The sequence below is a fragment of the Ideonella alba genome (assembly GCF_018069875.1).
GTDB lineage: Bacteria > Pseudomonadota > Gammaproteobacteria > Burkholderiales > Burkholderiaceae_C > Ideonella > Ideonella alba.
Map to the genome: position 1 here is coordinate 1 of NZ_JAGQDF010000012.1, position 111,178 is coordinate 111,178.

The window sequence follows — 111,178 nt, forward strand, 5'->3', positions numbered from 1 at the left end:
TCGCTTGGCCGAAGTCAAGGAGGAGGCCGCAGGCCGGGGGACATGAGGACAAGCGAACTCCCCCTCGGCCGCCGCGCTAGACAGCCGCAGTCAGCCCAACGACCGGTCAGGGCAGCGAGCCGATTCAGCCCTGTCCCATGATCGCCGCGCCAGCGACCAGTTCGTCGAACAAGGCCACGGTGGCGGCGCCAGACACCGCGAACGGATCCAGCCGCGCGCATTCGTTGTACTTGATCAGCACGGCGGGGTTCAGGCGGCTCATGTTGACCTGGCCCATCGCCCAGCCGGCGAAGCGGCGCTCGTTGATCTCTTCGTAGGCCAGCAGCGTGACCTCTTCGTGGCGCGCATCGCCGCAGATGCGGCGGTACAGCGCATTGACCTGCGAGCGGCCGCCTTCAAGCACCTGGATGAACAGGCCGCCGGAGCAGCACAGCACGCCGGTGATCCCGTTCTCGGGGTTGCGGCGGGCAGAGGTGCGCAGGATCGCCGCCAGCTCCTCCTGGTCCACCGCGGTGGCGGCGCGGCTGGCGTACATCAGGCGGACGAGCATGGTCAGTCTTTCTTGCTGAGCAGCGACAGGAACTCGCGGCGCAGATCGGGGTTCTTCAGGAAGGCGCCGCGCATCACGCTGTTGGTCATCGCGGAGTCGTTGTCCTTCACACCGCGCCACTGCATGCAGAAGTGGTCAGCTTCCATGACGATGGCCAGGCCGTCGGGCTTCACGCGTTCCTGCAGCGCGTCGGCCAGCATGATCACGGCTTCTTCCTGGATCTGCGGGCGGGTCATGATCCAGTCGGCGATGCGCGCGTACTTGGACAGGCCGATCAGGTTGGAGTGCTCGTTGGGCAGCACGCCGATCCAGATCTTGCCCAGGATCGGGCACATGTGGTGCGAACAGGCGCTGCGCACGGTGATCGGGCCGACGATCATCAGCTCGTTCAGGCGCGAGATGTTCGGGAACTCGGTGACCTCGGGCATCGGCTGGTAGCGGCCGCGGAACACCTCTTCGATGAACATCTTGGCCACGCGCTTGGCCGTCTCCTGGGTGTTGTGGTCGCTCTCGGTGTCGATCACCAGGGCCTTGAGCACATCGGCCATCTTGGCCTGCACCTCGGCGCGCAGTTCCTTCAGTTCGCCCTCGCGGATGAATTCGGCGATGTTGTCGTTGGCGTGGTAGCGACGGTCGGCGCCCACCAGGCGGTAGCGGATGCGCTCGGAGGCGGGCAGCCGGGACAGGTCGTCCTCGCCCAGGATCAGTCGGGGAGGGCGGTTGCGGAGGTCGGGGTCGGTCTGGGCCATCGGGCAGTCTCCTGTCTGGAGGCCCATTGTGGGGCTTCGCGCGCAACCCTGCTGGCAGCGGGCCTGGGTAGACTGCACGGGTGAACGCGCCCCACCCGTCGCCCCCGCTGTCGCGGCTGCTTGAACTGACCGCCGATGCCGTGGCCGCCGTGCTGGCCGGCCGCTCGCTGACCGATGCCCTGGCCGCCTGCGCGGCGCCGGCCCGCCCGGGCGTGCAGGCCTTGTCGTTCACCGTGATGCGCCGGCTGGGCGCGGCCCAGGCCGTGCGTGCCCGTCTGGCCCCGAAGGCGCCGCCGCCGGTGGTGGATGCGCTGCTGTGCAGCGCCATCGCGCTGCTGTGGCCCGACGATGCGCCGCCCTACCCGGACCACACGCTGGTCGACCAGGCGGTGACCGCGGCGCGCCGCAAGGTGCCGGCGGCCAGCGGCTTCCTGAACGCGGTGCTGCGTCGCTTCATCCGCGAGCGTGCGGCGCTGGTGCAGGAGGTCAGCCACGAACCGGTGGCGGCCTGGAACCACCCGCTGTGGTGGATCGAGCGCCTGCGTCACGACTGGCCCGGCCACTGGACCGCGCTGCTGCAACAGGCCCAGCAGCGCCCGCCGATGACCCTGCGGGTCAACCGCCGCCACGGCACCCGTGACACCTACCTGGCCCGGCTGCAGGCCGCCGGTCTGGCGGCCCGCGCGATGCCCGACAGCCCCGACGCGGTGCTGCTGGCCCAGCCGGTGGGCGTGGAGCAACTGCCCGGCTTCGCGCAGGGCGATGTCTCGGTGCAGGACCTGGCGGCCCAGCGTGCCGCGCCGCTGCTGCTGGGCGCCGGCCTGGCGCCGGGGGCCCGGGTGCTGGACGCCTGTGCCGCGCCAGGGGGCAAGACCGCCCACCTGCTGGAGTGTGCCGACCTGGACCTGCTGGCGCTGGACACCGATGCCGCCCGCCTGTCCCGGGTGGACGACACGCTGCGCCGCCTGGGCCTGGCGGCCCGGACCCAGGCCGCCGATGCCCGCCGCCCCGCCAGCTGGTGGGACGGCCAGCCCTTCGACGCGATCATGCTGGACGCGCCCTGCAGCGGCTCGGGCGTGGTGCGCCGCCACCCCGACATCCGCTGGCTGCGCCGGCCCGAGGACATCGCCGCGCTGGCGGCGGTGCAGGCGGAACTGCTGGAGGCCCTGTGGCCGCTGCTGGCGCCGGGCGGGCGCCTGCTGTACGCCACCTGCTCGATCTTCCGGGCCGAAGGGGATGCCCAGATTGACGCATTCTTGCAACGCCACGGGCCCGGCGGCGCCCGTCTGGAGGCCCTATCGCCGGGCCATCTGCTGCCGCTGCCCGACAATCGGGCCACCGTGACCGAGGCCTCGCCGGCCGACGGTTTCTACTACGCCCTGTTGTCGAAGCCGCGCGCGCCCTGACCGGTGGCGGCGGCGCCTGCCCCGAATTTCGCGCCCGTGCCCACCACTGCGGTCCGATCCCTGCCCACCCTCTGGCTGAGGCGCGCCGTGCGTCTGGCCGGGCGCATGGCACTGCTGCTGCTGGTGGGGCTGGCGGGGCTGCTGCTGAGCAGCCGCGGGGCCCTGGCGCAGACGGTGGAGCTGCCGGTCTTCGACATCGCCCGCCAGGATGGCGCGCTGGTGCTGGACTTCCAGGCCCGACCGGTGTTGAGCCGGGCCGTGGAAGACGCCATGCTCAAAGGCGTGCCGCTGTACTTCGTGGCCCAGGCCACGGTGCTGCGGCCGCGCTGGTACTGGCGCGACGAGCGCGTGGCCCGCGCCACCCGCACCTGGCGCCTGTCCTACCAACCGCTGACCGGCCAGTGGCGGGTCAGCCTGGGCGCGCTGGGCCAGACCGTGGGCAGCGCGGCCGAGGCCCTGGCCATCGTCTCGCGTGCCAGCGGCTGGCGCATTGCCGAGCCCGGCGAGATCGAACCCGGCGAGCGCTACCAGGTCGAGTTCAGCTTCCGTCTGGACAACACCCAGCTGCCGCGGCCGATGCAGCTGGACCTGGCGGCGCAGGCCGACTGGCGTCTCTCGGTGGAGCGCAGCGTCCGCCTGGAGTGAACGGCCCGGCCCCATGAAGCTCACCACCCGCTGGGGCATCGCGCTGCTGCTGACGGCCAGCCTGGGTCTGGTGCTGGCCTTCGTGCTGTCGCTGCTGGCCCAGGGCCCCACGCGCTACGAGCGCCACTTCGTCTGGCTGTTCTGGATCAACGTGGCCGCCGCGGCGCTGCTGGTGGTGGTGCTGGCCGTCACCGCCACGCGGCTGGCGCTGCGCATGCGCTCGGGCAAGTTCGGCAGCCGGCTGCTGCTGAAGCTGGCGGCCATCTTTGCGCTGGTGGGGGTGGTGCCCGGCGGCGTGATCTACACCGTGAGCTACCAGTTCGTCTCGCGCAGCATCGAGGCCTGGTTCGACACCCGCGTGGACGACGCGCTGCGCGCCGGCCTGGCGCTGGGCAAGGGCACGCTGGAAGCGCTGTCCGAGGACCTGAGCACCAAGACGCGGCTGGCGGCCGAGCGCCTGTCCGAAGCGCGCCGCGTGCCCGACGGCCTGGGCCTGGAGCGCCTGCGCGAACAGCTGGGCGTGCAAGAAGCGGCGCTGATCGGCGGCGCCGGCCAGGTGCTGGTGGCGGCCGGGCCCGGCGTGGCCATCTCGCCGGAGCGGCCGGCGTCCACGCTGCTGCGCCAGGCGCGCCAGCAGCCCTCGATCAGCGTCATCGAAGGCCTGGAGGAGGACGATCCTGCCACCGCCGGCCGCGCCCGCATCCGCGCGATCGCCCAGGTGCCCAGCGCCAGCCTGGCGCTGGTGGGCGACGAGGAGCGCTTCCTGATGGTGGTGCAGCCGCTGCCCGAGGTGCTCACCCGCAATGCGCTGGCGGTGCAGGCCGCCTACCGCGAGTACCAGGCGCGCAGCCTGGCCCGCGAGGGCCTGCGCCGCATGTACATCGGCACGCTGACGCTGGCCATGGTGCTGGCGGTGTTCGGGGCGGTGCTGCTGGCGGTGCTGCTGGGCAACCAGATCGCCCGGCCGCTGCTGCTGCTGGCCGAGGGCATGCGCCAGGTGGCGGCCGGCGACCTGGGGGCCAAGCCGGTGTTCGCCTCGCGCGACGAACTGGGCGGCCTGACGCGCAACTTCGCCGCCATGACCGAACAGCTGGGCAGCGCGCGCGAACAGGCGCAGCGCAGCCTGCGCCAGCTCGAGAACGCCCGCACCCGGCTGCAGACCATCCTGGACAACCTCACCGCCGGCGTCATCGTGTTCGACCGCGAGGGCCGCATCGACACCGTCAACCCCGGCGCCACACGCATCCTGCGCGCGCCGGTGTCGGCCGGCGTGGGCCGCCCGTTGGCCGAGGTGCCCGGGCTGGCGGCGCTGGCCGCATCGGTGGACCAGCGCTTCAGCCAGCACCACCACAACCCCGAAGAGGGCGAGCGCGACCAGTGGCAGGACGCCTTCGAGCTGTCGGTGGGCGACGCCGGCGCCACGCTGACGCTGCTGGTGCGCGGCGCCATCCTGCCGCCGGGGCCGGCGCGGCTGATCGTCTTCGACGACATCACCGAGGTGGTCTCGGCCCAGCGCGCGGCGGCCTGGAGCGAGGTGGCGCGCCGCCTGGCGCACGAGATCAAGAACCCGCTCACGCCCATCCAGCTCAGCGCCGAGCGCCTGCAGCACAAGCTCGAGGCCAAGCTCGACGAGCCCGACCAGGCCATGCTGGCGCGCTCGGTGGCCACCATCGTCGCCCAGGTGCAGGCGATGAAGCAGCTGGTCAACGAGTTCCGCGACTACGCCCGCCTGCCCTCGGCCAACATGCAGCCGCTGGACCTGAACGCGCTGGTGGCCGAGGTGCTGGCGCTCTACGGCGATGAGCAGGACCAGGGCCGGCTGCAGGCCCAGTGCGACCGCGCGCTGCCGGCCATCCAGGGCGACGCCACCCAGCTGCGCCAGGTGGTGCACAACCTCGTGCAGAACGCGCTGGATGCGGTGGCCGGCCGCGAGGACGGCCGCGTGGTGGTCAGCACCGACCAGCCGCCGCAGGAAACCGGCCGCCCGGCCATCGTGCGGCTGCGCGTCACCGACAATGGCCCGGGCTTCGCCGACAAGGTGCTCAAGCGCGCCTTCGAGCCCTACATGACCACCAAGACCAAGGGCACCGGACTGGGTCTGGCGGTGGTCAAGAAGATCGCCGACGAACACGGTGCGCGCGTGCGAATCGTCAACCTCGGGGCATCCGGCGACGACGCCGCGCCGGCAGGTGCGCAGGTTTCGTTATCATTTTCAGGTTTGACGGACGTCGGCGCCACGGCGACGGCGCCGGATCGGCCCGCGACAAGGCCTTGACCCCGGCCGAAAGACCGCGCAGCGCAACCCACCCATGGCAACCATTCTTGTAGTCGACGACGAAATGGGCATTCGTGCCCTGTTGTCGGAAATCCTCACGGACGAAGGTCACTCGATCGAGCTGGCCGAGAACGCCGTGCAGGCCCGCTCTGCGCGCGAGCGCATGCGCCCCGACCTGGTCCTGCTCGACATCTGGATGCCCGATGTGGACGGCATCACGCTGCTCAAGGAGTGGGGCGCCACCGGCCTGCTCAACATGCCGGTGATCATGATGAGCGGCCACGGCACGATCGACACCGCGGTCGAGGCCACCAAGTACGGCGCCATCGCCTTCCTGGAAAAGCCGATCACGCTGGCCAAGCTGCTGCGCGCCGTGGAGCAGGGCCTGGCCCGCGCCCCGGCCCGCGCGCCCGGCGCCGCGCCCGCCACCCCCGCGCCACCGGTGGGCGGCCCGATCCGCGGCGTGCTGGCCGAGCCCGCGCTGACCGTGGAAGCCGCGATGACCGGCGGCCTGGGCCTGCCGGTGATGCAGGTCGACCTGGGCCCGCAGGCCGAGCAGAGCTTCGACCTGGACCGCCCGCTGCGCGAGGCCCGCGACGCCTTCGAGAAGAGCTACTTCGAGTTCCACCTGGCGCGCGAGAACGGCAGCATGACCCGCGTGGCCGAGAAGACCGGCCTGGAGCGCACCCACCTCTACCGCAAGCTCAAGCAGCTGGGCGTGGACCTCTCACGCAACAAGCGCGGTAGCGGCGCCTGAAGCCCGTGCTATACTGCTGGACTTCGCTGACCCGGCCCAGCCGGTGACGCGGCAGAGACACAGAAAAAGGCCTGGTAGCTCAGTTGGTAGAGCAGCGGATTGAAAATCCGCGTGTCGGTGGTTCGATTCCGCCCCAGGCCACCAAGATAAAAGCGAAGTGCGACAAGCACTTGGTGCAGCAGATCAGCCCGGCCAGTCCGGGCTTTTTTGCGCCTGATTGAAAAGCCGTCCGCGTGCTGCCTTTCCTCATGCGCATCCCGCAGGCGCGTTGTACGCTGCGATGACCGCAGAACCAGACCCATGGCCAACACCGCGCTCTACACCTTCGGCTACGAAGGCCTGACCATCGAGGCGTTCATCGAACGCCTGCTGCAGGCCCGCGTCCAGCTGATCGTGGATGTGCGCGAGCTGCCCTTGTCGCGCAAGAAGGGCTTTTCGAAGACGGCTTTCCGCGAAGCCCTGGCGGCCGCAGGCATCGAGTACGAACACCGCCCGGCTCTCGGGTGCCCCAAGCCTGTCCGCGATCGCTACAAGGCGGATGGCGACTGGCAGGCCTACACGCGCAGCTTCCTGGCCTACCTGTCCAGCCAGAAGGCCGAAATCGATGACCTGAGCCGCTCAGCGCTCGCCCAGCAGGCCTGCCTGGTCTGCTTCGAGGCCGATTTCGGCCTATGCCACCGCACCTACGTGGCCCGGGCAGCGCACGCGGCCGGCGCGCCTGCTGTGCGCCATCTGTCCGCTAGAACAGTGGTTGCTGACGCGCCAGCGCGTCTGGCAGCCTAGGCGGGTACAGCACGCTGACGATCAGCCACTGCTTGGGAAAGCGGTGGATGGTGCCCATCAGGAACAGCACATCCTTCTCGCTGAACTCGGTCACGAACTTCTGGCGGAACGCGGCCTGCCAGTCGGGCCGGCGATGCACGTTCCAGTACAGCGCGCCAGCCTCCCAGTCCACCAGCTTGTGCCTGTGCTCGCTCATGCCCGACGCTGTCTCGCAGACGTAGCGGTAATGGAAATCGAAAGGCAGCTTCTTCAGCGTCTTCAACGAGCGCTGATCCTCCACCGCATCGAACAGGCTGCCTTGCTGTTGCTCCTGCATCAGCTTGGCTTTCTCGTCATCCGTCCAGTTCGGGTTCTCCACGGTTCTGATGTCCAGCCCCAACAACCGCGCCGGCCGCACCAGGCCCAGCGTCACGCCGCGTGACTCGCGGGCCGCCTCCAGATCGGTGAATGAGGCGAAGACCGGCGCGGCCTTGATCGCATCGCGTCGCGCGATCCAGTGATCCCGCGTCGGCAGCGGCTCACCATCAAGCTCGATCGTGTCTACCGACATCCGATGACTTTCCGGCCGGGCGTCGTCCTGTGCCCGGCGCACGCGCGCGCTGATCCATTGCCACTTGCGGAACTGCTGCTCGTCCTCGACGAGTCTGAACGGCACCGGGAACAAGCGCACGAGGTGGCCGTTTTCCGACATGCCGGCCACGCAGGACGTCTCGACGTAGCGAGCGCTGGGTGAGGGGTAAGTCTTGCAGAGGATCAGGATGCGCTGGTGGTCTGTGGCCACTTGAGTCTCCCTGGCTTGTCCTGGCGGCGGACCGGTTCTCAGGCCTTGTCTGCCAGAGACTGCCCCGCGATGAAAAAAAAGGGCCAGGCATGCGCCTGGCCCTGCACACAGCCCGCCTACCCGCGAGCTGTTACGCCTTGCTCTGCCCTGATCAGGGCACCGGCGGCGGCGGCGGCGGGAGCATCGTCGCGCAGCTGCCGCCACCCGGTGCGTAGGCGTTGGTCTGGATCGAGTTGTCCTTCTGCAGGATCGGGCTCAGGTCGGCCGCCTTGTTGCTGGGGCTCCCAGCCTTGCCGTGCGGGTCGTACATGTTGACGCACAGCTGCGGCGGCAGCTGGGCGCCGGCGGGGTAGGTGGCCTCGGCGGACCAGGCGCCGGTGGCGCCGCTGACGCCGCCGCGCACCTCGACCCGGCAGGTGGTCTTGGAGAACGGGACTTCACCCGAGAACTTCGGGCCGGTGTGGAAGTAGGTGCCGCCCGGGATGGCGATGGCGCCGGCCGGGTTGACATCCGCGCGGGTGGTCGAGCCATGGGCCAGCACCACGGTGGCGTTGCTCATGGTGAAGCTGGGCACGGGGGTGGTGCGGGTGCTCACGCCCCACCAGTCCACCGACCAGGCCACGCCGTAGCGGCCGGTGCAGTTCTGGCCGGCCCACCACCAGGTGCCCGACATGGTCACCGTGGTGCTGCTGTCGCCGTTCTGGACCACGTTGACCGTGGTGTCGTTGACCGGGTTGGCCGCATCGGCCAGGGCACCACCGGCCAGGCCGGCGAGTGCCAGCGCCACCAGACCGGCGCGCAGGGTGGGTGAAGCGGAGGGGGTCTTCATGGGTACTCCTGATGAGTGAGCGGTGCCCGACCCGGACGGCCTGGCACAAGGTGGCCGGCGGGCGCCGGAAGAACACAGCGGGGGGCGCTGTAACAGAATGTATGCAGGCTGCGGGTGCAGCGCATCAGGGCAGAACCGCAGACGCGTGCCGGGTTGTGCACAAATGCTCATGCCGCCCCCGCAGGAAAACGGGGCCACACCCGGGGCGGCGCTTCGTTGGGGGGCCGCTTGTCGGCGCTGGTGGCGTAGGCGGCCCGGGCGCGGCGCGCGGCGGCGTCGGCCCCAGCCAGGCGGCCGGCCTGCAGCGCGCGGGCGCCCAGGTCCAGCCAGTGGCAGGGCAGGATGTCCTCGGGCTGGGCCGTGTCGTCCAGCAGCTGCTGGGCCAGGGCACCGGCCTGGGCGCCGTTGCCGCGCGCCAGCCAGGCCCCCACGCGGTGCCAGGCCAGCCGGGCCGCCAGTGCGCCCTGCTCCAGGCGGCGGGCCTGCTGTTCGACCGCCTCGATCGCAGCCGGGTCGGCGTTGCCGGGCCGCGCGCACAGCTGCTCGGCCTGCACACGCAGCAGCAGCAGCGGGTCGTTGGCGTCGGTGGCGGCGCTGTGGGCGCGCTGCAGTGAACGCTCGCACCCCAGGCCCTCGGCGCTGTCGATGGCGGCCAGCAGCAGCCAGGCGCGCGCCCGCACCGCCGAGGTGGTGGCGTCGGCGAGCCGGGCATGGGCCTGCCGCGCCGCGCCGGGCTGGCCAGCGCACAGGTGGGTGCGCACCAGGGTCTCGGCCGCACGGGCGCCGATGCGGCCCAGCTCGGGCGCGTGCTGGCATTCGTGCAGTGCGCGCCAGGCGTGCTGCAGCGCGCTGGCCACGCGGCCCAGGCCCAGGTCGGTGACGGCGCGGGTCACGTCCAGACCAGCCTGCATGTGGCCCTCCAGCGGGCCGAGCAGTTCGCGCCAGGTGCGGGTGTTCCGCAGCAGTTCGTCGGCCTCGGCGAAACGGCCCTGCTGGGTGCGGATGGCGGCCAGGTTGCTGACCTCGACGGTGGCGTCGCTCCACTGCTGCTGCTCGACCAGCAGATCCAGCAGCGCCTGGGTGTGCAGCGCGCACTGGCCCAGCTGGCCCGCCTGCCAGCAGACCGCGGCCTGCGCGCCGAGGAAGTGCCGCCGTGCGCTGACCGAGGCCTGGGGCAGCAGGGCCTGCCACCCGCTCAGGGTCTGGAAGGCCTCGTCGGGCCGGTTCTGGCCGCCCAGCGCATAGGCCAGCGTGGCGCCGGCCTGCAGCGTGGCGTCGATGTCCTTCAGGGTCTGGGCCACCGGCAGGTGCTCGCGGGCCAGTTGCTCGGCGTCGGTGTAGTGGCCGCGGTGCAGCGCCAGATCGGCCAGCTCCAGCCGGGCCAGCAGGTGCTGGCGCGGCCAGCGCGCCAGCGTGCACAGACGCTCGGCCACCGGCAGCGCGCTTTCGGCGCCCTGGCTCATGGTCAGTGGGCCGATGCTGGCGCGCAGCGCCTCGAAGGCCTTGTCCAGGTGGCCGCCAGCCTCCCAGCAGCGCGCGGCGTGCTGGTGGAAGCGGGCCTGCTCGGCCACGCGCGCGGCGCGCGCGGCCTCTTGGGCAGCGCGCTCGTACAGCGGGGCGGCCAGCACGGGCCGGCCGGCCGCCTCGTGGTGCTGCGCGGCCTCGACGCAGGGGCCCGCGCTGTGCTCCAGCCAGTGGGCGATCTGCTCGTGCAGCAGGATGCGGTCGAGGGCCGGCATGGCCTCGCGCAGGCAGTTGCCGATCAGGTCATGCATGCGTGCGTCGGCATCCACCCAGTGGATGGCGTCCAGGTGGCGCAGCGCCTGGCGCCAGCGGTCGGCCGAGTCGCCCAGGATGGCGGCCGCGGTCTGCGGCGGGATCGGGGCGCGCAGCACCGCGGCGGCGCGGGCCAGCTGGCGCGCATCCGGGGGCAGGCCGGCCTCGCGCGCCAGCAGGTGGTTGGCGATGTCCTGCGGCGGCGGCAGGCCGTCGCCGAAGCAGCCATCGGACATCGACTTGATCAGCTCCACCGCCAGCAGCGGCAGCCCGCCCGAGGCGCGGTGGATGGATTCGGCGGCGTCCGCGGGCATCGGACCGAGCGTGTCGGCGTCGGCGACCAAGGCGCCGATCGCGGTGCGGTCCAGCGGCAGCACCTCCAGCATCAGCGGGGCGCTGGCGGCGCGGATCCAGGTGTCCAGCGCGGCCGGACGCTCGCCCGCGCGGCTGGCCAGCCACCAGGGGGGCAGCGTGGGCTGGGCCAGTGCCGGCAGCAGCTCCAGCGTGGCCAGATCGGCCTGCTGCAGGTCGTCCAGCACGATCAGGTCGATCCCGGCCTGGGTCAGCGCCAGCTCGACCGCGCGCAGCAACCGCGTGGCCTGCACGTCGCTGCTGCGGCCATGCAGCTCCGGCAGCACCGCCGACAGCTCGCGCAGCGCCCACTCGGGCAGCCCGCGCTGGCCCTGGGGGCACAGCCCGTGCGGTGTGGACCACAGCGCCGACAACAGGCGCGCCAGCAGCGCATAAGGCCGCTCGGAGGCGCCGGCATAGGCCGGCACATGCAAGGCCCGGTGGATGCCCAGGCGGCGGATGGCCTCACCGATCAGGCGCGTCTTGCCGATGCCCGGCGCCCCCTCGATCAGCACCGGCTGGCGCTGCGCCCAGGCCTGCTGCAGTGCGGCCAGCTGGCCCTCGCGGCCGACACAGCTGGGCACCCATGGCCGGGCGGTGGCGCGCGAGCGGCTGGGCACGGCGGCGAATTCGCCCTGGCGGATCCGCGCCACCAGGCTCTGGGTGGCGTCGTCGGGCAGCTCGCCCAGGTCGCCGGCCAGGCGGCCGCAGAAGGCCTGGTAGACCGACATCGCGCTGCCCAGATCGCCGCTCAGGAAGAGCTGCCAGATCAGGCGCCGGTGGGCCAGGTCGGAGTAGGGGTTGGCGGCGACGATCTGCTGGCTCATGGCCAGCGCGTCACTCAGGCGGCCGATGGATTCCAGGTGGTCGGACTCGCGCGCCATGCGTTCGAGCTGGCGCTGCCGCCAGGCCGGGCGGGCCTGCTGCAGCCAGCCGGCGAAGTCCGGGCAGTCGTCGAACTCCAGGCCGTCCAGCAGCTCGGCGCCGAGCGGCGGCACCGCCGCGCCGGGCCCGTCGGCCACGCCCGCCAGCGGGTCTTCGACGCGGCTGCTCAGGCGCAGCAGGTCGTCGCCCTCCACCAGCGGTGCGCCAGCGGTGCGGGTGAGGCGGAAGCGCCGCTGGCGCAGGTTCAGGCGCGAGCCCTGCGGGTTGTCGCGCGGCCACAGCATGGTGGCCACCAGGTCCTTGGCGGCGCTGCCGTCCACCGCCAGGATGGCCAGCAGCGCGGCGTCCTTGCGCGACAGCGGCACGGATGCGCCCTGGGGCAGCACCAGGCAGGGGCTGCGCGTCAGGTGGATCTTGACCAGGCCGGGGCTGGGCGGGGTTGTCATGGCGGACGGGGCGGGCGGCGGATCCTCGTCGGGACCCTCACGTGTTACCAAGTGCAGCCAGTCTCCCGCCAGGTCGTTACCGACCTGTTATCCACCGCAGGGCCCGCCTCGCGCGGGACAATCGGGGTCCGATGCGCTCCCCGATCCACATCGTCGACGTCGAACGCCTGTCCACCTGGACCCGCTACCGGCCCGGGCTGTGCGAGAGCTGCCAGGCCAACTGCTGCACCATGCCGGTCGAGGTGCGGCTGGCCGATCTGGTGCGCCTGGGCCTGGTCGACCCCTTCGAGGCCGAACACGAAGAGGTCCGGCTGATCGCCCGGCGCCTGCAGAAGGCGGGGCAGATCGCGCGCTACACCGCCAAGTCCGGCGTCTTCACGCTGCCCCGGCGCGCCAGCGGCGACTGCCGCTACCTGGACGCGGCGTCACGCCGCTGCACGGTCTACGCGCAGCGGCCCGACACCTGCCGCCGGCACCCGCAGGTGGGGCCGCGGCCGGGGCACTGCCCCTATGGGGCCCGCACGGCGCGGGCCTGAGCCTCACTGCACCAGCATCACGGTGTGGGCCTGCGGCGGGTTCTGCGCCGAGCCCTGCAGCGTCACCACGACGTAGTAGGTGTTCAGGGCGAAGTCCATGCCCGGCACCGGCACGGCCACGTTGTTGACGCCCGCGGCAGCCGGGCCCACCACGTTGGCGATCATTGCGGGGACGCCGGTGACTTTGTCCTTCTGGTACAGCGTGGCGTTCACCCGGCCGCCCACGGTGTCACGGTACTGCAGCACCAGGCGGGTCCAGGTGGGCACCGCGGTGGCGAAGGAGTCCAGCACGTTGCAGGTGAAGACCAGCGGCGGCACGTCCGGGTTGTTGGCCCGCACGAAGCCGAAGGGGGCGTTGATCTGCGCATTGCGCAGCGAGTTCAGGCTGTCGGGCGCACAGGCGGGCACGGTGTGCTGCCAGTCGTCGATGGTCACGGCCTGGGCGGCCGGGGCGGCCAGCAGGGCGGCCAGCGGCAGCAGGGCGGCGGCGAGGGAGCGTTGAAAGCGTTGCATGGCGAATCTCCTGGGTTTCTGGAAGGGGGGCGGGCCCGTCATCAGCGGGTCCGTACTGAAGAAGACGCACCCGGCGCGACAATCCGGACATCTCTGGGTGAACAACCGAAAGGCCGCGCTGTTCCGCGCCTAACGAGGCGCGCGTTGGCGGCAACATCGGCGACAGGACCCTGCTGGAGAATCGCCATGACCTTGCCCCGTGCCCTGACCCGTCTGACCTGTCTGACCCGCCTGAGCCTGCTGGCCGCCACGCTCGCCACGCTGTGCGCTGCCCCGGTGCACGCCGGCCCGGTGGCCGATCGCATCAAGGCCTCGGGCACGCTGCGGGTGTGCATCTGGCCCGAGTACTACGGCGTCACCTGGCGCAACCCGCGCACGCAGCAGCTCGGCGGCATCGACATCGAGCTCTCGGCGGCCTTTGCCAAGGACCTGGGCGTGTCGCTGCAGTACGTCGAAAGCTCGTTTCCCAAGCTGATCGACGACCTGCTGGGCGACCGCTGCGACATCTCCATGCACGCGGTGGCGGTGCTGCCAGCCCGCGCCGAGAAGCTGAAGTTCACCCAGCCCTACCTGCAGAGCGACATCTACGGCATCACCACCCGCAGCAACCGCGCGATCCGCAGCTGGGACGACATCGATCAGCCCGGCGTGCAGGTGGCGGTGCAGGCCGGCACGTTCATGGAGCCGGTGATGAAGGCTGCGCTGAAGCAGGCCACGATGGTGGTGGTCAAGCCGCCGCAGACGCGCGAGGGCGAGCTCGAAGCCGGCCGTGTCGATGTCTTCATGACCGACTACCCCTACAGCCGGCGCCTGCTGGACAACGCCGACTGGGCCCGCCTGGTGCCGCCCAGCAAGCCCTTCCACGTGCTGCCCTACGCCTACGCGGTCAAGCCCGGCGATGCCGAATGGCTGGCGCGCGCCGACGCCTTCGTGGCGCAGATCAAGAAGGACGGCCGCCTGGCTGCGGCGGCCCAGCGTGCCGGCCTGGGCGAGGTGGTGGTGCGTTGACGATGCACCCTGATCGGAGCACCCCCCGGTGAGTGCCGCGCCCGGCTCGCTGCCGCGCTGGCTGCGCAGCGATGCGCTGCCCTGGGCCGGGCTGCTGCTGGCGCTGACGGTGGTGCTGGGCCTGGCGGCCTTCGTGCGCTACGAGCGGTTCGAGATCGAAACCGACGTGCAGGGCCGCGCCGAGCTGTATGCCCGGGTGCTGGAGGACCAGACCGCGCGCCTGATCGGCAGCACCGAGCTGGCCCTGCAGACGCTGGCGCCGGCCATCGAGGCCGAGCCCGACGCGCCCGCCCAGGTCGACAACCTGCTGGGCGCCACCGTTCGGGGCCTGCCCTTCGTGCGCAGCATCAGCTGGCTCGACAGCGAGGGCCGCGTACGTGCCAGCTCGCAGCCCGGTGCGCGCGGCCTGCAGCTGCCACGCGCAGCGGTCACCGCCGGACCCGGCGGCCTGGCGCCGCTGCAGACGGTGCGTGACCTGGCCCAGCTGGCGCGCGGCGAGCGCGCCCCGGCCGGCGTGGCCGTGCTGCCGCTGACCTGGCCGCTGCCGGGCGAGGCGGGCCAGCTGGTGGCCCTGATCAGCACCGACTTCATCGCCAACCAGCAGCAGCTCACCCTCAGCGGCACGCATGTCGATGGCGCACTGCTCGCCTACGACGGCACGCTGGTGGCGGCCACCGAGAACCTGCGCGCGCTGCCGGGCAGCCGGCAGGCGCAGCTGGACCTGTTCACCCGCCACCTGCCGGACCGCGAGTCCGGCGTCGAGGCCGCCCGCGGCCTGGACGATGTCGACGGCCTGCTGGCCTGGCGCTCGGTGCGCCGGGCGCCGCTGGTGGTGCTGGTGCAGACGCCGCTCGCCACGGTCGAGGACCGCCTGGGCGAGGTGCGCCACGGCGCGCTGATCGGCGGCACCCTCGCCCTGGCGCTGATCGCCGCGCTGACTGCCCTGGCCTGGCGCAGCCTGCGCGGCCACGAGCTGGTCAGCGCCGACCTGCGCCAGGCCCAGGGCACGCTGGCCGCCCAGGACGCCTTCACCGACCGCCTGTTCGAGGTCAGCCCGGTGCCGATGGCGGTGCAGGACGCCCTGGGCCGATTCGTGCGGGTCAACCGGGCCTGGTGCGAGTTCACCGGCCGCGACGCCCCGGCGCTGCTGGGCCAGCAGGCCCTGCCCGCACTGGGCGAGGAAACCGCCACCGCGCTGGCGCCGGCGCTGGGCGCCGGCCTGCTGCAGCGGGGCAGCGCCGCCCAGCACGAAACCCAGCTGCGCGACGGCCGCGGCCTGCTGCGCGACGTGGTGGTGCGCCACATGGCCTTTGCCGACCCCGGCGGCCGCGCCGGCGGCACCATCACCTGCCTGGTCGACGTCAGCGAATTCCGCGAGGCCGAGCGCCGCACCCGCGAGGCCAAGGAGGCCGCCGAGCAGGCCAATGCCGCCAAGGGCGAGTTCATTGCCAATGTCAGCCACGAGTTGCGCACGCCGCTGCAGAGCATCCTCGGCTTCTCCGAGCTGGGCCGTGACCGGGCCGCGGCCAACAGCCGCGAGCAGCAGATGTTCTCGATGGTCCATGCCGGCGGTGAGCGCATGCTGACGCTGGTCGAGGCCCTGCTCGACCTGTCGCAGCTGGAGGCCACCTTCGGCCGCAGCGAGCTGGCCGTGATCGACCTGGTCCCCACGGTGCGCGAGGTGGTGGCCGAGCTGGCGCCGCTGGCCTCCAGCCGGGGCATCCACCTGGCGCTGCCCGACGAGGGGCTGCCGATGCTGGCGCATGGCGACGCCTTCCGGCTGCAGCAGGTGATCCGCAATGTGCTGGCCAACGCGCTGCGCTTCGCCCCGGCCGACTCGGTCATCGAGACCCGCTGGTCGCGCCAGGGCGAGGAGCTGATCGTGCACGTGCGCGACCACGGCCCGGGCATCCCGCCCGACGAGCTGGAAAGCATCTTCGCCCCCTTCACCCAGTCCACCCGCACCAAGGACGGCTCGGGCGGCACCGGCCTGGGCCTGGCGATCTGCCGCAAGATCATGGCCGCCCACCGCGGCCGCATCATCGCAATGAACGCCGAGGGCGGCGGCGCGCAGTTCGAGATCCGTCTGCCGGCGCTCTGAGCCGGCCACCGGTCCGCGCTGCGATACTCGCGCGCATGCCCCCATCACGCAGACTGGCGCCCCGGCGGCCGCTGCCCCCAATGAGCAGCGCCTGGCCCTGCCTGCGACGCGCCCGCGACCACGACCCGGCCCGGCGCTGCCCGGTCCTGCTGGGCGACGGCGACGGCGCGCCTGGCCTGGGCAGCGTCGCCTGGGCCGAGCGTGACGCCCTGGCCGCCTGGCCCGACCTGTTCCACCGCGCGCCCGACGCGCTGCGGCTGCGCGCCGACCCCGGCGCGGCGCTGGACGCGGCGCTGGACCAGGTGCACCGCGCCCTGCGGGCCCAGGGCCTGATCCGCGCCTGGCGCGACGAACCCTATCCGTGGCTGGACGAGACCGGCCGGCGCCACGCGGTGATCGAGCGCGCAGCCGCGCGCTTCTGGGGCGCGCTGACCTTCGGTGCCCACTGCAATGGCTACCTGGCGGGCCCCGATGGCCGACCCAGCCACCTCTGGATCGCCCAGCGCTCGCCGCACAAGCCCACCGATCCAGGCATGCTGGACAACCTGATCGGCGGCGGTGTGCCACTGGGCCAGACCCCGCGCGAGGCGCTGCTGCGCGAGGCCTGGGAGGAGGCCGGCCTGCAGGCTGACGAGCTGACCGCCCTGCGGCCGGGCCGGGTGTTCGAACTGCACTGCGACATCCCCGAGGGCCTGCAGCGCGAGTGGCTGTTCGTCTTCGACCTGGCCCTGCCGCCGGGCCGCGTGCCGCAGAACCAGGACGGCGAGGTGGCGGGCTTTCGCTGCCTGCCGCTCGACGAGGCCCTGGCCCAGGTGCGCGCCGGCGCGCTGACCACCGATGCCGGCCTGGCCACGTTGGACTTCGCCAGCCGCCACGGCCTGCTGACGGCGGCCGACGCCCAGGCCCTGCAGGCGCTGCAGGTGGCGCCGGCGGCGGCGCGCCGGGTCGAGCCGACGCTTCAAATCCGCTGAAGTGCGTCGTGCATCGGGGTGAACCACCGGGCCGCCGGTGGATCGGACACTCTCGCCCATCCCGTCGAGACCTTCAACGATGAACTCCACTGAACGCTACACCGGCGTCGCGATCGCGCTGCACTGGCTGCTGGCCCTGATGATCGTCGGCGCCTTCGGCGTCGGCCTGTACATGGCCGACCTGCCCAATTCGCTGGCCAAGCTCAAGCTCTACAACTGGCACAAGTGGGCGGGTGTGACCATCCTGGCCCTGTCGGCGCTGCGCCTGGTGTGGCGCCTGACCCACCGCCCGCCGGCCGACCTGCCCGCGCCGCGCTGGCAGCAGCTGGCCGCGCACGCCACGCACCACGCGCTGTACGCGCTGTTCTTCCTGGTGCCGCTGGTGGGCTGGGCCTACAGCTCGGCCAAAGGCTTCCCGATCGTCTGGTTCGGCGTGCTGCCGCTGCCCGACTTCGTGCCCAAGGACGAGGCCCTGGCCGAGCTGATCAAGCCCTGGCACGAATCCCTGGCCTGGCTGATGGCGCTGCTGGTCGTGCTGCATGTGGCGGCGGCGATCAAGCACCATGTCATCGACCGCGATGGCCTGCTCAACCGCATGCGTCCGGGCCGCTGAGCCCCCACAGGAGTGTTCCGATGAACCGTGTTCTGATCCCCGCCGTGCTCGCGCTCTTCAGCGCCACGGCCCTGGCCGCCGACCCGGTGGTCAACCCCGCCGCCAGCGAGATCGGCTTCAGCGCCAAGCAGATGGGCGTGGCCATGCAGGGCCGCTTCAAGCAGTGGACCGCCCAGATGCGCTTCGACCCCAAGAAGCCCGAGGCCGGCCAGGTCAGCTTCGCCATCCAGACCGGCAGCGCCAGCTTCGGTGCCAAGGAGACCGATGCCGAGCTGCCCAAGCCCGAGTGGTTCGGCGTGGCCAAGTTCCCCACCGCCAGCTTCCAGTCCAGCGCCATCAAGGGCCTGGGCGGCGGCAAGTTCGAGGTGGCCGGCAAGCTCAGCGTCAAGGGCAACGTCAAGGACATCGTCGTGCCGGTGGCCCTGACCCAGGCCGGCGGCGCCACCACCGCCACTGGCTCGTTCACGATCAAGCGCCTCGATTTCAAGATCGGCGAGGGCGAGTGGGCCGACACCTCGATGGTGGCCAACGACGTCGTCGTCAACTTCAAGCTGGCGATCAGCGGCATGGCGCCGCTGTGATGCCCGTCTCCTTCTTCTCACCCACCCTGTCAGGGAGTTTCTCGATGAACCTGCGTTCGCTCTTCGCCGCCACCGTGCTGGCCGCCGCCATCCCCGCCATCGCCGCCCCGGTGACCTACAACGTCGACCCGACGCACACCTTCCCGCGCTTCTCGTACAACCACCTGGGCATGTCCACCCAGCTGAGCAAGTTCAACAAGGTCAGTGGCTCGGTGGTGTTCGACAAGGCCGCCAAGACCGGCTCGGTCGACGTGACGATCGACACCACCTCGGTGGACACCGGCTCCAGCCTGTTCAACGGCCACATCCAGGGCGAGGAGTTCCTGGACACCGCCAAGTTCCCCACCGCCACCTTCAAGTCGACCAAGGTGGTCTTCGACGGCGACAAGCCCGCCTCGATCGAGGGCAACCTGACGATCAAGGGTGTCACCAAGCCGGTCACGCTGACGGTGACCCACTTCGTCAACCAGGCCCATCCGATGATGAAGGTCGACGCCATCGGCGCCAACGCCAGCACCGTGATCAAGCGCAGCGAGTTCAACGCCAGCAAGTACGTGCCCTACGTCGGCGACGAGGTGACGATCACGCTGTCGATCGAGGCCGTGGCCGCCCAGTAAGGCCAGGCCACCACCCATGAACGACACAGGGGACCCGCGGGTCCCCTGTTGTCATGAGCACGGTGTGTTCAGGACCGCGCCAGCAGCGTGAAGTGCTCGACCACCGGCGGCTGAGCGAAGAACGGGCCGACGATGGCGCGCCACTGGGTGAACAGATCGGAGCCACGGAAGCCCACCGTGTGGTCCTCCAGCGTCTCCCAGAAGATCTGCAGCACATAGCGCTCGGGGCTCTCCATCCCCTTGTTCACCTTGAAGCCGCGAAAGCCGGGGGCCTGGGCGATGACGGTGGTCAGGCCGCGCTGGATGGCCTCGTCGAATTCGGCCTGGCGGCCAGGCTGGATGCGGATGTCGGCGATTTCAAGAATCATGGTGGGCAGGAGCGTCGTCAGGAAAGCCAGTGTGCCACGCGGCTATGATCCGCGCCGCATTCCGGAGACCGCGCTTGAGCACCCCCCGCCCCGACGACTGGCAGCACGACCACGAGGTCGGCTCGGCTGCCGCCACCCAGGACACCACCCGTGTCGACGACCTGCGCATCGGCGCGGTGCGACCGCTGATTTCCCCGGCGCTGCTGCTGGACGAACTGCCGCTGCCCGCGGCCGCGCAGGATGTGGTCGAGGGCGCGCGCGCCGGCATCGCCCGCGTGCTGGCCGGCCAGGACGACCGCCTGGTGGTGGTGGTCGGCCCCTGCTCGATCCATGACCACGCGCAGGCCATCGACTATGCGCAGCGGCTGAAGGCGCTGAACGACGAACTCTCGGGTGAGCTGCTGCTGGTGATGCGCGTCTACTTCGAGAAGCCGCGCACCACGGTGGGCTGGAAGGGCTACATCAACGATCCGCGCATCGACGGCAGCTTTCGCATCAACGAGGGCCTGCGCCGCGCCCGCGCGCTGCTGCTGGAGGTGGCCGGCATGGGCCTGCCGGCCGGCACCGAGTTCCTCGACCTGCTGTCGCCGCAGTACATCGCTGACCTCGTGGCCTGGGGCGCGATCGGTGCCCGCACCACCGAAAGCCAGAGCCACCGCCAGCTGGCGTCCGGCCTGTCCTGCCCGGTGGGCTTCAAGAACGGCACCGACGGCGGCGTCAAGGTGGCGGCCGACGCCATCGTCGCGGCCAGCGCCGCGCATGCCTTCATGGGCATGACCAAGATGGGCCAGGCGGCGATCTTCGAGACCCGTGGCAACGCCGACTGCCATGTGATCCTGCGCGGCGGCAAGCAGCCCAACTACGCCGCCGCCGATGTCGACGCCGCCTGCGCGGTGCTGCGCGCCAACGGCCTGCGCGAGCAGGTGATGATCGACTTCAGCCACGCCAACTCGTCCAAGCAGCACCGCCGCCAGATCGAGGTGGGCGCCGACGTGGCGGCACGCATCGCCGCCGGCGAGCGCCGCATCACCGGCGTGATGATCGAAAGCCACCTGGAAGAAGGCCGCCAGGACGCGGTGCCCGGCCAGGCGCTGAAGCCCGGCGTGTCGATCACCGATGCCTGCATCGGCTGGGCTGATACCGAGCCGCTGTTGCGCACGCTGGCCGCGGCTGTTGCGTCGCGGCGCGGCTAGCCTGGGGTATCAGTTGATGAGAACTCGGGGGTCGTAGAGGGAGGCCCGGAAGTCCACCGGGTGGGTCTCGCCCTCGCCCAGCGCCCACAGCGACAGCATCGCCGCCGGCATCGGGCGGCCGTAGAGGTAGCCCTGGAACTCGTCGCAGTGCAGGGCCAGCAGCAGGTCGCGCTGGCGTTCGGTTTCCACCCCTTCGGCCACCACCTTCAGGCCCAGCGCGTGGGCCATCTTGATCATCGCGTCGACCACGGCCAGCGCGTCGCCGCTCTCGTCGATGTCGGTGAACAGGCTGCGGTCGATCTTCAGCTGCTTGGCCGGCAGCTTGCGCAGTGCGGCGAAGTTGGAATAGGCGGTGCCGAAGTCGTCGATCGACAGCGACACGCCCACGCCCGCCAGCGCACCGAAGGCGCGCATGGTGGTGTCCTCCATGGCCACCGACTCGGTGATCTCGAAGGTCAGCAGCGAGGGCTCGATGCGGTAGCGTTCCAGCGCGGCGCGGATGCGCGGCACCAGGTCGTCCTGGCGCAGCTGCTGCATGCTCAGGTTCACGGCCACGCGCATGCGCAGGCCCTGGTCCAGCCACTCGCGCACCTGGCGGCAGGCGTCCTCGATCACCCAGTAACCCAGCGCGCTGATCAGCGCGAAGCGCTCGGCCACCGGGATGAAGACCGCCGGTGAAATCATGCCGCGGGTGGGGTGGTTCCAGCGCACCAGCGCCTCGGCGCCGGTGATCTGGCCCGAGAGCGCGTGCACCTTGGGCTGGTAGTACAGCTCCAGCTCGTGGCGCTCGATCGCGGTGCGCAGGTCGTGCTGCAGCTCCAGTTGCAGCCGCGCGTCCTGGTCCATGCTGGGCGCGAAGACCGCGAAGGACGAGCCGCCGGCGCGCTTGGCCGCGTACATCGCCGCATCAGCATTGGCGATCAGCTTGTTGCCCGGCCCGTGCGCCGGGTAGGTGACGATGCCGATCGAGCACGACAGGTTGACCTCGACCAGGTTGGGCAGGCGGTAGGGCCGCGAGATGGCCTTGAGCACCGCCTGGGCGGTGCGGGGGCCGCGGCTGGCGTCGCCATCGAGCTGCAGCAGCAGCAGGAACTCGTCGCCGCCCACGCGCGCGGCCAGGTCCTGCGGTTCGACCAGGCCACGCAGGCGCTCGCCCACCTCGGCCAGCACCGAATCGCCGGCGGCATGGCCGAAGGAGTCGTTGACCGGCTTGAAGCCGTCCAGGTCGATGAACAGCACGGCCAGCGATTCACGCTCGCCGGCGGGCACCTTGTCGAGCTGCTCGGCCAGGCGCTCCTCGAACAGCGCGCGGTTGGGCAGACGGGTCAGGGGGTCGGACAGCGCCTGTTCGCGCAGGCGCTCCTGGGCCACGTTCAGCGAGGCGCGCAGGCTGGCCTGGCGGCGGCGCGAGCCGGCGTCGGCCAGGGCTCCGAACACGCCCAGCACCAGCAGGCCGGTGGCCGCGCCGCACAGCAGCCAGACCACGCCCGGGTCGGCGCCGTCGCCGCGCGGGCCCGGTGGCAGCGGCGCGAAAGCCAGGGCGCTGACGCTCAGCTCGGCCGCCAGCCCGCACAGCAGGCCGAAGGCCAGCGCCCCCACCCACACCCGCACCTCCACGCGCGCCACCTGGCTGAAGCGTGGATGGCCCAGCCAGCCCAGGCCCACCAGGGCGCCCAGGCTGATCGCACCCACGGCAATCGCCTGGGTCTCGAGCAGCACATGCTGGGCCGGCCACTGCAGCGAGCCCGCCGCGACCGCCGCCACCAGCTGCCACAGCCCCCCCAGCACCAGGGCCTGCACCGGCACCCGCAGCCAGGGCCGGTGCGACCACAGCAGCGACAGCGACAGCATGCCGGCCATGCCGACAATCGCCACGCCCCAGCTGACCGCCAGCAGGGCCGGGCGGAAAAACAGGTCCCAGGGCAGGCCCATGCCGGCCAATGCCACGCACAGCATGGCCCACAGGCCGCTGCCGCCGGCCAGCGACAGCGCGGCCAGCCAGCCCAGCGCACCGGGTTGGCGGCCGGCGCGCAGGCGCTCGTCGGCGTGGCCGATCAGGGCGAAGAGCAGGATGCCCATCAGCGCGGCACTGAGGCTGGCCACGCCGTTGGCAAAGGGGACGATAGTCTGGGAATCCATCACTGGGCAGGTTTATCCCTTGCTATCGGAATTCCCGCAAGCAACTGAACCCCTGATTCGTGACGAGCGCACGCTCCATTCCCGCCGAACCCACCTGCAAGCCACGCCGTGACGGGTTCAGAAACCCATGCGCCGCTGTTGCCGGACCTGGGGCTTGAGCCGGTGTTCTCCCTCCAATTGGCTCAGGAATTCATCGGGCGTCAGCGCCTGTCCCAGCAGCTCGGCCTGCCGCTGCACGGCCGCAAAGTCGCCCGGGGTGAGCTGGTCCAGTGCGGCCAGGCGGCTGCGGCGCTCGGCATCCAGCCCCGCCGCCTGCCCCTGTAGCGCCTCGGCGACGAACATCCGCTGGCGCTGGGCGGTGTCCAGCGGCTTGAACTGGATCTTGAAGGTGAAGCGGCGCAGCGCCGCCTCGTCCAGCTCCTCGAACAGGTTGGTGGTGCAGATGAACAGCCCGGCATGGCGCTCCATGCCCTGCAGCATCTCGTTGACCTCGGTGATCTCGTAGTGGCGCTCGGCCAGGCGGCGGCTGCGCAGGAAGCTGTCGGCCTCGTCGAGCAGCAGCACCGCCTGCTCGGCGGCGGCTTCCTGGAACATGCGGGCCAGGGCCTGTTCGGTCTCGCCGACGAACTTGCTGACCAGGTCCGAGGCCTGGCGCACCATCAGTGGCCGCCCCAGCGCGTTGGCAATGTGCTCGGCCAGTGCGGTCTTGCCGGTGCCCGGCGGGCCATGGAAGCACAGCGTGCCGTGGCCGCGGCGGCGCAGCGCCTCGATGATGGCCGGCAGGTCGAAGCGGCTGTCGATGTTCAGCAGCGACAGATCCCAGTGCGTGACCGCCGGCCGCGCGGCGGCGCCGGCTGCGCGCCGGCCCAGCGCCTTGTCGGCATGGGCCAGCTGGCGCTCGATCAGGGCCTGCGCATCGGCCTCGCTGCCGGCCAGACGGGCGAAGCGGGCGGCGGTGCGGATCTGCGCCGGCGTCAGGCCAGGGCGGCCGGCCAGGCGCGCCACCAGCGCGTCGTCCACCGGCAGCTCGGCCAGTGCGCGCCGCACCAGGGCCTCGCGCGCGCCGGGCGGCGGCGAGGTCAGCTCCAGGTGGTACTGGAAGCGGCGCCGGAAGGCCGGGTCGATCTGCTCGATGCGGTTGGTCACCCAGATCACCGGCACCGGGTTGTTCTCGAGGATCTGGTTGACCCAGGCCTTGCCGCTGACGGTGCCGGTGCCGCCATCCCCGGCATCCAGCCGCGCCACCAGCTGTGCGGTGTCGCCCGACAGCGTGGGAAAGACATCCTCCACCTCGTCGAACAGCAGCGCCACGCGGGCGCTGCCGTCCAGGAAGACCTGGCTGATCTGCAGCGAGCGGTAGCGGTCGCGGCCGCCCAGCGGATGGCCCTCGCGGTCGGCGTACTCCACCTCGTAGAGCTGCAGGCCGGCGCGCTCGGCGCACACCCGCGCCAGCTCGGTCTTGCCGGTGCCCGGCGGGCCATAGAGCAGCACGTTGACGCCTCTGGCCTTGCGCGCCACGGCCTGCTCCAGCAGCCGGCTGATCACCGCCACATCGTCGGCCACGAAGGCGAAGTCCTCGCTGCTGAGCGTGCTGCGCTCGGCGGGCCGGGTGAACACCGCCATCAGCTCGTCGGGGCCGTGGTACTCGCGCATCAGCACCGGCGGCAGCTGCTCCGACACCTTCATCAGGTCGGCCAGGTCGGTGATGTTGTGCTCGGAGATCAGGTTCTCGACCATGCCGATGCGCTCCAGCCGCGAGCCGGTGCGCAGCGCGTCGGCCACCTCGCGCTCATCGACGCCAGCCACGCCGGCCAGCAGCGCATAGGCCTCCTGCGCGCTGCCCACCTTGAACTCCACCAGCAGGCCGCGCAGCTCGCGCTGGTAGCGCGCCAGCGTGCCGTACAGCAGCAGCGCGCGCTCGGCCGGGTTGAGCTGCAGCAGGCCGGCCAGCGCGTCCAGGTTGCGCTCGACCAGGGTCTGCTGGCGGCGCAGGTCGGCCCCCAGCCAGTCGGCAGTGGCGCGCAGCAGCGCCATCAGGTCCTTGGGCTCGTCCTTCAGGTGTTCATCCAGGTGGAAGAACAGGCTGCCCTCTTCATAGGGGCCGCGCCAGACGCCGTGGCGGGCGATGAAGGCGGCGTCGCCCAGCTTCTCGTGTCCGTCCCACAGCCGGTTGCCGGCGCAGCGGCGCGACAGGTACTCGCGCAGACGCCGCAGCACCGGCTGCGGCCACACCAGGTGGCGACCCACCAGCGACAGCAGGCTGCCCCAGTCGCGGCGCAGCTGCAGGCGCGGTCCCTGGCCCAGCACCAGCAGCAGCACGAAGTGGGTGCAACGCCGGTCAAGCACCGGCGCCTCGGCCAGTCCGGGTGAGGGCAGCAGCGTCGTCGCATCCAGCCGGCGCCTGACCATCCGAGATACCTCCGGGAGTGGGGCGGCCCCCGGGCCGCCATCTGCCCGGCCGATCTTGGCAAAGCCGGCGCCCGGGGGCAAGCCCTGCGCCGCCGCAGCGCTCAGCCGCTCAGTGCAGGACGGTGGGCTGCCAGCCGGCGCCGGTGTAGCGCGCCAGGTGGGCGTCGATGTCGGCCGGGTCGATCTCGTCGTCGTCGGCCAGCGCCTCGACCTGGGCGCGGAACAGCTCGGCCAGTTCACCGTCCAGGAAGATGCCCTTGCGGGTCTGCTTGTCGACGATCTCGATGCCGCTGACCGCATCACCCGAGGTGGCCGGCAGGTCGATCTGCATCACCGCGAAGCTGTCGGAGTTGTAGAGCACGATCATCGAAAGCCCTCCATCAGTCATGGTTGTGGTCGGAGGGAGAGTCACCCTCAGGCCTCGCAGGTGGCGACCGGGGGGTGCTTTTCAAGGCGCCTCGTCCAGCCGGCTCCAGCGTACCGCACTTCCGCCCGGCGTGCGCAACCATTGCCAGGCCAGGGGCCAGTGCGGGGCCTGGGCCTCCAGCCAGAGGTCGATCCGGTGGTCGTACGGGCGGCGCGCCGGACGCTGCCAGTGCAGCGCAGGCTGGCCGTCCAGCGGCTCGGTGTCGACCAGGGTCCAGTCCCAGGCGCCCAGGTCGCCGTCGGCACCCGCCACCGGCAGCCGCAGCGTGGCGCCCACCGCCCACTGCGGCTGCGCCGCCAGCACCGCCAGCAGCTGCGGCAGCCAGCTCAGCCGGTCCTGCGCGCCCTCGGGCAGGGCCCAGGCCTGCGCCCGGCCCGAGAAGCTGAGCCAGCCCTGCTCGCGCTGGAAGTTCACCGCGCGCGCGGCACCGCGGGCCTCGCGCTCCAGCGCGCGCTCGGGCGCCAGACCATGTCCGTCGAAGCCGCCCTGGCTGTGCTGCTCGATCAGGCGGCGGCCGTCGAGCTCGGCGCTCAGGTGCGAGCTGAAGCGCTGGCCGTCGTGCTGCCACTCCCAGCGGCCCTCGCCGCGCGCCTCGCCGCGGCTGACCGCAAAGCGCAGCGTGCGCGGCGGCGGCAGCCGGGTGGCGTAGCGGGGCCAGGCGTGGTCGGTCGGCTCGGACGGCACGATCGGCAGGGTGGCTGCAGGGGCCGGCGGCGCCGTCGGCATCGGGGCGGGGGGCTCGGGCGGCGGCCCAGCTGACCGTCGCGGTGGCGTCGGGGCCGTGGCCGGCACGGTCATCGCCGGGTGGTCCGCGGGGGTGTCGTCCACCGGCGCCGCCTGCAGCCGCACCCGCAGGCCGCTCGGTGCCACCAGGGCCGCGGCCGCGTGGCCGGGCGGCGCGGCGCGCATGGCGGCGTCGATCAGCGCCAGGTGGACGGCGCCCACACCCAGCAGCAGCCCCAGGCCGGCCATGGGACGCGCCCACCGGTCCGGACGGGGTGGGGCGGGGTACTGCAGCCAACGTCGGGTGGCGTGGGCGGCCATTGGACAATACTGCCACCAATTCCAGCCCGGCAGGAACTGCCCCGATGAAACTCGCCACCTACCAGGACGGCTCGCGTGACGGCCAGCTGGTCGTTGTCTCGCGCGACCTCACCCAGGCGCATTACGCCACCGACATCGCCACCCGCCTGCAGCAGCTGCTCGATGACTGGAACTTCCTGTCGCCGCAGCTGGAGGACCTGTCCACCACGCTCAACCAGGGCAAGGCGCGGCATGCCTTTCCCTTCGATCCGGCGATGTGCATGGCGCCGCTGCCGCGCGCCGCGGCGCGGCTGCTGGCGCCGCCGGAGGGCTCGCTGCGCCGCGTGGCCAGCGACGCGCTGATGGGCGCGCGCGAGGCCTGGTTCGGCGCCGCCGGGCCACTGCAGGCCGTGCCCGGCCTGGTGGCGATCACCGGCGACATCGACACCGGCGCCGACGCCGGCCAGGCGCTCGACGGCCTGCGCCTGCTGGCGCTGGGCCTGGACTGGCAGCAGGACGGCGAGTCGCTGAGCGCCGGCTTCAGCCCGGTGGCGGTGACGCCTGACGAGCTGGGCGAGGCCTGGCGCGGCGGCCGCCTGTCGGTGCCGCTGCTCTGGCGGCGCAATGGTCAGGCGCTGGGCGCGCTGGACCTGGGTGAGGCGCTGCCGCAGGGCCTGGGCGAACGCCTGGCCGAGGCCGTGCGCCGCCGCCCGCTGCGCGCCGGCAGCCTGCTGATGCTGGCCGCCCAGCCGGCGGACCTGGGCGGTCTGGCCGAGGCCGAGGGCCTGGCGCCGGGCGACGGCCTGTCGCTGGTGGCGGCCGAGCCGCTGGGCGAGGAGGCCTTCGGCCGCCTGGACAACGCGGTCGGGCAACTGGCATGACCGGTGGATGGCGCGGCTGGGTGGCCCGGCTGTGGTCGGCGCTGCTGTGTTCGGCGTTGGTGGGGCTGGCGCCCCCCGCGCTGGCCAAACCGCCCGCATGCCCGCCGGCCGCCCAGGCCCCGGACGCCGCCACGCTCGCGCAGTGGCAGGCGCAGGCGCGCGACCGCGGCCTGCTGTGGCGCTATGAGAAGGACGGCCGCAGCGGCTGGCTGTTCGGCACCCTGCATGTGGGGCGCGGGCCCTGGAGCGTGCCCGGGCCGGCACTGTCGCTGGCGCTGGAACAGGCCGACCGGCTGGTGCTCGAGATCGACCCGCTGGCCGATGACACCCAGTCCGCCCTGCGCGCGCCAACGCCCGCCTCCGGCCCCGCGCCGGCGGCGTTGCCCAAGGCCCTGGCCGCGCGGCTGCGCCGCCAGCTGGAGCGGGCCTGCGTGGGCACGCTGCTCGACGGCCTGACCCCATCGATGCAGGCCGTCACCCTGCTGGCGCTGTCGGCCCGCGGCGCCGGTCTGGACCCGGCCTGGGGCCAGGAGCCGATGCTGTCGCAGCGCTTCCACCAGGCGCGCCGGCCGGTGGAGTCGATCGAGACGGTGGACCAGCAGGTCCAGGCCCTGGTGGGTGGCGACGAACTGGACACCTTGCGCCAGGCGCTCGACGAGCTGGAGAACCCCGCCTCGATGGCCGTGGTGAACCGCCTGGCCGAGGCCTGGGCAGCCGGTGACCTGGCCACGCTGAGCGCCTACCCGCGCTGGTGCCGCTGCCTGGATACCGCGCAGCAGCGCGCCGAGTTCGACCGCATGGTGGTGCAGCGCAACGCCCGCATGGCCGCCCACATCGAGCGCCTGCACGCGGCCGGCGCCCGCCCGCTGGTGGCGGTGGGCGCGCTGCACCTGGTGGGCGAGGACGGCCTGCCGCAGCGCCTGCAGCGTGCCGGCTTTCGCCTGACCCGGCTCGGACCGGGCGCGCCGTAGGCCCGGTGCAAGCCAGCTGAGCGCACAATCGACCATCACAGGCCGCACGAGGAGACAAGGCATGAGCAGTGCCACCGATTTCGCCAAGATGGTTCCGGGCTTCGAGTTCCTGCAGGGGCTGGTCAAGAACGCCGGTTCGGCGCTGCCGGGCATCGGCCAGTGGGTCGCGCCCACGCTGAACCCCGAGGAGCTGGAAAAGCGCATCGAGGAGCTGCGCACCGTGCAGTTCTGGCTGGAGCAGAACGCCCGCATGCTGGGCGCCACGATCCAGGCGCTGGAGGTGCAGCGCATGACGCTGTCCACGCTGAAGACCATGAACGTCTCGATGGGCGACCTGCGCGAGGCGATGACGCTGAAGATGCCCGAGGTCGCCGAGCCGCCCGCCGCCACCCCGGCCGCTGCGCCGAAGGCCAAGGCGGCGCCGCGCAAGAAGGCCGCGGCGGCCCCGGCGGCGGCCGCGCCGGGCGCGGTCGATCCGATGCAGTGGTGGGGCGCGCTGACCAAGCAGTTCACCGAGCTGGCCACCAACGCGATGAAGGACAGCGCCACCGACGCCGCCAAGAACCTGGCCAGCGCAATGGTCAAGCAGAGCTTCGATGCCGCCGGCGAGACGCTGAAAAAGGCGGTCGCTGTGCCCGCCACCGTGGCCAAGACCGCGGCTGGCGCGGTGGCCGCCGGCGCCCGCGCCAGTGCCGCCGCGCCCAAGGCGCCGGCCCGCAAGGGAGCTGCCAGCCGGCGATGAGCGCCTCCGCCTGCCTCGCGGCGCACGCCACCCACCCCGACGCCGGCATGGCGCTGGCGCTGGCCGCCGCGCAGATCGATGCCCAGGCCGCGCAGCGGCCCGGCTGGCGCCCCACGCTGGGCCTGCTGTACCTGAGCGAGGGCTTTGCCGAGCGTGCCGCCGAGTGCCTGGACGAGGCGCGCCGCCGCTGGCCGGGCGTGGCCTGGGCCGGTGCCGCCGCCTGGGGCCTGGCGGCCGATGGCGTCGAATACCTGGACGAGCCGGCGCTGGTGCTGTGGCTGATCGACCTGCCGGTGGCGCAGTTCCGCTGCTTCGATGGCCGCCATCCGCTGGCCGAGGACTGGGCCGGCAGCGCCCTGGTCCATGCCGACCCGGAGCTGCCCGAGCTGGGTGCGCTGCTCAACGAGCTGGCCGAGCGCACCCGCAGCGGCTACCTGTTCGGCGGCCTGCCCAGTGCCCGCCTGCACCGGCGCCACTGGGCCGGCGGCGAACCCATGCAGGGCGGGCTCTCGGGCGTGGCCTTCGCGCCCGCGGTGGGCCTGGTCTCGCGCGTCACCCAGGGCTGCCAGCCGGTGGGTCCGACGCGCCGCGTCACCGGCGCCGAGCGCAACCTGGTGGCCACGCTCGACGGCCAGCCGGCGCTGCCGCAGCTGCTGCAGGACCTGCAGGTGTCGCTGGACGAGCCGCGCCAGGCCATGGCCGCGCTGCGCCACACCCTGGTCGGCCTGACCGACGAGGGCGACGCGGCGCGCGGACCGGGCGGCCAGTTCGGCGGCGACACCCGGGTGCGCCACCTGATCGGCATCGACCCGCTGCGCGAGGCGGTGGCGGTGGCCGACCAGGTCGAGCCCGGCATGTCGCTGGCCTTCTGCACCCGCGACCCGGTGGCCGCGCGGCGCGACCTGGTGCGCATCTGCGCCGAGATCCGCGACGAGGTCGATGGCGACGGCAGCGCGCCGCCGCGGCGCATCCTCGGCGCCCACTACGTCAGCTGCACCGGCCGCGGCGGGCCGCATTTCGGCGGCGACAGCGAGGAGCTGCGCATCCTGCGCCACGCGCTGGGCGAGGTGCCGCTGGTGGGCTTCTTCGCCGCCGGCGAGATTGCCCATCGGCACCTCTACGGCTACACCGGCGTGCTGACGGTGTTCACCAGCGCCTGAGATGGCGGCTGATCGCATCCCACCCATCCAGTGCCTGCAGGCCTTCGAGGCGCTGGCCCGGCTGCGCAGCGTGACCCAGGCCGCGGATGAGCTGAGCGTCACGCCCAGCGCCGTCAGCCACCGCATCCGCCAGCTCGAGACCCAGCTGGGCTGCAAGCTCTTCCTGCGCGACTTCGGCCTCACGCCCGAGGGCCAGGCCTACCTGGCGCCGGTGCGCCAGGGGCTGCAGTCGCTGGCCCAGGTGCCAGGCCGCGCGGCATCCAGCGGCGCCAGCGCGCGCTTGCGGCTGGCGGTGACGCCCACCTTCTCGCGCCAGCTGCTTCTGCCGCGGCTGTCGCACTTCCGCCATGCCTACCCCGAGATCGAGCTGGTGCTGCAGGTGGCCATTCCACTGGCCGACACCAAGGCCGAGGAGGCCGACCTGGAAGTGCGCTACGGCGCCGGCCCCTACCCGGGCCTGGAGCAGGTGCGCCTGCTCAGCGACGAAGTCACGCCCGTCTGCAGCCCCGAGTACCTGCACGAGGCCGGCCCCTTCGGCGCGTTCGCCAGCGCCGACGATGTGCGCCGCGCCCGCCTGATCCGCACCCCCTTGGAGCCCTGGAGCACCTGGTTCCAGGCCCACGGCATCGCGCTGCCCGAGCCCACCGGCGGCGCCCAGTTCAACGACGTCGGCCTGGTGCTGGACGCCGCCGCCGCCGGCTTCGGCGTGGCGCTGATGCGCCTGCGACTGGGCCTGAGCTGGCTGGACAGCGGCCGCCTGGTGCGCCTGTCGCCGCGCAGCGTGCCCTCGCCGCTGCACCACCACCTGTGCTGGAAACCCGGCACGATGGACCGCTGGGAGTGTGCGGCCTTTGCCGACTGGCTGCGCACCGCGCTGGCCACCCCCTGATTCGAGGGCCCCGTCCCCCCAGGGCGGGTCTTGCCCGCACGCCGGATGCGGGCGCATGCTGCGCGCTGGAGGGATGCCATGACACACCACATTCAAGCGCGCGCGGTCCGCACCGCATGCTGGGCCCTGCTGGGCCTGTCGGCCGCGGCCGCGGCCCAGACCCGCCTGCAGCCCGGCCTGTGGGAACAGACCCAGCAGATGAAGTCCGGCAGCGGCCAGATGGAGGCGCAGATGGCCCAGGCCCAGGCGCGGCTGGCGGCGCTGCCGCCCGAGCAGCGCAAGATGGTCGAGCAGATGATGGCCCAGCAGGGCGTGGGCATGGGCAGCGCGCCGGCCAGCGTGCGCCTGTGCCTCAGCAAGGAGCAGACCGAGGGTGGCGACGTGCCGCGGGCCGACGGCCGCTGCACCCACCAGGTCAGCCAGCGCAGCGGCAACACCCTGCACTACAGCTTCCAGTGCAACGGCAACCCGCCCAGCTCGGGCGAGGGCGACTACACCGTCAACAGCCCGACCTCCTACAGCACGCAGATGACGATGAAGACCGTGGTCAAGGGCCAGCCCGAGACCATCCAGATGACCCAGCAGGGCCGCTTCGTCAGCAGCGACTGCGGGGCGCTCAAGCCGATCCAGCTGCCGCGCTGACGGGCTGGGCGCCCGAACGCCGCAGGCTCAGGCGGCGTCCGGCGCGGGCTCGTGCTTCATGTGCCGGAAGCGCGCCTCGTCGGGCGTGCCTTCCAGCGGCGAGCCGGGCTCATCCTGCGGCCGCCACATCAGCACCTGGTCGATCTTCGCCGCCAGTGCCAGGTCCTTGGCGGTGATGCCGTCGGCCGAATGGGTGCGCAGCTTCACCCGCACGAAGGCATAGGACACCACCAGATCGGGGTGGTGCCAGGCGGCCTCGGCCAGGTGGCCGATCGTGCTGACCGCCAGCATCGTCGACTTCCAGCCGCTGGTCTTGTACTGGCGGCGGATCCAGCCGTTCTCCAGCTGCCAGTGCGGCAACTCGGCCGCCAGGCGGCGTTGCACCTCGTCGTCGGGAATCAGGGGGTCGGCCATCGCTGTCTCCGGGGGGAAGTCGCGCTGATTCTGGTCAGGCGCCGCCGACCCGCGCGCCAGGGTGGCCTTTGATGCGGGTTAACCCGCGCATTGAAAAAGGCTCATGCGCCGGCGCGGGAAGTTTCATCTGCGCACCCGGGGCGCTGCCTACATTGCCGCTCGGTTCACGGTCGCCCCCAACGGCCGTCAGGCTTTTCAACACTTCGAGCGGAGACACCCACCATGGTCTGGCAACAGGTCTACGATCCCTTCGGCAACATGTTCATCTCCACCTTGCTGGCCGCCGTGCCGGTGGTGGTGATGCTGGTGGCGCTGGGCTTCCTGCACATCAAGGCGCACATCGCCGCGGGCCTGGGCCTGCTGGCGGCCTTCGCGGTGGCCGTGTTCGGCTACGGCATGCCGGCCGGCCTGGCCGGCAACGCGGCCTTCTTCGGCGGTCTGACGGGCCTGCTGCCGATCGGCTGGATCGTGCTGAACATCATCTTCCTGCAGCAGCTGGCCGAGGGCAACGGCAGCTTCAAGGTCCTGCAGGACTCGCTGTCGGGCATCACCGAGGACCGCCGGCTGCAGCTGCTGCTGATCGCCTTCTGCTTCGGCGCCTTCTTCGAGGGCGCGGCCGGCTTCGGCACGCCGGTGGCGGTGACCGCGGGCATCCTGATCGGCCTGGGCTTCTCGCCGCTGGCAGCCTCGGGCCTGTCGCTGATCGCGAACACCGCGCCGGTGGCCTTCGGTGCGCTGGGCACGCCGGTGATCACGCTGGCCAAGGTGCATGGCTACGACCTGATGGAGGTGACGGCCATGATCGGCCGCCAGCTGCCCTTCTTCTCGCTGCTGGTGCCCTTCTGGCTGATCTGGGCCTTCGCCGGCCGCAAGGCGATGATGGAGATCTGGCCCGCGATCCTGGTGACCGGCCTGTCCTTTGCCATTCCGCAGTTCCTGGTGAGCAACTTCATTGGCCCCGAACTGGTGGACATCATCGCGGCGATCGTCTCGATGATCGCGCTGGTCACCTTCCTGAAGTTCTGGCAACCGAAAAAGATCTGGACCTCGCCCACGCTCAAGGGCCACGAGAGCGATGGCGGCACCCCGCCGCGCCCGGTGACCATGGTCACCCACAGCCGCGCCGACCTGTTCCGCGCCTGGCTGCCCTGGCTGATCCTCACCGTCTTCGTCTTCATCTGGGGTCTGCCGGCGGTGAAGACGTACTTCAACGGCCTGTGGGCGCCCAAGTTCCCGATCGAGGGCCTGAACAACCTGATCGAGAAGGTGCCGCCGGTCGTGCCCTCGCCGCACAAGGAAGCGGCAGTCTATGTGCTCAACGGCCTGTCGGCCACCGGCACCGGCATCCTGCTGTCGGCCGTCATCGGCGCGCTGGTGATGGGCTACAAGCCGCTGGCCATCGTCAGCACCTACTTCCGCACGCTGTGGATGGTGCGCACCTCGCTGCTGACCATCGTGCTGATGCTGGCGCTGGGCACGCTCACCCGCTTCTCCGGCACCGACACCACGCTGGGTCTGGCCTTCGCCGGCACCGGTGCGCTCTACCCGTTCTTCGGCACGCTGATGGGCTGGATCGGGGTGGCGATGACCGGCTCGGACACGGCCTCCAACGTGCTGTTCGGCGGCATGCAGAAGGTGGCGGCCGAGCAGCTGGGGCTGTCGGCCAACCTGATGGGCGCGGCCAACTCCTCGGGCGGCGTGATGGGCAAGATGATCGATGCGCAGTCCATCGTCGTGGCCTCCACCGCCACGCGCTGGTTCCACCATGAAGGCGACATCCTGCGCTACGTCTTCTTCCACTCGATCGCCTTGGCCTGCCTGGTGGGCCTGTACGTCACGCTGCAGGCTTATGTCTGGCCGTTCACGCTGATGGTGATCCACTGAAGTCAGTCCGCTTGTGACCCCGATGCCGGCAATGCCGGCGTCGCCGCGGCGTACAGTTGCACGAGCCAGAGCAGAAAGGCCCTCGCCGGGCCAGGGTGACCGATGAACGCGATCCAGGACCTGACAGCCGCCGACCCCGCCGACCGCTCTGCGCGGCAGTCCGAGGTGGTGGCCGCGCTGCGGCCGCTGCTGCCGGCCCACGCGCTGCTCTACCAGCCCGAGGACACCACGCCGTACGAGTGCGACGGCCTGACTGCCTACCGCCAGCGCCCGCTGCTGGTGGCGCTGCCCGAGACCGAGGAGCAGGTGGCCGCCGTGCTGCGCGCCTGCCACCGGCTGGGCGTGCCGGTGGTGGCGCGCGGCGCCGGCACCGGCCTGTCCGGCGGCGCCATGCCCCACGCCATGGGCGTGACGCTGGGCCTGGCCAAGTTCAACCGCATCCTCAAGCTGGACCCGTACAGCCGCACTGCGGTGGTCCAGTGCGGCGTGCGCAACCTGGCGATCAGCGAGGCCGCCGCGCCGCACGGCCTGTACTACGCGCCCGACCCGTCCAGCCAGATCGCCTGCACGATCGGCGGCAACATCGCCGAGAACTCCGGCGGCGTGCACTGCCTGAAGTACGGCCTGACGGTGCACAACGTGCTGAAGCTGCGCGGCTTCACCGCCGAGGGCGATCCGATCGAGTTCGGCGGCGACGCGCTCGATGTGCCGGGCCTGGACCTGATGGCCGCGGTGGTCGGCAGCGAGGGCATGCTGGCGGTGATCACCGAGGTCACCGTCAAGCTCACCCCCAAGCCGCAGCTGGCGCGCTGTGTGATGGCCAGCTTCGATGACGTGCGCAAGGCCGGCGACGCGGTGGCCGCGGTGATCGCCGCCGGCATCATCCCGGCCGGTCTGGAGATGATGGACAAGCCGATGACCGCGGCGGTCGAGGACTTCGTCCACGCCGGCTACGACCTGAGCGCCGAAGCCATCCTGCTGTGCGAGTCCGACGGCACACCCGAGGAGGTGGAAGAGGAGATCGGCCGCATGACCGCGGTGCTGCAGTCGGCCGGGGCCACCCGCATCGAGGTCAGCCAGGACGAGGCCCAGCGTCTGCGCTTCTGGAGCGGCCGCAAGAACGCCTTCCCGGCCTCGGGGCGCATCAGCCCCGACTACATGTGCATGGACAGCACCATCCCGCGCAAGCGCCTGGCCGACATCCTGATCGCGATTGCCGAGATGGAGAAGAAGTACCAGCTGCGCTGCTGCAACGTCTTCCACGCGGGCGATGGCAACCTGCACCCGCTGATCCTCTTCGATGCCAACGACCCCGACCAGATGCACCGCTGCGAGCTGTTCGGCGCCGACATCCTGGAGACCAGCGTGGCCATGGGCGGCACGGTCACCGGCGAGCACGGCGTGGGCGTGGAGAAGCTCAGCTCGATGTGCGTGCAGTTCAGCCCCGAGGAGCGCGAGCAGATGATGGCGCTCAAGCACGCCTTCGACCCGCACGGCCTGCTCAACCCCGGCAAGGTCATCCCCACGCTGCACCGCTGTGCCGAGTACGGCCGCATGCACGTGAAGAAGGGCCTGCTGCCCTTCCCGGAACTGGAGCGGTTCTGAGCGTTGACCGTGATCAAGCCGCTGCTTAAGACCCGGTTCAGCCGGTCGCACGAAGATCAGCCCCATCGACCCGATGGAGGATCTGATCATGCGCGCTCCGTTGACCGCCCTGCTGGGCACCGCGATGGCCCTGGCCTGCGGCCTGGCCTCGGCCACCGTGTTCCAACTGGCCCCGGTCAAGCTGCCCGGCGGCATCACGGTGTCGGGCACCGTCACCACCGACGGCACGATCGGCCCGCTGACCGCGGCCAACCTGACCGACTGGTCGGTCTCGGTGCGCCAGGTGCAGCGCTTCGTCTTCGACCCCAGCCACCCGGGCGTGCAGGTCAGCGGCGTGAGCGTCTCGGCCGACGGCCGCAAGATGAGCGTGCGCACCTCGCCCGATGGCGTGAACGACGGCGGCCTGCTGGCCTTCGGCAGCTTCGGCCCCGGGCCCGAGTACGGCGTGCAGGTGGCCAACTTCACCGGCGCCTACGCCGATGGCGGCGTGGCCTTCTACCTGGCCGGACCGGCCTTCGAATGGCAGTGGCTGTCGGCGCCGAACGCCAGCAAGCGCCTGGTCGCCAAGGCGGCGCCGGGCAGCTCGGTGTTCAAACTCGTGCCGGTGGGCTTTCCCAGCGGCGCGGTGATGAGCGGCACCATCACCACCGACGGCCGCACCGGCGCGATCGACGCGTCGGCCATCACCGACTGGAAGATCACCGCGGCGCTGGTCGACGAGGTCCGCTACACGCCGGCCAACAGCAGCGTGCTGCCGGCCACCGCGGGGCTGTCCAGCGATGGCACGACGCTGAGCGTGGCGCGGCCCGGCGGCTACTTCGGCGTGGGCATCGCGCCGCGGCCGCCGGCGCGCGGCCAGGGCGCGGTCCCGGCCGACTTCGCCAGTGCCACCGCACCTTCGGGCGGCCAGGCCGGCTACTGGAACGCCTTCACCTTCCAGTACGTCGGGCTGCACTTCAAGGGCAGCGCCTGGCCGATCGCCACCGTCCAACCCTGAGCGGCGCCCCGGCGGTGCCGCAGCACCGCCGATGAGCGAACTCCACGATCCCCTCCTGCAGACGCTGATCGAGCGCGTGCGCGACGCCGCCGCGCGCGAGCAGCCGCTGTGCATCCGCGGCAGCGGCAGCAAGGACTTCTACGGCGGACCGCTGGTCGGCGAGCCGCTGGACGTGCAGGCGCTGCGCGGCATCTCGTCCTACGAGCCCACCGAGCTGGTGGTCACCGCCCGCGCCGGCACGCCACTGGTCGAGCTGGAAGCCGCGCTGGCCGAGCAGGGCCAGTGCCTGCCCTTCGAGCCGCCGCGCTTCGGCGAGTCCGGCGGCACGGTGGGCGGCATGGTGGCCGCCGGCCTGGCCGGACCGGCGCGCGCGGCGGTGGGCGGCGTGCGCGACTACGTGCTGGGCGCGACGATGCTCAATGGCCAGGCCGAGCTGCTGAGCTTCGGCGGCCAGGTGATGAAGAACGTCGCCGGCTACGACGTCTCGCGGATGCTGGCCGGCTCGATGGGTGTGCTGGGCGTGATCTGCGAAGTCTCGCTGAAGGTGCTGCCGGTGGCGCCGGCCACGCGCACGCTGCGCTTCGACCTGGACCAGGTCAGCGCATTGCGCCGCCTCAACGACTGGGCTGGCCAGCCGCTGCCGCTGAACGCCAGCGCCTGGTGGGACGGTGCGCTGGTCGTGCGTCTGCGCGGCGCGCAGGCCGCGGTGGCGGCGGCACACCAGCGCCTGGGGGGCGAGGAGATTCCCACCGGACTGGCGCAGGCCTTCTGGGACGGCCTGCGCGACCAGCGCGACGAGTTCTTCCAGCTGGCCCAGCAGGCGGTGGCCGACGGCGCCACGCTGTGGCGCCTGTCGGTGGCGCCCACCGCGCCCAAGCTCGACCTGCCCCAGGGCCAGCACCAGCTGATCGAATGGGGCGGCGCGCTGCGCTGGGTGGTCTCGCACGAGGCGCCCGCACGCCTGATGGCCCTGGCCGCCGATGCCCGCGGCCACGCCAGCGTCTACCGCAGCGCCCACGACCACCCCGGCGTGCCGCAGCCGCTGACCGAGGCCAGCCTGCGCATCCACCGTGCCATCAAGCGCGCCTTCGATCCGGCCGGGCTGTTCAACCGCCAGCGCCTGCTGCCGGAGCTGTGATGAGTGATGCCGGCTTCGCCACGCCCGAGACGATGCGCGACTACTACGCGCAGCGGGCGCAGGAGTACGAGCTGGTGTATCACAAGCCGCACCGCCAGCCGGCGCTGCGCCGCATCGAAGCCTGGCTGCGCGAGGTCTTCGCCGACCGGTGCGTGCTCGAGATCGCCAGCGGCACCGGCTGGTGGGTGCCGCACGCGGCCGCGCAGGCCCGGGCCTGGTGGGCCACCGACCTGAACCCCGAGACGCTGGCCGTGGCCCAGGCCAAGGCCTTGCCGGCCTGCGTGCGTTTCGCCCAGGTCGACGCCTACACGCTGCAGGGCCTGCCCCAGGCGCGCTTCGACGCCTGCTTCGCCGGCTGCTGGTGGAGCCATGTGCCGCTGCAGCGCCTCGACGCCTGGCTGGCCACCGTGCATGCCGCACTGCCGGCGGGCAGCCGCGTGGTGATGCTGGACAACGCCTATGTGGAGGGCGACTCCACCCCGGTGACCCGACACGACGACCACGGCAACGGCTACCAGCGCCGGCAACTGCGCGACGGCAGTGAGCACGAGGTGCTGAAGAACTTCCCGTCCCAGGCCGAGGTGATCGCCCGCCTGGGCCCGCGCGCCGAGGCGGTGGTCTGGCACGACCTCGGCCACTACTGGGCCGTGGACTACCGGCTGCGCTGATGGAACTGCTGCAAGGCTTCGCGTTGCTGCTGCTGTGCCAGTCCGCCGGCGAGGTGCTGGTGCGCCTGACGGCGGCGCCGCTGCCGGCACCGGTGCTGGGCGCCGGGCTGCTGCTGGTGCTGTTGCGCTGGACGGCCCTGCGCGCGCCGGTGGCCGCGGCGGCCGATGGCCTGCTGGGCCACCTGTCGCTGCTGTTCGTGCCGGTGGGCGTGGGCGTGATCACCCACCTGGCCTTGCTCAGCGAGTTCGGCGGCCGGATGCTGGTGGCGATCGTGCTGTCGACCTGGGCTGGGCTGGTCGTCACCGCGCTGGTGTTGCGCGCGCTGCTCAAGGAGGGCTGAGGTGAGCGCCTTCGTCGAGCTCTGGGTCTACCTGTCCGCCACCCCGCTGTTCGGCCTGACCGCCACCGTCAGCGCCTATGTGCTGGCGCAGATGGCCAGTGCGCGCCTGGGCCACCCGCCGTTGGCCAACCCGGTGCTGTGGACGGTGCTGGCGCTGTCGCTGCTGCTGATGGCCACCGGCACCGCCTATCCCACCTACTTCTCGGGCGCGCAGTTCATCCACTTCCTGCTCGGCCCGGCGGTGGTGGCGCTGGCCTGGCCGATGTGGCAGCGGCGGGCGCAACTGTGCTCGCGCTGGCGGCCGGTGCTGCTGGCCGCGCTGGCGGGTGGCGCGGCGGCCGCGGTCAGTGCGGTGGCCATCGGCTGGGGACTGGGGCTGCCGGCCGAGGTGCTGGCCTCGCTGGCGCCCAAGTCGGTCACCGCGCCGGTGGCCATGGGCATTGCCGAGCGCCTGGGCGGCATCCCCGCGCTGGCCGCGGTGGGCGCGCTGCTGGCGGGCCTGACCGGCGCGCTCAGCGCCAAGCCGATCTTCGATGCGCTGCGCGTGGCCGACCCGTCGGTGCGCGGCTTCGCGCTGGGCACGGCCTCGCACGGCATCGGCGCCGCACGCGCGCTGCAGGTGCATCCCGATGCCGGGGCCTACGCCGGCCTGGCGCTGGGCGTGCAGGTGCTGCTCGCCTCCTTGCTGATGCCGCTGGCCTGGCGGCTGTTCTGACCCCCCTCTTCGAGCCATGCAAACCCACCTCGCTCCCGAATACGCCGGCACCCCCGACGGCGAGGCCGCCGAGGCCATCCTGCGCAAATGCGTGCACTGCGGCTTCTGCACCGCCACCTGCCCGACCTACCAGCTTCTGGGCGATGAGCTCGACGGTCCGCGCGGCCGCATCTACCTGATGAAGCAGTTGCTCGAGGGCGGCACGGTCACGCGCGCCACGCAGCAGCACCTGGACCGTTGCCTGACCTGCCGCAACTGCGAGAGCACCTGCCCCAGCGGTGTGCAGTACGGCCGCCTGGTCGACATCGGCCGCCGCCTGGTCGAGGACAAGGTCGAGCGCCCGCGCGGCGAGCGCACGGTGCGCTGGCTGCTCAAGGAGGGCCTGACCTCGCCGCTGTTCGGCCCGGCGCTGAAGCTGGGCATGGCGGTGCGGCCGATGCTGCCGGCCTCGCTGCAGCGCAAGCTGCCCGAGCCGGCGCCGCCGCAGGCCCACCACTGGCCCACGCGCACGCATGCGCGCAAGGTGCTGATGCTGCTGGGCTGCGTGCAGCCGGCGATGATGCCCAACATCAACTCGGCCACCGCCCGGGTGCTGGACGTGGCCGGCATCCAGACCCTGGTGGCCGACGACGCCGGCTGCTGCGGCGCGATCCGCGAGCACCTGAACGACCACGCCGGCGCGCTGGCCGACATGCGCCGCAACATCGACGCCTGGTGGCCGCTGGTCGAGGGCCTGACCGAGGCCGGCCAGGTCGAGGCCATCGTCGTCAACGCCAGCGGCTGCGGCGTGGCGGTCAAGGACTACGGCCATGCGCTGGCGGGTGATGCCGCCTATGCCGACAAGGCCGCGCGCATCAGCGCGCTGGCACGCGACATCAGCGAACTGCTGCCCGACATCGTGCCGGCGCTGCAGCAGGCACTGACGATGCGCCGCACCCGGCTGGAGGCCGACACCGCCGAGCCGGTGGCGCTGGCCTGGCACCCGCCCTGCACGCTGCAGCATGGCCTGAAGCTGCGCGGCGGCGTGGAGCAGCACTTGAAGGCGCTGGGCTTCGTGCTGACGCCGCCCTGCGACAGCCACCTGTGCTGCGGCTCGGCCGGCACCTACTCGGTGCTGCAGCCCGAGCTGTCGCTGCAGCTGCGCGACCGCAAGCTCAAGGCGCTGGATGCGGTGGAGGGCGAGGCCATCGTCTCGGCCAACATCGGCTGCATCCAGCATCTGCAGTCGGGCAGCGCGCGGCCGGTGCGCCACTGGATCGAGGTGCTGGACGACGCGCTGCGCGCCGCCGGCTGAGCGCACCCGGGGCGGGCTGGTCGCTTTCGTTCAAGACAGCGTCCGGCGCCGGCGGCAGCATGCGCTGCATGGACGAGCAGACCCCCCCGACCCTGGAGCGCGACGGCTTCCTGCTGACCCGGCTGGACGACCTGGTGCAGGCCTGCCGCGGCGGCAGCCTCTACTACCTGACCTTCGGCCTGGCCTGCTGCGCCGTGGAGATGATCCACGCGGCCGCCGCGCGCTACGACCTGGACCGCTTCAGCATGATCCCGCGCGCCAGCCCGCGCCAGGCTGACCTGATGATCATCTCGGGCACGCTGACCCACAAGATGGCGCCCGCACTGCGCCGCATCTACGACCAGATGGCCGAGCCGCGCTATGTGATCTCGATGGGTTCCTGCGCCAACGGCGGCGGCTACTACCACCACAGCTATTTGGTGGTGCGCGGCTGCGACCGCATCGTGCCGGTGGACGTCTATGTGCCCGGCTGCCCGCCCACCGCCGAGGCGCTGCTGTACGGCATCCTGCAGCTGCAGCGCCGCATCCGCACGCGCGAGGTGCACAGCCGATGATGCGTGCATGGGCCCTGCTGCACATGGTGTCGGCCAGCGCCTGGGCGGGCTGCGTGATGACCGAGCTGGTGGCCGAGAAGTGGCTGCTGCAGCCCGGCGACCGCGCCCGGCTGGCGGGCCTGCACTGGCAGATCGACCGGTGGGTGGAGCTGCCGCTGGCGGCGCTGGCGCTGCTGGCCGGCGTGCGGGCCTGGCCCGGTGCGGCGGCCGACGCGGGTTTGCGCGCCATGGCGGCGGCCGGTGGGGTGGCGATGCTGGCCAACGCGGTGTGCAGCGTCTGGGTGTGGCGGCGCTGGCAGGCGGCACGCCTGGGCGACCCTGCTGCGCACGCGCACGCCGACCGCTGGCAGCACCGCTGGGGCGCGCTGGTGGCGCTGGGACTGGGGCTGGCGCTGGGCGCCGCGGCCTGGCGGGCTACAGCCTGAGCAGCCAGTCCTCGTCGCCGTCGGCACTGTCCAGGCGCCGCTGCAACGCGACCGGGCTGTGTGCGAACGCCGCCTTCACCTCGCGCGAGAAATGCGCCTGGTCGGCAAAGCCGTGCTCGGCCGCCGCCTCGGCCGCGGGGGCGTGGCCGTCACGCACGGCCAGCATCGCCCGCTCGGCGCGCAGGTAGCGCTCCACCTCGCCGGGGCGCAGGCCCACCGCATCGCCACTGCGGCGCTGCAGGTGGCGCTGGCTCCAGCGTTGCAGCGTCAACGCGGCGGGCAGGCTGCTGCGGCGCCAGGCGTGGCGCAGCAGATGCACCCAGCCGGGTTGCCGGGGCGCCACCGCCTGCCAGCGCGGTCGCAGGAAGGCCTCGCACCGCGCGATGCGCGCGGCATGGTCGGGCGCCTGCGCCACGCTGTCCAGCAAGGCCCGCCAATCGGCGGGCAAGGCCAGGCGTGCATCCTCGATGCGGTCGCGCCAGGCACCCAGGTCCAGGCCACTCAGCAGCGCCAGCACGCCGGGCTGGAAGGCCAGCCCGAAGGAGCAGTAGCGCGTGATCGCCAGCGAGCGGTAGTCGTGGCGATGCGCGCCGGCCACAAAGACCGCAGGCAGTTCGCGGTCGACCGCCGCGCCGCCGCATTCCACCAACTGCGCCCGGCCCTCGAGCAGCCACACCAGGCCGTTGTACGGCCCGGGCGGCACGCGGGTGGCGCGTTGCGCCAGACTCAGCGTGGACGCACCGCGCAGGTCGTGCCAGTAGAAGGCGCGCACCACGTCGGCCAGGTCGGCCGCCGGGGCGACGAGCTGCGAGTCAATGCCCATGCTCAGTTCGGATGCGCATCCGCCGCCGCGGGTTCCGGATCGACCCGCAGCGCCCACCACACGCCGGCGATCAGCAGCGCGATGCCGCAGGCGGTGGGCAGGCCGGGCCACTCGCCGCGCAGCACGAAGGCATAGGCCAGCGCCGACAGCGTCTCGAAGACGATCAGCTGGCCGGCGATGTTGGTGGGCAGGCGCTGGCTGGCCTCGTTCCAGCACAGCGTGCCCAGCCAGGAGGCCAGCAGGCCGATCGCCAGCATCAGGCCCACATAGGCGCCGGGCCGCGGGCCCAGCGGCATCACCCACGGTGCGTCGGTCAGCGCAAACACCAGCCAGGTGCCGGCGAAGCCCAGCAGCGCCAGCGGCAAGGTGGCGATGCCTTGCGCGGTGGCCCAGGTGCGCGGGCTGCGCTCGGCGTGGGCGCGCAGCCAGTCGGCGTTGCGGATCGGGTACCAGGTCCAGCACACCACGGCCGCCAGCGCCAGCGCGGCGCCCAGCGCGTAGCGGCCCAGGTCGGCCTGCGGGTCAGCGCGCAGCGCCTGCCACTCGGCCTGGTTGACCAGGCCGATGCCCAGCGCGATCAGACCCAGCGAGGGCGCCAGGCGGCGCCAGGGCAGGGTGCCGTCGCGCGCCGCGTTGCGGCGGTTCGAGACCAGCGCGATCACCACCGGCAGCGTGCCGATGATCATCGTCGGCAGCGGCGCGCCCGCGCGCTGGATGGCCGAGGACAGGCACAGGTAGTAGACGATGTTGCCCACCATCGCCAGCTTCAGCGCCTCGAGCCAGTCGGCGCGCGTGAGCGTGCGCAGCGCGGCGCGGTCCCACCAGGCCAGCGGCAGCGCGATCAGGCCGAAGGCCAGGTAGCGGCCGAAGGACAGCATCACCGCCGGGTAGTCGGACAGCAGCAGCGGCCCCACGAACACCAGGCCCCACATCAGGCCTGCGGCCAGTGCAAACAGCGTTCCGATCAGCATCGACTTAACACAAAAAACGGCCGTCTCCGGCAGCAGCCGATGATCGCATGGCGCGTTACAGTCACGCCCCGATGAATGCACCCTTGATCGAACTGAAAGACGTCAGCCGCCGCCATGATTCCGGCGTGCTGGCCTTGGATGGACTGGACCTGCGCCTGGCGCCGGGCGAGCGCGTGGCCCTGCTGGGCCTGGCGGGCAGCGGCAAGAGCTCGCTGCTGCGCCTGCTGGCCGGCATCGACCGCCCGCTGTCGGGCACCCTGCTGCGTGATGGCGAGCCGCTGCGCGCTGCGCAGGCCGATGCGGCCTTCGTGTTCTCGTCGCCGGCGCTGATGCCTTGGGCCAGCGCGTCGGTCAACGTGGAGCTGCCGCTGCGCCTGCAGGGCTCGGCCGCACCGGTGGACACGCGCGAGCAGCGCGCCCGTGAGGCCCTGGCCGCGATGGGCCTGGAAGCCCTGGCCGACGTGCTGCCCAAGGCCCTGGACGAGTCGCAGCGCATGGGCGTGGCCCTGGCCCGTGCCTGGGTGGTGCAGCCGGCGCTGCTGCTGCTGGACGACTGGCTGAGCCAGGTCTCGCCGGCCGCGCGTCCTGGCCTGCGCCAGGTGCTGGCCGAGGCCTCGCGCAGTGCCGCCGCACCCACCTGCGTGCTGGCCACGCGCGATGTCGACGAGGCGCTGCTGCACGCCAGCCGCGTGCTGGTGCTGGGCGGCCGCCCGGGCCGCGTGCTGGACGAGCTGCGCCTGGACAACGCCGTCCCGCGCGAGCCGGCCTGGCTCGAGACGCCCGCCGGTCAGCGCGCCCGCAAGCGCCTGCTGGAAGCGCTCAGCAGCGCCGAAGCCACCGCCTGAGTCCGGCTTCGATCCCCTGCGCGGCCCGCCAGAAAAAAGGGCCCCGCGGGATCGCCGCGAGGCCCGGGGTGCCGCTTGCGCGGCGTTTCACACGGATGTGCGTGAACCGGTGCTGATCCCGTGAGGGATCACTTGAACTTGTACTGGGCGCTCAGGTAGACGAAGCGGCCGCGCGGGTCGGTGTAGCTCGGGTCGTAGCCCGAGATGAAGAAGTAGGCCTGCTGCGAGAACGGCGGCGCGGTGTCGAACAGGTTGCGCACGCCGGCGCGCAGCGTCAGGGCGTTGTTGAACTCCCAGGCGCCCGAGAGGTTCCACAGCGAGTACTCCGACACGCGGCGGTCCGGCTTGCCGACGATGGCCTGGTCCTGGTAGCCCGACAGGTAGTTGTTCGACAGGCTGGCCGAGAACGCGCCCTGCGACCAGTCCACCGCCAGCGTATGGCGCCAGCGCTGCACCACGCCGTCGTTGATGAAGCGGCCCAGGTTGCTGACGTAGGGGTCGCCATCGCCGGTCTGCGACTTGGACTGCAGCGTCAGCGTGCCGTTGAGCGACACGCCCAGCTCGCCGATCGGGCTCTTGATCCGGGTGACGGCCACGCCCAGGTCGATGCCCGAGATCTTCTGCTTGCCGCGGTTCTGCTTGATCAGGTCGATCGCCTCGATCACCTGGTCGCTGTCGCGGTGCACCAGCGAGCCGTACTTGGCCAGGTTGCCCAGGATCACGTCCACGCCCAGCGTGCTGATCAGGTCGCTCTTCTGGATGTTCCAGTAGTCGACGCTGACGCTCAGGCCGCGGCGCGGCTCGAACACGCCGCCCAGCGAGAACTGGCGCGACTTCTCGGGCTTGAGCTTGGGGTTGCTGTAGTTCAGCGTGGTCCAGATGTCCGAGCAGTCGGTGGGCGTGGCGTCCGGGTCGAGCTGCATGCACAGCGGATCGACCAGCGTGGCCGACGACCCCTCGGTGACCGGCCGGTAGAGGTCGGTCATGCTGGGCGCGCGGAAGCCCTTGCCCACCGAGGCGCGCAGCAGCAGCTCGCTCATCGGCACGAACTTCATGCCCAGCTTCGGGCTCAGGGCACCGCCCGAGACCTGGTACTTCTCGTAGCGCATCGCGCCGGTCAGCTCCAGCTGCCGGGTGATGGGCGCCGACACCTCGCCGAACACCGCCGCCACCTTGCGCGAGCGGCCGAAATCGGCGCCCGGGCCCTGCGAGGTCTCGCCCAGGATCAGGTCGTCGGCCAGCGCCTGCGACTGGTGGTAGTCCTGCTTCTCGCGCCGGAATTCGCTGCCCACGGCCACCGCCAGATCGCCGCCGTCGAGCTTCATCAGCCCCCGCGAGGCCTTGACGTCCAGGCTGGTCATGGCGCCGGTGGCGCGGCGCACCTCGCCGCGGATCTGCGCGGCTTCGAACATCGCCAGGCCAGCCGCGGTCTGCGTACCGAAGGGGTTGAGCGTGCCGTCGGCAAAGCCGTCGCGGATCGTCTGCTCGTTCAGGTAGCCCTGGTAGTCGCGGTCAGACACCTTGCTGGTGCTGTGGTTCACCGCCCATTCATAGTCCCAGCCGGCCAGCACACCGTTGGTGCCGGCCAGGACGCGCTGGGTGGTGGAGACCAGCTCGCTGGTGCGCAGGCCGGCATCGACCAGGCGGGTGCGCACGGTGATGATGCGGTCCTCGTCATCGGCCGCCAGCGCGTTCAGCGAGGAGAAGGCCAGGAACGGGATCTTGCCGACGTCGATGTCGGCGTCGATCCGGTTGGGCGTGCCGCTGTAGAGCGTGCGGGCGCGGGCCAGCGAGACTTCGGCAAAGCCCTGGTGACCGCCGCCCAGGTCGAGCACGCCGCGGCCGAACACGCTGGACTTGGTCGACTCGGGGTAGAGCTCGATGTCGCGCATGTAGTCGAAGGTGCAGCCATCGACGCCGCCGATGCCCTCGGGCAGGTAGAGGTTGGCCGGCGGGTTGCAGCCTGTGGCCGCCGAGGGGTTGGCGCGCTTGGTCGAGATCAGGTCCACGCCATTGGGCTTCCAGCCGTCGCTGGCCAGCGTGTCGCGCTGCGAGCTGCTGAGGACCAGGTTGCCGGGGAAGGTGGCGCTGGAGAGCAGGTCGGGCAGGCGCTGCGGGATCTGCAGGTCGGAGATGAAGCGGCGGTTCAGCGCGTTGAGCTTGCTGGTCTTCTGCAGGTCGGCCACGGCCATCAGGTTGTAGCCGTCGCGGCCGAGGTCGCCCAGGCCGCCGGCCAGCGTCACGCTGCGCTTGTTGCCGCCGCCGCCCTCGGTGGTGTTGCCCACCTGGGCGCGCAGCTCCAGGCCGTTGAAGTCCTTGCGGGTGATGAAGTTGATCACGCCGCCGATCGCATCCGAGCCGTACAGTGAGGAGGCGCCGTCGAGCAGCACCTCGACGCGCTCGATCGCGGCCGCGGGAATCGCGTTCAGGTCGACACCGGCGGCATCGCCGGGCGAGGCGAAGTTGGCCATGCGCCGGCCATTGAGCAGCACCAGCGTCGACGAGACGCCCAGGCCGCGCAGGTTGGCGCCGTTGAAGCCCATCTGGTCGCGGAAGCCGCCGTAGGCCACGCTGCCGCCATCGGTCAGGTTGGCGGCGGTGGCGCTCAGGCGCGAGATCAGCTCGGCCGCGGTGGTCACGCCGGTCTTGTCGATCTCCTCGCGGGTGATGACCTGCACCGGCAGCGCCGTCTCGCCGTCGATGCGCTTGATCGCCGAGCCGGTGATCTCCACCCGCTGCGGCGCGGCGGTCTGGGCCAGCGCGGGCAGGGCCAGGCTCAGCGCCAAGGCGCTGGCCGACAGGGCGAACGGGAAGGCGCGGGCGGCGGGGCGGCGGCGTTCGGCAGGGGTCATCGGGGGCTCCGTGGGCGGGATGGAGGGCTGCCGGCAGTCTAGGAAGCGCCGGCGGGGCATTCACTGAAGCGACACATTGTGGTCGCGCTGGCGCAACTTGCGGTCGCATCGACGCAAGAGCGGGGCACGCGTGCCCGCCTTGTTTGCGTCGAAGCGACATCTTCTGTTGTGATTGCGCTGACCCGGGTCGCTCCCCAGGGCGGGCGGCGCGCCGCGGTGCCAAGATCGCGCCTCGGGCCGGCCGTCGCCAGGCTGGCCGCTGCCATTTCAGGGACATGAACCATCGCGCCATGAGTCATCTTTTCCTCCGCCGCCGGCTCGCCGCCGTGCTGCTGGCCCTGGCCCCGACCTGGGCCCTGGCCCAGCTGGCGCCGCCCGAACCGGCCGACGCCGCCGCCTCGGCCCCGCTGACGGCCGGCGTGCCAGCCCCGGGCGCGGTCACCGACGGCCCGATCAAGGGCTATGCGGTGGTCATCGGCGGTGCCCTCAAGGGCGACAACGAGGACGTCTGGCGCCGCCTGGTGGAACTGTCCGGCGGCAAGGGCTCGCGCTGGGTGGTCTTCGGCACCGCCTCGCAGACGCCCGACAAGACCGCCCGGCGCCTGGCCGACCTGCTGGAGCTGCGCGGCGCCACCGCCGAGATCGTGCCCGTGGCCCCGCAGCTGAAGTGGGTCGACCTGGAGAAGGCGGTGCGCGACCCGTCACTGCTGGAGCTGGTCAACAACGCCCAGGGCATTTTCTTCAGCGGCGGCGCCCAGGAGCGCATCATCGACACCTTCAGCCCGGGCGGGCGGCCCACGCCGATGCTCAAGGCGATCTGGGGCGTCTACCAGCGCGGCGGCGTGATCGCCGGCACCTCGGCCGGTGCGGCGGTGATGAGCACCGTGATGTTTCGCGACGCGCTGAGCGTGATCAACGTGATGAAGGGCCAGCTGCGCGACGGCAAGGAGGTCGACCGCGGCCTGGGCTTCGTCGGCCCCAACCTGTTCGTCGACCAGCACTTCCTCAAGCGCGGGCGCTTCGGCCGCATGCTGCCGCTGATGATGGCGCGCGGCTACAAGCTGGGTCTGGGCATCGACGAGAACTCCGCCGCGGTGGTGCAGGGCGACATGGTCGAGGTCATCGGCGCCAAGGGCGCGCTGCTGGTGGACCTGCGCGAGGCCCGCACCGACGCCAAGCTCGGCGCCTTCAATGTGCAGAACGCGCGCCTGACCTACCTGGACCGCGGCGACCGCTACGACCTGGGCCTGCACAAGATCCTGCCCTCGGCGCGCAAGCTGCGCGGCCAGCGGCTGCAGGCCGGCACGCCCGACTTCAAGCCGGAGTTCCTGCGCGAGGCCTACTACACCGACATGCTCGGCGACTCCACCATCTACAACGCGATGGCCGAGCTGATCGACAGCCGGCAGGCCGAGGCCCGCGGCCTGGCCTTCGACCCCAAGGCCGCGCCCAGCGAGGCCGTGGCCGACCTGGGTTTCTCGTTCCGCCTGTACAAGGGCAAGGACAGCGTCGGCTGGTACTCTGACGAGCTGGGCGCGGACGAGTACACCGTCGCCAGCCTGTACCTGGACATCGCCCCCGTGCGCATCGCCCGACCGATGTTCACCCCCTGGACCCCGCGTTGAACGGAGACCCCTCGATGACCCGCCGTCCCCTGATCGCCCTGCTGGCCCTGCTGGCCAGCCTCACCCTGACCGCCCACGCCCAGGCGCCCGACTGGAAAAAGGTGCGCATCGGCGTCGAGGGCGCCTACCCGCCGTTCTCGGAGGTGGGCACGGACGGCAAGTTGAAGGGTTTCGACATCGACATCGCGATGGCCCTGTGCGCCGAAATGAAGGCCGAATGCGTGCTGGTGCAGCAGGACTGGGACGGCATGATCCCGTCGCTGCAGGCGCGCAAGTTCGACGCCATCATCGCCTCGATGGCGATCACGCCCGAACGCCAGAAGCAGGTCAACTTCAGCAACAAGTACTACAACACGCCGCCGGCCTTCATCGGCAAGGGCGCGCCGCGCGACATCTCGCCCGCGGCGATGAAGGGCAAGAAGATCGGCGTGCAGCGCACCACCAGCCACGACCGCTACGCCACCAAGTACTACGCCGGCAGCGAGATCGTGCGCTACGCCAAGCAGGACGACATCTTCCTGGACCTGGCCGCGGGCCGGCTCGACGCCACGCTGTGCGACCAGGTCGCGGGCAGCGAAGGCTTCCTGAAGAAGCCCGCCGGCAAGGGCTTCGCGGTGCTGGGCAACCCGGTGGACGACCCCGAGATCTTCGGCACCGGCTCGGGCATCGCGATGCGCAAGGCCGACACCGCGCTGCTCGACAAGTTCAATGCGGCCATCGCCGCGGTGCGCGCCAACGGCACCTACAAGAAGCTCCAGGACAAGTACTTCGACTTCGACATCTACGGCAAGTAAGCGCTGATGCTGTACGGCTACGGCGCCAGCCTGCTGCAGGGCGCGCTGCTGTCGCTGGCGGTGGCCCTGGGCAGCCTGGGCATCGCCTTCCTGCTGGGGCTGGCCGGCGCGCTGGCCAGCCTGGCGCGCTCGCGCCTGTTGAACGCGCTGGCGCTGGCCTACACCACGCTGATCCGCGGCGTGCCCGATCTGGTGCTGATGCTGCTGGTCTTCTATGGCGGCCAGATGGCCGTCAATGCGCTGGGTGAGCGCCTGGGCTGGGACTATGTCGACATCGACCCCTTCGTGGCCGGCGTGCTGACCATCGGCTTCGTCTTCGGCGCCTACCTGGCCGAGGTGCTGCGCGGCGCCTTCCTGGCGGTCCCGCCGGGTCAGCGCGAGGCGGCGCTGGCCTTCGGCATGACCCGCGGCCAGGTGCTGCGCCGGGTGGTCGGTCCGCAGATGCTGCGCCATGCGCTGCCGGGCCTGTCGAACAACTGGCTGGTGATGATCAAGAGCACCTCCATCGTCTCGGTGATCGGCCTGCACGACATGATGGCGCGCGCCGGTCAGGCGGCGGGCGCCACGCGCGAGCCCTTCGTCTTCTACCTGGCCGTGGCCGGGCTGTACCTGCTGTTCACCAGTGCCTCGGAGCTGGGCTTTGCCTGGCTGTCGCGGCGCCTGTCGATCGGCGTGCGGCGGGTGAGCCTGTGATGCTGGACTGGGGCGTCATCGCCGACAGCCTGCCGCTGTATGCCAGCGGCGCGGTGGTCACCGTGCAGCTGCTGGTGCTGGCGCTGGCCGCCGGCCTGGCCGTTGCGCTGCCGCTGGCCATGCTGCGCAGCCTGTCCAACCCCTGGCTGAGCAAGCCGGTGTGGCTCTACACCTACGTCATCCGCGGCACGCCGATGCTGGTGCAGCTGTTCCTGCTGTACTACGGGCTGGCGCAGTTCGAGTGGGTGCGCCAGAGCGCCGCCTGGCCGCTGCTGTCCTCGGCCTGGTTCTGCGCCATCGCCGCCTTCGCCCTCAACACCTGCGCCTACACCACCGAGATCCTGCACGGCGCGATGAAGGCGGTGCCCGCCGGCGAGGTCGAGGCCGCGCGCGCGCTGGGCATGGGCCGCTGGCTGACGCTGCGCCGCATCGTGCTGCCGCAGGCCTTCCGCCGCGCGCTGCCAGCCTATGGCAACGAGGTGGTGCTGATGCTGCACGGCACCTCGCTGGCCAGCGTGGTCACGATCGCCGACCTCACCGGTGCCGCGCGCGAGGTCAACTCGGTCCACTACCTGCCTTTCGAGGCCTTCCTCACCGCCGCCGTGTTCTACCTGGCGATCACGGCGGTGCTGGTGACGATCTTCCGCGCCGCCGAGCGGCGCTGGCTGCAGCCCATGGGCGCCCGCTGACGATGAGAACCCAACACCACACTCTGCTGGCTGCCACCCCCGGCACCCGCCACGAACTGGTCAGCCTGCACTACGGCACGCCGGGCGGCCGCAAGGTCTACATCCAGGGCGCGCTGCACGCCGACGAGGTGCCGGGCCTGCTGGTGGCCCACCACCTGCGCGGCCTGCTGGCCACGGCCGAGGCCGAAGGCCGGCTGCTGGGCGAGGTGGTGCTGGTGCCCGCCGCCAACCCGCTGGGCCTGCGCCAGTGGCATCTGCGTGGCTACCAGGGCCGCTTCGAGTTCACCAGCGGTGAGAACTTCAACCGCCACTTCGCCGACCTCAGCGAGCCCGCGCTGGCCCGTGTGCAGGACCGCCTGGGGCCGGACGCCGCCACCAACGTTGCGCTGGTGCGCGCCGCGCTGCGCGAGGCCGCCGCCGAACTGAGCGCCACCACGCCGCTGGAGGACCTGCGCCGCCTGCTGCTGGGCCTGGCGATCGACGCCGAGCTGGTGCTGGACCTGCACTCCGACGGTGAAGGCCTGCTGCACATCTACACCACGCCCGCCACCTGGGACCAGGCCGAGCTGCTGGTGCGCTGCATCGATGCCCGCGTGGCGCTGATCGCCGAGCGCTCGGGCGGCGACCCGTTTGATGAAGCCTGCTCGATGGTCTGGCCGCAGATCGCGGCGCGTCTGCCCGCGGGCACTCCGCTGCCGCCGTCCTGCCTGGCCGCCACGATCGAGCTGCGCGGCGAGGGCGATGTGCGCCACGAGCTGGCCGCGCAGGACGCCGCCGGCATCCTGCGCCTGCTGGTGGCGCGCGGCATCGTGCGCGACGACGCCGCGGCCGACATCCCGCCGCTGCGCTGCCAGCCCACGCCGCTGGCCGGCTCGATCCCGCTGGTGGCGCCGCATGGCGGCATGGTGGTGTTCCTGAAGGAGCCCGGCGCCGAAGTGGTCGAGGGCGAACCCATCGTCGACGTCATCGACCCGATCACCGGCCAGGTCAGCACGCTGGGCGCCGGCACCACGGGCCTGTTCTTCGCCCGCGAGAACCGCCGCTTCGCGGTGGCCGGCATGGCGCTGGGCAAGGTGGCCGGCGTGGACGCGCGGCGCAGCGGCTCGCTGCTGTCGGTGTGAGGGCGCTGCCATGAGTGCACACCTGGGCCTGACGGTCGACAACCTGCACAAGCGCTTCGGTGAGCGCGAGGTGCTGCGCGGCGTCTCGCTCAGCGCGAAGCCCGGTGACGTGGTGGCCATCATCGGCTCCAGCGGCTCGGGCAAGAGCACGCTGCTGCGCTGCCTGAACCTGCTGGAGCAGCCGTTTGAGGGCACGCTGCGCCTGGGCGATGAAACCCTGGCCCTGAAGCGCGACCGCGACGGCAGCCTGACGGCTTCGGACGATGCCCAGCTGCGCCGCTGGCGCGCCCGCCTGGCCTTCGTCTTCCAGAGCTTCAACCTGTGGCAGCACCGCACGGTGCTGGAGAACGTCATCGAGGCGCCGATCCATGTGCTGGGCCAGCCGCGCGCCCAGGCGGTGGAACGCGGCGAGCAGCTGCTGGCGCGCGTGGGCCTGTCGCACCGTCTGCAGGTCTACCCGGCGCAGCTGTCGGGCGGCGAGCAGCAGCGCGTGGCGATTGCCCGCGCGCTGGCGGTGGACCCCGAGGTGATGCTGTTCGACGAGCCCACCTCGGCCCTTGACCCCGAGCTGGTGGGCGAGGTGCTGAAGGTGATGCGCGAACTCGCCGCCGAGGGCCGCACCATGCTGGTGGTCACGCACGAGATGGAGTTCGCCCGCGAGGTGGCCAGCCACGCGATCTTCCTGCACCAGGGCCTGATCGAGGAACAGGGCGTGCCGCGCGAGGTGCTGGTGCGCCCGCGCAGCGAACGGCTGCGCCAGTTCCTCAGCGGGGGACTGAAGTGATGCAGCCACGGGGCCCGTTGGCATGAGCTCGGCCCGCGTCGGCTGCCTGCTGCTGCCGGGCTTCTCGCTGGGCACGCTGGCGGGCGTGATCGATCCGCTGGCGCAGGCGGCGGCGCTGCAGCCGGGCCGCATGCCCGAGCCGGTGATGCTCTCGCTGGATGGCCGGCCGGTGCGCGCCGGCGCGGGCGCGTGGGTGGTCTGCACCGAGCTGCGTGCCGCGCCGCCGCTGCAGCTGGCCATGGTGGTGAGCGACCTGCCCTGGCACGAACAGGATCCCCTGGGCCCGGCGGTGCTGCTGTGGCTGCGCGAGCAGGCCGCGGCCGGTGCCTGCCTGGGCGGCGTGGGCACCGGTGCCGCCTGGCTGGCCGAGGCCGGTCTGCTGCAGGGCCACCGCGCCACGCTGCACTGGCCGCACCTGGCGGCGCTGGCCGAGCGCCACCCGGGGGTGGTGCTGTCGCAGCAGCGCTTCGAGATTGACCGCCAGCGCCTGAGCAGCGCCGGTGGCGAGGCCGCCCGCGACCTGATGATCGCCTGGCTGGGTCACCACCATGGCGATCGGCTGGCGCAGGAGCTGGCCGCGCACGCCGGCCTGCCTGGTCCGCGCCCGGCGGACGAGCGCCAGCGCGTGCCCGGCAGCGGCCGCGGCGGCGCCGGCTCGGCCAAGCTGGCCGAGGCGCTGGCGCTGATGGAGGCCAACCTGTCCGAGCCGCTGCCCACCGAAGACATCGCGCGCCTGGTGGGCGTGTCGCGCCGCCACCTTGAGCGGCTGTTCCGCCAGCACCTGGACGCGCTGCCCTCGCGCTGGTACCTGGGGCTGCGCCTGGAGCGCGCCCAGGCCCTGCTGCGCCAGACGCCGCAGTCGATCCTGCAGATCGGCCTGGCCTGCGGCTTTGCCAGCGGGCCGCATTTCTCCAACGCCTACCGCGCCCACTTCGGCCGCACGCCGCGCGATGAGCGCGGCCTGCGCGCCCAGGCCTGGCGCGACGCCGCTGCCACCGAGCCCGCGCCCGGCAACGCGGCCCGCGACGAGCGCAGCGCCTGAGCATGGCCGACGCCCCGCGCTACTTGCTGCGGCCGGCCGCCCTGGCCGACCTGCCGGGCCTGGAGCGCCTGGCCGGTGCCAGCGCGATCGGCATCAGCTCGCTGCCGGCCGACCGCGAGGCCCTGCGCGAGCGCATCGTCCGTTCGCAGCGCAGCTTCGCCGATGGCGACGAGCCGGATGCCCACTACCTCTTCGTGCTGGAAGACCGTCAGCAGGCCGGGGCGCTGGTGGGCACCGGCGGCATCGCGGCGCGTGCGGGGGCTGGCGATCGCTTCTACAGCTACCGCAATGAATTCACGGTGCACGCCAGCCCGGCGCTGGGGGTGCGCAACCGCATCCACACGCTGCACCTGTGCCACGACCTGACCGGCGCCACGGTGCTCACCGGCTTTCACATCGATCCGGCCCACGAGGACGGCCCCGGCGCCCAGCTGCTGTCGCGCGGGCGCTTGCTGTTCATCGCCAGCTTCCCCGAGCGCTTCACCGACCGCATCGTCTCGGAGCACCCGGGCCTGGCCGACGAGTCGGGCGCCTGCCCGTTCTGGGACGCGGTGGGCCGGCGCTTCTTCCACCTCGACTACCCGGCCGCCGAGCGCCTGGCCAGCGGCCAGGGCCGCGCCTTCCTGGCCGAGCTGCTGCCGCAGTCGCCGATCTACGTGCCGCTGCTGGACGAGGCCACGCAGTGGGCGCTGGGCCAGCTCCACCCGGTGGCCGAGCGGCCCTTCTCGATCCTGCTGGACGAGGGCTTTGACGCCGACACCTGGCTCAACGTCTTCGACGGCGGCCCGACGATGGAGGCCCGGCTGCCGATGCTCAAGACCGCGCGCCGTCTGCGCAGCGTGGGCGTGCTGCCGCCCGCCCCGCGCGCTGCGCGCGGCGGCCACGCCACGCACCTGGCCGCCGGTCGGCGGCTGCAGCACTGGCGCGCCACGCTGCTGGCGCTGGACGCCACCGCGCCCGCGGTGGCGCTGCGCGACGACGAAGCCGCCTTGCTGGGCCTGGCCGTGGGCGACAGCCTCTGCGTGGCCGCGCTGGACGGCCCGGACGGCACCTGACGATGCGCTGGACCGTCCGCCCCGTGCAAGCGGCCGACCTGTCGGCGCTGCGCCCCTGGCTGCCCGCCCAGGCCGACACCATGCTGCCGCGCCCGGACGCCGCCGCCGCCTGGCTGCTGGCCGAAGGCGCCCAGGGCCCGGCCGCCTGTCTGCGCGTGCGCGGCCCGATCGGCCTGCAGCGGCCGCGCCACTGGTACCACGTGGGCTGTGTGGTGCATGCGGCGCCCGAGCTGTCGCTGTTCCACCGCCAGCACACCCTGCTGCTGGGCAACGACCACACCGGCGCCAGCGAGCTGGCCGAGCGCGCGCATGCGCCGGGCCTGGACGCGGCCGCCCAGGCCTCGGCCTGGCGCGCCCTGCTGGACGCCGCCCGCGAGCACCTGCAGGCCACCCGCGCGCTGCAGGGCGGCAGGGTGATCGCCGAACTGCCCGGCCTGCGCGACGCCCAGGGCCGCTCGCCGTTCTGGCAAGGCCTGGGCCGCCATTTCCACGCTGGCGACCCCGACGCCGTGCTGCAGCGCCTGGGTCTGGACGGCCGAGCCCAGCTGGCCGCCCTGATGCCGCGGCAGGTGGTCTATGCCTCCTTCCTGAGCCCCGCCGCGCAGGCGGCCATGGCCCAGGCCGCGCCCGCGGCCCGCGTGTGGATGGACACGCTGGCCGACGCGGGCTTCCGCTACAGCCACCACATCGACATCGTCGACGGCGGCCCGGTCTTCGAAACCCACCTGGACAGCTGGTGCGCCCGGCGCTGAAGAGCATGGACGACTGGGACCTGCCCCGCCCCTTCCTGCTGCGCGTGGCGCCTGAGCCCGGCGACATCGACGGCCTGGACCACACCAACAACGCCGTCTACCTGCGCTGGTGCGAGCAGGCCGGCTGGGCCCACTCCGAGGCCCTGGGCCTGTCGATCGCCGATTACCGCCGCCTGGACCGCGCCATGGCCATTCACCGCGGCGAGTACGACTACCTGCTGCCCACCCAGCTGGGCGACGCGCTGGAACTGGCCACCTGGCTGCTGTCCGGCGACGGCCGCCTGCGCATGGAGCGCCGCTTCCAGCTGCGCCGCCTGCGCGACGGCGCCACCGTCCTGCGCGGCCGCTGGCAACTGGTCTGCATCGAAATCAGCAGCGGCCAGGCGCGCCGCATGCCACCGGAGTTCTGCGCGGTGTATCTGCCCGCGGCAGTGACCGCCTCGGGCTGAAGTCTGGTTTCTGCCCACAGCGGCCGTAGGCCGCTGTGGGCCAAGGCCCCGAACGTTGGGCTCCCCCGAGCCCCCCTCCAAGAGGGTGGCTCCAGTCAGAACCACAAAAGGTGGTGCGCCAAGCGTGCCAGTGCCACGCCGGCCGGCAGGCCGGCCCGAAGCTCATGCTGGAGCCCCCTTCTTGGAGGGGGGCTGGGGGGAGCTCAACGGAATAGGGCTCTGCCCACAGCGGCCTGCGGCCGCTGTGGGCAGGAACCAGAACAAAAAAAAGGCGACCGACTGGTCGCCTGATTCCCAACGGGCGCGCCGGCTTGTGGCCGGTGCGCCGGTGTGCTTCTTGGAGCCTGGATCAGAAACGCATGCCCACGCCAACGCTGACCAGCAGCGGGTCGACCTTGAAGGTACCGACCTTGGTGCCGGCCGACAGGACGTCGGTCTTGATCTGGACCTTCTTGACGTCCACGTTCAGCAGCCAGCCGCCGCCCAGCGCGTAGTCGGCGCCGACCTGGGCCGCCAGACCGTAGCTGTTGCGCTTGAGGTTCAGGCTCAGCGCCGCGACGGCCGGATCCCACTTCACGTCGGAGATGTTGGTGTAGTTCACGCCGGCACCGACGTAGGGACGCAGCGCGCCCAGGTCGGTGAAGTGGTACTGGGCGGTCAGGGTCGGCGGCAGGTGCTTGAAGCTGCCGATCTTGCCCACGCCGCTGAGCGACAGGTCCTGGCTCTGCGGGTAGGTCAGGATCAGCTCGGCCGCGATGTTCGGCGTGAAGAAGTAGCTGATGTCCAGCTCGGGCAGCCACTTGTTGTTGATCGACGCCACGGTGCCCGGGGCGACGACGGCGGCCAGCGTGCCCTTGAGCACGCTGTCATTGGTGTTGGCCGAATCCAGATGCGTCGCGCGCACGCGGACGATCCAGTTGCCGCTGTCCTGGGCGGCGGCGAATTGCGGGGCGGCCAGAGCGGCCAGGGTGGCGACAGCGATCAGCGACTTGCGCATGGAGGAACTCCTTCTTCGTTGCATTGACTTGAAAACAACCGGACCGCGCTGGTGCGGCGGATGGGGTCATTGCAACGTCTGGTGACCAGGTCGAGTTTGCTGTCGCGCAAACTGCCGGCCGCGGTCCCGGCCAGCCCGGGCGGCCACCTGACCTTGGTCAAACTCGCGCCGCGAGGCTGATGCGTTCGCGCAACAGTGCCCGGCGACCGCTCCCCCCATGCTCGAAGTCCGCGCGGCCATGGTGCGGCGCGGCCGTTCTCGCTAAGCTCGCTCGCCAGGCCAGCCGTCCGGCGGGCCTGGAGCAACAGGAGTTGTCTGTGATGTCGATGGACCTCGCCCCCCGCCTGGCAGCCGCCGCTGCCGCCGCCGTCCTGCTCGGCCAGACGCCGCTGGCCTCGGCCTGTACCGTGCAGCGCCTGCACCTGATGACGCCCTCGGTGAGCGAGCCGGCGCAGGTCGGCATGGTGGGCCACGTCGACAACGGCACCAAGACGGATGGGGGCAGCTACCGGGCCGAGCTGGTCGTGACCCAGGCCCTGGTGGACGACATCGCCGCCAGCATTGCCGGCGGCTGCAGCCAGTGGATCCACCATGCCGGGGGCGGCAACATCGTCCTGATGGGCATCGCCAGCGGCAGCTACTCGGCCAAGAACCAGTTGCAGTGGATTCCAGCCAGCACCGGCCTGAAGCAGAAGATGCACACCTGGCGCGACAGCGCGGCGGGTGACACCGGGGGCTTCGTCACCCACCCGCACGACGCCGAACTGAAGAAGAAGCAGATGCGCGCCCTGGTGGCGGGCGATGTGCTGCGCCTGACCGGCAAGGCCCAGGCCAGCGGCACCATCATCGATGGCTGGGTGGCCGACCAGGTGCAGTCGCTCTACAACTGGGCGGGCACCACGCCCTACATCGAGGTGTGGATTCCCTGAGGGCTGACGGACGCCGGCGTTCTCTGTTGTTTAACGATGAATGGAGGCTCTTGATGCATGCGGATCCAATACGGTCTGGGCACCGTTGTTCGTGGCCCCCGGCCCGCCAGGTGGCTGCGGCGGTCATCGTGGGCCTGGCGTGCAGCGCCGCGAGCGCCTGCACCCGGTCCCGCACCCACTGGATGGAACTCAAGGTCAAGGATCTCGCCTTGTTGCGGATGGCTGGTGATGTCGACGGTGGTACATCACGCTCACTGGCGGCAGACTTTCGCGCCGAGTCGGTGATGGTGGCCGGTTCGCAACTGTGGGCCGACCTCCGAGCCAGTTTGGCGGGTGGTTGCGAACAGTGGATCGATCGTGGGGCGCCCCATGGCCGCATCGTGCTGACCGGCGCCGCTGATGGCCGCTACACCGCGCGGTCCAGCGTGGTGCTCATTCCAGCCGCCACTGGCGACAAGGTGAAGTTGACCAGCGGCTGGGAAGAACAGGCGATCGGCGACACCGGTGGCAACGTGTACTACCAGGACATCGTGCCACTCAAGAAGAAACCGATGAGGAGCCTCGCCGAGGGCGACCGTATCCGCATCACGACCAACATCACCCTGGAAGGCGTGATGATCGGCAACACAGCCGCTGACCAGCTTGAGGTGTTTTTCGAACCCGAATTCCCCTTCGTCACTCTGAGGATGACGCTGCCCTGAGCCGAAAGCTCAGGCCAGACCGAGCCGGCGGCAGATCTCCAGCACGGTGGCCGACTGGTTCATCGTATAGAAGTGCAGCCCGGGCACGCCCTGGGCGCGCAGGCGTTCGCACAGCGCGGTCACCACATCCAGGCCGAAGGCCTTGATGCTGGCGCTGTCGTCGCCAAAACTCTGCAGGCGCAGGCGCACCCAGCGCGGCACATCGGCGCCGCAGTTGTCGGCGAAGCGCAGGATGCCGCTGGCGTTGGTGATCGGCATGATGCCGGGCACCACCGGGATGTCGGCGCCCAGCGCGCGGGTCTCGTCGACGAAGCGGAAGTAGGCGTCGGCATTGAAGAAGAACTGCGTCACCGCGCCGCTGGCGCCGGCCTTCACCTTGGCGGCGTAGGCCTGCAGGTCGGCCTGCGGGCTCCTGGCCTGCGGGTGGGTCTCGGGGTAGGCGGCCACCTCGATATGGAAGTGGTCGCCGGTCTCGGCGCGGATGAAGGCCACCAGGTCGCTGGCATAGCGGAACTCGCCAAAGCCGCCATAGCCGCTTGGGAGGTCGCCGCGCAAGGCGACGATGCGCTTCAGGCCCATGCCCTGGAACAGCGCCAGCTTCTCGCGCACCGAGTCGCGCGTGGCACCAATGCAGGTGAAATGCGAGGCGCCCTGGCGCCCCTCATCCAGGATGGCCTGCACCGCCTGCAGCGTGCCGTCCTGGGTGCTGCCACCGGCGCCATAGGTCACCGAGCAGAACAGCGGGTCCAGCGCATAGAGCTGCTGGCGCACGGCGGCCAGCTTGGTCACGCCCTCGGGCGTCTTGGGCGGGAAGAATTCCAGGCTGATCGGGAAGTCGGGGTTCATCGTGTCTGTGCTCCAGGGTTCAGGCACGTTGCGCCTGAACGAAAAACTCGCGGTTGCCGTCGCCGCCGGTGACCGGGCTGTCCAGCCAGGCGCGCACCACCAGGCCGCACTTGCCGCAGGCCTTGCGCAGGCGCCGCTCGACGTGCGGGTAGGACGCGGCGTCCTTCACCAGGCCCTTCTTGTTGATCTCGGCCGGCTGCAGCTCGAACTGCGGCTTGACCAGCATCAGCAAGGTGCCGCCCGGCGCCAGCAGCGGCGCCAGGGCCGGCAGCACCAGGGTCAGCGAGATGAAGGACAGGTCGCCGGTGATCAGATCGAACCCCGACGCCGGCGCCTGCGGCCCCAGGTCGGCCAGGCTCAGGTGGCGCGCATTGACGCCCTCGACAGCGTGCACGCGCTCGTCAGCGGCCAGGCGCGGGTGCAGCTGGCCGTGGCCGACGTCCACGCCAAACACCTGTGCGCAGCCGGCGGCCAGCAGCACGTCGGTGAAGCCGCCGGTGCTCTGCCCCACGTCCAGCGCCACCGCGCCGGCCAGGTCCAGGGCGGTGATGCGCAGCGCGCCCTCCAGCTTGAGCCCGCCGCGCGACACCCAGCGCAGCTCGGCGTGGTCGGTCACCTCGATCTGGCAGCCGTCGGGCAGGTCTTCACCCGCCTTGGTCGGCACCTGCCAGCCCTTGGGACCCAGCCAGCGCACCGCGCCGGTCTCGATCAGCCGCTGCGCAGCCGACCGGCTCGGGGCCAGTCCCATTTGAACGATCAGCTGATCAGCGCGCATGACGGTGAAGGAAGAAGCCCGGGTGGGTAGGACGCTCGCGTCGAGGCGGCGGCCGGCCGACCGCCGGGCCGCCCCAAGGTCGGCCGCGCCCCCCTCGGGGGGCAGCGAGCGCAGCGAGCGTGGGGGCCCTCAATAACGGTAGGTGTCGGGCTTGTAGGGGCCTTGCTTCGGTACACCGATGTAGGCCGCCTGCTCGTCGCTCAGCTCGGTCAGCATCGCGCCCACCTTCTTCAGGTGCAGGCGCGCGACCTTCTCGTCCAGGTGCTTGGGCAGCACATAGACCTTGCCCACGTCGTAGCCCTCGGGGTGCGAGAACAGCTCGATCTGGGCGATGGTCTGGTTGGCGAACGAGTTCGACATCACGAAGCTGGGGTGGCCGGTGCCACAGCCCAGGTTCACCAGGCGGCCCTTGGCCAGCAGGATGATGCGCTTGCCGTCGGGGAAGATGACGTGGTCGACCTGCGGCTTGATCTCCTCCCACTGGCACTTCTCTTCGAGCCGGGCGACCTGGATCTCGTTGTCGAAGTGGCCGATGTTGCAGACGATGGACTGGTCCTTCATCGCCGCCATGTGCTCGAAGGTGATGACGTCGCGGTTGCCGGTGGTGGTGACGAAGATGTCGGCCTTGTCGGCGGCCCACTCCATGGTCACCACCTTGAAGCCTTCCATCGCGGCCTGCAGCGCGTTGATCGGGTCGATCTCGGTGACCCAGACCTGGGCGCTCAGGGCACGCAGCGCCTGGGCCGAGCCCTTGCCCACGTCGCCATAGCCGCAGACCACCGCCACCTTGCCGGCGATCATCACGTCGGTGGCGCGCTTGATGCCGTCCACCAGGCTCTCGCGGCAGCCGTAAAGGTTGTCGAACTTGCTCTTGGTGACCGAGTCGTTGACGTTGATGGCGCGGAACTTCAGCGTGCCCTTGGCGCTCATCTCCTTCAGGCGATGCACACCGGTGGTGGTCTCCTCGGTGACGCCGATGATCTCGGCGCTCTTGCGGCTGTACCAGGTGGGGTCTTCGGCCAGCTTGGCCTTGATCGCGGCGAACAGGATGCGCTCTTCCTCGCTGCCCGGGTTGGCCAGCACCGAGGCGTCCTTCTCGGCGCGCTGGCCCAGGTGCATCAGCAGCGTGGCGTCGCCGCCGTCGTCCAGGATCATGTTGGGACCTTCGCCCGGCGTGCCCTGAGGCCCGAAGTCGAAGATGCGGTGGGTGTAGTCCCAGTAGTCGACCAGGGTCTCGCCCTTGACGGCGAACACCGGCGTGCCGCCGGCGGCGATCGCGGCGGCGGCGTGGTCCTGGGTGCTGAAGATGTTGCACGAGGCCCAGCGCACGTCGGCGCCCAGGGCCTTGAGCGTCTCGATCAGCACCGCGGTCTGGATCGTCATGTGCAGGCTGCCGGTGATGCGCGCGCCCTTGAGCGGCTGCTTGGCGGCGAATTCCTCGCGGATGGCCATCAGACCGGGCATCTCGGTCTCGGCGATGCGGATTTCCTTGCGGCCCCAGTCGGCCAGCGTGATGTCGGCGATGGCGCAATCGGCCAGCTTCAGGGTCTCGGGTGCGTTCATGGGTGCGGTCCTTCGGTTCGGCGTGGAACGAGAACCCGCCGCGCGAAAGACACCACCAGGGGAAGGGAGACACCCCACTCACCCACGGTCGGCCAGACGCGATGCGGGTGAGCGCCGTTGCAATGTGAAGATTCCGAGCCTGGGGTCTGCCATCTCATGGCGGCTGACCTTGCAACGCTCCTCGGAATCCCGTGATTCTAGCGAAAGCGGCGCCCGCGGGCGCCGCAACAGCCCGGCCAGACCGGCTCAATTCACGGTTTCTCCGCGGGCGTCTGCCTGTGCGCCGGGGCGGGCAGACGCCCCGGGCGGTCCAGGGCGGCCGCGATCAGCCGGCGTTGCTGGACGCCAGCTGGTCGTCGCCCACACTGGGCACCAGCGAGGGCCGGCCCACGATCAGCGGATCGACCGCGCCCATCGCCTTGAGGTTCTTGCCGCCATAGGGCAGGCGGTGCAGCACATAGCGCATCGCGTTCAGGCGCGCGCGCTTCTTGCAGTCGCTCTTGATCACCGTCCATGGCGCGTCGGAGGTGTCGCAGTGCAGGAACATGGCCTCCTTGGCGCGGGTGTAGTCCTCCCACTTGTCCAGGCTGGCCTTGTCGATGGGGCTGAGCTTCCACTGCTTGAGCGGGTGCATCTCGCGCTCCTTGAACCGGCGGCGCTGCTCGGCGCGGCTGACCGAGAACCAGAACTTGAACAGGTGCACGCCCGAGCGCACCAGCTGACGCTCGAACTCGGGCGCCTGGCGCAGGAACTCGTCGTACTCGTGCTGGGTGCAGAAACCCATCACCCGCTCGACGCCCGAGCGGTTGTACCAGCTGCGGTCGAACAGCACGATCTCGCCGGCCGTGGGCAGGTGCTGGATGTAGCGCTGGAAGTACCACTGGCCACGCTCGACCTCGCTGGGCTTCTCCAGCGCCACGACGCGCGCGCCGCGGGGGTTGAGGTGCTCCATGAAGCGCTTGATCGTGCCGCCCTTGCCGGCGGCGTCGCGGCCCTCGAAGACGATCACCACGCGCTGGCCGGTCTCCTTGACCCAGGCCTGCAGCTTCAGCAACTCGACCTGCAGGTTGTATTTCTGCTTCTCGTAGCTCTTGCGGGAGAGCAGGTTCTTGTACGGGTAGGCGCCCTCGCGCCAGCCGGCGGCCAGCTCGGTGTCGGGGTCGACGCCGGGCGTCGTGACGCGCGGCGGCTTGGCCAGCACCTGGCGCAGCGCCTTGCGGTCGTCGGGCGACGCGCCGCCGATCAGGGCCTTGACCTGGGACAGCACCTCGGAGGGGCGCGCATCGGAGCCCACGACCCCCTTGATCACTTCGGCCTGCACGATCTGCTTGGCGCGGGTGGACTCGGCGGCGGTGTAGTTGCGGCGGCCGGCGGCGGTCTTGCGGGGCGTCACGTCGCCGCCACTGGCGGGACGGGGGCGGTTGGCGGCGGGCGTCTTCTTGGCGGCGGTGGTGCGGGTGGCCATGGTGCGGTGGTGTGTGGGGAAGTCCCTGGAACAGTCGATGATGGAACGATGGCGTTTGCGTGACTTGAGCGGCATCAAGCTTTAAGGCGACGCTGGACAAGTCGCCGCGGATGGGCCCGCGCTGGGTTCGGGATGTGCAACGCCGCGGTCCGCCCGAAGCAGGGATGCGCACGCCGAAAGGGACTTGTTCAGCGTGAGGGCCATGGGACACTGGGGCATGGATTCCTGCCGCTGGGACGAGGCCCCGGGCGCCGCGCTGGCCGCGGTGCGCGGCGTGCTGACCGACATCGACGACACCCTGACGCGCGACGGCGCGATCGAGCCCGCCGCGCTGGCCGCGCTGCAGGCGCTGGCCGACGCCGGCCGGCACTGCATCGCGATCACCGGCCGCCCGGCCGGCTGGAGCGAACCCTTCGCGATGGCCTGGCCGGTGGCCGCGATCGTGGCCGAGAACGGCGCCGTGATGCTGCGCCGCGACGGCAACCGGCTGCGCCACGATTTCACCCAGGACGCGCCCACCCGCGCTGCCAACGCGCAGCGCCTGGCCGCCTGCGCCGCCGATGTGCTGGCGCGGGTGCCCGGCGCCACGCTGGCGCGCGACAGCGCCGGCCGGCAGACCGACATCGCCATCGACCACAGCGAGTTCGCCCACCTGGATGAGGCGCAGATCGCCCAGGTGGTGGCCGTGATGCGCGCGCACGGCCTGAGCGCCACCGTCAGCTCGATCCACATCAACGGCTGGATCGGCGCGCACAGCAAGTGGACCGCGGCGCGCTGGGCGGTCGAGACCGCGCTGGGCCGGGTGTTCGATCCGGCCGACTGGCTCTACGTGGGCGACTCCACCAACGACCAGACCATGTTCCAGCAGATGCCGCTGAGCGTGGGCGTGGCCAACATCGCGCGCTTCTGGCCGCAGCTGCTGCACCGGCCGCGCTGGGTCACGCGCGGCGAGCGCGGGCAGGGCTTCGCCGAGGTGGTGGCGCGCCTGCTTCAGTCCAGCCCGAGGAACTGAGCCAGGCGCTGCAGCTCGTCGTCCAGCGCCGCCGTGAAGGCCGCGCCGCGCGGGCGCTTGTCAACGTAGCCCAGCTCGGCCTGCAGCCGGCCGTCCGCCACCGCCAGGTTGCCCCAGCCGATCACCCGGCCCTGCCACAGCATCGGCAGCGCGTAGTAGCCGCGCTGGCGCTTGGGCGCGGGGGTGTAGGCCTCGAAGCGGTAGGCCCAGCCCCAGAAGCGCTCGAAGCGCGGGCGGTCCCAGACGATCGGGTCGAAGGGCGCCAGCAGGCGCAGCGCCTCGTCCGCTGCCCAGCGGCGCGCCGTGGGGTTCTCGCCGGCGGGCCAGTACCAGCGCGTGCCCTCGACCTCGGCCGAGGCCAAGCGCGCCTTGGCGCGGCGCAGCGCCGCCGCGCGCTCGGCCTGCCACTGCGGCGCGCCGAACACCAGCCGGGCCACCAGGTGGCTCAGCGTGGTGGCCGGCAGCGGCGCGTACTTGCCCACCACCACGTCGACCAGGGCGTCCATCGCCGCGGCGGGGTCCTCATGGGGCGGCGTGACCGGGCGCGCCGCGTACAGGCGGATGCCGCCCTCGCGCCGCGCCACCCGCAGCAGGCCGCGGTAGTGCATGCCGTCGAGCAGCTGGGTGCTGGCGTTGGACGAGCCGCCAAACCAGTTGCGGGTCTTGCCGTGCTGGAAATGCGCGTCCACCGCCCTCGGGTGCACCACGCCGCGGTCCTGCACGAAGGCCAGCACCTCGCGGGCCTGCGTCCAGCGGCTGGCCGGCCAGGCCTGGCGCGCCTGGCGCGGGTGCATCAGCGTGTGCAGGGTCGGCGTCACGAAGCCGTAGTTGATGAAGAAGTCCTCCTCCACCTTCAGCCGCGGGTAGCGCTGTTCCAGCTCACCGGCGCGGTAGTCCTTGACGCGGTGGCGCAGCGTCAGGTCCTGGGCGCGGGCCGGGGCGCGGATCGGGTCGGCCTGCACGAAGCCCAGGCGCTGCAGCGCGGCCGGCAGCGTGGACGGGCGGCCCAGGCTGCGGGCGATCGCGTAGCGTGTCAGGTCGTCGAGCGTGGGCGTGGCAGGCATGAGCGGCAGCATAGCGGCGCGGCGGCTATCCTCGCACCATGGACAGCACCAGCCCCGACCCCCGCGCGCTGTGGCAGGCCCGCCTGCAGGCGGCCGGCGCGCGTGCGCTGCCCGACGAGGGCCGGCGCCGGGCCGCGGTGGCCCTGGCGGTGGTGGAGGCGGGCCACGGCGCCGACGCTGCCGGCCTGCCCGCCCATGCCCGGTGGCAGACCGAGCCGGCGCTGCTGCTGACCCGCCGCGCCGCCCACCTGCGCGCCCACGCCGGCCAGTGGGCGCTGCCGGGCGGCCGGCTGGACGAGGGCGAGAGCCCCGAGCAGGCGGCGCTGCGCGAACTGCACGAGGAGGTGGGCCTGGCCCTGGCGGCCGATGCGGTGCTGGGTCGGCTGGACGACTACGCCACCCGCAGCGGCTACGTGATCACGCCGATCGTGGTGTGGGCCGGCGCAGCCCGGGACGCCCAGGCCAACCCCGACGAGGTGGCCAGCCTGCACCGCATCCCGGTGGCCGAGCTGCTGCGTCCGGACGCGCCCTTGCTCAACCAGACACCGCATGGCGAGCACCCGGCGCTGCGCATGCCGATCGGTCACAGCTGGATCGCTGCGCCCACCGGCGCCTTCCTCTACCAGTTCGCCCAGTGGTGCCTGCGCGGCGAGGCCACGCGGGTGGCCCACTTCGACCAGCCGCGTTTCGCCTGGCAGTAGGCTTGGCAGTCGTCAAAGGCCACGTCCGGCGGCGCTGCGACAATGTCGGCCAGTCACCCCCGCCCCAGCAGGAATTCCGCGCCATGACGACCCTCGGTACCCCCTTGTCCCCGTCCGCCACCCGCGTGATGCTGCTTGGCAGCGGCGAGCTGGGCAAGGAGGTGCTGATCGCCCTGCAGCGCCTGGGCGTCGAGACGATCGCCGTCGACCGCTACGACAACGCCCCCGGCCAGCAGGTGGCCCACCACGCCCGCACGATCACGATGAGCGACCCGGCCCAGCTGCGCGCGCTGATCGAGGCCGAGCGGCCGATGCTGGTGGTGCCCGAGATCGAGGCCATCGCCACCCAGGAGCTGGAGAAGCTCGAGGCCGAGGGTGTCGTGCGCGTCATCCCCACGGCCCGCGCCGCGCGCCTGACCATGGACCGCGAGGGCATCCGCCGCCTGGCCGCCGAGAACCTGCGCCTGCCCACCAGCCCCTACCGCTTCTGCGACTCGCTGGCCGAGCTGCAGGCGGCGATCGACGGCAGCGACGGCCAGCCGCCGATCGGCTACCCCTGTGTGGTCAAGCCGGTGATGAGCAGCTCGGGCAAGGGCCAGAGCAAGATCGACACCCCCGCCGACGTGGCCGCCGCCTGGGACTACGCGATGGCCGGCGGCCGCGTGGCCAAGGGCCGCGTCATCGTCGAGGGCTTCATCGATTTCGATTTCGAGATCACCCTGCTCACCGTGCGCGCGATGAACGCCAGTGGCGGCGTCGACACCCATTTCTGCGAGCCGGTCGGCCACAAGCAGGTGGCGGGCGACTACGTCGAGAGCTGGCAGCCGCAGCGCATGAGCGAGGCGGCGCTGGAGCGCTCGCGCCTGATCGCCGAGATGGTCACCGCCGACCTGGGCGGCCTGGGCCTCTTTGGCGTGGAGCTGTTCGTCAAGGGCGACCAGGTCTGGTTCAGCGAGGTCAGCCCGCGCCCGCACGACACCGGCCTGGTGACCCTGGTCACGCAGTGGCAGAGCGAGTTCGAGCTGCACGCGCGCGCCATCCTGGGCCTGCCGGTGGACACCTCGATGCGCAGCCCGGGCGCCAGTGCGGTGATCTATGGCGGCGTCGATGCGGCAGGCATCGCCTTCGATGGCGTGGCCGACGCGCTGGCGGTGCCCCGCAGCGAGCTGCGCCTGTTCGGCAAGCCCGAGAGCTTCACCAAGCGCCGCATGGGCGTGGCGCTGGTGCATGACCAGGATGTCGACACCGCCCGGCAGCAGGCCAGGCTGGCGGCCGGCAAGGTCCGTCCGCGCCAGGTCTGAGCACCGCCTCTTCTTTCAACCAGGGAGCACACACATGAACACTTCGATCCTGAACACCCGCCGTGCGCTGACGCTGCTGGCGCTGGCCAGCCTGGCCGCCTGTGGCGGCGGCGGCGGCGGCGATGGCGGCGAGCCGCCGGTGGCCACCGACCTGGCGATCACCGACGCCAACGCCGACGCGGTGGCCCGCGTCGGGCTGGCCAGCACCTCGGTGGGCCCGCTGGCCGCCAACCTCGGCACCGGCCTGGGCGCCACCGGCTCGGCCAGCCAGGTGGTGGCGCTGGTCAGCCGCCGCGCCCAGGCGCTGGGGCTGAAGGCCGCGTCGCGCGTGCAGCCGCAGGCCGCCGCGGTGGTCGACTGCGCGGTGTCCGGGTCGGTCAGCGTGAACTTCAGCGACAGCAATGCCAACGGCCTGTTCGACGCCACCGGCGAGTCGATCAGCGTGTCGGCCAGCGCCTGCGACGATGGCAGCGGCTTCACGCTCAATGGCAGCTTCACGATGACGCTGGGCAGCTTCACCGACGCCCGCAACTTCGGCTTCACGATGGCCTTTGCCGGTCTGCAGACCACCACCACCGAGGGCTCGGTGCGCCTGGACGGCGAGCTCGCGGTGCAGCTGAGCGGGGGCAACACGCTGGATCTGAGCTCGCCGTCGATCGTGCTGCAGGCCTCGCGCAGCGGTGTCAGCTACCGCTTCGCGCTGGCCAGCTACGTGGCCCATGTGGTGGACCGCGGCGATGCCTCGGTGCAGCGCGTCACCGGCACCTTCTCGGGCACGGGCCTGGACAGCTACCGGGTCCAGGTCACCACGCCGGTCGACGTGGTGCAGCGCTACGCCGACGACTACCCGTCGGCCGGCACGATGAAGTTCGTCGGTGCCGCCGGCTCGGTGCTGAAGGTCGACGCGCTCAATGCCACGCAGGCCCGCCTGTCGGTCGACGCCAACGGCGATGGCGCCTACGAGACCGTGCGCACCGTCCTCTGGGCCGACCTGGACCGCTGAGCGACAATACCGGCCTCGCGCCCGCCGGGCGCCGGTATCCCCCGCCCATGTCCACTGAACAACCGCAGCCCGGCGACAGCGCGTCGCCGGTCGAGCCGCCCGCCGCCGTCACGCCCGCCGAGGCCGTCCATGAGGCCGTCCATGAGAACGTCAGCGAGGCCGCCTCGGCCGTCCTGACCGAGGCCGTTGCGGCGCCCGCGCCGCAGGCCCCGAAGGCGCCCGAGATGAGCCTGAACGCGTGCACGCGCGAGCTGCGCCAGCGCTTCCCGGCGCTGTTCGGCGAGCAGCCCAAGCCGATCAAGCTGCGCATCCAGGCCGACATCCAGCAGCGCGCCCCGGGCGTGTTCACGAAGAAGGCGCTGTCGATCTTCCTGCACCGCCACACCACGCACACCAGCTACCTGCTGGCGCTGGCCAAGGCCACGCACCGCTACGACCTGGACGGCCAGCCCGCCGGCGAGCTGGCCGAGGAACACCGCCAGGCCGCGCGCGACGAACTGGCGCGCCGCAAGGCCATCGTCCAGGAGCGGCGTGCGGCCGAGGACGACGCCCGTCGGCAGCGTTTCTCGCTGGTGCGCGACTACGAGCACACCACGCTGACCAAGGCGAACTTCTGTGCCCTCAAGGGCATCGCCGAGGACCAGCTTGACGGCTTGCTGGCCACGATCCGAGCCGAGATCGCTGCCTGGGAAGCGCAGCGGCCAGCGGCGCCGCCGCGGCCGGAGCGCCGCGACGGCCGCGACGAGCGACGGGGTCCGCGCGGTGATGCGCGCGGTGAGGCGCGCGGTGGCCCGCGGGGTGGTTCGCGCGGCCCCGGTGGCCCCGGCGGCCGCGGCCCGCGCCCCTGACCACGCCGCTCAGCGGCGCAGCACCACCGCCACGCCGGCGCGCAGCTCGGCCGGATCGACATAACCGATCGCCCCGGGCGTGCGGGCCACATGGTCCAGCACCTCGGCGGTCGAGCGCAGCTCGGCCGGCGGCACGCCCTTGCCGATGTAGCGGCGCACCGTCCAGTAGGCCAGGTAGGCCTCATCGTCCTGCTGCAGCAGGGCCTTCAGGAAGCGCTGGCGCAGCGGGTGGGCCGAGGGCAGGTTGACCGGCCGCAGGGCCTGGCCATCCAGCTCCACGGCGCGGCCGGTGTAGGCCCGGCGGATGGTTTCGGCGTCCAGGCCCTTCAGGCCCGGATGGGCGATCACGGCCAGGCCCTCGTCGGCCGCGTGGACCGGTCCGGTCAGCAGCGTGGGCAGCGCGGCGGCGAGACCGCCCAGCAGAAAGTGGCGTCGTTGCATGGCGCCCCCTTCAGTAGACGAAGCTGTAGGACAGCGACAGCACGTTGACGTGCCGCGGCCGCGCCAGGGGCTCGCCCGCGGGCACATCGATCAGCTGTGACTGCTGCGCCTGGGTGTGCATCCACTCCAGCTTGAGCTTGCTGCGCGCGTCCAGCGCCCACGAACTGCCCAGCGCCAGCGAGGTCTGTCGGAAGATCAGCGTCTGGTCGGCCGCACTGCGCATGCTGCCGTTGAGCAGCGGCGCGCCGGGCAGCGCATCGGGCAGTCGGGTGCTGTCCAGCGCCCGCGCCACGGCGGTGCCGTCGGCGGTGCTGTGCGCCGCGGCCAGCGACACATAGGGCGTGAAGGCGCCCCACTGGCGCGACACGGTGGCGGCGGCGGCCCAGGCGTCGACCGCCATCACCGTGCCGGACTGGCGCAGCCGCATCAGCTCGGCCGCGACACGCCAGCGCGCGTCGAAGCGGTGGTCCACGCCCACGGCGTACAGCCACTCGCGGAAGTGCCTGGCCTCCTGCACCCCCGGGCCCGGCAGCTGGTTGCTGGTCTGCCAGTAGCCCAGGCCTGGGCCGAGCGGTGCCCACACCGGCCGCACCAGCAGGCCGCTGCCGTCCGACAGGCCCACGGTCAGGCGGTGCAGGCCGGCGCGCAGCGTGGTGTCGGCCGTGCGCCAGGTCAGCACGCCGCCGAGGGCGTCGACATCCGCGCTGCGGAACTGCGGCCCGGCGCTGACCAGCGGCGCTTGGCCCGGCACCGGCGAGGGCACCGCCTCGCGCTGCCAGCTGCGCTTGGCCAGCGTGGTCTGGCCGACGTAGCCGTCGATGCTCAGCTCGCCATCGGCCAGCCACAGGCTGCGCGAGAGGTTCAGGCCATTGAAGTCGCTGGTCGGTGCCAGCGAGTAGAACTCGGTGGGCAGGCGCGCCTCGTCGTAGGTCTGGCCGACGTCGAGCTGCTCGCTGCGCAGGAAGAAGGGCACCCGCATGCGGCCCAGGCGCAGCAGCCAGTCGTTGTCGGGACGCCAGGCCACGAAGGCCCAGCTCGGCCGCAGGCTCCAGCGCGCGTCGTGGTCTTCGGACGGGCCCAGGCGCAGCTGCACCGTGGCCGACCATTCGGGGCTGAACTGCGCATCGAGCTGCACGCCCAGCACGCTGTCGCGCTCGGCGGTGGCGTGGTCCTTGATGAAGCGCTGGTAGGTGAAGGACTGGTCGCTCTGCGTCAGGCCGATCGTGCCGAAGGCCGACCAGCTCAGGCGCGGGCCGCCCGCATCGGCCTCGTCGGCACGGGCAGCGCCGGCCAGCAACAGGGCGGCCAGGGTGAGAACGCCCAGGCGGCGTGCAAAGTGGGGTGTCATGGCTCAGTCCTTCCAGGCGCGGGCGATCTCGATGAAGCGGTCTTCGCAGGCCTGGGCTGCGGCGACGATCCGGGGGTCGAAGTGCTGGCCGGCGCCGTCGGCCAGCATGGCCATGGCGTCGGCGTGGGGCAGCGGGTCCTTGTAGGGACGACGGCTGATCAGCGCGTCGTAGACGTCGGCCACCGCCATCAGGCGCGCGGCCAGCGGAATCGCGCGGCCCGCCAGGCCATCCGGGTAGCCGCGGCCGTCCCAGCGCTCGTGGTGGTGGCGGGCGATCTGGCGCGCGAAGTCCAGGAAATCCGAGGCGCCGCCCATGCGCTGCGCGGCGCGCTGCAGGATCTCCCAGCCCTGCAGCGTGTGGGTCTTCATCACCTCGAAGTCGGCGGCGTCGAGCTTGCCGGGCTTGAGCAGGATGTGGTCGGGGATCGCCACCTTGCCGATGTCGTGCAGCGGCGCGCTCTTGGCCAGCAGCTCGATCGAGCCGGCGTCCAGCCGCGCCGCGTCGGCGTCATCGCCGGGGTGTTCGCTCAGGTACTCGGCCAGCGTGCGCACGTACTCCTGGGTGCGCTTGACGTGGTTGCCGGTGTCCTGGTCGCGGAACTCGGCCAGAGAGACCATCACGAACATCGTGGCGTCGCGCAGCCGCTCCACCTGGTCGACCTGGGCGGCCAGCGCCTCGGCCAGACCGGCGTTGCGCTGCTTGAGCGCATCGCGCGAGGCCTTGACCTGCAGGTGGGTGCGCACCCGCGAGCGCACGATCGGCGGGCTGATCGGCTTGTGGATGAAGTCGGCCCCGCCGACCTCGAAGCCGCGCGCCTCGTCCTCGGGCTGGCTCATCGCGGTGACGAAGATCACCGGCACCTCGCGCGTGCGCGGGTCGGCCTTGAGGCGGCGGCAGACCTCGAAGCCGTCCATCTCCGGCATCATCACATCGAGCAGGATCAGGTCGGGCGGCTCGCGCAGCGCCAGCTCCAGCGCGCGGGCGCCGGTGTTGGCCAGCTTCACGCGGTGCTCGCTGTTGAGCAGGCCGGCCAGCAGGTTCAGGTTGGCCGGGGTGTCGTCCACCACCAGCAGCGTGGCGCGGTGTTCCGATGCCCCCATCAGCGGACCTCCCGATCGAGCAGCGCCAGTGCGGCGTCGAAATCGCAGGCCTGGATGGCCTGGTCCAGCGCCAGCGCGTGTTCCACCGGCAGCCCGGCGCGCAGCGCGTCGCGATGGCTGTGCCAGTGCGCCAGGGCCTCGCTGTCGGCGTCGGCCAGCAGGCGGCGCAGCGTGGCGCGGATCTCGGGGCTGGCCGGGGGCGCCGCAGGGCGCTCGCGTGCCGGCCAGGGTGGTTCGGCGCGCAGGGCGGCCACCAGCGTGGTCAGTGCCGCCTCGGCCTGGTCGGCGGCGGCAATCACCCCATCGCCAGCTGGCAGGGCGTGTTCCAGCGCCTGCGCGGCATCGGCCAGCGCACCCATGCCCAGCTGGCGCGCCAGCCCCTTGAGCGTGTGGGCCTCGCGGGCCAGCGCCGGGCCGGCGCCGTCGCGCGCCTGTGCCGACAGGCTTGTGTCCCGGCTGTCGATGTGCTCGACGAAATGCGCCAGGCCGTTGCGCAGCAGGGTCTCGCCGCCGCAGCGCGCCAGCGCGGTGTGCAGGTCGATGCCGGGCCACTGCGGCCACGGCAGGCCGGGCTCATCGATCGGCGCGGCCGCGGCGATGGCGGCGTCGGCCGCCGGGTGGGCCGGCAGGAAGCGCGCCAGCTCGCGCAGCATGGCTGGCGGATCGATCGGCTTGGGGATGTGGCCGACCATGCCGATCGCCAGGCAGCGCTCGCGCTCCTCGACCAGCGCATGCGCCGTCATCGCCACCACCGGCAGGCGGCGCCACTGCGGATGGGCCAGGATGCGGCGCGTGGCCTCGTAGCCGTCCATCACCGGCATCTGCAGGTCCATCAGCACCACGTCGAAGGCCTCGGCACCGTCGCGCTCCAGGCGATCGAGTGCCTGCTGGCCATCCTCGGCCGAGCTGATGAGCGCGCCGGCGCGCCGCAGCAGCTCGGTGGCCAGCTGGCGATTGACCGGGTTGTCCTCGACCAGCAGCGCGCGCAGCCCCGCCAGCGGCAGCAGCATGCCCGGGGCCGGCGGCGGCGCCGGCGACTCGGCCTGCAGCAGGCGCTTGAGCGCACTGGGCAGCACCGGCTTGTCGATGAAGTACAGCGCACCCGCGGCGGCGGCTTCGCGGCGCAGCGCGTCGCTGCCATAGGCCGACATCACCACCACCCGCGGTGCCTCGGGGCCGAGTGCGCGCAGCCGCTCGATCACCTCGCCGCCTCGCAGGTCGGGCATCACCCAGTCGAGCAGCATCAGGTCGAAGGGCTGGCCGATGCGGGCGGCCTCGTGGCAGCGCTGCAGCGCGGCCTGGCCGTCGGCCACGGCCTCGAGCAGACCCTCGCGGCCCACACCCAGCGCGGCCAGTTGCTCCAGCACGCTCTGCCGCGTGGCGACCTGGTCGTCGACCACCAGCACGCGCTGGCGCGCCAGGGTCTGGTCGTCGATCGGCGTCGGGGTGGCGGCCAGGCGCACCGGCAGCTCGATGCGGAAGGTCGAGCCCTGGCCGGGCGTGCTGTCGACATCGATGTGGCCGCCCATCAGCTCGACCAGCCGGCGCGAGATCGACAGGCCCAGGCCGGTGCCGCCATAGCGGCGCGTGGTGGAGCCGTCGGCCTGCGTGAACTCCTGGAACAGCCGCGCGCACTGCTCGGCGTCCATGCCCACGCCGGTGTCCGCGACCGACAGGCGCAACAGGGCGCGCTCACCCGGCTGCGGTGATGCGCTGCCGTCCAGGTCCAGCGCCAGGCGCACCTGGCCCTGTTCGGTGAACTTCACGGCATTGGTCAGCAGATTCACTAGCACCTGGCCCAGGCGCAGCGGGTCGCCCCAGATCGCCCCGGCGCTGCCCAGCAGGGCCGGGTGCCGCACATCGCACAACAGCTCGATGCGCTTGGCCTGGGCGCGCTCACGCACCATCAGCAGTGCCTGCGCGGCCACGTCCTCGATGCGGCAGGGCACCGACTCCAGCGTCAGCTTGCCGGCCTCGATCTTCGAGAAGTCCAGGATGTCGTTGAGCACGCCCAGCAGCATGGTCGCTGCGCCGTGGGCCTTGTCCAGGTAGTCGCGCTGCTGGGCGTCCAGCGCGGTGCCCAGGGCCAGGTGGGTCATGCCGATGATCGCGTTCATCGGCGTGCGGATCTCGTGGCTCATGTTGGCCAGGAACATGCTCTTGGCCTGGGTGGCGGACTCGGCCTGGCGGCGCGCCTGCTCCAGTTCGCGCTGGTGTTCGCTGCGGGCGGCCAGGTCGCGCTCGATGCTGTCGGCCATCAGGTCCAGCGTGGCCGACAGCGCGGCCACCTCGCGCAGGTGGTCGGTGCCGCGTGGCACGCGCGCGGCGTAGTCGCCGCCGGCCAGGCGCTCGGCGGTGTAGGCCAGTTCGGCCACCGGGTCCAGCAGGCCGCGCTGGATGCCGCGCCAGGCGCGGCCCATGGCCAGGATCACCAGCAGGTCGACGATCAGCTGGCGCAGCCGGGTCGAGGCGGTGTCCACCGCACCTTGGGTGCGGGCGTCGGTCAGCTGCTCCAGCCGCAGGACCTGCTCCACCAGACGGGCATGCGCCAGCTCGTAGTCGCGCGAGTGCACGACAGCCCGCGCGTATGCGGTGTCCGGTCGACCGTCCGAGACGAACTCCTGGCGCGCCGGGTCGTACAGGCCCTGGGTGGCGGCAAAGGCGACCTGCTCGAAGCGGCCCAGGGCCTCGGTGGCATCGACGATGTCCTGCAGCGCCTGCTGCTCCGCGGCATCGGCCTGCAACTGCCGCAGATGCGCCTGCAGCGACACGCCGCGCTGGCCCTCGGGCAGCCGATGCTCACGCTGGCCGGCGACCACCTGCTCCCAGTACAGGCCGTTGGCATCGTCCGGGGCCGGCTTCTCGCCCTGGCGGATGGCCAGGATGTCGTAGTAGTAGCGCAGGTAGCGGGGGTGGGCGGTGTCGACATAGCTGCGCACCAGCATCGACAGCCGGTTGGTCTCGTGGTGCAGGTCGTCCACCACCTTCAGGGCGGCGTCGCGCCGCACGGCGGCCTCGCCCGCGTCGCTGTAGGCCCGCATGATGACCAGCAGGAACAGGCCGTGCACCAGCAGGGCCACCGTCACCAGGCCGAAGAACACGCGCGACGCCCGGCCCAGGCTGAGCAGGGGGCGGCCAAGGGGGGCGACAGAGGATGGCAGGGCAGGCGCGGTCACGACACGGATGCCCCCGTGGGTAGGGGGTCTCCGTTTATCGGCGCGATCCGGCCAGTATGAAGGGCGGAAAAACGGCCGGAAGCCGCACGCGGCCCGGCCGTCAGGTGTGCGCGCGCGTCAGAGCGACTGCAGGTAGGCCGCCACGGCCTTCATCTGCTGCGCGGACATGCCGGCCGTCTCGGCACGCATCAGCACGCCGTGCGGGCGCAGCCGGGTGCTGAAGCCCTTGAGCTGGCGCTCCAGGTAGTCGGCATGCTGGCCCGCCAGGCGCGGGAAGCCCGCGGCGCCTTCGGCCCGCTCGCCATGGCAGCCGGCGCAGGCGCGGATGCCCGAGCCGGGCACACCGTCCTCGAACAGGCGACGGCCTTCCTTGAGCAGGCGGTCGGGGCCACGGGCGCGGCCGGGCGCCGGCGCCTGCACCGCGTAGTACTCGGCCAGGGCCTGGATGGTGTCGTCGTCGAGCAGGGCCGACACGCCCCACATGTAGGCCTTGTTGTCGGCCTCGGCGCGCTGCTGGGCGCGGAAGTCCTTCAGCTGGCGCGCCGTGTACTGCACCGGCTGGCCGGCCAGTGACGGGTAGGCCGCGCTGGCACTGCGGCCGCCCTCGCCGTGGCAGGCTGCGCAGACGTGGATCGCGCGGCGCGCGATGTCGGTACCGCCGTTCATGTCCTGGGCCGACGCGGCGACCGCGGCCAGGCCCAGCAGGGCGGCGCCCAGCGCACGACGTGCGCCGGAGCGGATGGGGAACACAGGCATGTCTCCTCCAGGTCTCATGCCCGCCAACCGCTGGCGGGCAACGCGGCCACGTTGCAAGTCCGGGGCCAGTGCAGAGCTTGAGCGGGTTGATGCTGGCCTGTCTTGATGCATGTCATGCATTGGGCGCCGCGCCGGGCCTGCCGGCGGCCCTGCGCGCCGGGCGAGGACCGCGCCTCTCGCCGGTCGCGCAACACCGTGTCACGCGGCTGGCGCAGTTCGGGCCGCCCCATGAACGCGGTATGGCGACGCATGGGCGCCTGCGCGGAGCTCGGCGCCGGGGAGACTGCATCGTTCGGAGGGGCCCATGATTGATCTTCTCGGACCGCCTGGCCGTGGACGCGCCGCCTGCCTGATGGCGCTGTCCGTGCTGGCGCTGGCCTGCGCTGCTGCCCATGCCGCGCCCGCACGCTACAGCGCCACCGCACTGTCCAGCGGCAACAGCATGGCCTACGGACTCAATGCGCGCGGCGACGTGAGTCTGGCTGCGGATGACGTGGGTGGCGGCACGGCTGGCTGGGTCAAGGGTGTGCTGATCCCCGTGCCGATGGGCAGCGGCAGCCGAGTGTCCAGCGATGGCCGGGTGGGTGTGCTGGTGGACAACGGCGACGGCCGTCAGAGACCGGGCCTCTTTGACCTGCGCACCGGCGACGTGACGGTGGTGGGTCCGCCGCACACGCTGCCGCCGATCGTGCGCGACGCCAACCGGCAGGGGGTGGCTGTGGGCTATGCCAGCGAGGCGCCGCCGAACGCCGAGGTCTTCAGCGGCGGCTCCGAGCTGGAGCTGGGCCAGGGCAGCGTCAACGCCATCAACAGCCAAGGCGAGGTCGCTGGCACGCTGTGGCACACCGACCCGCTGAGCGGGGATGGCCAGTGGTGGGCGTTCAGCGCCGCGCCGGGGTCGACCGCGATCCAGTGGATCGCGCCGATCAACGGGGGCCTGTCGAACGAGGCCGTGGCCATGGACAGCCAACGGGTGGTGGGCGTCAGCGATGTGAACGCCGGCAGCGGTTCGGTGGCCTTCTACCACCACCTGCGCAATGGCCTGACCGTGCCGCTGGCCGGGCTGGGTGGCAGTGGAGCGGGGGCGCTGGGCGTGAACACCCATGGCGCGATCGTGGGCTGGGCGGCGACGCCCGGCGACGCCGACTACCGGGCCGTTCTGTGGACCGGCCGCAACCAGGTCCACGACCTGAACCAACTCAGCGATGTGCCGGCCGGCTGGTTGCTCTATGAGGCCGTCGACATCAACCCGAAGGGTCAGATCGTGGCCAATGGCGCCGATGCCGCCGGCAACCCGAAAGCCTTCCTGCTGACGCCGGTGTCAGGCGCACAGGCGCCGGCGACGGTGTCGCGCCCGCGGCTGTCGCCACGGATGCTGTGCGAGCAACTGCGCCCGTGGGTGCGGCTGCCGGGGACGAAGACGCCTGCGGCCTGCCGCTGGATGCGGGAGCGCTGACGCGAACGCCGGGCCTGACAGCCCGGCCGCTGCACGCAGCGCCGCGGCCTTGTGGTCTGCGTTCACGTCCGCTACGCGGACATGAACTTCGCCCCAAAGCCCAGGGTTCGCTGACGCGAACGCCGGGCCTGACAGCCCGGCCGCTGCACGCAGCGCCGCGGCCTTGTGGTCTGTTCTCTGGTCTCCGCTCACGTCGCTGCGCGACATGAGCGTCGCCCGCGCACAGCCAAGCCGCGCGCTGCGCGCCCGGGGGCCTTACAGGCCCGCTGCGGCCCGAAGGGCCGCAGCCTTGTCTGTACGCTCCCAGCTGAACTCGGGCTCTTCGCGGCCGAAGTGGCCGTAGGCCGCGGTCTTCTGGTAGATCGGGCGCAGCAGGTCGAGCATCTGGATGATGCCCTTGGGGCGCAGGTCGAAGTGGGCTTCGACCAGCTTGGCGATCTCGCTGTCGGGGATGACGCCGGTGCCCTCGGTGTAGACCGTGATGTTCATCGGCCGCGCCACGCCGATCGCGTAGGCCACCTGGATCTGGCACTGGCGCGCCAGGCCGGCGGCGACGATGTTCTTGGCCACGTAGCGGGCGGCATAGGCGGCCGAGCGGTCGACCTTGGTCGGGTCCTTTCCCGAGAACGCGCCGCCGCCGTGCGGGCAGGCGCCGCCGTAGGTGTCGACGATGATCTTGCGGCCGGTCAGGCCGCAGTCGCCCTGCGGGCCGCCGATGACGAAGCGGCCGGTCGGGTTGATCAGGTAGCGCGTGTCCTGCAGCCACTCCTTGGGCAGCACCGGCTTGATGATCTCCTCGATCACCGCCTCGGTGAAGCTGGCCTTCATCTTGGTGGGCGTCTCGGACTGGTCGGGGCTGTGCTGGGTGGACAGCACCACGGTGTCGATGCTGTGCGGCTTGCCGTCGACGTAGCGCATCGTCACCTGGCTCTTGGCGTCCGGGCGCAGGAAGGGCAGGCGGCCGTCCTTGCGCAGCTGCGCCTGGCGCTCGACCAGCCGGTGCGCGTAGTAGATCGGCGCGGGCATCAGCTCGGGCGTCTCGTCGCAGGCGTAGCCGAACATCAGGCCCTGGTCGCCGGCACCGGTGTTCAGGTGGTCGTCGCTGGCGTGGTCCACGCCCTGGGCGATGTCGTTGCTCTGCTTGTCGTAGGCCACCAGCACCGCGCAGCCCTTGTAGTCGATGCCGTACTCGGTGTTGTCGTAGCCGATGCGCTTGATCGTGTCGCGCGCGACCTGGATGTAGTCGACATGCGCGTTGGTGGTGATCTCGCCGGCCAGCACGACCAGACCGGTGTTGGTCAGGGTCTCGGCGGCCACGCGGCTGCGCGGGTCCTGGGCGAAGATGGCGTCCAGGATGGCGTCGGAGATCTGGTCGGCGACCTTGTCGGGATGGCCTTCCGAGACCGATTCGGAGGTGAAGAGATAATCGTTCGCCATGGTGCTCACTGCAGAAACGGTTGCGCGGTCTATCGAAGCTTCGACCGGCTCGGCAACCTGGGTGAGCGGCGAACGCTTTAGCGGCATTTGATCAGTGCGATTCTCAGTTGAACCCCACCGGCGTGGTCTGATGAACAGCCCCGCATCGCCCCGCAAGTTGTCCTGTTAACTCGGCGATGTCGGACATTTTACCAACGATCGGCATGGCCCTGCTGCGCTGGATGTCGCGCTGGCCCCTGGGCGCGCTGCACGCGCTGGGTGCTGGCCTGGGCTGGCTGACCTGGCTGGCCTCGCCCAGCTACCGCCGCCGTGTGCGCGCCAATGCCGACCTGGCCGGCGTCAGCGCCGCCGACCGTCGCCGCTCGGTGTCCGAGGCCGGCCGCATGGTCGGCGAGGTGCCCTGGCTGTGGCTGATGCCGCCCGAGGGCCAGGTGCTGCCGCGGGTGCGCTGGCAGGGCGCCGAGAAGGTGGACGCGGCGATTGCCGCCGGCCGCGGCCTGGTGCTGCTGACGCCGCACCTGGGCAGCTTCGAGGTGTCGGCCCGCGCGATCGTCGAGCGCTGGGGGGCGCAGCAGCCGCTGACCGTGCTGTACCGGCCGGCGCGCAACGCGTTCCTGCGCGAACTGGAAGAGACCGCCCGCCACCGCCCCGGCCTGGCCACCGCGCCGGCCAACCTCAGCGGCGTGCGCCAGATGCTGCGCGCGCTGAAGAAGGGCGAGATGGTCGGGCTGCTGCCCGACCAGGTGCCGCCCGAGGGCCAGGGCGTCTGGGCACCGTTCTTCGGCCAGCCCGCCTACACGATGACGCTGGCCGCCCGCCTGGTGCAGCAGACCGGCGCCGCGGTGCTGGTGCTGTGCTGCGAGCGCCTGCCCGGCGCGGCGGGCTTCGAGGTGCACCTGCTGGACCTGGTCGGGCCCCTGCCTGCCGGCAGCGACGAGGCCGCCCAGGTGCAGGCCGCCCGCATCGTGAACCGCACGATGGAGATGGTCATCGCCCGCTGGCCGCACCAGTACCTGTGGGGCTACCACCGCTACAAGCGCCCGCGTGCGGCACCGGGGACGCCCGGATGAGTGGCCGCAGCGACAACGGAATGGCCAATGCCGGCGCGCGCCTCGTGCTGGCGCTGGTCTGGCTGATCCACTGGCTGCCGATGGGCGCGCAGGATGCGCTGGGCCGCGGCCTGGGGCGGCTGCTGTGGTGGATCGGCGGCTCGCGCAAGCGCACCGCGCTGCGCAACCTGGCGCTGTGCTTTCCCGAGCGGCCAGCGGCCGAGCGCGGGGCGATCGCCCGCGAGCACTTCGGCTGGCTGGGCCGCAGCATCCTGGAGCGCGGCATGCTGTGGTACGCCAGCCCCGAGCGCCTGCGCCGGCTGATCCGGGTCGAGGGCGAGGTCGACTTCGCCGAACGCCAGCCCGGTGCGGTGATGTGGCTGGTGCCGCACTTCCTGGCGCTGGAGGTGGCCGGCGCGGCCTCGCAGCTGTTCCAGAAGCGCTGGGTGGTCTCCATCTATGCCGAGCAGTCCAACCCGGTGTTCGACCGCGCGATGCGCGCCGGGCGGCTGCGCTACGGCCAGGGCGAGCTGTTCTCGCGCCATGGCGAGCGCGCACTGCCCTTGGTGCGGGCGGTCAAGCGTGGCGCCGCGTTCATGAACCTGCCGGACATGGACTTCGGCCTGAAGGACGGGGCCTTCGTGCCCTTCTTCGGCGTGCCTGCGGCCACGCTGCTGGCGCCCGCGCGCATGGCGCGCAGCCTGCAGATGGCGGTGCAACCGGTGGTGGCCGAGATGCTGCCCGGCGGCCAGGGCTGGCGCGTGCGCTTCCTGCCGCCCTGGACCGATTTCCCTGGCGACGATGACCTCGCCGCCACCCGCCGCATCAACGCCTGGATCGAGCAGGAGATCCTGCGCAACCCGGCGCAGTACCTGTGGGTGCATCGGCGCTTCAAGACCCGCCCGCCCGGCGAGCCGTCGCTGTACCGCTGAGTGCGGCGAGGCGGCACGCCCCCGCCGCCCGCCGAGAGCGTCGGACGCCTGATAATCCGGCCCATGCTCGTCAAGTTCACCAAGATGCAGGGTGCCGGCAACGACTTCGTCGTGCTCGACGCCACCCGCGCCGCGCTCAAGCTCTCGCCCCGCCAGCTGCAGAAGCTGGGTGACCGCCGCTTCGGCGTCGGTGCCGACCAGATCCTCGTCGTCGAGCCCGCGCCTGACGACAGCGTCGACTTCCGCTACCGCATCTTCAACGGTGCCAGCGGCACCGAGGTCGAGCACTGCGGCAATGGTGCGCGCTGCTTCGTGCGCTACGTGCGTGACCACGGCCTGACCGACAAGTCGGTGGTGCGCGTGGCCACGATCAACAACCGGCTCGAGCTGCGCCTGCAGGCCGACGGCCGCGTCACCGTGGACATGAACCGCCCGCGCTTCGAGCCCGAGGCGCTGCCCTTTGACACCACCGGCCTGCAACCGCGCAGCCAGGGCCAGGCCCAGCTGTGGCCGCTGTCGCTGCCAGGCGGCCCGACGGTGGAGGTGGCGCTGGTGTCGATGGGCAACCCGCATGCGGTGCAGCGCGTCGAGGACGTGCGCACCGCCGCGGTGGCCGAACTCGGCCCGCTGATCGAATCGCATGCGCGCTTCCCGCGCAAGGTCAATGCCGGCTTCATGCAGGTCATCGACCGTGGGCAGATCGCGCTGCGCGTGTTCGAGCGCGACGCCGGCGAGACCCTGGCCTGCGGCACCGGCGCCTGCGCCGCGGTGGTGGCCGGCATCCGGCTGGGCTGGCTGGACGCCACGGTGGACGTTGAAACCCGCGGTGGCCGCCTGACGATTGAATGGGCGGGCGGCGACGCCCCGGTGCTGATGACCGGCCCCGCCGTGACCGTCTTTGAAGGAGAGATCGAGCTGTGAGCAATACGCCGGAGCGGGTGCAGGGCATCACCGAGGACGACATCGCCGACTACCTGGCCAACACGCCGGGCTTCTTCGAGCGCCACGCCGAACTGCTGGCTGCGGTGCAGCTGGCCAGCCCGCATGGCGGGCGGGCGGTGTCGCTGCAGGAGCGCCAGATCGACATGCTGCGCGAGCGCATCAAGGGCATGGAGCGCCGCTTCATGGACATGGTGCGGGCCGGCAATGACAACGCCTCGATCGCCCGCCGCATGCATGGCTGGACCTGCGCGCTGATGCGCGCCACCGACCCGGACGCGCTGCACGAAGCGGTCGTCGACGGCCTGAAGGAGCAGTTCCTGATCCCCCAGGTGGCCTTGCGCCTGTGGGGTGTCGACGGCGGGGGCCGTCCCTGGACCGAGGGCACCGACGAGGACCTGCACACCTTCGCCGCCAGCCTGAACGTGCCCTACTGCGGCCTGAACTCGGGCTTTGCCGCGGCGCAGTGGCTGGGCGGCGCGCCGGCGCAGTCGATGGCCATGATCCCGCTGCGCCGCGCCGGCGCCGGCAGCGCATGCTTCGGACTGCTGGTGCTGGGCTCGCCCGATGCGCTGCGCTACCAGGCCGACATGGGCACCGAGTTCCTCGAGCAACTGGGCGACATCGCCAGCGCTGCACTGGCGCGGCTGTTCCCGCGCTGACATGCCCCAACGCGCGCACGACGTCCCAGGCCTCCCCAGGCAGGCGCACTGACATGGATCCGCGTGCCGCCTTGCCCGACCCGCTGCCGCGCTACCTGACGCACCTGCGCGTCGAGCGCCGGGTGGCGGCGCGCACGCTGGCGCTGTACGAAGACGCGCTGCGCCGGCTGGCCGATGGCCTGGCCACGCAGGAGGTGCCGCTGGCCCGCACCCAGCCGCACCATGTGCGCGGGCTGGTGGCCTCGCTGCACGGGGCCGGGCTGTCGCCGCGCAGCCTGGCGCTGCAGCTGTCGGCCTGGCGCGGCTTCTTCCGCTGGTGGGGACGCGAGGGCGCGGTGGCGGCCAACCCGGTGGACGGCGTGCGGGCCCCCAAGGCCGCCAAGCCGCTGCCCAAGGCGCTGCCGGTGGACCAGGCGGTGGCGCTGGCGGCCCATGAGGATGCCGCCGACGACCCGGCGCTGGCGGCGCGCGACCACGCGATCGCCGAGCTGCTCTACGGCGGCGGCCTGCGCGTGGGCGAGCTGGTCGGCCTGGACTGCGCGGCCGGGCCGCAGGCGGCCGGCTGGGTCGACCTGGCCGATGGCACCGCGCATGTGCTGGGCAAGGGCCGCAAGCGGCGCAGCGTGCCGATCGGCGAGGCAGCGGTGACGGCGCTGCGCGCCTGGCTGACGCAGCGCAGCGCGATGGCCGCCGAGGGCGAGGCCGCGCTGTTCGTCGGCCAGCGTGGCCAGCGGCTGAGCGACAGCCAGGTGCGCTCGCGCCTGCGCCGCCTGGCGCTGCAGGCCGGTCTGCCCACGCCGGTGCACCCGCACATGCTGCGCCACAGCTTCGCCTCGCACCTGCTGCAGTCCAGCGGCGACCTGCGCGCGGTGCAGGAGCTGCTGGGCCACGCCAGCATCAGCACCACCCAGGTCTACACGCGGCTGGACTACCAGCACCTGGCCAAGGTCTACGACGCGGCGCATCCGCGCGCCCGGCGCAAGGGTTGAGCCGGATCGGGCGCACCAGCCCGGGCGCCTAACATCGCCGCGCATCAAGGGGACAGGCATGCAGCAGAGATGGCGATGGGCGCTGGGCGCCGCGGTGCTGGCAATCGCCGGCCTGGCCGGCGCCGCCGAGCCGAGCTTCCAGATCACGCCGGTCGACGACGCCTGGTTCAAGGCCTTGCCGATGGACCCGCAGGCCGCCACCGATGCGTTCATGGCGCGCATCCCGCCCGAGGTCCAGGCGCGCGCCAATGCCTACTTCGAGGGCGGCTACTGGCTGCAGCTGTGGAACTTCCTGCTCGGCCTGGCAGTCGCCGCGCTGCTGCTGTTCACGCCCTGGTCCACGCGCTGGCGCGATGCGCTGCGCCAGCGGCTGCCCCGGCCCTTCCTGGCCGACGCCGCCTACGGCGCGCTGTACCTGCTGGCCGGCACCGTGCTGACGCTGCCCTTGTCGATCTACCAGGGCTTCGTGCGCGAGCGCGCCTACGGCCTGGCCACGCAGGACTTCGGGGCCTGGTTCGGCGAACAGCTGATGCAGACCGGCATCAGCCTGCTGCTGGGCGGCCTGGCGATCGGCCTGCTGTATGCGGTGCTGCGCTCCAGCGGGGCGCGCTGGTGGCTGTGGGGCGCGGTGGCGATGACCAGCGTGATGGCGGTGACGATCGCCATCGGACCGGTGTTCATCGAGCCGCTGTTCAACACCTACCGGCCGATGCCCGACGGCCTGCTGAAGGACCAGCTGCTGCGCATGGCGCAGGCCAACGGTGTGCCGGTGGACAACGTCCTGGTCTTTGACGCCTCGCGCCAGAGCACCCGCGTCAGTGCCAACGTCGCGGGCCTGATGGGCACCGCCGCCGTGCGCCTGAACGACAACCTGCTCAACCGCGCCAGCCCCGATGAGGTGGTGGCGGTGATGGCCCACGAGATCGGTCACTACGCGCTGAACCACATCCCGAAGATGCTGCTGGAATTCGGCGTGCTGATCGCCGCGGGCTTCCTGTTCTGCGACGCGGTGATGCGCGCGCTGCTGGCGCGCTGGGGCACCCGCTGGCGCCTCCAGGGCATGGCCGACGTCGGCGGCCTGCCGCTGCTGGCCGCGGTGTTCGCCACCTGGATGTTCCTGGCCACGCCGCTGCTCAACACCATCATCCGCGTGCACGAGGTCGAGGCCGACCTGTGGGGCCTGAACCTGGCGCGTGAGCCGCTGGCCGAGGCCGAGGTGCTGCTCAAGCTGGTCGAATACCGCAAGCCCGACCCCGGCCCGATCGAGGAATTCATCTTCTTCGACCATCCCAGCACCCGCACCCGCGTCTTCAACGCGATGCAGTGGCGCGCCCAGCTGGGCGACGGCGCCGAGCCGTGAGCCCGGCGCGCCTGTGCCTGCTGAACCCGCACGCGGCCGGCGGCCGCGGCGCCGCGCTGGCGCCGGCGCTGGAGGCTGCCCTGCACGCGGCCGGCGGGCCGCCGCTGCGCTGCCCGTCCAGCGTGGCCGCGGCGCGCGCCGAGATTGCCGCGCTGCCCGCCGGCAGCCGGGTGCTGGTGGCGGGCGGCGACGGCACACTGCAGCACCTGCTGTCCGCCGTGCTCGCGGGGGACCATGAGCTGGCGCTGCTGCCCTGCGGCACCGGCAACGACCTGGCGCGGGCACTGGGCCTGCGCCGCGGCGACTGGCGCGCCGCGCTGCAGGGGGCGCTGCAGGCACCGGCGCGGCCGATCGATCTGGGCGAGTTGTGCGCCGACGGCGGCGCGCCGCAGCCCTTCGCCTCCAGCCTGTGCGTCGGCTTTGACGCGGCGGTGGGCGCGGCGGCGCTGTCCGGCCCGCGCAGGCTGCGCGGGATGCCGCGCTACCTGTGGGCCACGCTGCGCACGCTGGCGCGGCTGCAGCGCTACCCGCTGCGCCTGCAGGTGGATGGCGCCCCCGGACCGGCCGGCCCCTGCCTGTTCGCGTCCTCGCTGAACACGCCGACCTATGCCAGCGGCATGCCGGTGGCGCCGGGCGCGCGCATCGACGACGGCCGGCTATCGCTGGTGCGGGCCGCCGCGCTGGGGCGGGTCGGCACGCTGCTGGCGCTGCCGCTGCTGCTGGCGGGCTGGCACCTGCACCACCCGCGCATCCGGCTGCTGCCCTTCCGGCACCTGCGCCTGGAGGGCGATGCGCCGCTGCCGCTGGCCCTGGATGGCGAGCCGGTGGCGCCGGCCCGGGTGGTGGAGGTCCGCGTGCGCCCGGCGGCGCTGCGGGTGGTGCAGGCTCAGCGGTAGTAGCCGGCCCGGGACATCTCGCGCTCGGCCGCCACCTGCGAGGCCTTCAGCGCCTCGGTCAGCGTGAGCTGGTCGGCCAGCAGCAGGCCCATCTGCCGGCCCACCTCGTTGCCGACCGTCGGGAACTCGGCGATCGAGGCGAACTGCACGCCCACATAGGGGCTGCGCGGCAGCGTCGCGTCCTGCGGGTTGGCCAGCTCGATGGCGGCCAGCTCGGCGGTGGCAAAGCGCGCCGCCCGCTTGAACTCGGGGTTGGCATAGGTGCTGCGCCGGGTGCCAGTGGGCACATGCGCCCAGCCGCGGTTGCGCGCCACCAGCTGCACGTAGTCCTTGCTGGTGGCCCAGGTGACGAAGCGCATCGCCTGCGCCACCTTGGTCGAGCCGGCCGGCACCGCCAGGTTCCAGCTCCACAGCCAGCCCGCCCCCTTGGGGGTGACGGCGGTGGGCGCCATCGCCAGTCCCACCTGAGCGGCCACCCGCGAGCGCTGGGGATCGGTGATGGCGGACGCTGCGATGGAAGCGTCGACCCACACGCCGCAGCGCCCCGCACTGAACAGCGCCAGCAGCTGGTTGTAGCCCAGCGTCCAGGGCTGCGGCGGGCCGTAGCGCTTCATCAGGTCGGCATACAGGCCGATCGCCTCGCGCCAGGGGCGGCTGTCGATCTGCGGCCGCCAGCCCATGTCGAACCACTGGCCACCATGGGTGTTGACCAGGGTGCTCAGCAGCGCCATGTTCTCGCCCCAGCCGGGCTTGCCGCGCAGGCAGATGCCGTAGCGGCCGCGTTGGGGGTCGTGCAGGCGCGCGGCCAGCGCCTTCACCTGGGCCCAGGTGGGGCGGTCGGGCAGGGGGAGGCCGGCCTGCTCGGCCAGGTCCTTGCGGTACATCAGCAGCGAGCCCTCGCCGTAGAAGGGGGCGGCGTAGAGCTTGCCGCCCACGCTCAGCCCGCCGCGCACCGCGGGCAGCAGGTCGTCGACGTCGTAGGCGGCGTCGGTGGCGATCGGCTGCAGCCAGCCCTTGCGTGCCCAGATCGGTGTCTCGAACATGCCGATCGTCATCACATCGAAGCGCCCGCCCTTGCGGGCGATGTCGGCGCTGACCTGTTCGCGCAGGGCGCCTTCGGGCAGCGTGACCCACTTCAGGCGGATGTCCGGGTGGCTGCGCTCGAACGCGGGCGAGAGCTTCTGCATCTCCAGCATGTGCGCGTTGTCCACCGTGGCAATCACCAGCTCAGTGGCCGCCTGCGCGCCCGCAGCCAGACCGGTCAGGGCCAGGACCAGAAGAGCGGTTCTCGGCGACATGGCGGCTCCCGGGGTGAAGGGCTGGCGCGGACGGCGCATCGGCGCGATTGTCGGCGCAGCGGGCGACAATCGGGGCATGAAAGTCATCCGCTTGCGAGAAGGCAAGGAACGTTCGCTGCTGCGCCAGCACCCCTGGGTGTTCGCCGGCAGCGTGGCCAAGGGCAAGGCCGACCCTGGCGAGACCGTGCGCGTGGAGGCCGACGACGGCCGTTTCCTGGCCTGGGCCGCGTTCAGCCCCAGCTCCATGATCCGCGTGCGCGCCTGGAGCTTCGACGAGGCCGAGCGCATCGACGCCGGCTTCTTCCAGCGCCGCCTGCAGGCCGCGGTGGCGATGCGCCAGCGCCTGGCCATCCAGAGCAATGGCGTGCGCCTGGTGCACGGCGAGGCCGACGGCCTGCCGGGCCTGATCGTCGACCGCTACGACGACATCCTCAGCGTGCAGTTCCTCTCGGCCGGCACCGAGCGCTGGAAGGACGTGATCGCCGACGCGCTGCTGCAGGTCACCGGCTGCCAGCGCCTGTTCGAGCGCAGCGACTCGGGCGTGCGCCAGATGGAGGGCCTGGCGCCCGCCAAGGGCTGGCTGCGTGGCGAGGGGTCCACCACCGTGACCCTGCAGGAACACGCGATCCGCCTGACGGTGGATGTCGAGGAAGGCCACAAGACCGGCTACTACCTGGACCAGCGCGAGAACCGCGCGCTCTTCGCCCGGCTGGTGCGGCAGTTCGGCTGCAAGAGCGTGCTGAACTGCTACAGCTACACCGGCGGCTTCAGCGTGGCGGCGCTGGCCGGCGGCGCCACCGAGGTGATCAGCGTCGATTCATCGGGCCCGGCACTGGCGCGCGCCGACGCCCATGTGCTGCTCAATGGCTTCGACCCGGCGCACCACACCTCGATGGATGCCGACGTCAACGGCACGCTGCGCCAGCTGCTCAAGGACGGCCGGCAGTTCGATGCCATCGTGCTGGACCCGCCGAAGTTCGCCCCCAGCGCGGCCCACGCCGACCGCGCCAGCCGCGCCTACAAGGACATCAACCGCCTGGGCCTGAAGCTGCTGAAACCCGGCGGCCTGCTGCTGACCTTCAGCTGCTCGGGCGGCATCGGCGCCGAGCTGTTCCACAAGATCGTCGCCGGCGCCGGTCTGGACGCCGGTGTGGATGCCTACCTGATGCAGCGCCTGGAAGCCTCCAGCGACCACCCCACCACGCTGTGCTTCCCGGAGGGCGAGTACCTCAAGGGCTTGGCGCTGCTGCGGCGCTGAGCCAGGCCGCGCCCGCGATGCCCAAGGCGCCGATCCTGGTCCTGTGCCACGGCTCGGCCGGTGACGTGCATCCGCTGCTGGGCCTGGCCCGGCGTCTGGCCGACCGCGGCCACCCGGTGCAGGTGCTGTGCGGCCGGCTGCACCTGGGCGCGGCACAGCGCCTGGGCCTGAACGCCCAGGCGGTGGACACCGACGCGCTGCCTCCCCAGGCCGTGCACGGCCCGGGGCTGTGGCCCGCGCCGCTGCTGTGGCGCCGCGTGCTGCAGGCCGCGCGCGCCAGCCTGCCGCTGGCCCTGGCCTGGCTGGACCGCTGGCCCGCCGACGGCCCGCGGCCGGTGCTGGTGGCCGGCAGCTTTGCGCTGGCCGGGCCGCTGCTGCGTGAGCTGCGCGGCCTGCGGCTGCTGACCGTGCACCTCTCGCCGGCGGTGGTGCCCAGCGACACGCTGGCGGTGCGCCTGGGCGATCTGCAGATGCCCGCCTGGTGGCCGCAGCGCTGGCGTCCGGCGACGATCCGCTGGGCCGAGCGCTGGCTGTTCGATCCGGTGGTGGCGCCCGGCGTGAACGCGCTGCGCGCCGAATGGGGCCTGCCGCCGGTGCAGCGGGTGCTGGGCCGCTGGCTGCATTCACCCGATGGCGCGGTGGCGCTGTTCCCGCCGGCCTTCGCGCCGGTGCTGCCGCCGCCGGGCCTGGCGGTGCAGCAGCTAGGCTTTCCGCTGTTCGACCCGCCGCGCGCCGACGCCCGCTGCCTGGCCGACGACCCCGAGCTGCTGCAGTTCCTGCAGGACGGCCCGCCGCCGGTGGTGTTCTATCCGGCGTCGGCGCGGCGCGATGCGCGCGTCTTCCTGGGCCGCGCGCTGGCGCTGGTGCGTGAACCCGGCAGCCCGGTGCGCCGCGCGGTGCTGATCAGCCGCGACCGCGACGGCCTGCAGGCGCTGGGCCCGCTGCCTGCGGGCGTGTTGCAGCGCGACTTCGTGCCCTTCGAGGAACTGCTGCCGCGCAGTGCCGCGCTGGTCCACCTGGGCGGCATCGGCGCCGCCGCGCAGGCGCTGCGCGCCGGCATTCCCCAGCTGGCGCTGCCGCTGCACCACGACCAGTTCGACAACGCCCAGCGGCTGCAGGACCTGGGCGTGGCGCGCTGGGTGCGCAAGCACCAGTCGGCGACCGTGCTGGCGCGCGCGCTGAGCGAGCTGCAGGCCGACCCGCGCACCGCCCAGGCCTGCGCCGTCTGGCGCGAGCGCCTGTCAGCCGCGCCCAACGCGCTGACGCAGGCGGCGGACGCGGTCCAGGCGCTGGCCTGAGGCGATGCGCGCGGCAGGTGCTCAGTCGGCGTCCGCAGCCCAGGTCAGCAGGCCGCGGCCACCCTCGTCCAGGGCGTGGCGCGGCGCGGGCAGGGCGGCCTCGGGCAGGCTGAAGCGCACCCGCACCATGCCGCCGGCGCCCAGCTTCACGCCGCCAAAGTAGCGCACCACGGTGGCCAGCACGCCGTCCAGGTCCTGGTGGCGCAGCACCTCCAGCATCGGCCGGCCCGCGGTGCCGCTGGGTTCGCAATCGTCGACCGCGGCGCTCTGGCCGCCGGCCATCAGCGCCCAGCAGACATGGGCCGCGCCCGGGTGCTCGGCCCGCAGGGCGGCCACCACCGCCAGTGCCTCGGCACGGTTGGCCACCGGCTGCACGCAGCCAATGAAACGGCTCTTGCGGATCAACTGCTCGGCCCGTGCAGGCCCGGCCAGCGTGCTGGGCATGGCGCGGTTAACGGGCCGGCCGGTCGGGCGCCGGCACGGTGGGCGCGAACTTCGCCCGCTTGGTGGCGAAGAAGGCCTTCACGTTGCGCACATTGGCGTCCTGGGTGAACAGGCGCTGGCTCAGCGCCAGGTAGCCCGGCATGTCGGGCGCCCAGACGGCCAGCATGAAGTCGGGGCCGGGCGAGACGCGCCAGCACTGCTGCACCGCCGCTTCGGCCACCACGCGGGCTTCGAAGGCGTCCAGGTGCTCGGCGCCCTGGCGGTCCAGGCTGACCTCGCACAGCGCGGTCAGCCCGCGGCCGGCGAAGGCCGGGGCCAGCAGCACGGTGAAGCGCTCGACCACGCCTGCCTCGCGCAGGCGCTTGACGCGCCGCAGCGCGGTGGCCGGCGAGACGTGCGCCGCCTCGGCCAGCGCCTGGTTGGTCAGGCTGGCATCGGCCTGCAGCAGGTCCAGCAGGCGCCAGTCGATCGCATCCAGCTCGATGGAAAATTCCAAGATGTAATCGAGTTTGAATGAATCTGCCAATTCTGGCTGATCATGATCAAAAATTCCATTCACATCAACATCTGGCAAACATCTTTCTTCCAGGCCTGACTACGATGCCGCCCAGTCCAACCTCCAGGTGAACCCCCATGTGTGGCATCGTCGGCGCGGTCAGCACGCGCAACATCGTCCCCGTCCTCGTCCAGGGCCTGCAGCGGCTGGAGTACCGCGGCTATGACAGCTGCGGCGTGGCGGTGCACCAGGACGGCGAGCTGCGCCGCAGCCGCTCCACCGCCCGCGTGGCCGAGCTGCAGGCGCAGGTCGACACCGACGGCGTGGCCAGCGGCACCGGCATCGCCCACACCCGGTGGGCCACCCACGGCGCGCCGGCGGTGCACAACGCCCACCCGCACTTCAGCAACGGGCGCATCGCGCTGGTCCACAACGGCATCATCGAGAACCACGACGAGCTGCGCGCCGAATTGCAGGCCAAGGGCTACGTTTTCGAGAGCCAGACCGACACCGAGGTCATCGCCCACCTGGTGCACCAGCTCTACGACGGCGACCTCTTCGAGGCCGTGCAGCAGGCCGTGGCGCGCCTGAAGGGCGCCTACGCGATCGCCGTGTTCAGCCGCGACGAGCCGCACCGCGTGGTGGGCGCGCGCGAGGGCTCGCCACTGATTCTGGGCGTGGGCACCGGCGCCGACGAGGGCGCCACCTACCTGGCGTCCGATGCGATGGCGCTGGCCGGCGTGACCGACCGCATCGTCTACCTGGAAGAGGGCGACGTGGTCGACCTGCAACTGGGCAAGCACTGGATCGTCACGCGCCAGCCCGGCGGCGGCTTCAAGCCGGTGCAGCGCGAGGTCAAGACCGTGCAGGCCCACAGCGGCGCCGCCGAGCTGGGCCCCTACCGCCACTACATGCAAAAGGAAATCTTCGAGCAGCCGCGCGCGATTGCCGACACGCTGGAGGGCGTGGAGGGCATCACACCCGAGCTGTTCGGCGACAGCGCCTTCCGCGTGTTCCAGGAGATCGACCGTGTGCTGATCCTGGCCTGCGGCACCAGCTACTACAGCGGCAGCACCGCCAAGTACTGGCTGGAGAGCATCGCCCGCATCCCCACCAGCGTGGAGATCGCCAGCGAGTACCGCTACCGCGACAGCGTGCCCGACCCGCGCACCCTGGTGGTCACCATCAGCCAGAGCGGCGAGACCGCCGACACCCTGGCCGCGCTGAAGCACGCGCGGTCACTGGGCATGCCGCACACCCTGACCATCTGCAACGTGGCCACCAGCGCCATGGTGCGCGAGTGCGAACTGGCCTACATCACCCGCGCCGGCGTGGAAGTGGGCGTGGCCAGCACCAAGGCCTTCACCACCCAGCTGGCCGGCCTGTTCCTGCTGACGCTGGCGCTGGCCCAGGTGCGCGGCACCATCACCCCTGCCCAGGAGGCCGAGCACCTCAAGGCCATGCGCCACCTGCCGGTGGCCCTGCAGGCCGTGCTGGCGCTGGAGCCCCAGGTGGTGGCCTGGGCCGAGGCCTTCGCCCGCAAGGAAAACGCGCTCTTCCTGGGCCGCGGCCTGCACTACCCGATCGCGCTGGAAGGCGCGCTCAAGCTCAAGGAAATCAGCTACATCCACGCCGAGGCCTACCCCGCGGGTGAGCTCAAGCACGGCCCGCTGGCCCTGGTCACCGCCGAGATGCCGGTGGTCACCGTGGCCCCGAACGACGCGCTGCTGGAAAAACTCAAGAGCAACCTGCAGGAAGTCCGCGCCCGCGGCGGCGAACTCTTCGTCTTCGCCGACAGCGACACCCGCATCGACAGCGGCGAAGGCCTGCACGTCATCCGCATGCCCGAACATTACGGCGCGCTCAGCCCCATCCTGCATGTGGTGCCGCTGCAGTTGCTGGCGTATCACACGGCGTGCGCGCGGGGGACGGATGTGGACAAGCCCAGGAACCTGGCCAAGTCGGTGACGGTGGAGTGACCGTGGCCGACTGCAGTCGGTCGCCGGGTGTCTCTCGATCGGTGGCTATCGACCCTCAGCAGTCATTGCGCGTTTGTCGAAGTGGACATTCGAGCGAAGGCGATCGACGCCGAGGTCAGGTCATCCATCGCATCAGCCCGAGGGTCAAGGCGGCGAGGAAGGCCGTTTCGCCGACCATCAGGATGACGGGCCGCAGACCCACGGTCGCGAGCTGCTTGAGCTCGGTCTTCATGCCGATGCCGGCGATCGCGGCGACGAGGAACCAGCGCGAGCACTCGCTGCCCAGGGACTGGATGGACGTGGGAACGAATCCAGTGCTGTTGACCGCCACGATCAGCGCGAAGGCCAGCGCGAAGCCGGGCAGCAGCGGCGGACGCGGCCCCGCTTGCGCGCCGGGCTCGGCCGCAGCCAGGCGCACCCGGGTGACGGCCGACGCCAGCATGATCACCGGCAGCAGCATCGCGACGCGCAGCAGCTTGACGAGCGTGGCGACGTCGCCGGCCTGGCTGGACACGCTGTAGCCCGCGCCGACCACCTGCGCCACGTCGTGGATGGTCGCGCCGAGAAAGATGCCCGCGTGGCGAGCGTCCAGCCCAAGCGATCGCACCAGCATCGGGTAGGCCACCATCACCAGCGTGGACAGCGCCGAGACGCCGATCACGGTGAACAACGTCGCGCGTTCCTTCTGCGGATGCGCCGGCAAGGCCGCTGAGAGCGCCAGCGCGGCCGAGGCGCCGCAGATGGCGGTGGCCCCACCCGTGAGCAGACCGAACAGGCCCTGGAAGCCCATTGCGCGCGCGGCGAGCATCGACAGCCCGATGGTCAGCGCCACGCACAGCAGCACCATCGCCAACGGCCCCCAGCCCAGCGCCAGCACCTGCCCGGCCGTGATGCGCAGGCCCAGCAGGGCCACGCCCGCGCGCAGCAGGCCGCGCGAGCAGAACGCAATACCGGGGCCACACGGGCCTTCGGCAGCCAGGAAGTTCATCGCCAAGCCCAGCAGCAGCGCGAACAGCAGCACCGGCGCACCGTAGTGCTGCCCCAGAAAACCTGCCGCGGCGGCGACCACGGCGCACGCCATCGCGCCGGGGAACAGCGCGCGGAGCTGTGCAGGGCTCGCGGCCCGGGCGAGTGCGTTCAGCATGTCGATCACAGCTCAGGCCGTTGGCAGACGGTGGTCCCTGAACATCTCGCGCAGCTTGTTCTTTTGCATCTTGCCGGTGGCCCCGAGCGGGATCGCATCGACGAAGACCACGTCGTCAGGCGTCCACCACCTGGCGATCTTGCCTTCGTAGAACTGCAGCAGGCCTTCGCGCGTGAGCTCGGCGCCGGCCTTGCGCATGACCACCAGCAGCGGGCGCTCGTCCCATTTCGGGTGGCGCGCGGCGATGCAGGCCGCCATCGCCACCGCGGGGTGGGCCATCGCGATGTTCTCGAGTTCGATTGAGCCGATCCACTCGCCGCCTGACTTGATGACGTCTTTGCTGCGGTCGGTGATTTGCATGAAGCCGTCCGCGTCGATGAGGGCGACGTCGCCCGTGGGGAACCAGCCTTCCCGCAGTGGGTCGCCGCCCTCGCCTTTGAAGTATTGCTGGATGACCCACGGGCCCCTGACCATCAACTCGCCCGAGGTCTTGCCGTCCCAGGCCAGTTCCTCGCCGTCCTCGCCGACGATCTTCATGTCGATGCCGAAGATGCCGCGGCCCTGCTTGGACTGGATCGCCATGCGCGCCTGCGCGTCCAGCCTCTCCTGGTGGCCTTTGAGCACGCCGACCGTGCCCAGCGGGCTCAGTTCCGTCATGCCCCAGGCATGCAGCACCGTCACGCCATAGGTCTCCTGGAAGGTCCGCATCATCGCCGGCGGGCAGGCCGAGCCGCCGATGACGGTGCGTGTCATGGAACCGAAGCGCAGCTGGTTCGCCTGGACGTGGGCCAGCAGCCCTTGCCACACGGTGGGCACGCCTGCCGAGACGGTCACCTGCTCGCTCTCGAACAGCTCGTACAGGCTCTTGCCGTCCAGGTGCGGCCCTGGAAAGACCAGCTTGGCGCCCACCATGCAGGCTGCGTACGGCAGGCCCCAGGCGTTGACGTGGAACATCGGCACCACCGGCAGGATCACGTCGCGCGACGACAGCCCGAGCGAGTCCGGCAGCGCCACCGCGTAGGTGTGCAGAACGGTGGAGCGGTGGCTGTAGAGCGCGCCTTTGGGGTTGCCCGTCGTGCCGCTCGTGTAGCACAGCGAACTGGCGCGGTTCTCGTCGAAGCGCGGCCAGTCGAAGCGGTCACTCGCGGCGTCCAGCAAGTCTTCGTAGCACAGCAAGTGGGCGATCGTGCTGCTTGCTGGCATGTGCGCGCGGTCGGTCATCAGCACGAACTGGCGCACCTGCGGCAGGTGCGGGGCGACAGCCTCGACCAGCGGCAGGAAGGTCAGGTCGAAGAACACCACGCGGTCTTCGGCATGGTTGGCGATCCAGGCCAACTGCTCGGCGTGCAGGCGCGGGTTGAGCGTGTGCAGCACGGCGCCCATGCCGCTGACGGCGTAGTACAGCTCCATGTGGCGGTGGCCGTTCCAGGCCAGCGTGCCCACGCGCTCGCCGTCGGCCACGCCGAGCGCCTTCAGCGCGTTGGCCATGCGGCGCGAGCGGGCCGCCAGCTCGCGGAAGGTCTGGCGGTGCAGGTCGCCCTCCACGCGGCGCGACACCACCTGCTGTTCGCCGTGGTGGCGCTCGGCGTGCACGAGCAGGGAAGAGATCAGCAGCGGCTGCTGCATCATTTGTCCGAGCATGGGATGGGGTCCTTGACGGAGGTTGGTAGGGCGGGGCGGGCGCTCAATGGGCGGGGGCGACGGATGCCGGCGCGGCGTGCAACCGGGTCCCGCGAGCCGCCAGGCCGAAGAACAGGGCTGCAGAGATCGCCAGGACGTCAGTGGCCAGCAGCGACAGCGTCAGGCCGTTGGTCGCCCCGGCAGTGTTCATCCGGTCGCTCACCGCGCCGATGGCGAGGTTGCCGATGGCGATCGCGAACACGTTGATCAGCAGCATCGCGATGCCCGTGACCGTGGATCTCACGCGGTCCGGCGTCAGCCCCTGGATCAAGGCCATCGACGGGCCGTACGTGGCCAGCGGCAGGAAGAAGCCCGCACACATGCCCACGTAGAAGAGCAGGGAGCCCGGCGTGGCGAACCGGTAGGCCAGCATCAGCGGTCCGCACAGGACGATCAGCAGCATGGCGAAGCCGGCGTGGCCGCCCCTCATGTGCCGGGCCAAACGGTCGCTGAGCACGCCGCCGACACCCGCGCCCAGGATGCCGAAGACGATTTGCAGCCCGCCGATCTGGCGCGCGATCGCGGCGGCGTCGAAGCCGCGCTCGCGCACCAGCCAGAGCTGCGAGAACGACAAGCCCGCAAACGCCATGTGCACCAGCACGAAGCCGACGATGGTGTGCACGACCGTCGGGTTGCCTCGCAGCGAGGCCAGTGCCGCATTGATCTGCGGCAGGAAGGCCACTCCGCGGCGGGTCTCGTCGACGTTGTCTCGGCGATCTTTCAGCGCAAGCATCGGCACGCCGATCATCACCCCGACGATGCCCAGCAGGTAGAAGGTGCTCCGCCATCCTTGGGCCGCACCGAGCGTGCCGGCGAGCAGGAAGCTCAGGCCGATACCCAGCGGGATGCCCATGAAGAAGACGCCCACCGCGGTGCCCGCGCGGCGGGCCAGGAACAGCTCCACGAGCAGCGACACCGCGGCCGGCACCAGCGCCGCCTCGCCGGAGGCGACGAGGAAGCGCGCGAGCACCATCTGCTCGAAGCTCTGTGCGGCACCCGAGGCCGCGGTGCAGGCGCTCCAGATCAGGATGCCCGCGGCCATGACCCGGGTGCGGCTGAAACGATCGGCCAGGCTGCCCATGAAGACGGCCATCAGGCCATAGCTCAGCACCCAGACCGCCCCGGCCAGGAAGCCGTACTGCGCGTTGCTGAGCGCCAGGTCCCGCGTGATCTGCGGCGAGAAGCCGAGCAGCATGTTGCGGTCGATGTGGGCGATGACGTGGATGGCCAGCAGGGCGATCAGCACGCCGTTGGGCTTGTCTTTCCAGCGCATGACGGACTCCTGGGGTCGTGGGGCGGTGCCGGGCGGCATCGCATGGTGCGCTGCCGCCCGTCGGTGTCTGAACGGGGACGGTGAAGGGGCCTGGCGGCCCGCCCTCGTCAGTCGGGCTTGAAGCCGATGGCCTTCAACATCGCGGCCTGGCGGTCCGACGCGGCGCGCAGCGAGGCGACCAGCTCATCAGGCGTGGCGCCGGATCCCAGGCCCCAGCCCATCGTCGAGACGAAGGTCTCGCGCACCTTGGGATCCTGCAGGATCTTGAGGGTCTCGTCGCGCATCCTCTGCTGGATGTTGGCAGGCACGCCGGCGGCGGCCCACAAGCCAGCCCATGCCGTCTCGGTGAGTTCCTTGTAGCCCAGCTCCGCGAACGTGGGCACGTCGGGGAACGACACCAGGCGCTGCGGCGCCGTGGTGGCCAGCACCTTCAGCTTGCCCGCCTTCGCGAACGGCTGCACGTTGCTCGACGCGTCGAACATGGCTTGCACCTGCCCGCCCATCAGGTCCTGCAGCGCAGGCGGCGAGCCCTTGTATGGCACGTGCAACATGTCCAGACCGGCCAATTTGTTGAGCTCCAGGCCCAGCGTGTGCGACACCGTGCCCGCGCTGTAGGACGCGAAGTTGACCTTGCCCTTGTTCGCCTTGGCATAGGCAATGAAGCCTGCCAGATCGTTACCGGGCACCTGCAGATGCGTGGTCAGGACCAGACCGTAGGTGGCGAGCTGGACCAGCGGACGGAAGCTGGTCATCGGGTCGAACGGCATCTTCACCGCATGCGGGATCTCGGACGCGAACCCGTTGATCATGACCATGAAGGTCGAGCCGTCGCGCGGCGACTTGAGCACCTCGGCGGCCCCGATGATGCCCGCGGCGCCGGGCCTGTTCTCGACGATGACCTGTTGGCCCAGCGCCGGCGACAGGCGCTCGGACAGGATGCGCGCTACCTGGTCCAGGCCGCTGCCGGCCGGCGACGGGACGATCAGGCGGATGGTCTTTTCGGGCCAGGTCTGAGCGGCGGCGGCTGGCGCGAGGAGGCCCAGCGTCGAGCCGATCGCGGTGGCGAAAGCCGCGCGGTGGAACATGCGACGGCCGAGGTGATGGAACTGCTTCATGGTCTTGTCTCCTTGATGGCGGGGGGCCTGCGACCCGGACCGTTGCCGGGCCGTCGAGGCCGTTCCTCTGTCCTTGTCTACGTCCTATCGAGCCCAGCGCGATGGTGTGTAGCGGCCCGTCACAGCAGCGTTGATCAGCTCGGGAAGGCTCGCGAAGATCAGGCTGTGGCCGAGGCCTCCGAAGATCTTGATCTGCTTGAAGCTGCTTGTGGCCACGGTGAAGTTGCTGCCCCAGTCCTTGCTGAGCATGTTCATGCCGGCGCAGGTCTGGTGATAAATCTTGCCGCCTGCGTCCTCGATGATCTTGGCTTCGCCGTAGTGCTTGGCCATGTTGTACGACGGCGTGTCGGTCTGCGCCCACATCATCACGTCGGGGTGAACCTTTTTGCCCTCGATCGCACGCGCGATCATCCGGATTTCCTCGTAGGTCAGGTGCGGGCAGCCCATGTGCACGATGTCGACCTTGTCGGTCTTGGCGGTGCGCAGGTGCTCGTAGACCGCACGGACGTCGGCCAGCGTGATGGGGATGCGCTCGACATTGGCCGGCACCGCACCGCCGAAGGCCTGCTCCAGCGTGTCGGATCCCGGCGTGATGCCGATGAGGTGGAGCATGGGGTCGTTCATGCCGGGCGACGCGCAGGCCGTCAGGGCCTTGGCTGCGGAGGTCGTGAGCCGGTCCGGCATGTTGGTCACAGCCGGGATGCCGCGGTTGTTGACCTTCATCGCGATGGCACCGCCGAGCGCCGCCCAGTCGGCCGGGTCGTCCACGATGTGTTGCTTGATCTCGTCGGCCAGATCGAAGATCACCTTCGGGCGCCGGTTCTCTTCCAGCAGCATGCCGTATTTCGGCAGCACGCCGGCATAGGCGGCGTACATGCCGGTGACCGCGTTCTCGCGGTTGGTCTTCACGCCCATGATGGTGTTCAGGTAGGCGGCGCAGCTCGATTCGCACGAGGCCGCGTATTCGCCGCGCTTCGGGCTAACGGTGTTGAACTGCGGCGTGCACGAGTGCGTGGGCACCCAGCCCGCGTCCTTCATCGCCTCGTAGCCGCGCACCGACGCTTCGTGCACGATCTTCGGCAGCTTGTAGTACTTGTTGTTCCAAGGCGTGCCGGGTTCGTCGAAACGGTCGAGCTGGTGCAGGAACGGGTCGGTCGAGCACGTCACGCGCGGGTCGTCGGTCACCTTGGCGCCCATCTCGAACAGCGGCTCGAGCTGCAGGCCCTGGCCCCACTCGAACTGCTGGTACTCCGGCGTGTCGCGCGGCAGGTCTTTGACGCAGCCGATGTAGTGCACGAAGGTCAGCGGCACCATCTCCTCGGCGCCCACCGCACGGCCGAAGTCGACCAGCTTCTCCATCGCGAAGCGCTTGCCCTTGCCGTGCTTGCCTTCGAGCATTTCCTGTTCGTAGGTATTGAGTCTCATGATCGTCTCCTTGAGGTTCAGGCGTTCGCCGCGCGATGACGCGTGACGGTCACGGTGGCGGGCTTGCCGACTTCGTCGGCGACGATCTCGACCCAGTCGCCGGACTGGATGACTTCCAGCGGATCCGCATTCAGGCCGTCGATGGCGGGGATGTCGCTGGCGATGGCACCTGCGATGTCGATGTAGTGCACGTCGCGGCAGATCAGCGCCTTTGGTCCGGTGTGCGCTTCCTTGACCTTGAACAGCAGGCCGAACGATCCCGAGGTCGACCCGGTCACCGTCGGGTAGACGACGATCTTGTCCTTGACGCTCTGGCCGTTGAGCTTGTTGCCGAAGGCGCGGATCGTGCCGTCGTTGACAACGGAGCAAGGCGCCCAGCTGAGGTTCATGTCGCAGACCAGGGCTTCGCCCGCGGTCCGGCCCTTGGAACGGGCAGTTCCGGTGTACGTGTGTTTCTGTTCCATCGTCTCGTCTCCTTGTCGCGAGTCGTCGGTGCTGGGGCGGCCGGCGCGTGCTGGCCCTTGCGGTCGGCGGGCCGCTCGAAGCGGCAACCACCGAAGGCCGCATTGAAGACGCTGGGAGCTCCGTTCACATGTAGGATTGCGACAAGTAGTTGAAAAACAGTGACAACTGATGACCCAACTAACCCGCAGTGCCGGCTTGTCCGGGTTCTCGGATCTGGTCAGCGGCTACGGGCTGGACCCGGTTGAACTGGCAGCGCAGGCGCGCCTGCCCGCCCAGGCACTGACGCAGCCGGACCTGCTCGTGGCGGCCAGCAGCGTGGCCACCTTGCTGGATCTCGCCGCGGCCCGCACCGGCGTCGAGGACTTCGGCCTGCGACTGGCCGACAAGCGGCGCATGTCCAACATGGGCCCGATGGCGCTGCTCGCGGGCATGCAGCCGTCCTTGCGCCAGATGCTGGCCGTGGTCTGTCACTACCAGTCGCTGAACATCGGCCCGTTGTCGCTCTTGGTTGAGGAAGAGGGCGACGTCGCCGTCCTCCGCGGCAACATCGACCTCGCGGACCGCGTGGGCTCGCGGCAGGTCAGCGAGCTCATCTTCGGCGGTCTGTGCCGCTACATCCAGGCCGTGATGCAGACGGGCTGGCGGCCGCGTTCGGTGATGTTCCGCCACCTGCCGCCGCGAGGCCCGACCATGCATCGCGACCTGTTCCGCTGCTCTCCTGCCTTCCGGGCAGACTTCGATGGCCTCGTGCTGGCGCGTTCCGACCTGGACGTGGCCTTCGACGCGCCCGACCCCGTGCTGCTGAGCTACCTGCAGGACCACATCGACCAGTTGATCCGCGGTCGGGCACGCTCGATCAGCGAGGAAGTCGGTGAAGTCATCGTGGCTTTGCTGCCCACCGGACAGTGCAACGCCGACGCGGTAGCGGCGCATCTGGGCATGACGCGGCGCACGCTTCATCGGCGCCTGGCCGACGCGTCGACGAGCTTCCGCCAGTTGATGGAGGACAAGCGCCTGATCCTCGTCACGACCTACCTCGGTGGCCATCGCAAGCACAGTGAGATCGCTGAACTCGTCGGACTGAATTCGGCCAGCGGGCTGTCCCACTGGATGCGTCGGCACTCGGTGACGCCGCCGCCGCGCACCCGCCGCCGTTTGCGTTGACGTCGAGTCATCTGAGGAGATCGGGATATCCCGAGTGTGTCCCGAAAATGCACTCGCATGTCCCGGGTTTGCATCTCCTGGAACGCGAGCGCCGAAGAATCTCCCCTGCCGATCGGACATGCGGCGCACGCATCGGCACCGCGGCGGACCCTGCCCAACGACGCAGGGCCCGCCCGCAGGTTTCCGGCACCCGCTCACCCCAAGGACAACCGCCATGCATTTCCTCGACGACTCGCTGTTTCCCGAGAATCAGCAACCCCTGGTGATCCAGGTCGCTCCGTACGGCCCCGAATTCCTGCCCGGCGACTCCGACGACATCCCGGTGTCCATGGACGCGCAGATCCAAAAGGCCGTCGACTGCTACAACGCTGGCGCCACAGTGCTGCACGTGCACGTGCGCGAGGAAGACGGCAAAGGCAGCAAGCGGCTGTCGAAGTTCAACGAGATGCTGGCCCGGTTGCGCGAAGCCGTGCCGAAGATGCTGCTGCAGGTGGGCGGCTCGATCTCCTTCGCGCCCGAGGGCGAAGGCGCCGGGGCCCAGTGGCTGAACGACGACACGCGGCACATGCTGGCCGAGCTCACGCCGAAGCCCGATCAGGTCACGATCGCGATCAACACCAACCAGATGAACGTCTGCGAACTGATGAGCGCCGACGACGTGGCCGGCACCTCGCTGGCGCTGCCGGCCTACCAGGCGGCCTACAGCGAGATGACCATCCCGTCTGGCCCGGCCTTCGTCACCGAACACCTCAGGCGCCTGCAGGCCAAAGGCATCCAGCCGCACTTCATGCTCGGCGACGTCGGCCAGCTCGAGACCGTGGAGCGCCTGATTCGCCGTGGCCACTACCACGGCCCGCTGGTGCTCAACCACGTGATGATCGGGGGCGGCATGGACGGCCCCAACCCCACCAACATGCTGGAGTTCATTCGCCGCGTGCCGACCGGTGCCGTGCTGACCATCGAGGGCATCATGCGCACCGTGCTTCCGCTGAACGCCATGGCCATTGCGATGGGCCTGCATGTGCGCGTTGGCATCGAGGACAACCTGTGGGGCCGCAAGGGTGAACGCATCACCAGCGTCCAGCAGGTCGAGCAGATGGTTCGCATCGCGCGCGAGCTGTATCGCGAGGTGGCCACCGGCGAACAGGCGCGAGAGATCTACCAGATCGGCACGCAGTACCGCAGCACGGACGAGACACTGGCCAGGCTCGGCTACTCGCCCAATCGCCAGCCCGGCGAACGTGGTGCACCGATGCTTCGAGCCGCATGAGCGCCGCTCGACTGGCCAGCCGCGTGGCCCTGATCACCGGGGCCGGCCGCGGCCTCGGCGGGACGATCGCACGCGCCTATGCCCGCGAGGGTGCTCGCCTCGTGCTCTGCGACCTCGACACCGAGGCGCTCGACGAGACCCGCGCTGCCGTCACGGCGCTCGGTGCCGAGTGCCTGGCCCTGCGCTGCGACGTCTCGGACCGCGCCGCGGTCGATGCGATGTTCGAGCAGGCCGGCAACCGATTCGGCACCGTCGACATCCTCGTGAACAACGCTGCCCGCGTGCCGGGCTCGCCCGAGGAGGCCGAGCGCCGCAACAGGCATTACGCCTACGCCACCACGCCAGTGCCGCGCCGGTCGCTGGGCATCGTCGCGTCGCTCAGCGACGACGACTGGCTCAAGTGGTGGGGCGTCAACATGCATGGCGTGTTCTGGTGCACGCGCGCGGCATTGCGCTTCATGGAGCCGCAGCGCTCGGGCCAGATCATCAACGTGGCCTCGGTGTCCGCGCTGGGTGCTGCCAGCGTGCACAGCCCGGGCTACTCGGCCAGCAAGGCCGGCGTGATCAGCCTGACCCGGACAACGGCCTACGACGTCGCCGGCGCCAACATCTTCGTCAACGCGATCGCCTGTGGTGGCGTGATGACGCCGCCCTTCGAGGCCTACCTCGCCGCCGCCACCGAGGCCCAGCGCAACAGCCTGTTCCAGATGGTCCCGGCGGGGCGCCTCGGCGCGCCCGAGGAATACGCCAACGTCGCGGTCTTCCTTGCGGCCGGTGGGCACTATCTGGTCGGGCAGGTCATCAGCCCGAACGGCGGCATGGTGATCTGATGCCCGCCCCGATCCCGTTGATCGCACTCAGCGCGCTGCCGGTCGGCCGAGGCCTGCGGGTCTGCCGCGACGGGCTGGACCTGGCGGTCTTCAGGGTCGGTGATTCCGCGTACGCCGTCGACGACTCCTGCCCCCATGCCGGCGCCTCGCTCGCCAATGGCAGGCTGAGTGGGACGCGTGTGCGCTGCCCGGTGCATGGGCTGACGTTCGAGCTCGATCCGGCATGCCCTCCGGGCCCACCCATGCTGCAAGCCAGGAAGCATGCCGTTCGAGTCATCGACGGCGTGGTGATGCTGGAGCTGCCCGATGCTGTGCAGGATGTTGGCGCCGACGTGGAACGCCAGCTGCGATAGACGGCCGCGACTCGAGTCGCCAGTTCCCGGGTTTCGTCGGACCAATTCCGAACGATCGATCTTCCAGCACACGCTTCACAGAGACGCCCGCATGACTGTTGTCGGGCAGTGAGCCGGAGGACCGCCCTGGCCGGTAGCAGGCGATGAGCGACCCAGCATCGACCGACTGCAACCGCTGCCAAGTGGCCCTGCATAGGACATGAGAGTCGACACGTCGGCGCCCTTCTTGGGCCTGGTGGTGCCTCAATCTGCGAGCAGTCCGACTTCGACGAGCCGTACTTGTTGGAGTCACGGGGGTGAGCTCAGGGCCGACGGCGCAGCGACCGCTGCACGGCGGCCGCCCCGTCCACCGCAGCGGCAGGAGATCGCCGCGCAGACGCCTCAACGCCCCACCCGTCGCCCGCGCTCCCAGGCCTGCAGCCGCTGGCGCCAGGCCTGCAGCGCCTTCTCGGGGTGGGCGTCGGCAATCGCCGCCAGGCGCTCCAGCAGGGCCTGCTGTTCGGCGTCCGGGTGTGACGGGAAGGTGGGCTCCACCGTGACCAGGTAGTCGCCGCGCTCGGCGCTGCCGCGCGCCAGAGGAAAGCCCTGGCCGGGCAGGCGGTAGACCAGGCGGCCGCGGCGCAGGCGCATCTGTTGCAGGCCGGTGGGGGCAGGCACCTCGATCCATTGCTGGGCCAGCCAGGCAAAGCCGTCCACCGGCAGCTGGCAGCGCAGCGTGCCGTCGTCGCTCCACTGGAACAGCGGGTGCGGGGCCAGCTCGATGCGCAGCTCCAGCCGGCCATCGAAGCCGCCGCGGTGCCGTCCGCCGCCGTCGGCCATCAGCACGTCGCCCTGGCGCAGGCCGGCCGGCAGGCGCACGCTGCAGCGGTAGCGCCAGGTCTGCTGGCCGGCGCCGTCGCAGGTGGGGCAGCTGGTCTGTCGCTGGCCGCTGCCCTGGCAGTCGGCGCAGGCCTTGTCGGTGGCCGGCCAGGCCAGCCACCAGTCCTGGCGCTGCCGGCCGCTGCCGCGGCAGCTGGGGCAGGGCTGCGGCTCACCCAGCACGCCGCGGCCGTCGCAGGGCAGGCAGGGGTCGACCAGGCGGCCGCGCAGGTCGCGCGTGGCGCCTTGCACGGCCTCTTCGATGGACAGGCGCACGCGGCGGCGCACCACGCGGCCCTCTGCGGCCGACGTTGCAGGGGCCTGATCGGCCTCATCCACCGGCGCCAGCGTGGCCAGGCGGATGCGCTCATAGGCGCCGTTGATGCGCTGGATCAGTGCCGCGGCCTCGGCCGACGCATTGCGGTCCGGGTGCCAGCGCGACACCATCCGCCGCCAGGCCTGCTTGACCTCAGCGTCGGTGGCGCCGGGCGCCAGGCCCAGTTCGACGTAGGCGTCGTCGATGCTCACGTTTCATCCCCCCTGCAGCAACAGCGGGCATTGTCGCTGCTGCGTCAGGGAGTCGGCGGGCGCTGTGGGGGCCGTGGTGTCGGCGCCGCTGGCGGCGATTTGCCACCCGCGTGTGCTGCGGTGGGGATTCTTCGAGCGCCGGCCGCCGATGCGGGCGGCGTCCCACGCTATCGGCCCAGCCTGATCACCAGGGCCACCTGAGCAGAGACCACAAGCGCGTGCCTGTACTGCGACCGTGACGGCGAGGCCCTGCGCGCAGCGCATCAGCCCCGACCCCTCCCGGCCCTACAACTGCCGCGCCAGCGCCTTGCAGTCGTCGTAGGTGCGATCGGGCGTGCCGCCCCAGAAGCGGCGCACGTAGCTGCCGTTGAGCAACCGCAGCTGTTCCTGCAGGGCGTCGCGGTCCTGGGCCATGCAGGCGAAGTAGGCGTAGGCGTTGCGGTGGTCGACGTGCGGGTGGCGTGACAGACGGTCCTCGAAGCCGGCTTTCATGGACGGCCACGAGGCACGGGTGGCGCTGAACAGCCGCTGCTTCACCTCCCGGTCGCTGAGCTCGCTGTAGAGCCGCGCGTACATCTCCAGGCCGCGGGTGTCGCGCGTCGCCTGTGCCGCCCGGGCAATGAAGCGTTCGATGATGTCGACGCTGCCGCCCCAGCGGGGCAGCATGGTCGTGAGCATCTCGACGTAGAGCTCGTCATGGTCGGGGTTCCTGGCGATGCCGTTGTCGAAGATCGGCATCAGGCGCGCGTGGCCCAGACCCAGGCCGCGGCCGACCTGGATCACCATCAGGTTCCACGAACTGTCCTGGGCCAGCAGGGTTTCGTGGCGCTGCAGTTGCTCGAAGGACCGTTTCAGCAGGGTCTCGAAGCGCGGCAGCGCCGTGCTCGAGACGGTCTCGTAGGTGCCGGTGCCGCGCACATACCACGCGTGCTGCCGCAGAACCTGCGCGTGCAGCAGCTGAGCCATCGCGGATTGGGGGTGGGCCTGGGCCCACTGCTGGGTCAGCAGGTCAAGCTGGGTGAAGTAGCCCTCGCTGACAGGCAGGTCGTCGTCGCTGATCGACTCGACGCCCCGCCAGAACTGCGTGACCAGCTCGGTCCCGGTCTGTGGTGCGCGCGCGCCTGGTCGGGCGGCGCTGGCGTACAGACGCTCCAGCGCGGCGAAGTCGCCAAAGCGCAGCGCCTCGCGCGCCTGGTCCCGCACCGAAACCGCCGGTGCGGTGGGCTGGGCGTGGCTCATTGCAGCGAGGCTCAACAGGCCCGTGGCCAGCAGGGCGCGCAGGCAGCGCAGGCCGTCAACGTGCACCACGTTCATCTCCCTCGAGTTTCCAGACGAACTCCAGACGCACCTCCTGCTCTGGCTGGGCGCTGAAGCGGCGCTCGCGCATCTTCGCCAGTGCGGCGCCGTCGAGCAGCGCTTCGAAGGCCAGCGGCCGGTGGTCGCGGATGCCCGGCACGCGGATGTTGCGTGCCACCACCTCGGCGCGCTGCACCTGGCCTTGCGCGTCCACCCGGGCGCGCACGGTGGTGCTGCCCTGCACGCCGAAGTGGCGCGCGGCGCGCGGGTAGCTGCTGTCGCCGCTGGTGTCGGCCTTCACCTGCTCAGGCAGCAGTTCCTCGACATCCGGCAGCAGCGAGTAGCGGAACACCTGCAGCGCCTTGGCGCGGTCGGTGCCGGGGGCGGCCAGCTGGGTCTGCAGCCACCACTGGCTGATCGCGCAGCGTTCCCGGCGGTCCGGCGCGTCGGGCCGCCGATCTCGTGCAAACACCATGCGGGCCAGGAAGGGCGTCATGGGCGCGGCCGTGACCGGCAGGCCCTCGCGCAGCTGTGCGGCGGCCTGCGCCCCAGCCAGCAGGTCGGCATTGGCCGGGCGTGGGGGCAGGTCCGACCGCGTCGTGCCCCAGCGCGCCAGCAGGGCCTGTTCGGCGGCGAGCAGCGCGGGCCGCACCTCCGCCGGCGCGGCCTGGACGATGGCGATGCGGCGCGCATAGAACAGCGGCTCATGGGTCTGGCAGGCGGTGGGCGCGAGCGCGGCCTGCAACCAGGCCTCGTCATGCGCCGGGCCGGTGCTCTCGACGAAGCCGATCAGCAGTTCGTTGACCGAGCGCAGCAGCAGCGCCTGGGTCAGCGCCGACCCGCGCAGCGCCGGATCCCGCTGTGCCGCGCGCTCCTCGGCGATCCAGGTGGGCACCATCGTCCTCAGGCGGCGAGACAGCGCCTGGGTCGATTCGCTCACGCTGGCACGCAGCGCCGGGTCCAGCGCCATGCTGCCGGGCAACAGCATCTCGCGCTCGGTCCACTCCACGATGTGCTGGACCACGTCGGCGTCATACTCGGCCATCAGCGCCTGGGCCGTGGGGGCCTTGCTGGTGGCGCCGGGGGCCGTGTTGGTCGCCGCCAGGGCGCCGGTGGCACTCGCCGCCACCACGCCACTCAGCAGGAGCCATCGCCCCTGAGTGATCACCCGCCGCATCGCTGCCCTCCCAGGCCGTTGAGCTCGTTGGTCTGCGAGCCATCATAGCGGCGGGCGACCCGAGGCGCGCCCGGGCCCCCGTCCACGCCGCTCAGCCTTCGTTCTGCGACAGCCGCCCATTCGCCGCCAGCCGCACCCGCCGCACATTCGCCGGCTGGTTGATGCGCCAGGGGCAGCGCCGCGCCTGCAGCAGGCGGTCGCGGCCCAGGCGCTTGATGCTGACGCGGTCGTCCTGGTTGCCGCCCAGCACGTGGAAGGCGCTGTCGTCCTCGCCCACGTAGACGCCCACATGGCCCTGGAAGCCGTTGCGCGCGCCGCGCCAGAAGACCAGCACGTCGCCCAGCATCGGCGTGTCTGCCGGGTTGCCCCAGGCCTGCCAGTTGCGGGCCATCAGGGCGTTGCCGCGGGGCGCGTTGTCCCAGCCGGCCTGGCCGGCCACATAGGCCAAGGCCAGGCCGCACCAGGCGGTGGCGTCGTCGCGGTAGACACGGTCCAGGCCGATGCTGCGGGCCCAGTCCAGGATCGTGGGGTTGGAGCCGGGGCCCAGGTCTTCGGCGGTGCCGAAGATCTTCAGGAACTCCTTGAGCAGGCGCGGGCCGGGTTCGGCGTCGAGCCAGGCGTAGGCGGCGGGAAGCGGCGTCGGCATGGGGTCTCCTTCGGCGTGCGCGGGCATCGGCCCGCCGAACGAGGATAGCCAGCCGCCTGCACGGCCTCAAGCGGCCCGCGGGCCCCAAGCTGCTGCGATCGTGGGGGGCGGCGCGGTGCCGTGTCTGCGTGCGGGCTCAGCCGCTCAGAGCAGCAGGAAGGCCGCGGCGGCCACGGCTGTGGGCACCAGCGCGCCCAGCAGCAGCCCGCCGGCGCCGATCGACTCGTCGGCAAAGCCGCGCCGCAGCAGTGCCGCGCCGGCCGGGTTGGGCGCGTTGGCGATCACGGTGAGGCCGCCGCCGGCCACCGCACCGGCCACCAGCATGTACTTCGATTCGTCGCTGATGCCCTGGATCAGCGAGCCCAGGTAGGTCAGCGCGGCGTTGTCGGTCACCGCGGTCAGGCCCAGCGCGCCGAAGAACAGCGCCAGCGGCTCCAGCCCCGCGACGATGGGTTGCAGCCACCAGCGCTGCAGCCCGCCCAGCACCACCAGGCCGGCCAGGAAGAAGCCCACCAGCAGCGCCTCCTTCAGGATCAGCGGGTCCTGGTGCCGGCTGTAGGCCTGCGTGAAGCCCAGGAACAGCAGGAACAGCGCCAGGAAGGCCACCGGGTGGTGGGCCAGCATCACCACGCCGGCCAGCAGCACCCCGTGCACCGCCACCACCGCCCAGGGCACCGGGTCGCTGCTGGCGGTCTCGGCCGCGTTCAGCGGTGCCTGCAGGTGCCGCCGCAGCACCAACGTGGCCAGCGAGGCATTGATCAGCACCGCCAGCGCCGCCTTCCAGCCGAAGGTGGCCAGCATGAAGGCGCTGTCCCACTGCCAGGTGCCGGCCACCATCAGCACCGGCGGCGCCGCGTAGGACGTGAGCGTGCCACCGATCGACACGTTCACGAACAGCGCCCCCAGCGCCACGTACTTGGCGCGCTCGGGCACCTCGGGGCGGAACACCAGGCGCGCCAGCAGCAGCGCGGCCAGCGTCATCGCCGCCGGCTCGGTGATCAGCGAGCCCAGCAGCGGCACCGCGGCCAGGCCCAGCCAGGCGGTGGCCAGCGGTGCGGGCATCGGCAACCAGCGCGCCAGCGTGTCCACGACGCGCAGCACGGTCTGCATCACCGGGCGCGAGGCGGCCACCACCATCACCACGAAGACGAACAGCGGCTCGGTGTAGTTGCGCGATTCGGCGTAGTCCAGTGCGCTGCTGCCACCCGTCACCAGCGCCATCACCAGCACCAGCACGATGGCCCAGAAACCGAACACCACCTCCACCTCGCCCAGCAGGTGCAGCAGGCCGGCGTGGCGAGGGTAGCGGTGGGCCAGGCGCTCGAAGAGCTTGGCCGAGAAGGTGTGCAGAACAGCGACGCCGAAGAGGACGGCGGCGATCAGGTCGATCGTGGGCGTGGTCATGGTGGGCAAGGACGTGCCAGGGCCGCGTGGCGGCCCGACCAGCGCGTAAACCTGCAGCGGCGCCTCATGCGGCCGTGCACCCGGCGCGCAGTGTAGCGCCCCCGGGTGCGGCCTCCCGGGCGCTGCCGCCGCAGCCCCAGCCGTCCCTCGGGTTGACACCCGCTGCGGTTCGCTTGCCCGCGTGACAGGTCTGTCAAGCGTCTGACACGGCCAGGACATCGTGGCTTGCGAAGCTGCGCCGTCCCTGGCCCGGCGCAACGTCGGCGAGGTGTGCTGCGACGGGCACCCAGGGACATCCGATCGACCCCATCCAGAGAGGCCCGCCATGCCCCACCGATTCCAGCCCCGACTCCTTCCGCTGTGCGCCGCGCTGGCCCTGGCTTGTGCCACGGGCCTGGCGGCCGCCTCGGCGACAGGCGTGGTCATCAGCCAGGTCTATGGCGGTGGCGGCAACTCGGGGGCGACGCTGAAGAACGACTTCATCGAGCTGTTCAACGGCGGCGCCTCGCCGGTGTCGCTGGCGGGCTGGTCGGTGCAGTACAACTCCACCACCGGCACCGGCACCTGGTTGAAGACCGACCTCAGCAGCGTCGTGCTGCAGCCGCGCCAGTACTACCTGGTCCAGGAGGCGCAGGGCGCGGGCGGTACGCAGGACCTGCCCACCCCGGACGCGATCGGCAGCATCGCGATGGGCTCGACCGGCGGCAAGGTGGCGCTGGTCAGCAACCTCACACCGCTGGTGGGTGACAAGCCGGTGTCCGCAGCCATCGTCGACCTGGTGGGTTTCGGTTCGGCCAACTACTTCGAAGGCACCGGCGCGGCACCGGCGCCGTCCAACACCACCGCCGACCAGCGCGCGGCCGGTGGCTGCACCGACACCGACCAGAACAACGCCGACTTCGCCGTCGCCCCGCCGAATCCGCGCAACACCGCAGCGCCGCTGGGGTCGTGTGGCACCAGTACGCCGCCCAGCCACACGATCATGGAGATCCAGGGCAGCGGGTCCACCAGTCCCTTCGTGGGCCAGCAGGTCAGCACCTCGGGCGTGGTCACCCGCGTCAACAACAACGGCTTCTTCCTGCAGGACCCGCTGGGTGACGGCGACCCGCTCACCTCCGACGGCGTCTTCGTCTTCACCGGCGCTGCGCCCACGGTCAGCGCCGGCCAGGCGGTGCAGCTGGTGGGCACCGTCACCGAGTTCAACACCGGTACGGCCAGCAACCCCGACACCGCGGCCCACACCGTGACCGAGCTGACCGGCATCAGCGGCCTGGTGGTGCAGGCCAGCAGCCAGGTGATCACGCCGACCGTGATCACCTTCCCCGAAGGGGTCAATGACGACCTGGAGCATGTCGAGGGCATGCTGGTCACGATCGTCGGTCCGCTCACCGCCTCGCAGAACTACTTCCAGGGGCGCTATGGCCAGGTCACGCTGTCGGCGGATGCCCGCCTGGAAACCCCCACCAACCGCCACCGTCCCGGC

General features: G+C 71.5%; 103 protein-coding genes, 1 tRNA gene, 1 pseudogene and 1 riboswitch (1 of these 106 cut by a window edge). Of the genes and pseudogenes, 64 read left to right on the forward strand and 41 right to left on the reverse strand.

Going from position 1 to position 111,178, the window contains the following annotated elements:
* Positions 1 to 124 precede the first annotated feature (124 nt).
* Both KAK07_RS18515 and folE read right to left on the reverse strand, forming a co-directional pair.
* Positions 125 to 550 carry a BLUF domain-containing protein gene (locus tag KAK07_RS18515; RefSeq protein WP_210803702.1) on the reverse strand — a complete coding sequence of 142 codons (426 nt, stop codon included), beginning with the start codon at positions 548 to 550 and terminating at the stop codon, positions 125 to 127.
* Between the two features lie 2 nt (positions 551 to 552).
* A complete protein-coding gene (gene folE, locus KAK07_RS18520; RefSeq protein ID WP_210851480.1) occupies positions 553 to 1,299 on the reverse strand; it encodes a GTP cyclohydrolase I in 747 nt (248 codons plus the stop codon).
* An 80-nt stretch (positions 1,300 to 1,379) separates the two neighbouring features.
* Here folE and rsmB point away from each other — a divergent pair, with 80 nt between their 5' ends.
* The 6 genes from rsmB (at position 1,380) to KAK07_RS18550 (ending at position 7,165) form a co-directional block, all read left to right on the forward strand.
* Positions 1,380 to 2,705, forward strand: coding sequence for a 16S rRNA (cytosine(967)-C(5))-methyltransferase RsmB (rsmB, locus tag KAK07_RS18525; protein WP_210862471.1), 1,326 nt, complete (start codon positions 1,380 to 1,382; stop codon positions 2,703 to 2,705).
* Between the two features lie 105 nt (positions 2,706 to 2,810).
* Positions 2,811 to 3,350, forward strand: a complete 540-nt coding sequence (locus tag KAK07_RS18530; protein ID WP_210862473.1) for a DUF4390 domain-containing protein — start codon at positions 2,811 to 2,813, stop codon at positions 3,348 to 3,350.
* A 13-nt stretch (positions 3,351 to 3,363) separates the two neighbouring features.
* Positions 3,364 to 5,625 (forward strand): sensor histidine kinase, encoded by a 2,262-nt coding sequence (locus tag KAK07_RS18535; protein ID WP_210862475.1) that lies wholly within the window; start codon positions 3,364 to 3,366, stop codon positions 5,623 to 5,625.
* A gap of 34 nt (positions 5,626 to 5,659) precedes the next feature.
* Positions 5,660 to 6,382: a response regulator gene (locus KAK07_RS18540; RefSeq protein ID WP_210851484.1), complete on the forward strand. Its 723-nt coding sequence runs from the start codon at positions 5,660 to 5,662 to the stop codon at positions 6,380 to 6,382.
* Positions 6,383 to 6,450: 68 nt separating this feature from the next.
* Positions 6,451 to 6,526: transfer RNA gene (locus KAK07_RS18545), tRNA-Phe, on the forward strand.
* A gap of 156 nt (positions 6,527 to 6,682) precedes the next feature.
* On the forward strand, positions 6,683 to 7,165 hold the full coding sequence (locus KAK07_RS18550) for a DUF488 domain-containing protein (RefSeq protein ID WP_210862477.1): 483 nt from the start codon (positions 6,683 to 6,685) through the stop codon (positions 7,163 to 7,165).
* Here the strand turns inward: KAK07_RS18550 and KAK07_RS18555 are convergent.
* The 3 genes from KAK07_RS18555 to KAK07_RS18565 all read right to left on the reverse strand — a co-directional run bounded on the left by KAK07_RS18555 (position 7,122) and on the right by KAK07_RS18565 (position 12,233).
* Positions 7,122 to 7,946 carry a DUF8757 domain-containing protein gene (locus KAK07_RS18555; RefSeq protein WP_210862479.1) on the reverse strand — a complete coding sequence of 275 codons (825 nt, stop codon included), beginning with the start codon at positions 7,944 to 7,946 and terminating at the stop codon, positions 7,122 to 7,124. The two genes, KAK07_RS18550 and KAK07_RS18555, sit on opposite strands and share 44 nt — an antisense overlap.
* Positions 7,947 to 8,097: 151 nt before the next feature.
* On the reverse strand, positions 8,098 to 8,775 hold the full coding sequence (locus KAK07_RS18560; RefSeq protein ID WP_210862481.1) for a hypothetical protein: 678 nt from the start codon (positions 8,773 to 8,775) through the stop codon (positions 8,098 to 8,100).
* A 167-nt stretch (positions 8,776 to 8,942) separates the two neighbouring features.
* The gene (locus KAK07_RS18565; protein WP_210862483.1) at positions 8,943 to 12,233 is read right to left on the reverse strand and encodes an ATP-binding protein; all 3,291 of its coding nucleotides are present in this window, start codon (positions 12,231 to 12,233) and stop codon (positions 8,943 to 8,945) included.
* A 131-nt stretch (positions 12,234 to 12,364) separates the two neighbouring features.
* Between KAK07_RS18565 and KAK07_RS18570 the strand changes: the two genes are divergently transcribed.
* A complete protein-coding gene (locus KAK07_RS18570; protein ID WP_210862485.1) occupies positions 12,365 to 12,769 on the forward strand; it encodes a YkgJ family cysteine cluster protein in 405 nt (134 codons plus the stop codon).
* A 3-nt stretch (positions 12,770 to 12,772) separates the two neighbouring features.
* Here KAK07_RS18570 and KAK07_RS18575 read toward each other — a convergent pair whose 3' ends face one another.
* Entirely contained in the window at positions 12,773 to 13,282 is a 510-nt protein-coding gene (locus KAK07_RS18575; RefSeq protein WP_210862487.1) for a hypothetical protein, read from the reverse strand.
* A gap of 186 nt (positions 13,283 to 13,468) precedes the next feature.
* Here KAK07_RS18575 and KAK07_RS18580 point away from each other — a divergent pair, with 186 nt between their 5' ends.
* The 6 genes from KAK07_RS18580 to KAK07_RS18605 all read left to right on the forward strand — a co-directional run bounded on the left by KAK07_RS18580 (position 13,469) and on the right by KAK07_RS18605 (position 19,173).
* A complete protein-coding gene (locus tag KAK07_RS18580) occupies positions 13,469 to 14,290 on the forward strand; it encodes an ABC transporter substrate-binding protein (RefSeq protein WP_210862489.1) in 822 nt (273 codons plus the stop codon).
* Between the two features lie 28 nt (positions 14,291 to 14,318).
* A complete protein-coding gene (locus tag KAK07_RS25840; RefSeq protein WP_210862491.1) occupies positions 14,319 to 16,391 on the forward strand; it encodes a sensor histidine kinase in 2,073 nt (690 codons plus the stop codon).
* An 80-nt stretch (positions 16,392 to 16,471) separates the two neighbouring features.
* A complete protein-coding gene (locus KAK07_RS18590; RefSeq protein ID WP_210862492.1) occupies positions 16,472 to 17,362 on the forward strand; it encodes an NUDIX hydrolase in 891 nt (296 codons plus the stop codon).
* A 79-nt stretch (positions 17,363 to 17,441) separates the two neighbouring features.
* Complete coding sequence (locus tag KAK07_RS18595; RefSeq protein ID WP_210862494.1) at positions 17,442 to 17,975, forward strand: cytochrome b; 534 nt, start codon at positions 17,442 to 17,444, stop codon at positions 17,973 to 17,975.
* Positions 17,976 to 17,995: 20 nt separating this feature from the next.
* Positions 17,996 to 18,556, forward strand: a complete 561-nt coding sequence (locus tag KAK07_RS18600) for a YceI family protein (protein ID WP_210862496.1) — start codon at positions 17,996 to 17,998, stop codon at positions 18,554 to 18,556.
* A 44-nt stretch (positions 18,557 to 18,600) separates the two neighbouring features.
* Positions 18,601 to 19,173: a YceI family protein gene (locus KAK07_RS18605; protein ID WP_210851499.1), complete on the forward strand. Its 573-nt coding sequence runs from the start codon at positions 18,601 to 18,603 to the stop codon at positions 19,171 to 19,173.
* Between the two features lie 68 nt (positions 19,174 to 19,241).
* Here the strand turns inward: KAK07_RS18605 and KAK07_RS18610 are convergent, their stop codons facing one another.
* On the reverse strand, positions 19,242 to 19,541 hold the full coding sequence (locus tag KAK07_RS18610) for an antibiotic biosynthesis monooxygenase family protein (RefSeq protein WP_210851500.1): 300 nt from the start codon (positions 19,539 to 19,541) through the stop codon (positions 19,242 to 19,244).
* A 74-nt stretch (positions 19,542 to 19,615) separates the two neighbouring features.
* On the opposite strand from KAK07_RS18610, the gene KAK07_RS18615 reads away from it, so the two are divergent.
* On the forward strand, positions 19,616 to 20,734 hold the full coding sequence (locus tag KAK07_RS18615) for a 3-deoxy-7-phosphoheptulonate synthase (protein WP_256441140.1): 1,119 nt from the start codon (positions 19,616 to 19,618) through the stop codon (positions 20,732 to 20,734).
* Positions 20,735 to 20,743: 9 nt separating this feature from the next.
* Here the strand turns inward: KAK07_RS18615 and KAK07_RS18620 are convergent, their stop codons facing one another.
* From KAK07_RS18620 to KAK07_RS18635, 4 genes are all read right to left on the reverse strand, one after another.
* Positions 20,744 to 22,873, reverse strand: a complete 2,130-nt coding sequence (locus KAK07_RS18620) for a putative bifunctional diguanylate cyclase/phosphodiesterase (protein ID WP_210851502.1) — start codon at positions 22,871 to 22,873, stop codon at positions 20,744 to 20,746.
* 117 nt (positions 22,874 to 22,990) lie between these two features.
* Positions 22,991 to 25,282: an ATP-binding protein gene (locus KAK07_RS18625; RefSeq protein ID WP_210851503.1), complete on the reverse strand. Its 2,292-nt coding sequence runs from the start codon at positions 25,280 to 25,282 to the stop codon at positions 22,991 to 22,993.
* 109 nt (positions 25,283 to 25,391) lie between these two features.
* Positions 25,392 to 25,649 (reverse strand): BTH_I0359 family protein, encoded by a 258-nt coding sequence (locus tag KAK07_RS18630; RefSeq protein WP_210851504.1) that lies wholly within the window; start codon positions 25,647 to 25,649, stop codon positions 25,392 to 25,394.
* 81 nt (positions 25,650 to 25,730) lie between these two features.
* Positions 25,731 to 26,681, reverse strand: a complete 951-nt coding sequence (locus KAK07_RS18635) for a hypothetical protein (protein ID WP_210851505.1) — start codon at positions 26,679 to 26,681, stop codon at positions 25,731 to 25,733.
* 116 nt (positions 26,682 to 26,797) lie between these two features.
* Here KAK07_RS18635 and KAK07_RS25445 point away from each other — a divergent pair, with 116 nt between their 5' ends.
* From KAK07_RS25445 to KAK07_RS18665, 6 genes are all read left to right on the forward strand, one after another.
* A complete protein-coding gene (locus KAK07_RS25445) occupies positions 26,798 to 27,613 on the forward strand; it encodes a fumarylacetoacetate hydrolase (protein ID WP_247664464.1) in 816 nt (271 codons plus the stop codon).
* Entirely contained in the window at positions 27,610 to 28,584 is a 975-nt protein-coding gene (locus KAK07_RS18645) for a TraB/GumN family protein (RefSeq protein ID WP_210862499.1), read from the forward strand. The genes KAK07_RS25445 and KAK07_RS18645 overlap by 4 nt, the downstream gene beginning before the upstream one ends.
* 61 nt (positions 28,585 to 28,645) lie before the next feature.
* Complete coding sequence (locus KAK07_RS18650; RefSeq protein ID WP_210851507.1) at positions 28,646 to 29,326, forward strand: PhaM family polyhydroxyalkanoate granule multifunctional regulatory protein; 681 nt, start codon at positions 28,646 to 28,648, stop codon at positions 29,324 to 29,326.
* Complete coding sequence (locus KAK07_RS18655) at positions 29,323 to 30,486, forward strand: FIST signal transduction protein (protein WP_210862501.1); 1,164 nt, start codon at positions 29,323 to 29,325, stop codon at positions 30,484 to 30,486. The genes KAK07_RS18650 and KAK07_RS18655 overlap by 4 nt, the downstream gene beginning before the upstream one ends.
* Position 30,487: 1 nt before the next feature.
* Positions 30,488 to 31,375 carry a LysR substrate-binding domain-containing protein gene (locus KAK07_RS18660; RefSeq protein ID WP_210851509.1) on the forward strand — a complete coding sequence of 296 codons (888 nt, stop codon included), beginning with the start codon at positions 30,488 to 30,490 and terminating at the stop codon, positions 31,373 to 31,375.
* Between the two features lie 78 nt (positions 31,376 to 31,453).
* Positions 31,454 to 32,017 (forward strand): DUF3617 domain-containing protein, encoded by a 564-nt coding sequence (locus KAK07_RS18665; RefSeq protein ID WP_210862503.1) that lies wholly within the window; start codon positions 31,454 to 31,456, stop codon positions 32,015 to 32,017.
* 27 nt (positions 32,018 to 32,044) lie between these two features.
* On the opposite strand, the gene KAK07_RS18670 is transcribed toward KAK07_RS18665, so the two are convergent.
* Positions 32,045 to 32,431 carry a 4a-hydroxytetrahydrobiopterin dehydratase gene (locus KAK07_RS18670; RefSeq protein WP_210851511.1) on the reverse strand — a complete coding sequence of 129 codons (387 nt, stop codon included), beginning with the start codon at positions 32,429 to 32,431 and terminating at the stop codon, positions 32,045 to 32,047.
* A 222-nt stretch (positions 32,432 to 32,653) separates the two neighbouring features.
* On the opposite strand from KAK07_RS18670, the gene KAK07_RS18675 reads away from it, so the two are divergent.
* From KAK07_RS18675 to KAK07_RS18720, 10 genes are all read left to right on the forward strand, one after another.
* Positions 32,654 to 34,315 carry an L-lactate permease gene (locus KAK07_RS18675; protein ID WP_210851512.1) on the forward strand — a complete coding sequence of 554 codons (1,662 nt, stop codon included), beginning with the start codon at positions 32,654 to 32,656 and terminating at the stop codon, positions 34,313 to 34,315.
* Between the two features lie 102 nt (positions 34,316 to 34,417).
* Positions 34,418 to 35,920 (forward strand): FAD-linked oxidase C-terminal domain-containing protein, encoded by a 1,503-nt coding sequence (locus tag KAK07_RS18680; protein ID WP_210862505.1) that lies wholly within the window; start codon positions 34,418 to 34,420, stop codon positions 35,918 to 35,920.
* A gap of 88 nt (positions 35,921 to 36,008) precedes the next feature.
* The gene (locus KAK07_RS18685) at positions 36,009 to 36,917 is read left to right on the forward strand and encodes a hypothetical protein (RefSeq protein ID WP_210862507.1); all 909 of its coding nucleotides are present in this window, start codon (positions 36,009 to 36,011) and stop codon (positions 36,915 to 36,917) included.
* A gap of 31 nt (positions 36,918 to 36,948) precedes the next feature.
* Positions 36,949 to 38,055, forward strand: coding sequence for a glycolate oxidase subunit GlcE (glcE, locus tag KAK07_RS18690; RefSeq protein WP_210851515.1), 1,107 nt, complete (start codon positions 36,949 to 36,951; stop codon positions 38,053 to 38,055).
* Positions 38,055 to 38,723, forward strand: a complete 669-nt coding sequence (locus KAK07_RS18695) for a methyltransferase domain-containing protein (RefSeq protein ID WP_247660865.1) — start codon at positions 38,055 to 38,057, stop codon at positions 38,721 to 38,723. Before glcE ends, KAK07_RS18695 begins: the two co-directional genes overlap by 1 nt.
* Positions 38,723 to 39,064: a CidA/LrgA family protein gene (locus tag KAK07_RS18700; RefSeq protein ID WP_210862509.1), complete on the forward strand. Its 342-nt coding sequence runs from the start codon at positions 38,723 to 38,725 to the stop codon at positions 39,062 to 39,064. Before KAK07_RS18695 ends, KAK07_RS18700 begins: the two co-directional genes overlap by 1 nt.
* A gap of 1 nt (position 39,065) precedes the next feature.
* Complete coding sequence (locus tag KAK07_RS18705) at positions 39,066 to 39,779, forward strand: LrgB family protein (RefSeq protein WP_210862510.1); 714 nt, start codon at positions 39,066 to 39,068, stop codon at positions 39,777 to 39,779.
* 16 nt (positions 39,780 to 39,795) lie between these two features.
* Positions 39,796 to 41,073, forward strand: a complete 1,278-nt coding sequence (glcF, locus tag KAK07_RS18710) for a glycolate oxidase subunit GlcF (protein ID WP_210862512.1) — start codon at positions 39,796 to 39,798, stop codon at positions 41,071 to 41,073.
* Between the two features lie 68 nt (positions 41,074 to 41,141).
* Positions 41,142 to 41,627, forward strand: a complete 486-nt coding sequence (locus KAK07_RS18715) for a NuoB/complex I 20 kDa subunit family protein (RefSeq protein ID WP_210862514.1) — start codon at positions 41,142 to 41,144, stop codon at positions 41,625 to 41,627.
* Complete coding sequence (locus KAK07_RS18720) at positions 41,624 to 42,052, forward strand: hypothetical protein (protein WP_210862516.1); 429 nt, start codon at positions 41,624 to 41,626, stop codon at positions 42,050 to 42,052. The genes KAK07_RS18715 and KAK07_RS18720 overlap by 4 nt, the downstream gene beginning before the upstream one ends.
* On the opposite strand, the gene KAK07_RS18725 is transcribed toward KAK07_RS18720, so the two are convergent.
* Both KAK07_RS18725 and KAK07_RS18730 read right to left on the reverse strand, forming a co-directional pair.
* Positions 42,042 to 42,875 carry a helix-turn-helix domain-containing protein gene (locus KAK07_RS18725; protein ID WP_210862518.1) on the reverse strand — a complete coding sequence of 278 codons (834 nt, stop codon included), beginning with the start codon at positions 42,873 to 42,875 and terminating at the stop codon, positions 42,042 to 42,044. The two genes, KAK07_RS18720 and KAK07_RS18725, sit on opposite strands and share 11 nt — an antisense overlap.
* A gap of 2 nt (positions 42,876 to 42,877) precedes the next feature.
* Complete coding sequence (locus KAK07_RS18730) at positions 42,878 to 43,846, reverse strand: DMT family transporter (protein WP_210862520.1); 969 nt, start codon at positions 43,844 to 43,846, stop codon at positions 42,878 to 42,880.
* Between the two features lie 71 nt (positions 43,847 to 43,917).
* Here KAK07_RS18730 and KAK07_RS18735 point away from each other — a divergent pair, with 71 nt between their 5' ends.
* Complete coding sequence (locus KAK07_RS18735; RefSeq protein ID WP_210851523.1) at positions 43,918 to 44,691, forward strand: ABC transporter ATP-binding protein; 774 nt, start codon at positions 43,918 to 43,920, stop codon at positions 44,689 to 44,691.
* 128 nt (positions 44,692 to 44,819) lie between these two features.
* Here the strand turns inward: KAK07_RS18735 and KAK07_RS18740 are convergent, their stop codons facing one another.
* A complete protein-coding gene (locus KAK07_RS18740; protein WP_210851524.1) occupies positions 44,820 to 47,543 on the reverse strand; it encodes a TonB-dependent receptor in 2,724 nt (907 codons plus the stop codon).
* Between the two features lie 290 nt (positions 47,544 to 47,833).
* Between KAK07_RS18740 and KAK07_RS18745 the strand changes: the two genes are divergently transcribed.
* Genes KAK07_RS18745 through KAK07_RS18790 form a run of 10 tightly spaced genes read left to right on the forward strand, consistent with a single transcriptional unit; the run spans position 47,834 to position 56,547 of the window.
* Positions 47,834 to 49,168 (forward strand): cyanophycinase, encoded by a 1,335-nt coding sequence (locus tag KAK07_RS18745; protein ID WP_210851525.1) that lies wholly within the window; start codon positions 47,834 to 47,836, stop codon positions 49,166 to 49,168.
* A gap of 14 nt (positions 49,169 to 49,182) precedes the next feature.
* Positions 49,183 to 49,962: an L-arginine-binding protein AotJ gene (gene aotJ, locus KAK07_RS18750; RefSeq protein WP_210862522.1), complete on the forward strand. Its 780-nt coding sequence runs from the start codon at positions 49,183 to 49,185 to the stop codon at positions 49,960 to 49,962.
* 6 nt (positions 49,963 to 49,968) lie between these two features.
* Positions 49,969 to 50,655, forward strand: a complete 687-nt coding sequence (locus KAK07_RS18755) for an ABC transporter permease (RefSeq protein ID WP_210851527.1) — start codon at positions 49,969 to 49,971, stop codon at positions 50,653 to 50,655.
* Positions 50,655 to 51,344 (forward strand): ABC transporter permease, encoded by a 690-nt coding sequence (locus KAK07_RS18760; protein ID WP_210862523.1) that lies wholly within the window; start codon positions 50,655 to 50,657, stop codon positions 51,342 to 51,344. The genes KAK07_RS18755 and KAK07_RS18760 overlap by 1 nt, the downstream gene beginning before the upstream one ends.
* 2 nt (positions 51,345 to 51,346) lie before the next feature.
* Positions 51,347 to 52,465, forward strand: coding sequence for a succinylglutamate desuccinylase/aspartoacylase family protein (locus KAK07_RS18765; RefSeq protein ID WP_210851529.1), 1,119 nt, complete (start codon positions 51,347 to 51,349; stop codon positions 52,463 to 52,465).
* Positions 52,466 to 52,475: 10 nt separating this feature from the next.
* Positions 52,476 to 53,249, forward strand: a complete 774-nt coding sequence (locus KAK07_RS18770; RefSeq protein ID WP_210862526.1) for an ABC transporter ATP-binding protein — start codon at positions 52,476 to 52,478, stop codon at positions 53,247 to 53,249.
* Between the two features lie 22 nt (positions 53,250 to 53,271).
* Positions 53,272 to 54,291, forward strand: a complete 1,020-nt coding sequence (locus KAK07_RS18775) for a GlxA family transcriptional regulator (protein WP_210862528.1) — start codon at positions 53,272 to 53,274, stop codon at positions 54,289 to 54,291.
* 2 nt (positions 54,292 to 54,293) lie between these two features.
* On the forward strand, positions 54,294 to 55,346 hold the full coding sequence (astA, locus tag KAK07_RS18780) for an arginine N-succinyltransferase (protein ID WP_210851532.1): 1,053 nt from the start codon (positions 54,294 to 54,296) through the stop codon (positions 55,344 to 55,346).
* A 2-nt stretch (positions 55,347 to 55,348) separates the two neighbouring features.
* A complete protein-coding gene (locus KAK07_RS18785; protein ID WP_210862529.1) occupies positions 55,349 to 56,098 on the forward strand; it encodes an arginine N-succinyltransferase in 750 nt (249 codons plus the stop codon).
* Positions 56,083 to 56,547 (forward strand): acyl-CoA thioesterase, encoded by a 465-nt coding sequence (locus KAK07_RS18790; protein ID WP_310740750.1) that lies wholly within the window; start codon positions 56,083 to 56,085, stop codon positions 56,545 to 56,547. The genes KAK07_RS18785 and KAK07_RS18790 overlap by 16 nt, the downstream gene beginning before the upstream one ends.
* Before the next feature lie 349 nt (positions 56,548 to 56,896).
* Here the strand turns inward: KAK07_RS18790 and KAK07_RS18795 are convergent, their stop codons facing one another.
* On the reverse strand, positions 56,897 to 57,544 hold the full coding sequence (locus tag KAK07_RS18795; RefSeq protein WP_210851534.1) for an OmpW/AlkL family protein: 648 nt from the start codon (positions 57,542 to 57,544) through the stop codon (positions 56,897 to 56,899).
* A 326-nt stretch (positions 57,545 to 57,870) separates the two neighbouring features.
* Between KAK07_RS18795 and KAK07_RS18800 the strand changes: the two genes are divergently transcribed.
* Together KAK07_RS18800 and KAK07_RS18805 are read left to right on the forward strand one after the other, a co-directional pair.
* Entirely contained in the window at positions 57,871 to 58,473 is a 603-nt protein-coding gene (locus tag KAK07_RS18800) for a hypothetical protein (RefSeq protein WP_210851535.1), read from the forward strand.
* Positions 58,474 to 58,655: 182 nt separating this feature from the next.
* Complete coding sequence (locus tag KAK07_RS18805) at positions 58,656 to 59,174, forward strand: hypothetical protein (protein WP_210862531.1); 519 nt, start codon at positions 58,656 to 58,658, stop codon at positions 59,172 to 59,174.
* A gap of 9 nt (positions 59,175 to 59,183) precedes the next feature.
* Here the strand turns inward: KAK07_RS18805 and metF are convergent, their stop codons facing one another.
* The 4 genes from metF to ppk2 form a co-directional block, all read right to left on the reverse strand.
* Positions 59,184 to 60,020, reverse strand: a complete 837-nt coding sequence (gene metF / locus KAK07_RS18810) for a methylenetetrahydrofolate reductase [NAD(P)H] (RefSeq protein ID WP_210862533.1) — start codon at positions 60,018 to 60,020, stop codon at positions 59,184 to 59,186.
* 19 nt (positions 60,021 to 60,039) lie between these two features.
* Positions 60,040 to 60,795 carry a TlyA family RNA methyltransferase gene (locus KAK07_RS18815; RefSeq protein ID WP_210862535.1) on the reverse strand — a complete coding sequence of 252 codons (756 nt, stop codon included), beginning with the start codon at positions 60,793 to 60,795 and terminating at the stop codon, positions 60,040 to 60,042.
* Between the two features lie 129 nt (positions 60,796 to 60,924).
* Entirely contained in the window at positions 60,925 to 62,358 is a 1,434-nt protein-coding gene (gene ahcY / locus KAK07_RS18820; RefSeq protein WP_210862537.1) for an adenosylhomocysteinase, read from the reverse strand.
* A 102-nt stretch (positions 62,359 to 62,460) separates the two neighbouring features.
* Positions 62,461 to 62,547, reverse strand: a riboswitch (S-adenosyl-L-homocysteine riboswitch).
* 136 nt (positions 62,548 to 62,683) lie between these two features.
* On the reverse strand, positions 62,684 to 63,823 hold the full coding sequence (ppk2, locus tag KAK07_RS18825; protein WP_210851540.1) for a polyphosphate kinase 2: 1,140 nt from the start codon (positions 63,821 to 63,823) through the stop codon (positions 62,684 to 62,686).
* Positions 63,824 to 64,040: 217 nt separating this feature from the next.
* Between ppk2 and KAK07_RS18830 the strand changes: the two genes are divergently transcribed.
* Positions 64,041 to 64,835: an HAD family hydrolase gene (locus KAK07_RS18830; RefSeq protein WP_210862539.1), complete on the forward strand. Its 795-nt coding sequence runs from the start codon at positions 64,041 to 64,043 to the stop codon at positions 64,833 to 64,835.
* Here KAK07_RS18830 and KAK07_RS18835 read toward each other — a convergent pair.
* A complete protein-coding gene (locus tag KAK07_RS18835) occupies positions 64,814 to 65,899 on the reverse strand; it encodes a DNA glycosylase AlkZ-like family protein (RefSeq protein WP_210862541.1) in 1,086 nt (361 codons plus the stop codon). The genes KAK07_RS18830 and KAK07_RS18835 overlap by 22 nt on opposite strands.
* A 38-nt stretch (positions 65,900 to 65,937) precedes the next feature.
* Here KAK07_RS18835 and KAK07_RS18840 point away from each other — a divergent pair, with 38 nt between their 5' ends.
* The 4 genes from KAK07_RS18840 to KAK07_RS18855 all read left to right on the forward strand — a co-directional run bounded on the left by KAK07_RS18840 (position 65,938) and on the right by KAK07_RS18855 (position 69,752).
* Positions 65,938 to 66,600, forward strand: coding sequence for an NUDIX hydrolase (locus KAK07_RS18840; RefSeq protein ID WP_210862543.1), 663 nt, complete (start codon positions 65,938 to 65,940; stop codon positions 66,598 to 66,600).
* An 83-nt stretch (positions 66,601 to 66,683) separates the two neighbouring features.
* Positions 66,684 to 67,901, forward strand: a complete 1,218-nt coding sequence (gene purT / locus KAK07_RS18845) for a formate-dependent phosphoribosylglycinamide formyltransferase (protein WP_210862545.1) — start codon at positions 66,684 to 66,686, stop codon at positions 67,899 to 67,901.
* Between the two features lie 34 nt (positions 67,902 to 67,935).
* Positions 67,936 to 68,904, forward strand: coding sequence for a hypothetical protein (locus KAK07_RS18850; protein WP_210862548.1), 969 nt, complete (start codon positions 67,936 to 67,938; stop codon positions 68,902 to 68,904).
* Between the two features lie 47 nt (positions 68,905 to 68,951).
* Complete coding sequence (locus KAK07_RS18855) at positions 68,952 to 69,752, forward strand: ProQ/FINO family protein (RefSeq protein WP_247664469.1); 801 nt, start codon at positions 68,952 to 68,954, stop codon at positions 69,750 to 69,752.
* A 9-nt stretch (positions 69,753 to 69,761) separates the two neighbouring features.
* On the opposite strand, the gene KAK07_RS18860 is transcribed toward KAK07_RS18855, so the two are convergent.
* From KAK07_RS18860 to KAK07_RS18880, 5 genes are all read right to left on the reverse strand, one after another.
* Complete coding sequence (locus KAK07_RS18860) at positions 69,762 to 70,193, reverse strand: hypothetical protein (protein ID WP_210851546.1); 432 nt, start codon at positions 70,191 to 70,193, stop codon at positions 69,762 to 69,764.
* Between the two features lie 10 nt (positions 70,194 to 70,203).
* Complete coding sequence (locus KAK07_RS18865; RefSeq protein ID WP_210862550.1) at positions 70,204 to 71,541, reverse strand: hypothetical protein; 1,338 nt, start codon at positions 71,539 to 71,541, stop codon at positions 70,204 to 70,206.
* 3 nt (positions 71,542 to 71,544) lie between these two features.
* On the reverse strand, positions 71,545 to 72,642 hold the full coding sequence (locus KAK07_RS18870) for an HD-GYP domain-containing protein (RefSeq protein WP_210862552.1): 1,098 nt from the start codon (positions 72,640 to 72,642) through the stop codon (positions 71,545 to 71,547).
* Positions 72,642 to 75,818: a hybrid sensor histidine kinase/response regulator gene (locus KAK07_RS18875; protein WP_210862554.1), complete on the reverse strand. Its 3,177-nt coding sequence runs from the start codon at positions 75,816 to 75,818 to the stop codon at positions 72,642 to 72,644. The genes KAK07_RS18870 and KAK07_RS18875 overlap by 1 nt, the downstream gene beginning before the upstream one ends.
* 117 nt (positions 75,819 to 75,935) lie before the next feature.
* Positions 75,936 to 76,574 (reverse strand): c-type cytochrome, encoded by a 639-nt coding sequence (locus KAK07_RS18880; RefSeq protein ID WP_210851550.1) that lies wholly within the window; start codon positions 76,572 to 76,574, stop codon positions 75,936 to 75,938.
* Between the two features lie 304 nt (positions 76,575 to 76,878).
* Between KAK07_RS18880 and KAK07_RS18885 the strand changes: the two genes are divergently transcribed.
* Positions 76,879 to 78,030, forward strand: coding sequence for a hypothetical protein (locus KAK07_RS18885; RefSeq protein ID WP_210862557.1), 1,152 nt, complete (start codon positions 76,879 to 76,881; stop codon positions 78,028 to 78,030).
* A 255-nt stretch (positions 78,031 to 78,285) separates the two neighbouring features.
* Here KAK07_RS18885 and metK read toward each other — a convergent pair whose 3' ends face one another.
* Positions 78,286 to 79,467, reverse strand: a complete 1,182-nt coding sequence (metK, locus tag KAK07_RS18890; protein WP_210851552.1) for a methionine adenosyltransferase — start codon at positions 79,465 to 79,467, stop codon at positions 78,286 to 78,288.
* Positions 79,468 to 79,670: 203 nt separating this feature from the next.
* Between metK and KAK07_RS18895 the strand changes: the two genes are divergently transcribed.
* The 7 genes from KAK07_RS18895 (at position 79,671) to KAK07_RS18925 (ending at position 86,294) form a co-directional block, all read left to right on the forward strand.
* A complete protein-coding gene (locus KAK07_RS18895) occupies positions 79,671 to 80,537 on the forward strand; it encodes a lysophospholipid acyltransferase family protein (protein WP_210862559.1) in 867 nt (288 codons plus the stop codon).
* On the forward strand, positions 80,534 to 81,448 hold the full coding sequence (locus KAK07_RS18900; protein ID WP_247664470.1) for a lysophospholipid acyltransferase family protein: 915 nt from the start codon (positions 80,534 to 80,536) through the stop codon (positions 81,446 to 81,448). The genes KAK07_RS18895 and KAK07_RS18900 overlap by 4 nt, the downstream gene beginning before the upstream one ends.
* 63 nt (positions 81,449 to 81,511) lie before the next feature.
* Positions 81,512 to 82,369 carry a diaminopimelate epimerase gene (dapF, locus tag KAK07_RS18905; RefSeq protein WP_210862561.1) on the forward strand — a complete coding sequence of 286 codons (858 nt, stop codon included), beginning with the start codon at positions 81,512 to 81,514 and terminating at the stop codon, positions 82,367 to 82,369.
* Positions 82,366 to 83,049, forward strand: a complete 684-nt coding sequence (locus tag KAK07_RS18910) for a DUF484 family protein (RefSeq protein ID WP_210862563.1) — start codon at positions 82,366 to 82,368, stop codon at positions 83,047 to 83,049. The genes dapF and KAK07_RS18910 overlap by 4 nt, the downstream gene beginning before the upstream one ends.
* A gap of 53 nt (positions 83,050 to 83,102) precedes the next feature.
* Positions 83,103 to 84,038 carry a tyrosine-type recombinase/integrase gene (locus tag KAK07_RS18915; protein WP_210862565.1) on the forward strand — a complete coding sequence of 312 codons (936 nt, stop codon included), beginning with the start codon at positions 83,103 to 83,105 and terminating at the stop codon, positions 84,036 to 84,038.
* A 58-nt stretch (positions 84,039 to 84,096) separates the two neighbouring features.
* On the forward strand, positions 84,097 to 85,398 hold the full coding sequence (locus tag KAK07_RS18920) for a M48 family metallopeptidase (RefSeq protein ID WP_210862567.1): 1,302 nt from the start codon (positions 84,097 to 84,099) through the stop codon (positions 85,396 to 85,398).
* The gene (locus tag KAK07_RS18925; RefSeq protein ID WP_210862569.1) at positions 85,395 to 86,294 is read left to right on the forward strand and encodes a diacylglycerol/lipid kinase family protein; all 900 of its coding nucleotides are present in this window, start codon (positions 85,395 to 85,397) and stop codon (positions 86,292 to 86,294) included. The genes KAK07_RS18920 and KAK07_RS18925 overlap by 4 nt, the downstream gene beginning before the upstream one ends.
* On the opposite strand, the gene KAK07_RS18930 is transcribed toward KAK07_RS18925, so the two are convergent.
* A complete protein-coding gene (locus KAK07_RS18930) occupies positions 86,285 to 87,592 on the reverse strand; it encodes an ABC transporter substrate-binding protein (protein ID WP_210862571.1) in 1,308 nt (435 codons plus the stop codon). The genes KAK07_RS18925 and KAK07_RS18930 overlap by 10 nt on opposite strands.
* A 76-nt stretch (positions 87,593 to 87,668) precedes the next feature.
* Between KAK07_RS18930 and KAK07_RS18935 the strand changes: the two genes are divergently transcribed.
* Positions 87,669 to 88,850 carry a class I SAM-dependent rRNA methyltransferase gene (locus KAK07_RS18935; RefSeq protein WP_210862573.1) on the forward strand — a complete coding sequence of 394 codons (1,182 nt, stop codon included), beginning with the start codon at positions 87,669 to 87,671 and terminating at the stop codon, positions 88,848 to 88,850.
* Positions 88,851 to 88,867: 17 nt separating this feature from the next.
* Positions 88,868 to 90,148 (forward strand): nucleotide disphospho-sugar-binding domain-containing protein, encoded by a 1,281-nt coding sequence (locus KAK07_RS18940; protein WP_210862575.1) that lies wholly within the window; start codon positions 88,868 to 88,870, stop codon positions 90,146 to 90,148.
* A gap of 120 nt (positions 90,149 to 90,268) precedes the next feature.
* Here KAK07_RS18940 and KAK07_RS18945 read toward each other — a convergent pair.
* Positions 90,269 to 90,592 (reverse strand): annotated as a pseudogene (locus KAK07_RS18945) (IMPACT family protein); the annotation flags it as partial.
* A gap of 7 nt (positions 90,593 to 90,599) precedes the next feature.
* Positions 90,600 to 91,088 carry an Lrp/AsnC family transcriptional regulator gene (locus KAK07_RS18950; protein ID WP_210862579.1) on the reverse strand — a complete coding sequence of 163 codons (489 nt, stop codon included), beginning with the start codon at positions 91,086 to 91,088 and terminating at the stop codon, positions 90,600 to 90,602.
* A gap of 137 nt (positions 91,089 to 91,225) precedes the next feature.
* Here KAK07_RS18950 and glmS point away from each other — a divergent pair, with 137 nt between their 5' ends.
* Complete coding sequence (gene glmS, locus KAK07_RS18955) at positions 91,226 to 93,067, forward strand: glutamine--fructose-6-phosphate transaminase (isomerizing) (protein ID WP_210862581.1); 1,842 nt, start codon at positions 91,226 to 91,228, stop codon at positions 93,065 to 93,067.
* A 115-nt stretch (positions 93,068 to 93,182) separates the two neighbouring features.
* On the opposite strand, the gene KAK07_RS18960 is transcribed toward glmS, so the two are convergent.
* The 6 genes from KAK07_RS18960 to KAK07_RS18985 all read right to left on the reverse strand — a co-directional run bounded on the left by KAK07_RS18960 (position 93,183) and on the right by KAK07_RS18985 (position 100,168).
* Entirely contained in the window at positions 93,183 to 94,211 is a 1,029-nt protein-coding gene (locus tag KAK07_RS18960) for a YeiH family protein (protein ID WP_210851566.1), read from the reverse strand.
* A gap of 12 nt (positions 94,212 to 94,223) precedes the next feature.
* Positions 94,224 to 95,852, reverse strand: coding sequence for a 3-(methylthio)propionyl-CoA ligase (locus tag KAK07_RS18965; protein WP_210851567.1), 1,629 nt, complete (start codon positions 95,850 to 95,852; stop codon positions 94,224 to 94,226).
* 43 nt (positions 95,853 to 95,895) lie between these two features.
* Positions 95,896 to 97,164 (reverse strand): MFS transporter, encoded by a 1,269-nt coding sequence (locus KAK07_RS18970; protein ID WP_210862583.1) that lies wholly within the window; start codon positions 97,162 to 97,164, stop codon positions 95,896 to 95,898.
* Between the two features lie 107 nt (positions 97,165 to 97,271).
* On the reverse strand, positions 97,272 to 98,279 hold the full coding sequence (locus KAK07_RS18975) for a Bug family tripartite tricarboxylate transporter substrate binding protein (protein ID WP_210851569.1): 1,008 nt from the start codon (positions 98,277 to 98,279) through the stop codon (positions 97,272 to 97,274).
* An 84-nt stretch (positions 98,280 to 98,363) separates the two neighbouring features.
* On the reverse strand, positions 98,364 to 99,704 hold the full coding sequence (locus tag KAK07_RS18980; protein ID WP_256441141.1) for an aconitase X catalytic domain-containing protein: 1,341 nt from the start codon (positions 99,702 to 99,704) through the stop codon (positions 98,364 to 98,366).
* Positions 99,705 to 99,721: 17 nt separating this feature from the next.
* Positions 99,722 to 100,168, reverse strand: a complete 447-nt coding sequence (locus tag KAK07_RS18985; RefSeq protein WP_210851571.1) for an aconitase X swivel domain-containing protein — start codon at positions 100,166 to 100,168, stop codon at positions 99,722 to 99,724.
* Positions 100,169 to 100,337: 169 nt separating this feature from the next.
* Here KAK07_RS18985 and KAK07_RS18990 point away from each other — a divergent pair, with 169 nt between their 5' ends.
* The 4 genes from KAK07_RS18990 to KAK07_RS19005 all read left to right on the forward strand — a co-directional run bounded on the left by KAK07_RS18990 (position 100,338) and on the right by KAK07_RS19005 (position 103,786).
* Positions 100,338 to 101,333 (forward strand): AraC family transcriptional regulator, encoded by a 996-nt coding sequence (locus KAK07_RS18990; RefSeq protein ID WP_210862585.1) that lies wholly within the window; start codon positions 100,338 to 100,340, stop codon positions 101,331 to 101,333.
* Positions 101,334 to 101,547: 214 nt separating this feature from the next.
* Positions 101,548 to 102,603, forward strand: a complete 1,056-nt coding sequence (locus KAK07_RS18995; RefSeq protein ID WP_210851573.1) for a beta-keto acid cleavage family enzyme — start codon at positions 101,548 to 101,550, stop codon at positions 102,601 to 102,603.
* A gap of 23 nt (positions 102,604 to 102,626) precedes the next feature.
* Positions 102,627 to 103,433 carry an SDR family NAD(P)-dependent oxidoreductase gene (locus tag KAK07_RS19000; RefSeq protein ID WP_310738445.1) on the forward strand — a complete coding sequence of 269 codons (807 nt, stop codon included), beginning with the start codon at positions 102,627 to 102,629 and terminating at the stop codon, positions 103,431 to 103,433.
* Positions 103,433 to 103,786 (forward strand): Rieske (2Fe-2S) protein, encoded by a 354-nt coding sequence (locus KAK07_RS19005; RefSeq protein ID WP_210851575.1) that lies wholly within the window; start codon positions 103,433 to 103,435, stop codon positions 103,784 to 103,786. Before KAK07_RS19000 ends, KAK07_RS19005 begins: the two co-directional genes overlap by 1 nt.
* A gap of 381 nt (positions 103,787 to 104,167) precedes the next feature.
* Here KAK07_RS19005 and KAK07_RS19010 read toward each other — a convergent pair whose 3' ends face one another.
* From KAK07_RS19010 to KAK07_RS19030, 5 genes are all read right to left on the reverse strand, one after another.
* Positions 104,168 to 105,172, reverse strand: coding sequence for a DnaJ C-terminal domain-containing protein (locus KAK07_RS19010; RefSeq protein WP_210862588.1), 1,005 nt, complete (start codon positions 105,170 to 105,172; stop codon positions 104,168 to 104,170).
* A 285-nt stretch (positions 105,173 to 105,457) separates the two neighbouring features.
* Positions 105,458 to 106,486, reverse strand: coding sequence for a DUF4034 domain-containing protein (locus KAK07_RS19015; RefSeq protein ID WP_210862590.1), 1,029 nt, complete (start codon positions 106,484 to 106,486; stop codon positions 105,458 to 105,460).
* Complete coding sequence (locus KAK07_RS19020; protein ID WP_210862592.1) at positions 106,467 to 107,597, reverse strand: energy transducer TonB; 1,131 nt, start codon at positions 107,595 to 107,597, stop codon at positions 106,467 to 106,469. The genes KAK07_RS19015 and KAK07_RS19020 overlap by 20 nt, the downstream gene beginning before the upstream one ends.
* Before the next feature lie 139 nt (positions 107,598 to 107,736).
* Positions 107,737 to 108,291 (reverse strand): TIGR02594 family protein, encoded by a 555-nt coding sequence (locus KAK07_RS19025; protein ID WP_210862594.1) that lies wholly within the window; start codon positions 108,289 to 108,291, stop codon positions 107,737 to 107,739.
* Positions 108,292 to 108,435: 144 nt separating this feature from the next.
* Positions 108,436 to 109,695, reverse strand: coding sequence for a putative Na+/H+ antiporter (locus KAK07_RS19030; protein ID WP_210862596.1), 1,260 nt, complete (start codon positions 109,693 to 109,695; stop codon positions 108,436 to 108,438).
* 325 nt (positions 109,696 to 110,020) lie between these two features.
* On the opposite strand from KAK07_RS19030, the gene KAK07_RS19035 reads away from it, so the two are divergent.
* Positions 110,021 to 111,178: the 5' end (the start) of an ExeM/NucH family extracellular endonuclease gene (locus KAK07_RS19035; RefSeq protein WP_210862598.1), read on the forward strand. It continues 1,683 nt past the right edge of the window; 1,158 of the gene's 2,841 nt are visible here — the first part of the coding sequence; the start codon lies at positions 110,021 to 110,023; its stop codon lies off the right edge, out of view.

Bases quoted from the DNA above. Each gene is read 5' to 3' on its own strand.
- folE (WP_210851480.1), bottom strand. From the start codon at position 1,299: ATGGCCCAGACCGACCCCGACCTCCGCAACCGCCCTCCCCGACTGATC.
- KAK07_RS18660 (WP_210851509.1), top strand. From the start codon at position 30,488: ATGGCGGCTGATCGCATCCCACCCATCCAGTGCCTGCAGGCCTTCGAG.
- KAK07_RS25445 (WP_247664464.1), top strand. From the start codon at position 26,798: ATGAAACTCGCCACCTACCAGGACGGCTCGCGTGACGGCCAGCTGGTC.
- KAK07_RS18760 (WP_210862523.1), top strand. From the start codon at position 50,655: ATGCTGGACTGGGGCGTCATCGCCGACAGCCTGCCGCTGTATGCCAGC.
- KAK07_RS18590 (WP_210862492.1), top strand. From the start codon at position 16,472: ATGAGCAGCGCCTGGCCCTGCCTGCGACGCGCCCGCGACCACGACCCG.
- KAK07_RS18540 (WP_210851484.1), top strand. From the start codon at position 5,660: ATGGCAACCATTCTTGTAGTCGACGACGAAATGGGCATTCGTGCCCTG.
- dapF (WP_210862561.1), top strand. From the start codon at position 81,512: ATGCTCGTCAAGTTCACCAAGATGCAGGGTGCCGGCAACGACTTCGTC.
- KAK07_RS18970 (WP_210862583.1), bottom strand. From the start codon at position 97,164: ATGCGCTGGAAAGACAAGCCCAACGGCGTGCTGATCGCCCTGCTGGCC.
- KAK07_RS18695 (WP_247660865.1), top strand. From the start codon at position 38,055: ATGAGTGATGCCGGCTTCGCCACGCCCGAGACGATGCGCGACTACTAC.
- KAK07_RS18975 (WP_210851569.1), bottom strand. From the start codon at position 98,279: ATGAAGCAGTTCCATCACCTCGGCCGTCGCATGTTCCACCGCGCGGCT.
- KAK07_RS18535 (WP_210862475.1), top strand. From the start codon at position 3,364: ATGAAGCTCACCACCCGCTGGGGCATCGCGCTGCTGCTGACGGCCAGC.
- KAK07_RS19005 (WP_210851575.1), top strand. From the start codon at position 103,433: ATGCCCGCCCCGATCCCGTTGATCGCACTCAGCGCGCTGCCGGTCGGC.
- KAK07_RS18940 (WP_210862575.1), top strand. From the start codon at position 88,868: ATGCCCAAGGCGCCGATCCTGGTCCTGTGCCACGGCTCGGCCGGTGAC.
- KAK07_RS18850 (WP_210862548.1), top strand. From the start codon at position 67,936: ATGAACACTTCGATCCTGAACACCCGCCGTGCGCTGACGCTGCTGGCG.
- KAK07_RS18770 (WP_210862526.1), top strand. From the start codon at position 52,476: ATGAGTGCACACCTGGGCCTGACGGTCGACAACCTGCACAAGCGCTTC.
- KAK07_RS18580 (WP_210862489.1), top strand. From the start codon at position 13,469: ATGACCTTGCCCCGTGCCCTGACCCGTCTGACCTGTCTGACCCGCCTG.
- KAK07_RS18575 (WP_210862487.1), bottom strand. From the start codon at position 13,282: ATGCAACGCTTTCAACGCTCCCTCGCCGCCGCCCTGCTGCCGCTGGCC.
- KAK07_RS18630 (WP_210851504.1), bottom strand. From the start codon at position 25,649: ATGATCGTGCTCTACAACTCCGACAGCTTCGCGGTGATGCAGATCGAC.
- KAK07_RS18830 (WP_210862539.1), top strand. From the start codon at position 64,041: ATGGATTCCTGCCGCTGGGACGAGGCCCCGGGCGCCGCGCTGGCCGCG.
- KAK07_RS18745 (WP_210851525.1), top strand. From the start codon at position 47,834: ATGAGTCATCTTTTCCTCCGCCGCCGGCTCGCCGCCGTGCTGCTGGCC.
- KAK07_RS18600 (WP_210862496.1), top strand. From the start codon at position 17,996: ATGAACCGTGTTCTGATCCCCGCCGTGCTCGCGCTCTTCAGCGCCACG.
- KAK07_RS18595 (WP_210862494.1), top strand. From the start codon at position 17,442: ATGAACTCCACTGAACGCTACACCGGCGTCGCGATCGCGCTGCACTGG.
- glcE (WP_210851515.1), top strand. From the start codon at position 36,949: ATGAGCGAACTCCACGATCCCCTCCTGCAGACGCTGATCGAGCGCGTG.
- KAK07_RS18655 (WP_210862501.1), top strand. From the start codon at position 29,323: ATGAGCGCCTCCGCCTGCCTCGCGGCGCACGCCACCCACCCCGACGCC.
- KAK07_RS18700 (WP_210862509.1), top strand. From the start codon at position 38,723: ATGGAACTGCTGCAAGGCTTCGCGTTGCTGCTGCTGTGCCAGTCCGCC.
- KAK07_RS18915 (WP_210862565.1), top strand. From the start codon at position 83,103: ATGGATCCGCGTGCCGCCTTGCCCGACCCGCTGCCGCGCTACCTGACG.
- KAK07_RS18685 (WP_210862507.1), top strand. From the start codon at position 36,009: ATGCGCGCTCCGTTGACCGCCCTGCTGGGCACCGCGATGGCCCTGGCC.
- glmS (WP_210862581.1), top strand. From the start codon at position 91,226: ATGTGTGGCATCGTCGGCGCGGTCAGCACGCGCAACATCGTCCCCGTC.
- KAK07_RS18990 (WP_210862585.1), top strand. From the start codon at position 100,338: ATGACCCAACTAACCCGCAGTGCCGGCTTGTCCGGGTTCTCGGATCTG.
- KAK07_RS18720 (WP_210862516.1), top strand. From the start codon at position 41,624: ATGATGCGTGCATGGGCCCTGCTGCACATGGTGTCGGCCAGCGCCTGG.
- KAK07_RS18765 (WP_210851529.1), top strand. From the start codon at position 51,347: ATGAGAACCCAACACCACACTCTGCTGGCTGCCACCCCCGGCACCCGC.
- KAK07_RS18805 (WP_210862531.1), top strand. From the start codon at position 58,656: ATGGAACTCAAGGTCAAGGATCTCGCCTTGTTGCGGATGGCTGGTGAT.
- KAK07_RS18855 (WP_247664469.1), top strand. From the start codon at position 68,952: ATGTCCACTGAACAACCGCAGCCCGGCGACAGCGCGTCGCCGGTCGAG.
- KAK07_RS18965 (WP_210851567.1), bottom strand. From the start codon at position 95,852: ATGCTCGGACAAATGATGCAGCAGCCGCTGCTGATCTCTTCCCTGCTC.
- KAK07_RS18900 (WP_247664470.1), top strand. From the start codon at position 80,534: ATGAGTGGCCGCAGCGACAACGGAATGGCCAATGCCGGCGCGCGCCTC.
- KAK07_RS18865 (WP_210862550.1), bottom strand. From the start codon at position 71,541: ATGACACCCCACTTTGCACGCCGCCTGGGCGTTCTCACCCTGGCCGCC.
- KAK07_RS18620 (WP_210851502.1), bottom strand. From the start codon at position 22,873: ATGGATTCCCAGACTATCGTCCCCTTTGCCAACGGCGTGGCCAGCCTC.
- KAK07_RS19030 (WP_210862596.1), bottom strand. From the start codon at position 109,695: ATGACCACGCCCACGATCGACCTGATCGCCGCCGTCCTCTTCGGCGTC.
- ahcY (WP_210862537.1), bottom strand. From the start codon at position 62,358: ATGAACGCACCCGAGACCCTGAAGCTGGCCGATTGCGCCATCGCCGAC.
- KAK07_RS18515 (WP_210803702.1), bottom strand. From the start codon at position 550: ATGCTCGTCCGCCTGATGTACGCCAGCCGCGCCGCCACCGCGGTGGAC.
- KAK07_RS18625 (WP_210851503.1), bottom strand. From the start codon at position 25,282: ATGGTCAGGCGCCGGCTGGATGCGACGACGCTGCTGCCCTCACCCGGA.
- KAK07_RS18880 (WP_210851550.1), bottom strand. From the start codon at position 76,574: ATGCCTGTGTTCCCCATCCGCTCCGGCGCACGTCGTGCGCTGGGCGCC.
- KAK07_RS18740 (WP_210851524.1), bottom strand. From the start codon at position 47,543: ATGACCCCTGCCGAACGCCGCCGCCCCGCCGCCCGCGCCTTCCCGTTC.
- KAK07_RS18980 (WP_256441141.1), bottom strand. From the start codon at position 99,704: ATGAGACTCAATACCTACGAACAGGAAATGCTCGAAGGCAAGCACGGC.
- KAK07_RS18560 (WP_210862481.1), bottom strand. From the start codon at position 8,775: ATGAAGACCCCCTCCGCTTCACCCACCCTGCGCGCCGGTCTGGTGGCG.
- aotJ (WP_210862522.1), top strand. From the start codon at position 49,183: ATGACCCGCCGTCCCCTGATCGCCCTGCTGGCCCTGCTGGCCAGCCTC.
- KAK07_RS18605 (WP_210851499.1), top strand. From the start codon at position 18,601: ATGAACCTGCGTTCGCTCTTCGCCGCCACCGTGCTGGCCGCCGCCATC.
- KAK07_RS18815 (WP_210862535.1), bottom strand. From the start codon at position 60,795: ATGCGCGCTGATCAGCTGATCGTTCAAATGGGACTGGCCCCGAGCCGG.
- KAK07_RS18565 (WP_210862483.1), bottom strand. From the start codon at position 12,233: ATGACAACCCCGCCCAGCCCCGGCCTGGTCAAGATCCACCTGACGCGC.
- KAK07_RS18670 (WP_210851511.1), bottom strand. From the start codon at position 32,431: ATGGCCGACCCCCTGATTCCCGACGACGAGGTGCAACGCCGCCTGGCG.
- metF (WP_210862533.1), bottom strand. From the start codon at position 60,020: ATGAACCCCGACTTCCCGATCAGCCTGGAATTCTTCCCGCCCAAGACG.
- KAK07_RS18675 (WP_210851512.1), top strand. From the start codon at position 32,654: ATGGTCTGGCAACAGGTCTACGATCCCTTCGGCAACATGTTCATCTCC.
- KAK07_RS18610 (WP_210851500.1), bottom strand. From the start codon at position 19,541: ATGATTCTTGAAATCGCCGACATCCGCATCCAGCCTGGCCGCCAGGCC.
- KAK07_RS18650 (WP_210851507.1), top strand. From the start codon at position 28,646: ATGAGCAGTGCCACCGATTTCGCCAAGATGGTTCCGGGCTTCGAGTTC.
- KAK07_RS18870 (WP_210862552.1), bottom strand. From the start codon at position 72,642: ATGGGGGCATCGGAACACCGCGCCACGCTGCTGGTGGTGGACGACACC.
- astA (WP_210851532.1), top strand. From the start codon at position 54,294: ATGGCCGACGCCCCGCGCTACTTGCTGCGGCCGGCCGCCCTGGCCGAC.
- KAK07_RS18885 (WP_210862557.1), top strand. From the start codon at position 76,879: ATGATTGATCTTCTCGGACCGCCTGGCCGTGGACGCGCCGCCTGCCTG.
- KAK07_RS18530 (WP_210862473.1), top strand. From the start codon at position 2,811: ATGGCACTGCTGCTGCTGGTGGGGCTGGCGGGGCTGCTGCTGAGCAGC.
- metK (WP_210851552.1), bottom strand. From the start codon at position 79,467: ATGGCGAACGATTATCTCTTCACCTCCGAATCGGTCTCGGAAGGCCAT.
- KAK07_RS18680 (WP_210862505.1), top strand. From the start codon at position 34,418: ATGAACGCGATCCAGGACCTGACAGCCGCCGACCCCGCCGACCGCTCT.
- KAK07_RS18920 (WP_210862567.1), top strand. From the start codon at position 84,097: ATGCAGCAGAGATGGCGATGGGCGCTGGGCGCCGCGGTGCTGGCAATC.
- KAK07_RS18665 (WP_210862503.1), top strand. From the start codon at position 31,454: ATGACACACCACATTCAAGCGCGCGCGGTCCGCACCGCATGCTGGGCC.
- KAK07_RS18960 (WP_210851566.1), bottom strand. From the start codon at position 94,211: ATGCTGAACGCACTCGCCCGGGCCGCGAGCCCTGCACAGCTCCGCGCG.
- KAK07_RS18570 (WP_210862485.1), top strand. From the start codon at position 12,365: ATGCGCTCCCCGATCCACATCGTCGACGTCGAACGCCTGTCCACCTGG.
- KAK07_RS18755 (WP_210851527.1), top strand. From the start codon at position 49,969: ATGCTGTACGGCTACGGCGCCAGCCTGCTGCAGGGCGCGCTGCTGTCG.
- KAK07_RS19015 (WP_210862590.1), bottom strand. From the start codon at position 106,486: ATGAACGTGGTGCACGTTGACGGCCTGCGCTGCCTGCGCGCCCTGCTG.
- KAK07_RS18995 (WP_210851573.1), top strand. From the start codon at position 101,548: ATGCATTTCCTCGACGACTCGCTGTTTCCCGAGAATCAGCAACCCCTG.
- KAK07_RS18930 (WP_210862571.1), bottom strand. From the start codon at position 87,592: ATGTCGCCGAGAACCGCTCTTCTGGTCCTGGCCCTGACCGGTCTGGCT.
- KAK07_RS18840 (WP_210862543.1), top strand. From the start codon at position 65,938: ATGGACAGCACCAGCCCCGACCCCCGCGCGCTGTGGCAGGCCCGCCTG.
- KAK07_RS18550 (WP_210862477.1), top strand. From the start codon at position 6,683: ATGGCCAACACCGCGCTCTACACCTTCGGCTACGAAGGCCTGACCATC.
- purT (WP_210862545.1), top strand. From the start codon at position 66,684: ATGACGACCCTCGGTACCCCCTTGTCCCCGTCCGCCACCCGCGTGATG.
- KAK07_RS18730 (WP_210862520.1), bottom strand. From the start codon at position 43,846: ATGCTGATCGGAACGCTGTTTGCACTGGCCGCAGGCCTGATGTGGGGC.
- KAK07_RS18935 (WP_210862573.1), top strand. From the start codon at position 87,669: ATGAAAGTCATCCGCTTGCGAGAAGGCAAGGAACGTTCGCTGCTGCGC.
- ppk2 (WP_210851540.1), bottom strand. From the start codon at position 63,823: ATGGCCACCCGCACCACCGCCGCCAAGAAGACGCCCGCCGCCAACCGC.
- glcF (WP_210862512.1), top strand. From the start codon at position 39,796: ATGCAAACCCACCTCGCTCCCGAATACGCCGGCACCCCCGACGGCGAG.
- KAK07_RS18725 (WP_210862518.1), bottom strand. From the start codon at position 42,875: ATGGGCATTGACTCGCAGCTCGTCGCCCCGGCGGCCGACCTGGCCGAC.
- KAK07_RS18645 (WP_210862499.1), top strand. From the start codon at position 27,610: ATGACCGGTGGATGGCGCGGCTGGGTGGCCCGGCTGTGGTCGGCGCTG.
- KAK07_RS18785 (WP_210862529.1), top strand. From the start codon at position 55,349: ATGCGCTGGACCGTCCGCCCCGTGCAAGCGGCCGACCTGTCGGCGCTG.
- KAK07_RS18795 (WP_210851534.1), bottom strand. From the start codon at position 57,544: ATGCGCAAGTCGCTGATCGCTGTCGCCACCCTGGCCGCTCTGGCCGCC.
- KAK07_RS18775 (WP_210862528.1), top strand. From the start codon at position 53,272: ATGAGCTCGGCCCGCGTCGGCTGCCTGCTGCTGCCGGGCTTCTCGCTG.
- KAK07_RS18835 (WP_210862541.1), bottom strand. From the start codon at position 65,899: ATGCCTGCCACGCCCACGCTCGACGACCTGACACGCTACGCGATCGCC.
- KAK07_RS19025 (WP_210862594.1), bottom strand. From the start codon at position 108,291: ATGCCGACGCCGCTTCCCGCCGCCTACGCCTGGCTCGACGCCGAACCC.
- KAK07_RS18800 (WP_210851535.1), top strand. From the start codon at position 57,871: ATGGACCTCGCCCCCCGCCTGGCAGCCGCCGCTGCCGCCGCCGTCCTG.
- KAK07_RS18985 (WP_210851571.1), bottom strand. From the start codon at position 100,168: ATGGAACAGAAACACACGTACACCGGAACTGCCCGTTCCAAGGGCCGG.
- KAK07_RS18735 (WP_210851523.1), top strand. From the start codon at position 43,918: ATGAATGCACCCTTGATCGAACTGAAAGACGTCAGCCGCCGCCATGAT.
- KAK07_RS18715 (WP_210862514.1), top strand. From the start codon at position 41,142: ATGGACGAGCAGACCCCCCCGACCCTGGAGCGCGACGGCTTCCTGCTG.
- KAK07_RS18895 (WP_210862559.1), top strand. From the start codon at position 79,671: ATGGCCCTGCTGCGCTGGATGTCGCGCTGGCCCCTGGGCGCGCTGCAC.
- KAK07_RS18860 (WP_210851546.1), bottom strand. From the start codon at position 70,193: ATGCAACGACGCCACTTTCTGCTGGGCGGTCTCGCCGCCGCGCTGCCC.
- KAK07_RS18635 (WP_210851505.1), bottom strand. From the start codon at position 26,681: ATGGCCGGCCTGGGGCTGCTGCTGGGTGTGGGCGCCGTCCACCTGGCG.